This window comes from Mycobacterium sp. IDUB_24 (assembly GCF_055419385.1).
In genome coordinates this window covers 1-115,343 of sequence record NZ_JBVAXO010000001.1, presented here as the reverse complement: position 1 = coordinate 115,343, position 115,343 = coordinate 1, and the positions used below count along the sequence as shown (strand labels likewise).

General features: G+C 66.0%; 109 protein-coding genes (1 of these 109 running past the window's edge). 29 read left to right on the top strand and 80 right to left on the bottom strand.

The window, feature by feature from the left end; translation table 11 throughout:
* Positions 1–38: the 5' portion of a cytochrome P450 gene (locus ACZYZF_RS00545; RefSeq protein ID WP_463745413.1), read on the bottom strand. The gene continues 1,219 nt to the left of window position 1, outside the view; the window shows 38 of its 1,257 coding nt (coding positions 1–38); the start codon lies at positions 36–38; the stop codon falls past the left edge of the window.
* Positions 39–124: 86 nt separating this feature from the next.
* Here ACZYZF_RS00545 and ACZYZF_RS00540 point away from each other — a divergent pair, with 86 nt between their 5' ends.
* Both ACZYZF_RS00540 and ACZYZF_RS00535 read left to right on the top strand, forming a co-directional pair.
* Positions 125–661, top strand: coding sequence for a TetR/AcrR family transcriptional regulator (locus tag ACZYZF_RS00540; RefSeq protein ID WP_463745412.1), 537 nt, complete (start codon positions 125–127; stop codon positions 659–661).
* A gap of 36 nt (positions 662–697) precedes the next feature.
* Positions 698–2,920, top strand: a complete 2,223-nt coding sequence (locus ACZYZF_RS00535; RefSeq protein WP_463834278.1) for a glycoside hydrolase family 3 C-terminal domain-containing protein — start codon at positions 698–700, stop codon at positions 2,918–2,920.
* Here ACZYZF_RS00535 and ACZYZF_RS00530 read toward each other — a convergent pair.
* Entirely contained in the window at positions 2,908–4,089 is a 1,182-nt protein-coding gene (locus tag ACZYZF_RS00530) for a CaiB/BaiF CoA transferase family protein (RefSeq protein ID WP_463834277.1), read from the bottom strand. The two genes, ACZYZF_RS00535 and ACZYZF_RS00530, sit on opposite strands and share 13 nt — an antisense overlap.
* 56 nt (positions 4,090–4,145) lie before the next feature.
* Between ACZYZF_RS00530 and ACZYZF_RS00525 the strand changes: the two genes are divergently transcribed.
* From ACZYZF_RS00525 to ACZYZF_RS00510, 4 genes are all read left to right on the top strand, one after another.
* Positions 4,146–5,282 (top strand): phosphotransferase, encoded by a 1,137-nt coding sequence (locus ACZYZF_RS00525; RefSeq protein WP_463745409.1) that lies wholly within the window; start codon positions 4,146–4,148, stop codon positions 5,280–5,282.
* A 43-nt stretch (positions 5,283–5,325) separates the two neighbouring features.
* The gene (locus tag ACZYZF_RS00520) at positions 5,326–5,883 is read left to right on the top strand and encodes a TetR/AcrR family transcriptional regulator (RefSeq protein WP_463745408.1); all 558 of its coding nucleotides are present in this window, start codon (positions 5,326–5,328) and stop codon (positions 5,881–5,883) included.
* Positions 5,884–6,022: 139 nt separating this feature from the next.
* The gene (locus tag ACZYZF_RS00515; protein WP_463834275.1) at positions 6,023–7,507 is read left to right on the top strand and encodes an aldehyde dehydrogenase family protein; all 1,485 of its coding nucleotides are present in this window, start codon (positions 6,023–6,025) and stop codon (positions 7,505–7,507) included.
* Between the two features lie 68 nt (positions 7,508–7,575).
* Entirely contained in the window at positions 7,576–7,995 is a 420-nt protein-coding gene (locus tag ACZYZF_RS00510) for a nuclear transport factor 2 family protein (protein WP_463745406.1), read from the top strand.
* Positions 7,996–8,061: 66 nt separating this feature from the next.
* On the opposite strand, the gene rlmN is transcribed toward ACZYZF_RS00510, so the two are convergent.
* The gene (gene rlmN, locus ACZYZF_RS00505) at positions 8,062–9,153 is read right to left on the bottom strand and encodes a dual-specificity RNA methyltransferase RlmN (protein WP_463745405.1); all 1,092 of its coding nucleotides are present in this window, start codon (positions 9,151–9,153) and stop codon (positions 8,062–8,064) included.
* Between the two features lie 13 nt (positions 9,154–9,166).
* Positions 9,167–10,018 (bottom strand): LysR family transcriptional regulator, encoded by an 852-nt coding sequence (locus ACZYZF_RS00500; protein ID WP_463745404.1) that lies wholly within the window; start codon positions 10,016–10,018, stop codon positions 9,167–9,169.
* 196 nt (positions 10,019–10,214) lie between these two features.
* On the opposite strand from ACZYZF_RS00500, the gene ACZYZF_RS00495 reads away from it, so the two are divergent.
* Positions 10,215–11,168 (top strand): DMT family transporter, encoded by a 954-nt coding sequence (locus ACZYZF_RS00495; RefSeq protein WP_463745403.1) that lies wholly within the window; start codon positions 10,215–10,217, stop codon positions 11,166–11,168.
* Here the strand turns inward: ACZYZF_RS00495 and ACZYZF_RS00490 are convergent.
* From ACZYZF_RS00490 to ACZYZF_RS00475, 4 genes are all read right to left on the bottom strand, one after another.
* Positions 11,076–11,921, bottom strand: a complete 846-nt coding sequence (locus ACZYZF_RS00490; protein ID WP_463745402.1) for a phosphatidate cytidylyltransferase — start codon at positions 11,919–11,921, stop codon at positions 11,076–11,078. The two genes, ACZYZF_RS00495 and ACZYZF_RS00490, sit on opposite strands and share 93 nt — an antisense overlap.
* A gap of 23 nt (positions 11,922–11,944) precedes the next feature.
* On the bottom strand, positions 11,945–12,502 hold the full coding sequence (gene frr, locus ACZYZF_RS00485) for a ribosome recycling factor (protein ID WP_463745401.1): 558 nt from the start codon (positions 12,500–12,502) through the stop codon (positions 11,945–11,947).
* Between the two features lie 42 nt (positions 12,503–12,544).
* Positions 12,545–13,297, bottom strand: a complete 753-nt coding sequence (gene pyrH, locus ACZYZF_RS00480) for a UMP kinase (protein WP_463745400.1) — start codon at positions 13,295–13,297, stop codon at positions 12,545–12,547.
* Between the two features lie 146 nt (positions 13,298–13,443).
* Positions 13,444–14,136, bottom strand: a complete 693-nt coding sequence (locus tag ACZYZF_RS00475) for a class I SAM-dependent methyltransferase (protein ID WP_463745399.1) — start codon at positions 14,134–14,136, stop codon at positions 13,444–13,446.
* Between the two features lie 45 nt (positions 14,137–14,181).
* Between ACZYZF_RS00475 and ACZYZF_RS00470 the strand changes: the two genes are divergently transcribed.
* Together ACZYZF_RS00470 and ACZYZF_RS00465 are read left to right on the top strand one after the other, a co-directional pair.
* Positions 14,182–14,613, top strand: coding sequence for a MarR family winged helix-turn-helix transcriptional regulator (locus ACZYZF_RS00470; RefSeq protein ID WP_463745398.1), 432 nt, complete (start codon positions 14,182–14,184; stop codon positions 14,611–14,613).
* A 56-nt stretch (positions 14,614–14,669) separates the two neighbouring features.
* Complete coding sequence (locus tag ACZYZF_RS00465) at positions 14,670–15,803, top strand: glycerate kinase (RefSeq protein WP_463745397.1); 1,134 nt, start codon at positions 14,670–14,672, stop codon at positions 15,801–15,803.
* Here the strand turns inward: ACZYZF_RS00465 and ACZYZF_RS00460 are convergent.
* The 12 genes from ACZYZF_RS00460 to rpsB all read right to left on the bottom strand — a co-directional run bounded on the left by ACZYZF_RS00460 (position 15,800) and on the right by rpsB (position 28,524).
* Positions 15,800–16,255: a DUF350 domain-containing protein gene (locus ACZYZF_RS00460; RefSeq protein ID WP_463745396.1), complete on the bottom strand. Its 456-nt coding sequence runs from the start codon at positions 16,253–16,255 to the stop codon at positions 15,800–15,802. The two genes, ACZYZF_RS00465 and ACZYZF_RS00460, sit on opposite strands and share 4 nt — an antisense overlap.
* A gap of 17 nt (positions 16,256–16,272) precedes the next feature.
* Positions 16,273–17,436 carry a glutathionylspermidine synthase family protein gene (locus tag ACZYZF_RS00455; RefSeq protein ID WP_463745395.1) on the bottom strand — a complete coding sequence of 388 codons (1,164 nt, stop codon included), beginning with the start codon at positions 17,434–17,436 and terminating at the stop codon, positions 16,273–16,275.
* Positions 17,437–17,943, bottom strand: a complete 507-nt coding sequence (locus ACZYZF_RS00450) for a hypothetical protein (protein WP_463745963.1) — start codon at positions 17,941–17,943, stop codon at positions 17,437–17,439.
* Between the two features lie 167 nt (positions 17,944–18,110).
* The gene (locus tag ACZYZF_RS00445) at positions 18,111–20,087 is read right to left on the bottom strand and encodes a primary-amine oxidase (protein ID WP_463745394.1); all 1,977 of its coding nucleotides are present in this window, start codon (positions 20,085–20,087) and stop codon (positions 18,111–18,113) included.
* Complete coding sequence (locus ACZYZF_RS00440) at positions 20,084–21,625, bottom strand: APC family permease (protein ID WP_463745393.1); 1,542 nt, start codon at positions 21,623–21,625, stop codon at positions 20,084–20,086. Before ACZYZF_RS00440 ends, ACZYZF_RS00445 begins: the two co-directional genes overlap by 4 nt.
* Positions 21,626–21,649: 24 nt before the next feature.
* Positions 21,650–22,378: an ABC transporter ATP-binding protein gene (locus ACZYZF_RS00435; protein ID WP_463834274.1), complete on the bottom strand. Its 729-nt coding sequence runs from the start codon at positions 22,376–22,378 to the stop codon at positions 21,650–21,652.
* Between the two features lie 7 nt (positions 22,379–22,385).
* A complete protein-coding gene (locus ACZYZF_RS00430) occupies positions 22,386–22,952 on the bottom strand; it encodes an FtsX-like permease family protein (RefSeq protein ID WP_463834273.1) in 567 nt (188 codons plus the stop codon).
* Positions 22,949–24,067 carry an FtsX-like permease family protein gene (locus tag ACZYZF_RS00425; protein WP_463834272.1) on the bottom strand — a complete coding sequence of 373 codons (1,119 nt, stop codon included), beginning with the start codon at positions 24,065–24,067 and terminating at the stop codon, positions 22,949–22,951. The genes ACZYZF_RS00430 and ACZYZF_RS00425 overlap by 4 nt, the downstream gene beginning before the upstream one ends.
* Positions 24,068–24,286: 219 nt before the next feature.
* Positions 24,287–25,738, bottom strand: a complete 1,452-nt coding sequence (locus tag ACZYZF_RS00420) for an amidase (RefSeq protein ID WP_463745389.1) — start codon at positions 25,736–25,738, stop codon at positions 24,287–24,289.
* A gap of 66 nt (positions 25,739–25,804) precedes the next feature.
* Positions 25,805–26,659 (bottom strand): LLM class F420-dependent oxidoreductase, encoded by an 855-nt coding sequence (locus ACZYZF_RS00415; protein ID WP_463745962.1) that lies wholly within the window; start codon positions 26,657–26,659, stop codon positions 25,805–25,807.
* A 189-nt stretch (positions 26,660–26,848) separates the two neighbouring features.
* A complete protein-coding gene (gene tsf, locus ACZYZF_RS00410) occupies positions 26,849–27,676 on the bottom strand; it encodes a translation elongation factor Ts (protein ID WP_463834270.1) in 828 nt (275 codons plus the stop codon).
* 17 nt (positions 27,677–27,693) lie between these two features.
* Complete coding sequence (gene rpsB / locus ACZYZF_RS00405; protein ID WP_463745387.1) at positions 27,694–28,524, bottom strand: 30S ribosomal protein S2; 831 nt, start codon at positions 28,522–28,524, stop codon at positions 27,694–27,696.
* 333 nt (positions 28,525–28,857) lie between these two features.
* Between rpsB and ACZYZF_RS00400 the strand changes: the two genes are divergently transcribed.
* The 3 genes from ACZYZF_RS00400 to ACZYZF_RS00390 all read left to right on the top strand — a co-directional run bounded on the left by ACZYZF_RS00400 (position 28,858) and on the right by ACZYZF_RS00390 (position 30,748).
* Complete coding sequence (locus ACZYZF_RS00400) at positions 28,858–29,322, top strand: M23 family metallopeptidase (protein ID WP_463745961.1); 465 nt, start codon at positions 28,858–28,860, stop codon at positions 29,320–29,322.
* Positions 29,323–29,393: 71 nt separating this feature from the next.
* Positions 29,394–29,735, top strand: a complete 342-nt coding sequence (locus ACZYZF_RS00395; RefSeq protein ID WP_463834269.1) for a hypothetical protein — start codon at positions 29,394–29,396, stop codon at positions 29,733–29,735.
* A 47-nt stretch (positions 29,736–29,782) separates the two neighbouring features.
* Positions 29,783–30,748, top strand: coding sequence for a TIGR03621 family F420-dependent LLM class oxidoreductase (locus ACZYZF_RS00390; RefSeq protein ID WP_463745385.1), 966 nt, complete (start codon positions 29,783–29,785; stop codon positions 30,746–30,748).
* On the opposite strand, the gene ACZYZF_RS00385 is transcribed toward ACZYZF_RS00390, so the two are convergent.
* The 10 genes from ACZYZF_RS00385 to ACZYZF_RS00340 form a co-directional block, all read right to left on the bottom strand.
* The gene (locus tag ACZYZF_RS00385) at positions 30,745–31,548 is read right to left on the bottom strand and encodes an alpha/beta fold hydrolase (protein WP_463835102.1); all 804 of its coding nucleotides are present in this window, start codon (positions 31,546–31,548) and stop codon (positions 30,745–30,747) included. The genes ACZYZF_RS00390 and ACZYZF_RS00385 overlap by 4 nt on opposite strands.
* A gap of 98 nt (positions 31,549–31,646) precedes the next feature.
* Entirely contained in the window at positions 31,647–32,525 is an 879-nt protein-coding gene (locus tag ACZYZF_RS00380) for a tyrosine recombinase XerC (RefSeq protein ID WP_463835100.1), read from the bottom strand.
* Positions 32,526–32,611: 86 nt separating this feature from the next.
* Positions 32,612–34,546 (bottom strand): acyl-CoA dehydrogenase, encoded by a 1,935-nt coding sequence (locus ACZYZF_RS00375; protein WP_463834268.1) that lies wholly within the window; start codon positions 34,544–34,546, stop codon positions 32,612–32,614.
* Entirely contained in the window at positions 34,543–35,589 is a 1,047-nt protein-coding gene (locus tag ACZYZF_RS00370) for an oxygenase MpaB family protein (RefSeq protein ID WP_463834267.1), read from the bottom strand. Before ACZYZF_RS00370 ends, ACZYZF_RS00375 begins: the two co-directional genes overlap by 4 nt.
* A 22-nt stretch (positions 35,590–35,611) precedes the next feature.
* Positions 35,612–36,235, bottom strand: coding sequence for a TetR/AcrR family transcriptional regulator (locus ACZYZF_RS00365; protein ID WP_463834266.1), 624 nt, complete (start codon positions 36,233–36,235; stop codon positions 35,612–35,614).
* Positions 36,236–36,357: 122 nt separating this feature from the next.
* Positions 36,358–37,518 carry an alpha-hydroxy-acid oxidizing protein gene (locus tag ACZYZF_RS00360; protein WP_463834265.1) on the bottom strand — a complete coding sequence of 387 codons (1,161 nt, stop codon included), beginning with the start codon at positions 37,516–37,518 and terminating at the stop codon, positions 36,358–36,360.
* A 37-nt stretch (positions 37,519–37,555) separates the two neighbouring features.
* Positions 37,556–38,419 (bottom strand): siderophore-interacting protein, encoded by an 864-nt coding sequence (locus ACZYZF_RS00355; protein WP_463834264.1) that lies wholly within the window; start codon positions 38,417–38,419, stop codon positions 37,556–37,558.
* Positions 38,420–38,500: 81 nt separating this feature from the next.
* The gene (gene dprA, locus ACZYZF_RS00350; protein WP_463834262.1) at positions 38,501–39,628 is read right to left on the bottom strand and encodes a DNA-processing protein DprA; all 1,128 of its coding nucleotides are present in this window, start codon (positions 39,626–39,628) and stop codon (positions 38,501–38,503) included.
* Positions 39,625–41,136 carry a YifB family Mg chelatase-like AAA ATPase gene (locus ACZYZF_RS00345; protein WP_463745377.1) on the bottom strand — a complete coding sequence of 504 codons (1,512 nt, stop codon included), beginning with the start codon at positions 41,134–41,136 and terminating at the stop codon, positions 39,625–39,627. The genes dprA and ACZYZF_RS00345 overlap by 4 nt, the downstream gene beginning before the upstream one ends.
* 1 nt (position 41,137) lies before the next feature.
* Positions 41,138–41,506, bottom strand: a complete 369-nt coding sequence (locus ACZYZF_RS00340) for a YraN family protein (RefSeq protein WP_463834261.1) — start codon at positions 41,504–41,506, stop codon at positions 41,138–41,140.
* A 139-nt stretch (positions 41,507–41,645) separates the two neighbouring features.
* Here ACZYZF_RS00340 and ACZYZF_RS00335 point away from each other — a divergent pair, with 139 nt between their 5' ends.
* From ACZYZF_RS00335 to ACZYZF_RS00320, 4 genes are read left to right on the top strand one after another with little or no spacing between them, the layout of a single operon-like run.
* Positions 41,646–42,662, top strand: coding sequence for an iron ABC transporter substrate-binding protein (locus ACZYZF_RS00335; protein WP_463834259.1), 1,017 nt, complete (start codon positions 41,646–41,648; stop codon positions 42,660–42,662).
* Positions 42,663–44,237 carry an ABC transporter permease gene (locus ACZYZF_RS00330; RefSeq protein ID WP_463834257.1) on the top strand — a complete coding sequence of 525 codons (1,575 nt, stop codon included), beginning with the start codon at positions 42,663–42,665 and terminating at the stop codon, positions 44,235–44,237. It abuts the gene before it with no gap.
* The gene (locus tag ACZYZF_RS00325) at positions 44,234–45,292 is read left to right on the top strand and encodes an ABC transporter ATP-binding protein (RefSeq protein WP_463834256.1); all 1,059 of its coding nucleotides are present in this window, start codon (positions 44,234–44,236) and stop codon (positions 45,290–45,292) included. Before ACZYZF_RS00330 ends, ACZYZF_RS00325 begins: the two co-directional genes overlap by 4 nt.
* The gene (locus tag ACZYZF_RS00320) at positions 45,289–47,805 is read left to right on the top strand and encodes a non-ribosomal peptide synthetase (RefSeq protein ID WP_463834254.1); all 2,517 of its coding nucleotides are present in this window, start codon (positions 45,289–45,291) and stop codon (positions 47,803–47,805) included. The genes ACZYZF_RS00325 and ACZYZF_RS00320 overlap by 4 nt, the downstream gene beginning before the upstream one ends.
* On the opposite strand, the gene ACZYZF_RS00315 is transcribed toward ACZYZF_RS00320, so the two are convergent.
* A complete protein-coding gene (locus ACZYZF_RS00315) occupies positions 47,764–48,249 on the bottom strand; it encodes a MarR family winged helix-turn-helix transcriptional regulator (protein WP_463745371.1) in 486 nt (161 codons plus the stop codon). The two genes, ACZYZF_RS00320 and ACZYZF_RS00315, sit on opposite strands and share 42 nt — an antisense overlap.
* Positions 48,250–48,389: 140 nt before the next feature.
* On the opposite strand from ACZYZF_RS00315, the gene ACZYZF_RS00310 reads away from it, so the two are divergent.
* Entirely contained in the window at positions 48,390–49,520 is a 1,131-nt protein-coding gene (locus tag ACZYZF_RS00310; RefSeq protein WP_463834253.1) for a spirocyclase AveC family protein, read from the top strand.
* A gap of 39 nt (positions 49,521–49,559) precedes the next feature.
* Here ACZYZF_RS00310 and ACZYZF_RS00305 read toward each other — a convergent pair whose 3' ends face one another.
* The 10 genes from ACZYZF_RS00305 to ACZYZF_RS00260 form a co-directional block, all read right to left on the bottom strand.
* Positions 49,560–51,206: a GMC family oxidoreductase gene (locus tag ACZYZF_RS00305; protein ID WP_463834251.1), complete on the bottom strand. Its 1,647-nt coding sequence runs from the start codon at positions 51,204–51,206 to the stop codon at positions 49,560–49,562.
* 239 nt (positions 51,207–51,445) lie between these two features.
* Positions 51,446–51,853 (bottom strand): Rv2253/PknI dimerization domain-containing protein, encoded by a 408-nt coding sequence (locus tag ACZYZF_RS00300; protein WP_463835099.1) that lies wholly within the window; start codon positions 51,851–51,853, stop codon positions 51,446–51,448.
* A gap of 137 nt (positions 51,854–51,990) precedes the next feature.
* On the bottom strand, positions 51,991–53,547 hold the full coding sequence (locus ACZYZF_RS00295; protein ID WP_463834250.1) for an MCE family protein: 1,557 nt from the start codon (positions 53,545–53,547) through the stop codon (positions 51,991–51,993).
* Entirely contained in the window at positions 53,548–54,783 is a 1,236-nt protein-coding gene (locus ACZYZF_RS00290) for an MCE family protein (RefSeq protein WP_463834249.1), read from the bottom strand. It lies immediately after the preceding gene.
* On the bottom strand, positions 54,780–56,024 hold the full coding sequence (locus tag ACZYZF_RS00285) for an MCE family protein (RefSeq protein WP_463834248.1): 1,245 nt from the start codon (positions 56,022–56,024) through the stop codon (positions 54,780–54,782). The genes ACZYZF_RS00290 and ACZYZF_RS00285 overlap by 4 nt, the downstream gene beginning before the upstream one ends.
* Entirely contained in the window at positions 56,021–57,118 is a 1,098-nt protein-coding gene (locus tag ACZYZF_RS00280; RefSeq protein ID WP_463745364.1) for an MCE family protein, read from the bottom strand. Before ACZYZF_RS00280 ends, ACZYZF_RS00285 begins: the two co-directional genes overlap by 4 nt.
* Positions 57,118–58,146: an MCE family protein gene (locus ACZYZF_RS00275; protein WP_463745363.1), complete on the bottom strand. Its 1,029-nt coding sequence runs from the start codon at positions 58,144–58,146 to the stop codon at positions 57,118–57,120. Before ACZYZF_RS00275 ends, ACZYZF_RS00280 begins: the two co-directional genes overlap by 1 nt.
* Positions 58,143–59,348, bottom strand: coding sequence for an MCE family protein (locus ACZYZF_RS00270; protein ID WP_463745362.1), 1,206 nt, complete (start codon positions 59,346–59,348; stop codon positions 58,143–58,145). Before ACZYZF_RS00270 ends, ACZYZF_RS00275 begins: the two co-directional genes overlap by 4 nt.
* 459 nt (positions 59,349–59,807) lie before the next feature.
* Positions 59,808–60,923, bottom strand: a complete 1,116-nt coding sequence (locus ACZYZF_RS00265) for an ABC transporter substrate-binding protein (RefSeq protein ID WP_463745361.1) — start codon at positions 60,921–60,923, stop codon at positions 59,808–59,810.
* 138 nt (positions 60,924–61,061) lie between these two features.
* Positions 61,062–61,838, bottom strand: coding sequence for a FadR/GntR family transcriptional regulator (locus ACZYZF_RS00260; RefSeq protein WP_463745360.1), 777 nt, complete (start codon positions 61,836–61,838; stop codon positions 61,062–61,064).
* Between the two features lie 197 nt (positions 61,839–62,035).
* On the opposite strand from ACZYZF_RS00260, the gene ACZYZF_RS00255 reads away from it, so the two are divergent.
* Positions 62,036–63,049: a hypothetical protein gene (locus ACZYZF_RS00255; protein ID WP_463745359.1), complete on the top strand. Its 1,014-nt coding sequence runs from the start codon at positions 62,036–62,038 to the stop codon at positions 63,047–63,049.
* A gap of 16 nt (positions 63,050–63,065) precedes the next feature.
* Here the strand turns inward: ACZYZF_RS00255 and ACZYZF_RS00250 are convergent, their stop codons facing one another.
* From ACZYZF_RS00250 to ACZYZF_RS00205, 10 genes are all read right to left on the bottom strand, one after another.
* Positions 63,066–63,875: an acyl-CoA thioesterase gene (locus tag ACZYZF_RS00250; RefSeq protein WP_463745358.1), complete on the bottom strand. Its 810-nt coding sequence runs from the start codon at positions 63,873–63,875 to the stop codon at positions 63,066–63,068.
* On the bottom strand, positions 63,872–65,101 hold the full coding sequence (locus ACZYZF_RS00245; protein ID WP_463834247.1) for a CoA transferase: 1,230 nt from the start codon (positions 65,099–65,101) through the stop codon (positions 63,872–63,874). The genes ACZYZF_RS00250 and ACZYZF_RS00245 overlap by 4 nt, the downstream gene beginning before the upstream one ends.
* A 12-nt stretch (positions 65,102–65,113) precedes the next feature.
* Complete coding sequence (locus tag ACZYZF_RS00240) at positions 65,114–67,258, bottom strand: thiamine pyrophosphate-dependent enzyme (RefSeq protein WP_463834246.1); 2,145 nt, start codon at positions 67,256–67,258, stop codon at positions 65,114–65,116.
* Between the two features lie 36 nt (positions 67,259–67,294).
* The gene (locus ACZYZF_RS00235; protein ID WP_463745355.1) at positions 67,295–68,200 is read right to left on the bottom strand and encodes an arginase family protein; all 906 of its coding nucleotides are present in this window, start codon (positions 68,198–68,200) and stop codon (positions 67,295–67,297) included.
* Positions 68,200–68,940, bottom strand: a complete 741-nt coding sequence (locus ACZYZF_RS00230) for an HAD-IIA family hydrolase (RefSeq protein ID WP_463745959.1) — start codon at positions 68,938–68,940, stop codon at positions 68,200–68,202. Before ACZYZF_RS00230 ends, ACZYZF_RS00235 begins: the two co-directional genes overlap by 1 nt.
* A gap of 161 nt (positions 68,941–69,101) precedes the next feature.
* A complete protein-coding gene (locus tag ACZYZF_RS00225; protein WP_463834245.1) occupies positions 69,102–70,151 on the bottom strand; it encodes an NAD(P)H-dependent amine dehydrogenase family protein in 1,050 nt (349 codons plus the stop codon).
* Positions 70,152–70,180: 29 nt separating this feature from the next.
* Positions 70,181–71,113: a TIGR03564 family F420-dependent LLM class oxidoreductase gene (locus tag ACZYZF_RS00220; RefSeq protein WP_463745353.1), complete on the bottom strand. Its 933-nt coding sequence runs from the start codon at positions 71,111–71,113 to the stop codon at positions 70,181–70,183.
* Between the two features lie 14 nt (positions 71,114–71,127).
* Positions 71,128–71,679, bottom strand: a complete 552-nt coding sequence (locus ACZYZF_RS00215) for a carboxymuconolactone decarboxylase family protein (RefSeq protein ID WP_463745958.1) — start codon at positions 71,677–71,679, stop codon at positions 71,128–71,130.
* 59 nt (positions 71,680–71,738) lie between these two features.
* Positions 71,739–72,569: a TauD/TfdA dioxygenase family protein gene (locus ACZYZF_RS00210; protein ID WP_463745352.1), complete on the bottom strand. Its 831-nt coding sequence runs from the start codon at positions 72,567–72,569 to the stop codon at positions 71,739–71,741.
* A gap of 2 nt (positions 72,570–72,571) precedes the next feature.
* Positions 72,572–73,858, bottom strand: coding sequence for a cytochrome P450 (locus tag ACZYZF_RS00205; protein WP_463745351.1), 1,287 nt, complete (start codon positions 73,856–73,858; stop codon positions 72,572–72,574).
* A 163-nt stretch (positions 73,859–74,021) separates the two neighbouring features.
* Here ACZYZF_RS00205 and ACZYZF_RS00200 point away from each other — a divergent pair, with 163 nt between their 5' ends.
* On the top strand, positions 74,022–74,633 hold the full coding sequence (locus tag ACZYZF_RS00200) for a TetR/AcrR family transcriptional regulator (RefSeq protein ID WP_463745350.1): 612 nt from the start codon (positions 74,022–74,024) through the stop codon (positions 74,631–74,633).
* Positions 74,634–74,784: 151 nt separating this feature from the next.
* Here ACZYZF_RS00200 and ACZYZF_RS00195 read toward each other — a convergent pair whose 3' ends face one another.
* Both ACZYZF_RS00195 and ACZYZF_RS00190 read right to left on the bottom strand, forming a co-directional pair.
* On the bottom strand, positions 74,785–76,170 hold the full coding sequence (locus tag ACZYZF_RS00195) for an aminotransferase class III-fold pyridoxal phosphate-dependent enzyme (protein WP_463745349.1): 1,386 nt from the start codon (positions 76,168–76,170) through the stop codon (positions 74,785–74,787).
* A gap of 13 nt (positions 76,171–76,183) precedes the next feature.
* Complete coding sequence (locus tag ACZYZF_RS00190; RefSeq protein WP_463745348.1) at positions 76,184–77,686, bottom strand: CoA-acylating methylmalonate-semialdehyde dehydrogenase; 1,503 nt, start codon at positions 77,684–77,686, stop codon at positions 76,184–76,186.
* A 113-nt stretch (positions 77,687–77,799) separates the two neighbouring features.
* On the opposite strand from ACZYZF_RS00190, the gene ACZYZF_RS00185 reads away from it, so the two are divergent.
* From ACZYZF_RS00185 to ACZYZF_RS00170, 4 genes are read left to right on the top strand one after another with little or no spacing between them, the layout of a single operon-like run.
* Positions 77,800–79,404: a PucR family transcriptional regulator gene (locus ACZYZF_RS00185; RefSeq protein ID WP_463745347.1), complete on the top strand. Its 1,605-nt coding sequence runs from the start codon at positions 77,800–77,802 to the stop codon at positions 79,402–79,404.
* Between the two features lie 25 nt (positions 79,405–79,429).
* Positions 79,430–79,816, top strand: a complete 387-nt coding sequence (locus ACZYZF_RS00180) for a DUF2237 family protein (RefSeq protein WP_463745346.1) — start codon at positions 79,430–79,432, stop codon at positions 79,814–79,816.
* A 19-nt stretch (positions 79,817–79,835) separates the two neighbouring features.
* The gene (locus ACZYZF_RS00175; RefSeq protein ID WP_463745345.1) at positions 79,836–81,290 is read left to right on the top strand and encodes a protein adenylyltransferase SelO; all 1,455 of its coding nucleotides are present in this window, start codon (positions 79,836–79,838) and stop codon (positions 81,288–81,290) included.
* Positions 81,291–81,314: 24 nt separating this feature from the next.
* Positions 81,315–82,019 carry a dienelactone hydrolase family protein gene (locus ACZYZF_RS00170; RefSeq protein WP_463745344.1) on the top strand — a complete coding sequence of 235 codons (705 nt, stop codon included), beginning with the start codon at positions 81,315–81,317 and terminating at the stop codon, positions 82,017–82,019.
* Here ACZYZF_RS00170 and ACZYZF_RS00165 read toward each other — a convergent pair.
* The 5 genes from ACZYZF_RS00165 to rplS form a co-directional block, all read right to left on the bottom strand.
* Positions 82,006–83,208 (bottom strand): amidohydrolase, encoded by a 1,203-nt coding sequence (locus ACZYZF_RS00165; protein ID WP_463745957.1) that lies wholly within the window; start codon positions 83,206–83,208, stop codon positions 82,006–82,008. The genes ACZYZF_RS00170 and ACZYZF_RS00165 overlap by 14 nt on opposite strands.
* Before the next feature lie 69 nt (positions 83,209–83,277).
* Positions 83,278–83,583 (bottom strand): DUF2469 domain-containing protein, encoded by a 306-nt coding sequence (locus ACZYZF_RS00160; protein WP_003881082.1) that lies wholly within the window; start codon positions 83,581–83,583, stop codon positions 83,278–83,280.
* Positions 83,580–84,395, bottom strand: a complete 816-nt coding sequence (locus ACZYZF_RS00155; protein WP_463835098.1) for a ribonuclease HII — start codon at positions 84,393–84,395, stop codon at positions 83,580–83,582. The genes ACZYZF_RS00160 and ACZYZF_RS00155 overlap by 4 nt, the downstream gene beginning before the upstream one ends.
* Positions 84,396–84,414: 19 nt before the next feature.
* Entirely contained in the window at positions 84,415–85,266 is an 852-nt protein-coding gene (gene lepB, locus ACZYZF_RS00150; protein WP_463834243.1) for a signal peptidase I, read from the bottom strand.
* Positions 85,267–85,333: 67 nt separating this feature from the next.
* Positions 85,334–85,675, bottom strand: a complete 342-nt coding sequence (rplS, locus tag ACZYZF_RS00145) for a 50S ribosomal protein L19 (RefSeq protein ID WP_029111328.1) — start codon at positions 85,673–85,675, stop codon at positions 85,334–85,336.
* A gap of 324 nt (positions 85,676–85,999) precedes the next feature.
* On the opposite strand from rplS, the gene ACZYZF_RS00140 reads away from it, so the two are divergent.
* Complete coding sequence (locus ACZYZF_RS00140; protein ID WP_463745342.1) at positions 86,000–86,956, top strand: serine hydrolase; 957 nt, start codon at positions 86,000–86,002, stop codon at positions 86,954–86,956.
* On the opposite strand, the gene trmD is transcribed toward ACZYZF_RS00140, so the two are convergent.
* The 6 genes from trmD to ACZYZF_RS00110 all read right to left on the bottom strand — a co-directional run bounded on the left by trmD (position 86,953) and on the right by ACZYZF_RS00110 (position 90,765).
* On the bottom strand, positions 86,953–87,636 hold the full coding sequence (gene trmD, locus ACZYZF_RS00135) for a tRNA (guanosine(37)-N1)-methyltransferase TrmD (protein WP_463745341.1): 684 nt from the start codon (positions 87,634–87,636) through the stop codon (positions 86,953–86,955). The genes ACZYZF_RS00140 and trmD overlap by 4 nt on opposite strands.
* Before the next feature lie 11 nt (positions 87,637–87,647).
* Positions 87,648–88,175, bottom strand: a complete 528-nt coding sequence (gene rimM / locus ACZYZF_RS00130; RefSeq protein ID WP_463745340.1) for a ribosome maturation factor RimM — start codon at positions 88,173–88,175, stop codon at positions 87,648–87,650.
* Positions 88,176–88,185: 10 nt separating this feature from the next.
* Positions 88,186–88,428: an RNA-binding protein gene (locus tag ACZYZF_RS00125; RefSeq protein WP_003881089.1), complete on the bottom strand. Its 243-nt coding sequence runs from the start codon at positions 88,426–88,428 to the stop codon at positions 88,186–88,188.
* Positions 88,429–88,436: 8 nt separating this feature from the next.
* Positions 88,437–88,925, bottom strand: coding sequence for a 30S ribosomal protein S16 (gene rpsP / locus ACZYZF_RS00120; protein ID WP_463745339.1), 489 nt, complete (start codon positions 88,923–88,925; stop codon positions 88,437–88,439).
* A 171-nt stretch (positions 88,926–89,096) separates the two neighbouring features.
* Positions 89,097–89,528, bottom strand: coding sequence for a nuclear transport factor 2 family protein (locus ACZYZF_RS00115; protein WP_463745955.1), 432 nt, complete (start codon positions 89,526–89,528; stop codon positions 89,097–89,099).
* A gap of 19 nt (positions 89,529–89,547) precedes the next feature.
* On the bottom strand, positions 89,548–90,765 hold the full coding sequence (locus ACZYZF_RS00110) for an osmoprotectant NAGGN system M42 family peptidase (protein WP_463745954.1): 1,218 nt from the start codon (positions 90,763–90,765) through the stop codon (positions 89,548–89,550).
* Between the two features lie 96 nt (positions 90,766–90,861).
* On the opposite strand from ACZYZF_RS00110, the gene ACZYZF_RS00105 reads away from it, so the two are divergent.
* The 3 genes from ACZYZF_RS00105 (at position 90,862) to ACZYZF_RS00095 (ending at position 94,312) form a co-directional block, all read left to right on the top strand.
* Positions 90,862–91,758 (top strand): D-alanyl-D-alanine carboxypeptidase family protein, encoded by an 897-nt coding sequence (locus tag ACZYZF_RS00105; protein ID WP_463745338.1) that lies wholly within the window; start codon positions 90,862–90,864, stop codon positions 91,756–91,758.
* Between the two features lie 92 nt (positions 91,759–91,850).
* On the top strand, positions 91,851–92,666 hold the full coding sequence (locus tag ACZYZF_RS00100; RefSeq protein ID WP_463834242.1) for a D-alanyl-D-alanine carboxypeptidase: 816 nt from the start codon (positions 91,851–91,853) through the stop codon (positions 92,664–92,666).
* 83 nt (positions 92,667–92,749) lie between these two features.
* Positions 92,750–94,312 (top strand): diflavin oxidoreductase, encoded by a 1,563-nt coding sequence (locus ACZYZF_RS00095; protein ID WP_463745336.1) that lies wholly within the window; start codon positions 92,750–92,752, stop codon positions 94,310–94,312.
* Between the two features lie 76 nt (positions 94,313–94,388).
* On the opposite strand, the gene ACZYZF_RS00090 is transcribed toward ACZYZF_RS00095, so the two are convergent.
* The 6 genes from ACZYZF_RS00090 to ftsY form a co-directional block, all read right to left on the bottom strand.
* Positions 94,389–95,450 (bottom strand): metal-dependent hydrolase family protein, encoded by a 1,062-nt coding sequence (locus ACZYZF_RS00090; RefSeq protein WP_463745335.1) that lies wholly within the window; start codon positions 95,448–95,450, stop codon positions 94,389–94,391.
* Between the two features lie 4 nt (positions 95,451–95,454).
* Entirely contained in the window at positions 95,455–97,026 is a 1,572-nt protein-coding gene (ffh, locus tag ACZYZF_RS00085) for a signal recognition particle protein (protein WP_463745334.1), read from the bottom strand.
* 90 nt (positions 97,027–97,116) lie between these two features.
* Positions 97,117–99,648 (bottom strand): [protein-PII] uridylyltransferase, encoded by a 2,532-nt coding sequence (locus ACZYZF_RS00080; protein WP_463745333.1) that lies wholly within the window; start codon positions 99,646–99,648, stop codon positions 97,117–97,119.
* Between the two features lie 79 nt (positions 99,649–99,727).
* The gene (locus tag ACZYZF_RS00075) at positions 99,728–100,066 is read right to left on the bottom strand and encodes a P-II family nitrogen regulator (RefSeq protein WP_003881099.1); all 339 of its coding nucleotides are present in this window, start codon (positions 100,064–100,066) and stop codon (positions 99,728–99,730) included.
* A gap of 6 nt (positions 100,067–100,072) precedes the next feature.
* Positions 100,073–101,428, bottom strand: a complete 1,356-nt coding sequence (locus ACZYZF_RS00070) for an ammonium transporter (protein ID WP_463745332.1) — start codon at positions 101,426–101,428, stop codon at positions 100,073–100,075.
* A 170-nt stretch (positions 101,429–101,598) separates the two neighbouring features.
* The gene (gene ftsY, locus ACZYZF_RS00065; protein ID WP_463745331.1) at positions 101,599–102,975 is read right to left on the bottom strand and encodes a signal recognition particle-docking protein FtsY; all 1,377 of its coding nucleotides are present in this window, start codon (positions 102,973–102,975) and stop codon (positions 101,599–101,601) included.
* Between the two features lie 398 nt (positions 102,976–103,373).
* On the opposite strand from ftsY, the gene ACZYZF_RS00060 reads away from it, so the two are divergent.
* The gene (locus ACZYZF_RS00060) at positions 103,374–104,945 is read left to right on the top strand and encodes a PE-PPE domain-containing protein (RefSeq protein WP_463745330.1); all 1,572 of its coding nucleotides are present in this window, start codon (positions 103,374–103,376) and stop codon (positions 104,943–104,945) included.
* Between the two features lie 17 nt (positions 104,946–104,962).
* On the opposite strand, the gene smc is transcribed toward ACZYZF_RS00060, so the two are convergent.
* From smc to ACZYZF_RS00045, 3 genes are read right to left on the bottom strand one after another with little or no spacing between them, the layout of a single operon-like run.
* Complete coding sequence (gene smc / locus ACZYZF_RS00055) at positions 104,963–108,550, bottom strand: chromosome segregation protein SMC (RefSeq protein WP_463745329.1); 3,588 nt, start codon at positions 108,548–108,550, stop codon at positions 104,963–104,965.
* A gap of 26 nt (positions 108,551–108,576) precedes the next feature.
* Complete coding sequence (locus tag ACZYZF_RS00050) at positions 108,577–108,882, bottom strand: acylphosphatase (RefSeq protein ID WP_463745328.1); 306 nt, start codon at positions 108,880–108,882, stop codon at positions 108,577–108,579.
* Positions 108,879–109,286, bottom strand: a complete 408-nt coding sequence (locus ACZYZF_RS00045) for an OsmC family protein (protein WP_463745327.1) — start codon at positions 109,284–109,286, stop codon at positions 108,879–108,881. Before ACZYZF_RS00045 ends, ACZYZF_RS00050 begins: the two co-directional genes overlap by 4 nt.
* Positions 109,287–109,424: 138 nt before the next feature.
* On the opposite strand from ACZYZF_RS00045, the gene ACZYZF_RS00040 reads away from it, so the two are divergent.
* A complete protein-coding gene (locus tag ACZYZF_RS00040) occupies positions 109,425–110,249 on the top strand; it encodes an Rv0361 family membrane protein (RefSeq protein WP_463745326.1) in 825 nt (274 codons plus the stop codon).
* Positions 110,250–110,271: 22 nt separating this feature from the next.
* Here the strand turns inward: ACZYZF_RS00040 and mutM are convergent, their stop codons facing one another.
* The 7 genes from mutM to ACZYZF_RS00005 all read right to left on the bottom strand — a co-directional run.
* Positions 110,272–111,138 carry a bifunctional DNA-formamidopyrimidine glycosylase/DNA-(apurinic or apyrimidinic site) lyase gene (gene mutM, locus ACZYZF_RS00035; protein ID WP_463745325.1) on the bottom strand — a complete coding sequence of 289 codons (867 nt, stop codon included), beginning with the start codon at positions 111,136–111,138 and terminating at the stop codon, positions 110,272–110,274.
* Between the two features lie 6 nt (positions 111,139–111,144).
* Entirely contained in the window at positions 111,145–111,837 is a 693-nt protein-coding gene (gene rnc / locus ACZYZF_RS00030; RefSeq protein WP_463745324.1) for a ribonuclease III, read from the bottom strand.
* Positions 111,834–112,451 carry a YceD family protein gene (locus tag ACZYZF_RS00025; protein WP_463745323.1) on the bottom strand — a complete coding sequence of 206 codons (618 nt, stop codon included), beginning with the start codon at positions 112,449–112,451 and terminating at the stop codon, positions 111,834–111,836. The genes rnc and ACZYZF_RS00025 overlap by 4 nt, the downstream gene beginning before the upstream one ends.
* A 64-nt stretch (positions 112,452–112,515) precedes the next feature.
* Positions 112,516–113,253, bottom strand: coding sequence for a cell division protein SepIVA (gene sepIVA / locus ACZYZF_RS00020; RefSeq protein ID WP_463745322.1), 738 nt, complete (start codon positions 113,251–113,253; stop codon positions 112,516–112,518).
* Positions 113,254–113,440: 187 nt separating this feature from the next.
* A complete protein-coding gene (coaD, locus tag ACZYZF_RS00015) occupies positions 113,441–113,917 on the bottom strand; it encodes a pantetheine-phosphate adenylyltransferase (protein ID WP_463745321.1) in 477 nt (158 codons plus the stop codon).
* Between the two features lie 38 nt (positions 113,918–113,955).
* Positions 113,956–114,522, bottom strand: coding sequence for a 16S rRNA (guanine(966)-N(2))-methyltransferase RsmD (gene rsmD, locus ACZYZF_RS00010; RefSeq protein ID WP_463745953.1), 567 nt, complete (start codon positions 114,520–114,522; stop codon positions 113,956–113,958).
* A partial coding sequence (locus ACZYZF_RS00005; protein ID WP_463834241.1) for a biotin/lipoyl-containing protein occupies positions 114,519–115,343 on the bottom strand: 825 nt, incomplete at its 5' end. The genes ACZYZF_RS00005 and rsmD, both read right to left, overlap by 4 nt.

Sequence of the window (115,343 nt, the reverse complement as noted above, 5' to 3'; positions counted from 1 at the left end):
CTGTATTCGCGTGCCTGCGGTGAGCTGGCAACTGTCACGGTATCCCCTCCTGCGCGTCGCCCGACGCCAGTGTCGCGGCACGAATTAGCGTGACAGTTCGACGATAGTTTGTAAAGCTGTGGGTATGGCGGAAACATCGTCCACCGATGACGACAGCAGCACCCGAGGACGGATCCTGGCTGCCACCGCCGAGGTTCTAGGGGCCAACGGGATGACGAAACTCAGCCTGTCCGAGGTGGCCCTGCAGGCCGGGGTGTCCCGGCCCACGCTCTACCGCTGGTTCGCCTCCAAACAGGAGTTGCTCGACGCGTTCGTGGTGTGGGAGCGAAAGACCTACGAACGGTCCGTAGCGCAGGCCTCTGCCGATCTGCCGGAGGACGAGCACCTGGATGCCGCTCTGCGAACCGTCGTCGAATACCAGCAGTCCTATCCGGGCCTGCGGATGGTCGACATCGAACCCGAACACGTCATCAAACGACTCACCCAGGTGATCCCGCTGATGCGGGAACGCCTGCAACGCCTGACCACCGGGCCGGATGCCGACGTCGCCGCGGCCACCGCGGTACGGGTGGCGGTATGTCACTACCTGGTACGCAGCGATGACGCGGACGATTTCCTCGCGCAGTTGCGCCATGCTGCCGGGGTGAAGCCGCAGCGTTGACCAGGCAAAAGCGCACCCGGCGCTACGCTGGCGGCGGTGACGCACTTTCCTGACCTCATCGCCGGGCTCGACCTGACCGACCAGGCCGCGCTGGGCAGCGGCGCGAGCTTCTGGACCACCAAGCCGATCGGCCCGGTGCCGGCCATCATGCTGACCGACGGGCCACACGGGGTGCGTCGTCAATCCGGCAGTGCGACAGATCATCTGGGCATTTCAGACAGCGAACCGGCGACCTGCTTTCCTCCCGCGGTCGGGCTCAGCCAGACCTGGGATCCCGAGCTGGTGGAACGGGTCGGTCAGGCGCTCGGCGACGAAAGCCGAGCACTGGGCGTACACGTGCTCCTCGGCCCCGGAGTCAACATCAAGCGCGACCCTCGCTGCGGGCGCAACTTCGAGTACTACTCGGAAGATCCGCTCTTGTCCGGTGCGCTCGGGGCGGCATGGGTGCGCGGCGTGCAGAGCCGCGGCGTCGGCGCGTCGCTGAAACATTTCGCGGCCAACAACGCCGAACACGATCGGATGCGCGCCAGTTCCGACGTCGACCTACGCACGTTGCGTGAGATCTATCTGCGTAGTTTCGAGATCGTGGTGCGCCAAGGCCGCCCGTGGACGGTGATGTGCTCCTACAACCGGATCAACGGGGTCTACGCGGCCGAGAACGCCTGGCTGCTGACCACGGTGCTGCGTGACGAATGGGGTTTCGACGGCGTGGTGGTCAGCGACTGGGGTGCGGTGGCCGACCGACCGGCGGCCGTAGCGGCGGGCCTGGATCTCGAGATGCCGACGACCGGCGGGATCTCCGACGCCGAGGTGGTGGACGCGGTGGACGCCGGAACGCTGGACGCGGCTGCCGTCGCGCGGTCCGCTGGACGCGTGGCCACTCTGGCACAGCGGGTCACCCAAACAGCCTACGCCGGAACATCGTTCAGTGCTGTTGAAATCAATGGCCATCACGAGCTGGCCCGCGAGGCAGCCCACCGAGCCATCGTGCTGTTGAAGAATGACCAGGATCTGCTGCCGTTGGCGCCGTCACCGCTGGCGGTCATCGGCGGGTTCGCCCGAGAGCCCCGATACCAGGGCGGCGGCAGTTCCCATGTGAACCCGACCCGCGTCGACATTCCGCTGGACGAGATCCGTAGGCTCGCCGGCGATCACCCGGTCAGCTTTTGCGCCGGAACCGACAGTGCAGCAGCGGCAGCGGCAGCTGAATCTGCGGAAACCGCAATCGTATTCCTCGGCCTCACCGCCGAAGAGGAATCCGAGGGGTACGACCGCGAACACATCGACCTGCCTGCCGCCCAGCTCGACCTACTGCGTGCCGTGGTCGAAGTCCAGCCGCGCACCGTGGTGGTGCTGGCCCACGGCGGCGTGGTGCGGCTCGACACCGTCGCCGGTCTGGCCCAGGCGGTCGTGGACGGGGCGCTGCTCGGCCAGGCCGGGGGCGGGGCGCTCGCCGATGTGCTGTTCGGCGTGGTGAACCCCTCGGGCCGGCTGGCCGAGACGGTGCCGCTGCGGCTGCAGGATTCCCCGGCCTATCTGAATTTTCCGTCCGATTCGGGCCATACCGTCTACGGCGAGCGGATGTTCGTCGGCTACCGCTGGTATGACTCCCGCGATATGGCGGTGACGTTCCCGTTCGGCCACGGCCTGTCATACACCCGGTTCGACTACTCGGACCTCGAGCTCACCACCACCGGTGCAGGTGTGGCCGTGCGCGTGACGGTCACCAACACCGGCGGTCGCGCGGGCCGGGAAGTGGTGCAGGCCTACGCCGGGCTACCCGGCTCCCGCGTCAGCCGACCGACGCGAGGGTTGGCCGGATTCAGTGCCGTCATGCTCGAGCCAGGCCAGGGCAAGACTGTCGAAATCCTCATCGACCGAACCGATCTCGCCTACTGGAGCACGGACGGCGAGCGCTGGGTCGTGGAGGCCGGCGACTATCGGGTTTCGGTCGGCGCCTCGAGCCGCGACCTTCGGCTGTCTGCGACGGTGGCGGTGGCGGGCGACGAATCGACGCGCCCATTTACCCGTGAGTCGACGCTGGGCGAGCTGCTCGCCGACCCGCAGGCGGCTCAGACCATTCTGGGGGTGCTGGGCAGCGCTTCCCCGTTCGGCGCCGCCGATTCCGCGCTCGGTAGCAACCTGCTGCGGATGCTGGAATCGGTGCCGATCGGGCGGATGGCCGCATTCTCGGCAGGCAAGGTCACCCGCGAGCAGCTCGATGAACTGCTCGCAGGCATCAACGCTCAGCGGTCCTGAACGCCACGCAGCTCGGCCAGGATCTCGTCGGTGTGCGCGCCGAGCGCCGGGGCCACCATCCGCGGCTGCCATGGGGTGGCCGAGAAATCAGCCGGGCTGGCCACCATCGGCACCGTCGAAATTCCGTCGGGCACTTCGACAATTCCTCCGGCAGCGTGAAACTGCTCATCGGCGATGACGTCGTCGAGGCTGTTGATCGGTGACCAGAAGAAGTCGGGCTCGCTGTCGAACAACGGGGCCCAGTGGTCCAACGGATGCCCGGCGAATATCACATCCAACGCGGCGATCAGTTCGCGCGCATTGACGTATCGGTCACGGGCAGTGGCGAACCGCTTGTCGCTCAGCCAATCCTCATGGGCCACCACCCGGCACAGTGCGGGCCAGTGCCGGTCTCCTTGCAGCCCGACGATCCAGAAGCGTTTGCCGTCGCCGGCGGTGTAGTTGTTCATACACGGGTTGGCCATCGCCTCACGCCGGCCGATTGCGATCTGCTCACCGCTCATCAGCACGGTGTTGAGATCGAAGCTGACGGTGTAAGCACCCTGCCGGTACAGCGAGGTGCTGACCAACTGTCCTGTCCCCGTGCGATTTCGGGCCAGCAGGGCGGCACACACCGCGGCCGCCAGCGTCATTCCCGCGGAGTGGTCCCCCATTCCGCCGCGCTGAAACGGCGGGGTGTCCCCCGGGCGGGTGAGCAGGTCAGCCAGTCCGGCACGGGCCCAGAACGCGGCAACATCGTAGGCCGCTCGATCTGCATCCGGTCCGGTCAGGCCGTATCCGGTGACCAACCCATACACCAAGCGTGGATTCCTGGTCGCGACGGTGTCGAAGTCGAGTTCCAGCCGACGCAGCGCGGCAGGACGCACATTCGTGAGGAAAACGTCTGCGGTGGAAAGCAATTCCATGGCGGTGTCCCGTCCCTCAGGCGCGCCGAGGTCGAGGACGATGCTGCGTTTGGATCGGTTGTCCATCTCGAAGGGCGGGTTGGCCGCCACTCCCAGATCCGGATCCAGGCCGAGCATCCGACCGAAGGTTCTCGCCGGGTCACCCGTCGGCGGTTCGATCTTGATGACGTCCGCGCCCCAGTCAGCCAGGAGCGCGCCCGCTGCCGGCGCGGCAACCCAAACACCCAACTCGACGACCCGAAACCCCTCCAACGGACCCGCCATCGCCGTTCCTTTCTGAAACCGCTTTACAATCTGCCGCACATTTGTAAACTTGGCGAATGCTCACACCGGCCCGCCGCCTCGTCCCTGTCGCCGGCCTGGCCGGACATATCGGCCACGGCGTGCAACGTATCGCAACCGATGCGGTCATCGGGCGCCTGCGGGCACTGCCCCGCCGGATCGCAGACCTCGATCCGGCGTACCTGTCCCGTCTCACCGGCCGCGCGGTCGAATCGGTGGCGGTGATCGGTGGCGATGCGGGTACGTCGTCACGCGCTCGGCTCGCCCTGTCGGGGCCCAGCGTGCCTGAGTCAGTCTTCGTCAAGATGCCGGCCGAAACCGCGGCCACCCGGATGATGGGCGAGCTGGGCCGGCTGGGACACACCGAGGTGCGCTTCTACCAACAGCTGGCCGACGGCCTGCCCGGGGTTCCCCGCTCCTACGGCGCTGCGTTCGATCCACTGACCGGGCGGTATGTGCTGGTACTGGAAGACCTCACGCTCAGCCCCTGCGAGTTCACCGACACCCTGCACCCGCTGGGCCGGGACCGGGCCGCCGCGACAGTGGAGCTGCTCGCCCGCGTCCACGCCGCGTTCTGGGGGCGGTTACCGGCACACAGCGGTGGACCGCTGGGCTGGCTGTACTCGGCATCGGGCGACCACACCTCACTGATGACCGGCTCACTTCTCAAGCTGTCGACCAGACGACTGGCCGAAACCACCGACATTCCGGTGGCCGACGGACGGTTCATCGACGAGAACTACCGAGCGGCAGCGCAGCTACTCGATCGGCCACCACACACCGTGATGCACGGTGACGCCCACCCGGGCAACCTGTTCTTCCGCAACGGCGAGGCGGGCCTCCTCGACTGGCAGGCCGTCCGCCGGGGCCATCCCGGCCGGGAGCTGGCGTACACCCTGGTGACCTGCATGACCACGGCCGACCGACAGGCCGCCGAACGTGAACTGCTCGACGAATACCGGCGCGCACTGGCCGCGGCCGGCGGCCCGGCGCTGGATCACGACGAGTTGTGGGAGCGTTACCGCCTGGGCGCGATCTATGCCTACGCGGCGCCTGTCATCACCGCCGGACTCGGCGGTATGCAGGACGAAGGCATCGCGCTGGAGGGCGCCAGACGGGGCGTGGCAGCCTTGGCGGACCTGGAGACTGTGGCAATACTCAAGAAGTTGCTCTGATGGTCCTACCATTTGGTGAACCACGAACAACCAAAGGCTGGACGTGAACGAACCTGTATCCGCGCAGCGGGACATATCCGTCGAAGACACCTCGACGCGCCACCGAATCCTGGTCGCGACCGCCGAGGTGCTGGCCCGCAGCGGTCAGACCAAGTTGAGCCTCTCCGAGGTGGCACTGCAGGCCGGCGTGTCCCGGCCCACGCTGTACCGCTGGTTCGCCGACAAGCAGGAGCTTCTCGACGGCTTCGGCACCTATGAGCGCGAGATGTTCGACCACGGCATCAGCCGAGCGACCGTGGGCTTGCGTGGCAACGAGAAGCTCGACGCCGCATTGCGTTTCATCGTGCAATACCAGCAGTCGTACTCGGGGGTGCGGCTGGTCGACATCGAGCCCGAAGTCGTGATCGCACAACTGGCCAACGTCATACCCCTCATGCGGGCGCGATTGCTCAAACTGCTCTCGGGCTCCAACGCGCCAGTCAAGGCGGCCACCGCGATCCGGGTGGCGGTCTCGCACTACATCGTGCGCAGTGATGACGGCGATCAGTTTCTGGCGCAACTGCGCCATGCCGTCGGCATCAAACAGCCCGACTCGAACTGACCTGCCCTGATCCGGTTTTTACCCGTCCGCACCTCCCGCCCACTCGCGATTGACACTCTACGATTGCAGAGACTTGTCAATCGGTCAATCCTTCTCGCAAAGGGGTGACACGACCGGCAATTTTTGTAAAGCTGTGCATATGACTCAGGTGCAGAGCGACACCGGCGTGCTCGCCGGTGACGAGCGGATGCTCATCGACGGGGAACTCCAATACACCGGCAGCGGTGCGAAATTCGACGTCATCCACCCCGGCAGCGAACACGTGGCCGGCCAGGCCACCGATGGCACGGTGGCCGACATCGAGCGTGCCGTCGGCGCCGCGAGGCGCGCCTTCGACGAAACGGACTGGAGCCGCGACGTCGACTTCCGCCACCACTGCCTGATGCAGCTGCACGACGCGCTGGACGCCGAGAAGGAACGGCTGCGCCGGGTGCTGGTCACCGAGGTCGGCTGTCCGGTGACCGTCACGGGCTCACAGATCGAGGACCCGATCGGCGAGGTCAAGCACTGGGCCGAGCACGGCAGGAATTTCGAGTACGTCGTCGACAACGGCGTCCACCAGACCCAGCTCGGCCCGGCGCGGCGCAAGATCGCCTACGAGCCGGTCGGCGTCGTCGGCGCCATCACTCCGTGGAACGTCCCGTTCTATCTGAACATCGCCGAGACGGTTCCGGCCCTGATGGCAGGCAACACCGTGGTGCTCAAGCCCGCGCAGCTGACCCCCTGGTCGGGCACTGAGCTGGGCCGCATCGTCGCCGAGCACACCGACATTCCGGCCGGCGTCTTCAATGTCGTGGTATCCAACGCCAACGAGGTGGGCGCCGCGCTGTCGGCGGACCCACGGGTCGACATGATCACCTTCACCGGATCGACCGCCACCGGGCGCGCCATCCTGGCGGCCGGAGCCTCGACCGTCAAGAGGACGATGCTCGAACTTGGCGGCAAGTCCGCACACATCGTGCTCGACGACGCCGACTTCAACTCGGCGCTGCCGATCGCGGCGATGATGGCCTGTGTCATGAGTGGCCAGTCCTGCATCCTGCCCAGCCGGATCCTGCTCCCCCGCAGCCGCTACGACGAGGGCATCGAGCTGCTCAAGGGTGCGATGGAGAACTTCCCGGTGGGCGATCCCTGGACCCCGGGCATCATGCAGGGCCCGCAGATCAGCGCCACTCAGCGCGAGAAGGTGCTCGGGCTCATCAAATCCGGGATCGATTCGGGTGCAAGGCTGGTCACCGGTGGCGGCATTCCGGAGAACCTGCCCACGGGTTACTACACACAGCCCACCCTGCTTGCCGACGTCGATCCCGACTCACAGGTGGCCCAGGAGGAGATCTTCGGGCCGGTGCTGACAGTGACCCCCTATGACTCCGACGACGAAGCTGTCGCCATCGCCAACAACTCCATTTACGGCCTCTCCGGGGAGGTTTCGTCCGGCGACGTGGACCGCGCGTTCGCGATCGCGCGGCGGATCCGGACCGGCAACGTCACCATCAACAGCCGCAGCCACTTCGGCATCAACAGCCCGTTCGGCGGTTCCAAGCAGAGCGGTCTGGGCCGGCGCAACGGTGAAGAAGGCTTCAAGGAGTACTTCGAGTCCAAGACCATCGGCATGCCCGAGTAACAGCGCCGACGGTGCGCGCAGATCGCGATTCCGCGTCGGAACGCGATCTGTGTGCACGCTCGGGAAGGATGACTATGGACGAATTGCAGATCCAGGCCTTGCTGTACCGGTACGCCCGGGCAGTCGATAGCAAGGACTGGGAGCTGTACCGATCGGTGTTCACCGAGGACGCGGTGATCGACTACTCGTCGGCGGGCGCGGTGGTGGGCAGCCGCGATGACGTCGTCGACTGGTTCGCCGCGAACTTCGGGGTGATCCCGTGGAGCATGCACTACATCACCAACGTCGAGGTCCTCGAAAGTGACGGCGATACCGCGACCGTGCGCGCGATGTTCTACAACCCCATGCAGTTGCCGGGGACGGCGGAGCAGAGTGCGTGCGGCGGGTATTACCACCACGAGCTGGTGCGAACGCCTGACGGCTGGCGCAGCCGCAGCCTGCGCGAGGAGAACCTCTGGTTCACCAACCCTCCGGCACAACCCAATTGACCCTGCAGCTATGGCGACAAAACGCGAGTAGATAGCGCCGTACCCGCAGAGTCAACGCAGGGAAAACTAGCCCTCGGCGGCCAACTGGCCGCAGGCGGCGGCAATCTCACGCCCGCGGGTATCACGCACCGTGCACGACACTCCCTTGGCCTGAACACGTTTGACGAATTCCCGTTCGACGGGCTTGGGACTGGCGTCCCATTTACTGCCCGGAGTCGGGTTGAGCGGGATCAGGTTGACATGGACGAGTGCGCCCAGCTTGCTGTGGAGCTTCTTGCCGAGAAGGTCTGCGCGCCAAGGCTGGTCGTTGACATCGCGGATCAACGCGTACTCGATGGACACCCGACGACCGGTGACGTCGGCGTAGTAGCGGGCGGCGTCGAGAACCTCGTCGACGCTCCACCGGTTGTTCACCGGCACCAGCGTGTCGCGTAGTTCGTCGTCGGGGGTGTGCAGCGACATCGCGAGCGTGACACCGAGGCGCTCGTCGGCAAGCTTCCGGATCGCCGGCGCCAGTCCCACTGTCGACACCGTCACCGATCGCGCACTGATCCCGAAACCGTTCGGCGGCGGCGCGATGATGCGCTTCACGGCGGCCAGCACCCGGTTGTAGTTGGCCAGCGGCTCGCCCATGCCCATGAACACGATGTTCGACAGCCGCCCGTCATGTTCCAAACGCATGGCCGACGACGCCGCCCGGACCTGCTCGAGGATCTCGGCGGTGGACAGGTTGCGTTGCAGGCCGCCCTGGCCGGTCGCGCAGAACGGGCAGGCCATGCCGCAGCCGGCCTGCGACGAGATGCACACCGTGTTGCGCTGCGGATAGCGCATCAGCACGGACTCGAAGGTCGTGCCGTCGCCCGCGCGCCACAGCGTCTTGCGGGTCTCCCCCGCGTCGCACTGGATCTGCTTCACCGGATCGATCAGTGTCGGGAACAGGGCCCCGGCCACTTGGTCGCGCACCGCGGCGGGCAGATCGGTCATCTGCTGCGGGTCGGCGATCAGGCGGCCGTAATACTGGTTAGCCAGCTGTTTGGCGCGAAATTTCGGCAGACCCAGCTCGGTGACGGCAGCGATACGGCCGTCCTCGTCGAGGTCGGCAAGGTGCTGCGGCGGCATACCGCGTCGGGGGGCTTCGAAGACCAATTCCTGCTTCATGTCTTTTCCAGTATCAGGCTTGTTCGGCGAGAACGTCGTGAACGGTCCGTTCAACGGTGTCCAGGACGGCGGCGTCCACCCCGGCGCGGCCGCGGACGAACACCGATGCACGGCTGGCAGGCGGCAGCCCCTCGGCCAGACACAGCCCGTCGGGCAGCCGGCCGATCATCGGCAGCAGCGCCACGCCCAGACCAGAGCGCACGGCTGCGAACAGGCCCGCCAGGTTCGCCGATTCGGCGGCGATGCGGTAGTCCGTCGCGCACCGGTCCAGGGTGGCAAAGGTGGGTTCGCGCAATGTGCACGGCTCGGAGAACATCACCACCGGCAACGGCTGATTCGCCGCTGTGGTGAAGCTGCGGCCCGAGATCCACTTGAGCGCAAGCGTTCCGGAGGCATGGGCGGGATCCATTCCGGAACCGTCGAGCATTACGGCGAGGTCTACCAGACCGTGTTCGAGGGCGTCGGCGAGCGTGACGTTGCGGTCGAGACGAAACCGCAGCCGCCAGTTGGGCAACCGCTCGCCCAGCGCCGCCGTGAGGGCGGGCAACATGACGTCGGCGCCGTGCTCGGTGGCACCGATCAGCAGTACCTGTTCCTCGGCCGCACCGAGATCGATCAGCGCCGCATCGTGCGCGGCGAGAATGCCACGGGCGTGACCGAGGACGCGATGTCCCAGTTCGGTGAAGGCGACACCACGGCCGGACCGTTCGACCACGGGACCGCCCACGACGGCTTCGATACGACGCACGTGCTGGCTGACGGCGGACTGCGTCATGTGCAACACCGCGGCGGCGCGGTGAAACCCGCCACAGTCCGCCACCGCAGCCAGGCTGCGCAGCGGTGCGATGTCCAGCACCTGTCCCATGCGATCAAGGTACTCCGATCAGTACTTACGATCAAAGAGCAGGCATTTCCTTCCATTCGCTGAGTTATTCCGCCTTACTGATTAGCATCAACGATCGATCGCGATTGCCGATAATCGTTGGACCGCGCGTACGGGCGTCGCTCACGATGGGACCATGCCGCCCACTCCACTGCGCACGCGAGGAGCAATCCAGCCGATGCCGACGCGCACGGCCGCGACCGTGACGTTCTTCTACGCCCTGGGGTATCCGATCGGGAACCTGGCCGTGCACGCCCTCTCCCCGATGGCGGTGCTGGCTGTTCGTTTCGGGCTGGCGGGGCTGGTCCTCGGCGCCTGGGCAGGGCTGGCCCGGGTCCGCTTCCCCACCGGCCGCAAGCTGTTCCACGTCGCAGTGGCGGGCCTGCTGATGCAGGCTGTGCAGTTCTGCGCGCTCTACGTCGCGATTCAGCATGGTGCGCCGGCGGTGCTGTGCGCGGTGGTCATTGCGATGAACCCGGTGGCGACTGCATTGCTCGCCGCGATGTTCTTGGGTGACCGGTTGACGCCGCGCCGGGTAGCCGCGTTGGTGCTCGGTATCGCCGCAGTGCTGGCCGCATGCGCGACCCGACTGGTCACCTCAGGTGGGATCGACCCGGCAGTGGGGTTGCTGCTGGTGGCGCTGCTCGGCCTGGCCGCAGGCGGGGTCTATCAACAGCGGTTCTGCTCGGATGTCGACTTCCGGGCCTCAACCTCGGTACAGAACGCCGTCGCGTTCATCCCCGCATCGGCGCTCGCGCTCAGCACGCCGATCGAGGTGCACGACGCCACCAAAGCCGCGTTGGCGGTGGCCGGCGTGGTGCTGCTCAACGCCATACTCGGGGTGTCGCTGTACGTGCGGGCCATCAACCTGCACGGCGCCTCAGCGGTCGCGATGCTGTTCTGCGTGATTCCCGCAGTCGCAGGGGTGTTGTCCTGGCTCATGCTCGGCGAGCGGGTGAACATCGGTATCGCCGCGGGACTCGTCCTCGGTGCGATCGCCTGCTGGCTGAACGCATCTGGCGCGCGCAACGAGCGCGGGCTACGCCAGCAGGGTCAGCACGATCCAGCCGACGACGGCGGACGGCAGCATCGCGTCGATCCGGTCCATGATGCCGCCGTGGCCGGGCAGTAGCGTGCCCATGTCCTTGATGCCCAGGTCGCGTTTGACCTGCGATTCCACCAGATCACCGAGCACACCGGTGATCACCAGCAACAGGCCCAGCGGCACGCCCACCCAGGCCGGCTTGTCCAGCAGGAATGCGACCGATAGAACGGCCGCGGCGATGCCGAACACCAGCGAACCGCCGAGACCCTCCCAGGACTTCTTGGGGCTGATCGCCGGGGCCAGCAGATGCTTGCCGAACAGGACCCCTGCGACATAACCGCCGATGTCGGCGAAGACGACCGTCACGATGATGGTGAAAACGCGGGCACCGCCGTGGTCGGCGAAGATGAGCAGCGCGGTGAAGGCCGCGAACATCGGCACCCACGTGGCCAGCAGCACCGTGGCGGCGATATCGCGCAGATAGTTGACCGGTTGCTGATCCAGCCCCTGGCCGACCAGGCGCCACACCATGCAGACGACGATGGTGCCGCCGTAGGCGCCCAGTAGGCCCGCGGCCCCGAACGGCCAGGTCAGCCAGATCATGGCCTGCCCGCCGAGCAACAGCGGCACAGTGGGCAGCGCATAGCCGTGTTCGCGCATTCGCCGGATCACCTCGTGGGTGGCGATGGCGATGGCGACTGCCAGCAGCGGCAGCCACCAGATGGGCGCGAAGAGCAGGGTGCCTATCGCAAGGGCACCGAGCACCACGCCGACGGCGATAGCGGCCGGCAGGTCGCGGCCGGCGCGCGAGGTCTTCTGTGGTGGCTCAGTCTGTGCCACGGGACTTGGGTGCTGAAGGTCGCCTAGACCTCCAGCAACTCGCCTTCCTTGTGCTTGACCAACTCGTCGATCTGGGCGGTGTAGGTGTGGGTGGATTTGTCGAGGTCCTTTTCCGCGCGCCCGACTTCATCCTCGCCGGCCTCGCCGTCCTTCTTGATCCGGCTGAGCTCCTCCATCGCCTTGCGACGGATGTTGCGCACGGACACCTTGGCGTCCTCGCCCTTGGATTTCGCCTGTTTGACCAGGTCGCGGCGGCGCTCCTCGGTGAGCTGCGGGATGGAGATCCGGATGATGTTGCCGTCGTTCGTCGGGTTGACCCCGAGGTCGGAGTTGCGGATGGCATCCTCGATCGGCCTCAGCTGGGATGCCTCGTAAGGCTTGATGACGACGAGGCGCGCTTCGGGAACGTTGATGCTCGCCATCTGCGTGATCGGCGTCATGGACCCGTAGTACTCGATGTTGATCCGGGAGAACATGCCCGGATTGGCGCGGCCGGTCCGAATTGTGGACAGGTCGTCGCGGGCCACACTCACGGCCTTTTCCATCTTCTCTTCGGCGTCGAAGAGAGTTTCGTCGATCACTTCGGGTTCTCCATCGATCTTGCTCCTCGCTTGCGCGGCGGGTCAGGTGGTGGTGACCAGTGTTCCGATCTTCTCACCCGCCACTGCACGGGCGATATTGCCTTCGGTGAGGAGGTTGAACACCAGCATCGGCATCCGGTTGTCCATGCACAAACTGAAGGCGGTGGCATCGGCTACCCGCAGGCCGCGGTCGATGGCCTCGCGATGGCTGACTTCGGTGAGCAGCTCGGCGTTCGGGTCCTCCCGTGGGTCGGCGGTGTAGACGCCGTCGACAGCCTTGGCCATGAGCACCACATCGGCCCCGATTTCCAGGGCGCGCTGCGCAGCCGTGGTGTCGGTGGAGAAGTACGGAAGGCCCATGCCTGCGCCGAAGATTACGACGCGCCCCTTCTCCAGGTGCCGCACGGCCCGCAACGGGATGTACGGCTCGGCGACCTGACCCATGGTGATGGCAGTCTGCACGCGGGTGTCGATGCCTTCCTTCTCCAGGAAGTCCTGCAGCGCAAGGCTGTTCATCACGGTGCCGAGCATGCCCATGTAGTCACTGCGGGTGCGTTCCATGCCACGCTGTTGCAGTTGGGCTCCGCGGAAGAAGTTGCCGCCGCCGATGACGACCGCGACCTGGACTCCGCTTCGCACCACGGCGGCGATCTGGCGGGCCACCTGATGCACGACGTCGGGGTCGAGGCCGACCTGGCCACCGCCGAACATCTCTCCGCCGAGCTTCAGCAGAACCCTTGTATAGAAGGGACGAATGGGTGCTGCGCCCTCGCCGGCGACATTCGGATCCGCCATCGGTCTCCTCGGCACTCCTCGCATGTAGAGAGCCACCCGGGTTACCCCTGGACGGCCTCTCCATCCTGCCCTATGGCGGACGGCACACCTAGTTTGGGTGAACTCCGGAGGACCGAGTGTCGCCGGCGGCACAGGTCAGCCGGTGACTATCCCAGGTGCGCCTGAAGCAACCAGGCCGCCATGGACTTGCGGTCGGCACCTTCGTCGCGGAGGTCCATCCGGGCGAAATCGGCGAAGTTGGCGAATTCCGCTGGCACATGCGCATGGATGCGGGCCGGTCGCACGTCGTCGATCACCCAGTACTTGCCGACGACCTCGCGCAATTCCTCCTCGCTGACCGGATTGGCCGGTCCGGAATCGCCCATCGTCCCCTTGTCGAACACCAGCACGAAGTAGGAGGCGCCGGGTGCGGCCGCCTGCACGATCGACTGCTGGTAGCCCTCGCGAAGTTCGACCGGCATCGAGTGGAACAGAGTCGAATCGACGATCGTCCCGAATCGACCGTCGTAGCCGGTGAACGCGCTGATGTCGGCGACCTCGAAGCTGGCGTTGGTCAGCCCGCGTTTGGCGGCCTCGGCCCGGGCCAATTCGATGGCGGTCGCCGACTGGTCCAATCCGACCGTGGTGAAGCCCCGCTCGGCCAGGTCGAGCGCGGTCGCGGCCTCGCCGCAGCCGGCGTCGAGCACCTCCCCGTGGAACTTTCCCTCGGCGATCAGTGCCGCGATCTCGGGTTGCGGTTCGCCGATGCTCCACGGCGGACGGACCCCGGCAAATTCCGGAGCCTCACCGCGGTAAGCGGATTCGAACATTGCGTCTGACATTTCGCTTGGCGTGGTCATACGTCCGGTATATCAACCTGCTTGATATGTGTCAATATGCTTGATATGAACTCCGATGTGGGCGGCATCCTGGAGGACCAGCCGCTCGGATATTTGATGTATCGCGTGGTCGCGGTGCTGCAGCCACGGGTCGCCGCACAGCTGCAACCGCTGGGCCTCAAACTGCCCGAGTTCGTCTGCCTCCGCATCCTGTCGATGTCCCCAGGCCAGTCCAACGCCGAACTCGCCCGCCACACGAACGTGTCACCACAAGCCATGAACAACGTGGTGCGCGGCCTTCAGGACCGCGGCGTGGTGCGCAGGCCGGCCACCGTCGACTCCGGACGGGCGCTGCCCGCCGAGTTGACCGCCGAGGGTGTCGAATTACTCAAACGTGCCGAATCGGCAGTGCTCGCCGCCGAGGACGAGGTGCTCGACCGCCTCGACCCCGAGCAGCGCCGCGAGCTCAAACGGCTCCTGGCGCACGCGGTCAACTGAGCTGCCTTCAGTTCTGCCGCGCCGAGCAGCGCCGCAGTCGGTAATGTCCCGAGCCGATGAAGATCGTGCTGGCCCCGGACTCCTTCAAGGAGTCGATGACCGCGTCGCAAGCGGTGGCGGCGCTGCGCGAGGGCGTCCGGTCGGTCCTACCCGACGCCGAGTGCATCGGGGTGCCGATGGCCGACGGCGGTGAAGGCACAGTCGACGCCGTTGTCGACGCCCTCGGCGGTGACCGCGTGGCGGTCGAGGTCAGCGACCCACTGGGTCGGCCTACGCGCGCCACCTATGGCTACATCGACGGCCGTCGCCTGGCCGTGATCGAGATGGCCAGCGCCTCCGGCCTGGAGCTGGTGACCCCTTCCGACCGGGATATACTGTGCGCCAGCACATTCGGTGTCGGACAGTTGATCATCTCGGCTCTGGACCACGGCGCGACCGAGTTGCTGATCGGCATCGGCGGTTCGGCGACGAATGACGGCGGGGCCGGCATGCTCACCGCTCTGGGCGTCGCCTTCACCGATGCCGACGGTGCTGCCCTGCCGCCCGGCGGCGCGGCACTGGCACGGCTGCAGCACATCGACGTCTCCGGCCTGGACCCCAGACTGGCCGGTGTCCACGTCCGGATCGCCTCTGACGTGACCGCGCCGCTGCTCGGAACCGATGGCGCCAGTGCGGTTTTCGGACCGCAGAAAGGCGCCGGCCCGGCAGACGTTGCGACCCTCGAATCCGCGTTGACCCGCTTCGTCGAGGTGACCGAGACCTCGCTCGGCCACGCCCGACCCGATCGAGCGGGCGCCGGCGCTGCCGGGGGCCTGGGCTTCGGGCTGATGGAATTCCTTGCGGCCGAATGCGACCCGGGCGTCGAGATGATCGCCCAAACCGTTGGACTGGAACAGGCGTTGACCGGAGCCGACTGGGTGTTCACCGGGGAGGGTGGTGTCGACGCCCAGACCATCTTGGGCAAGACACCGTTCGGCGTCGCCCGGCTGGCCGCGCGCACCGGCGCCAGGGTGGTGATCTTCGGCGGCCGGGTGTCCCCCGGCGCCGAGGTCCTCCTGGCCAACGGCGTGGACAAATTGGTGGCAATCACCGCACCGGGCGTCCCACTGGAACAGGCTCTGCGTGACGGCCCGGCCGCGTTGGCCCGTGCGGCCGCCGAAGTCTGCCGCACGCTCGGGCCAGAGGCCTAGAGGATCGCAGCCGCCACGATCAGCCCGAACGCCAGGTAGGACGCCGTCACGACCAGGACCTGGGGGGTAAATCGTTCGGCGGCGAGCACCCCGCCGATGTCGATCCCTTTGATCGCGCCGACCAGCCGCACCGAAAAGGCCTGGGCCGCAATGCCCACCAACCCGAACACCAGGGTGGTGATCAGCCCCTGGACCAGGTCACCCGACGAGCTGTAGATGGCCAGCACGATGATCAACGACATCGAGACCACGCCGGAGGCCGCCACGGCGGCGGCGTTGGGTCGCCCAGCCTGAACCAGGGTGCGCAACGGGCCCGGGGTGGTCCAGTCGATCACGTAGAAACCCAGGACCATCAGCGCCACACCGACGATCGAGTACAGCACGATGGCCGATACCCCATGGCCGAGGACCGACCAGTAATCGGAGCCGAGCGCAACCAAGGTGGTTGTCATAGGTTATTCCTTCCGGGTCACTGCGGGATGCGGTGTGGCACAAAGGCAGCGCCGTTGTCGGTGACGAGACCGGAGGTCTCGCGGATCCCGAGTCCGGCGGATTCGTCTCCGACGATCCATGCGCCCAACGCCGGGCGCATGTCGTCGAATTGCGGTAGCGGATCGAGCAACTGGTACACGTAGCCCTCCTCGCCGTACACACCGCCGGTCTCGGTTTCGTATCCGGCGCCGACGATGGTGATGTTGGCGCCCTCCCGGCCGAGTTTCGGTTTGCGCACGTACTCGGTCAGCTCATGCGGGTCATCGACGTAGGCCGGCAACAGGTTCGGGTGCCCGGGATACATCTCCCACAGCACCGCCAGGATCGCCTTGTTGCTCAACAGTGTCTTCCACAGCGGCTCCACCCACATGGTGGCGGGCAACTGCTCGATCGCCCGGCGGCCGAAATCGTCGTCGAGCATCCACTCCCACGGATAGAGCTTGAACACCGACGACATGGGAGCTTCCTCCAGGTCGACGAACCGGTCGAGGTCCTGGTCAAATCCGATGTCCTCGATCGCCAGACCCACGGTGCGCAGACCGGCTTCGGCCGCACACTCCTGGAGATAGGCCACGGTCACGTGGTCCTCACCGCTGGTCTCGGCCCCTGACCAGGTGAAGTACGTCTCGGCGCCCGGAAGACGATCACGGATCTCGGTCCAGCGGGCAACCAGTCTCTCGTGCAAGGAGTTCCATTGATCATCGGCCGGGTAGACGTCGGTCTTCCAGTGCCACTGCAGGATCGCCGCCTCGAGCAGTGTGGTCGGGGTGTCGGCGTTGTACTCGAGCAGAACTGGTGGCCGGCGACCGTCGTAGCGCAGGTCGAAGCGGCCGTACAGGTGTGGATCACTGCGCCGCCACGACTTCTCGATGTGCTCCCAGCTCCATTCGGGAAGCCCGAAGTCGCGATAGCGGCCGGTCAGCACGACGTGCTCGACAGCCTCCAGGCACATCGAGTGCAGCACCTCGACGGAAGCCTCGATCGACAGCACCTCGTCCATGTCGAAGACGTAGTGCACCGATTCATCCCAGTACGGGCGGTCGGCACCGGTCGCGTCACGCGCCGGAGTTCCGTAACACATACCTTGGTCGGCGATGATCTGTTCCCAGCCGAGTCGCGGGGAACTACGTTGACGGCGCATTCAGCTTCCTGAGCTTCCGCCGTAGCTCGATGACGAGCCGAATCCGCCTCGTTTGATCGACGTGCCCGATTTGGTCTTGGCCGTGGTGCCCTTGGGAACCTCCAGGGTGCCACCCCGGGCCACGGTGCCCACCCCGCCGTTGCTGCCGCCGTAGTAATAGCGGTACGGCGAGCCGAGGTAGATGAAAGTGCCCCCTGAACTGCTGTGGCCACTGGAGCAGTACGAGTCGGGCACCACCTCGTTGGAGCCGTCCTTGACGCAACTGGCCGCGATTTCCTCTTTGTGCAGCAAGTGGTAGCCCAGGGCAACCACCCCGACCACACCGACCACGGCCACCGAGCCCATCAGTATCTTCTTGTTGGTAGCGGCCCGCCGTTCGCGCGTCTCCTCCTGCTGCCTGGCCCACTCCTCGGCGGCCTCGCGCTCCTTCTGCATCTTGTCCCGCTGGCGCGCTTCGGCCACGGTCGGGGGCCGCGGCGTCGCGGTACTCGGGTCCTGCCAGCGGATCGAGCCCGGCTTCGGACCCGGCGGGTCGTGACTCATCGAGTGGTTCGGCTCGTTCGGCCCAGACGTCATTCACACCCCCACAGCAGTGACTCCTGCCGGTCATCATAGGAGCACACGGCCGTTGGGGGTCCCGGCACCTGACGTTTATCTGGTCGGAGTGCTATCACTCAGTGGTGGTGGCAGGCCGCCGGAGGTGACGGCGGAACATCCAGCGCCGGGTTGCCGTCGAAGAAACCCACCGGCTTGAGCTTGAAGCCGGTGTAGTGGCAGGGCATCACCGGCCAGTCCTCCGGGCACACGACGTGATGGGCGCCCACCGTGTACCAGAGCACGACGTCGGTGTCCTCCAGCGGCGCGTCATCGGCCACATACTGCGGTAGCCCCTGGGCCTCGGCACACTGATACATGTAGTCCCCCGCCGCGTACAGCTCCCGGGCGTCGTAACGGGTGACCCACAGGTTGTGCTGAACGAATCGGGCCCGGTCGTAGATCACCGACCCTTCCTGCACCATCACCGGGACGATGTCCTTGGGCATCAGCTTGTAGGCCACCGGTGTCCCGAACTCGTTGAGCTTGGACGGGTTGACCACCTTCCAGTACCGGCCGGTCGAGTGCTCCCAGTCGCGTGCACCCTCCGTCTCGGATGCCACCAGGGTGTCCCGGGTGATCCAGGCGTTGTGATGCGGGTTCAGTGCCGGATCCGGTTCGGGAATCGAATCCACCTCGTACACACTGTTTCCCGGGCCGTCGACGCTCATGTCCATCCGGAAGTTGAAGAAGTGCTGATGGTTGGGCCCATACATTCCCGGCGCCACCATCTTGCCCCAGCGCGGCGACTCTCCCCCGACGATCGCCCCGGTGGTCAGCACGCCCGTGAGTTTGACCTCCATCTCGATGGACGCGTCGTTATAGAGATACCAGAAGAAGCCGTACTCGTAGTTGCCCACCGTGCAGATCATCGAGATCACCAGCCGCCGCGACCGCCGCACCTCGACCTCCCCGGTGCGGAAGTCGGTGTGCTTCCAGGAGATACCGAAGTCCTCCTCATGCATGCAGATGGCATTGGGAATGGTGACCGCGTTGCCGCTCGAATCATTGACCGTGCCGTCGAAGTAGAAGATCTCGCCCAGACAGTCACAACCCAGGGTGAGCGGGTTGGCCGAGAAGCCCATCCCCACCTCACCCATGTCGAAGACGTTCTTGTTCCAGTGGGTAGGCGACGAATCTCCGTAGGGCACCACCATTTCCGAAAGCGCCGCCCGGTACATGATGGGCCGAACCGTACCGCGGTCGTTGTAGCTGAGCTCGTGCAGTACCAGGCCCTCACGCGGGTTGAAACCGACCCGCAGCGACCACTTCTGCCACGTGACGTTCCAGCCGTCCACGGTGTAGCTCGGCCCGTCGGGCTGGATGATCTCGATGGTCTTGACGTCGTCACGGAACTGGGTGAATGTGGGCCGATTTTCCCGGGTGAACATGAACTGCTCGGAATAGTTGCCGCCCTTGGACGGTAACGGCACGGCACCGTGGTCCTCGATACCGATGACCTCCATGTTGTCCAGGTCGAAGGTGACGATCAGGCCTTCGACCGGTCGCGCATAGCCGTTCTCCGACGGCGCCGCGCGCATGAAAGTCAGCGGCCGGCAGATCAGCGGCGAGTTCTCGTAATGGTCCTGCGCGCCGTAGTAGCCGGCCGGCCACGGGTCGATCATCGCCAGACTGAAATCGGTGACGCCCCGTTTACGCATGGCCTCCTGCCAGCGGGGGTCTTCTCGCACCTTCTCCTCCACCCCGGTCATGTGCTCGACCAGGTAAGACGGGAATCGGCCGGGAATCGGTGTCCATGAGTCGATGACACGGGCGTCGATGTCCACGATCGCCTCGTAGATCATCTTCGCGGCACCGTCGTACATCGTCACGAACGCCTGGCGCGGAACATCGGTTGTCCCAGCGAAAGACAATGCGGCGGACTTGGCCGGTTCAGCCAGCTGGATCATGACGAACTTCAATGTCGGTGTGGCGTAGTCGGATCCGTTGATGACGGCGGCAGCCGCCTCGATCTCGGCACCGGTCAGTGGGTCGAGCGGATACCGGGTTGCGCCCCCGGTCGATTCGGTCGGGGCCAGGGTGCTGTCCATGGTCATTTGGTTGTGTCCTCCGCTTCAGTCTTGTCGAGGTCGAATACGGCCAGATGCGCCAAGCTGTCGGCCTGCGACACCTTGTGCGCCGAGCGGCGCCCGAAGACGTACACGAGGAGCCCGAGTGCGAACATCCCCAGGCTGATCCCGCCGACCCACGTCATCCAGGTCGCGGTGGGTACGTCGAGCCATGGGGTGACGAATGAGTAGTAGATGCCGCCGATCGTGGCCAAGGTCCCGACCACGACGGTGATCCACACGCCCACCATGCCGCCGGGGATGCGCCAGAATTGTTCGTTCTCATAGCGATCGGAGTACTTCTTGCGGGCCACCACCACCGGGATCAGGAAGAAGAACCCGGACAACAGCCACACCGTGGACAGGCCGCCCTGCAGGTAAACGGTGACATTGGCCATGCTCGACTGCGAGTAGAGCCCGACCAGGATCAGCGACGAGATGACACCCTGGATCAGGATCGCGGTTACCGGGTTGCGGGTGCGCGGATTGAGATGGGTGAAAATGCGCGGCAGATGCCGTTCCAGCCCGGAGACAAAGATGAGCCGTGAGTAGGCGACCTGGTAGGTCATCAGCGCCACGATGATGATCCCCGCCAGCACCACCGCGCAGATCTCCATCAATCCGGGGAAGCCGGCGACGTCCAACATGCCGATTATCCCGGTCACCGGGTCGATCTCGTCACCGGGTAGAGCCATCATGGTGCCGAGCGTGGTCATCAGATAGATCGCCACCAACGCGGCCGAGCCCCACAGGATCATCCGCGGTCCGCTCTTGCGCACCGATAGAAACTCCGCGCCCATGTTGTACGGGGTCTCCACACCCAGCAGGTAGAGCAGCACCGTGCCGTAGAGGAACCCTGCGACGGCGAAGTTGGGGATCGTTGCCTCCGCCCAGCTGAACGGGGTGGCGGAGCCGTGCTCGACGGCGAAGAGCAGTCCGCAGACGAAGATCGTCAGCGTCAGCACGCCGTAGACGACGAAGACCACGTTCATGATGCGTTGGTTGGCAGCCAGTTTCGCCAACGCCAACCCGACCACCGTCCACAGGATCACCAACTGCAGGATGATGGTCGTCATCAGTCCGAGTTCGGTGTGGAAGGCCAGCAGTAGTAACTGCAGCACAATCGCCGGCGAGGATGCGGCGTTGAGGATCACCGGCACCCACGACAGATACCCGCCGATGAATCCCCAGGTTTCACCCATGGTTCGGGTGGCCCAGATGTACACACCGCCCTGCCCGGGCCAGAGGTTGCCGAGTTCCACCACGGCCATGCCCGCCGGGATCAGAAAAGTGAGGATACCTAGCACCCACATCGGGATCGCGGTCCAGCCCCCGCCAGCCATCACCGAGGATCCGGTGACCCAGCAGATGATGAACACGTACGCCGCGGTCAGACCGAACGTGCTCATCACCTTGGGCAGGATCTGCTCCGGCACCAGCTCGGTCGTCATCAGCTTGTCGCGACCCGCCGGTTCCAACTCTGTTGAATTGCTCCTCGCGTGCGAGGCCGCTAACTCTTGGGTCATACACTTTCTCCCAATGCCGTTGGTTCAGTTGACGATTTGTCCGTCTCGCATCCGGACGACACGGCTCGCTTCGTCGGCCACCGTGGGATCGTGGGTGCTCGCGACGACCGTGACGCCCAATGTCGAGCACAGGTCGCGCAGCATGCGCACCACCGTCTCCCCCGTGCGGTGGTCGAGGTTGGCCGTCGGCTCGTCGGCAAGCACCAGTGTCGGACTACTGATCAGCGATCGCGCAATCGCTGTGCGCTGCTGCTCGCCGCCCGACATCTTGGTGGGCTGGTGGTGCACGCGATGGCCGAGGCCCACCATCTCCAGCAGTTCGGTTGCTCTCTTGCGCAACGACTTCCGATCGTAGGGCTCGAACATCAAGGGCAGTTCGACGTTCTCGACCGCGGACAGGAACGGGATCAGGTTGTAACTCTGAAAGATGAAGCCGATGGTGTCGTGACGCAGCGCCGCGAACTGGCTCTCGGTCAGTTGCGCGGTATCCTGCCCGCTGATCACGACGGAGCCCTTCGTGGGACGGTCCAGCCCGCCGATGATGTTGAGTAGTGTGGATTTTCCGCTGCCGCTCGGGCCCATCAGGCAGACGAACTCCCCAGGCAGCACCCGGAGTTCGGCGGCAACGAGGGCCTTGACCACCTCGTCGCCGAGCTTGTGCAGTTTCCAAACGTTGCTGACCTCGATCACGGGCTTCTTGGGCACCTCCGCATCGCCCAAGCCGGCCGTGACGGTGTCGTCGAGTGCAGTCATGATCGGATCAACCCTCCGCGGTCAGGGATCGAATGGGCGGACGTGACGCGGCATTGAAGGTGGGGACGAAACTCGTTGCGACCGCGGCGAAGACACTGACCGCGACGGATACCATCGCGCCGGCCGCCAGCCCGGCGTAGGAGACTCCGGTGGGCGCCAAGCCCAAAAGTGCAACCACGATTCCGGCGACCGCCGCGCCGACGGCACCCACCAACGCACCGAGAACGGCAGCCAGCAGCGGTTCGACAAGCAGGGCGGCGATCACGGGAGCACGGGGAATGCCGTTGGCGCCCAGCACACCGAGTTCGCGGGTTCGGTGCGCCACGGTTCGGGTGGTGGCGACCGCAACCTCGACCACGCCGACCAGCAGTACGGTCACCGCGATGAGGAACACTGCCCGGTTGATCTCCTCGGCGTGGCCCAGTGCCGCCGACTGCGCGCGAATCCCTGCCGACAACCCGAACACCAGCACCACCAGGAATGCCCCCGTGGCAGTGGTGACCACAGGCAACACCATCTCGCGGATGCGCCGGCGCGCCGACAACCAGCCGTATGCCAGACCTTTGCCGATCACCTTGCCCCCAGGAGCTCGACGGGCCGTTGCTGCAGCAGTCGGTGCACGGGAACCAGGGCGCCGACGATGGCCATCGCAGGTAGAAACGCCGCCACCATGCCCGCGGCCTGGGCCCACGCTGTAGGTGTGGCGATACCCGGAATAACCAGTGCCACAGCCACACCCGCGCCGATGACGCCGAGCGCATAGGCCACGACGAAGACGAACGCCGATTCTACGAGAAAGAAATAGAGCACCTCGTCGGCCAAGCCGATGCTGCTCATGATCCCGAATTCACGCTTGCGTTCGGTGACTGCGGCCAGGAATGACGACACCGCGATGACAAAGCCCAGCCCCAGTCCGATCGTGGAGATCAGGCCCAGCGTCGAGCCCGTGACCTTGCCCGAGAACAACGCCGAGAACTTCTGCTCGAAGCTCAGTGGCCCCGAACCGCCGACCGTGTCGTAGATCAGGCCAGGTCCATCGGACGTCGGAGACACTGACGGATCCGACGTGGACGGCAGCCCCACCGCGGCACCGAGGGTCTGGGCCAGGTCGCGGCGATGCTCGTCACCGGCCGGCACCGTGATCGTCCACCACCCGTTGTCACCGACCAGCAACCGGGCCAACGCCGGAGCCACCGTCATCGACTCCCCCGACCCGGAGACCCGCGCGACCAACGGGAGGGCACCCACGTCGATCACATCCCCCGAGGTGATGTGCAGGCGATCAGCCAGACCGGTTCCCAAAACTGCTTGACCCGAGTCGACTTCGTCGCTGCCGCGCAGTGATACCGCGGTGCCGCTGACGGTTGTCACCCCCGAGATGGTCAGTCTGCCCTGCCAGCCGTCGGGCAGGGCGAGTGACGGCGGTGGCCCGTCGGCGACCAAGGCGCGTGCCTCGTTGTCGAAGTGCACACCGGCTGCCGGCACCGCCCACAGCTGAGCGCCACCGAGCACATCGGTGACCGAGTCGGCCCCGGTGAGGGCAAAGCTCGCCGAGATGGTGCGCACCACGGTGACGCAGGCGATCGCCAGCGCAATCCCGAGTACCGACAGCACAAATCGTTCCGGCCGGCGGCGAATGTTCGCCAGTGCGAAACGGATCAGGCACCCGAAGGTGCCCCCGGTCCCCATATCACCGGTCGCGATCTCCGGCGATCGATGGGCTGTGGACGATTGAGACGACGATGGGAAAGCTACGGTTTCCACAGAGAGGATGCTGCGAGCCGCGTGTTTCGTCCAGAGCAGATCGAAGCGTCGCCAGAGTTAAATGCCTCGGATTGGCGTTACGTCATCATGTCGTCGGCGCAACCGATTTCGTCGTCCAGGAGCATCATCGGACGCAAAACCAGCCTATTTCACCGCTTTTCGCGCCCGTTTCCGCGGGGTTGCCGGAACCGGCTCTTGGATGCGCGGCCAGGGCCTGGCCTCTTCGAGCTCGTACGCCAGCTCCAGCAGCAGAGCTTCGCGGCCACGGGCCGCCGACAGCATCATGCCGGCCGGGAGGCCGGTCTTCGTCTGGGCCAGCGGCAGCGAGATGGCCGGATCCCCGGTGGCGTTCTGCAGAGGTGTGAACGCCACCCAACCGAGCAGCCGGTCGATGATCTGCTCGTAGTCCGCGGCCGGGTCGAGCCGGCCGATCTCCAGGGTGGGTTCGGCCAGGGTCGGCATGAGCACTGCGTCATAGCTGTTGGACAACCGCTCGGTGATCCGCCGCGACCGGGCCAGCCGGGTGATTGCGGCCGGGAGCCGGTGCAGGTTGCGGGAGGCGAGTCGCTCCAGCCCGAGGGTGAGGTTGTCGAGCTTGGCCCGGTCGAAACTGGGGCCGAAGGACCGCTTCCCGCCTCGCACGATCGCGTACGCCAGGAACGCCCAGTACAGCAGGAAGTCGTCCTTGAACCGGGCCGGGACCGGGTTACCGATCACCGTGATCTGGTGGCCGAGCTCCTCGAGCAGTGCGGCGGTCTTGTGGGTCAGCTCGGTCATCTCCGGACCGGCGTCGTGCACGACGGACTGCGTGCACACCGCGATGCGCAGGCGCTGCTTGCCCGGGCGGCTGACGTCGCCGATCGGCGGCAACTTGGGGTTGCGGTAGACGCGCTCCATCTCGCGGTAGAGCGCCGCGGTGTCACGCACCGATCGGGTGAGCACCCCGTCGGACACGATCCGCAGCGGCATCATCCGCAGGTCCCTGTCCTGCGGCAGCCGGCCTCGGGTCGGCTTGAGACCGACCAGCCCGTTGCAGGCGGCGGGGATCCGGATCGAGCCGCCGCCGTCGTTGGCGTGCGCGATCGGGACCGCGCCCGCCGCGACGAACGCGCCCGAACCCGACGAGGAGGCACCTGCGGTGTACAGGGGGTTCCACGGATTGCGGACCGGTCCCAGGCGCGGATGCTCGCAGGAGGCACTGAAGCCGAATTCCGAGAGCCTGGTCTTGCCCAGGGGCACCAAGCCGGTGGCGAGGTACGCACGGGCAAAGTCGCCGTGGGCCGTTTCGGGACGGGGTTCCCACGCGTCGGTGCCGCGCATGGTGGGCATGCCCTGGACCGCGGCGTTGTCCTTGACGAAAGTCGGGACACCGTCGAAGAACCCGCCGTAGCGGCTCGGTGCGGCTCCGCGGGCGTGCGCCCGGTCGAAGGCCTCGAACGCCAGTCCGTTGAGGGTGGGGTTGACCGCTTCGACCCGCGCCACGGCGGCCTCGATCAGGTCGGCCGGCGAGACCCGGCCTGCTCGCAGCTCCTCCACGAGGCCGACTGCGTCGTGCTCACCTAGGGCGTCGTCGCCGAAGGCGAAGATTCGACTCATGCTCAGACGGTACCAAGTAGTACCGCGCTGCGGCGGTCGGCTCTCGCCGCCGCCGGAAGACCACCGTCACTGCGTCCGGGCCACGGTCTGCAGCGCCGCCAGATGCTCGTCGACGGTCCGCAGACCCGCTCCCATGGTGTTCACCGAGACGTGGGTGGCTCCGGCGTCGGCCCACGCGGCGATGTCGGCCGCGGTCTTGTCCGGGTCACCGGTCCAGGCCACCCGGCCCTCCATGCCGATGGTGGCGGGATCTCGCCCGGCGGCGACGGCGGCACGCTCGACCCGCGCACGTGCGTCGTCGAGTTCCAGCCCGGGCCCGACCATCGGGAACCAGCCGTCGCCGAGTCGCCCGGCCCGCTCCAGTGCCCGGGCAGAGACCGCTCCGAACCACACCGGGATCGGACGCTGCACCGGCAGCGGGGCCAGACCCGCACCGGTCACCCGGTGGTGGCGGCCCTCGAAGGTCACCGACGATTCGGTCCACAGCCGGCGCATCAGCTCGACCTGCTCCTCGGAGCGCCTGCCGCGGTTCCTGAACTCCTCGCCGAGCGCCTCGTACTCGACCGCGTTCCAGCCCAGCCCGACACCCAAGCGCAGGCGCCCGCCGCTGAGCAGGTCGACCTCGGCAGCCTGCTTGGCCACCAGAACCGCTTGGCGCTGCGGCAGGATGATCACCCCGGTCACCAATTCCAGCGAAGTGACCGCGGCCAGGTAGCCGAACATCACCATCGGCTCGTGAAATGTGGTGTAGAGGTCATAAGGCCCGGCCCAGTCCCGATGGACCGCCGGATCGGCGCCGACGACATGGTCGTAAGCCAGGATGTGGGTGAAGCCCAACTCTTCGACACGCTGGCCGTAGGTTCGCACGGCCCCTGGATCCCCGCCCAGTTCCGTCTGGGGGAAAACAACCCCTACACGCATGCTCACCTCCAACACCATTGGTACCTGCCACACTCCCACACCGGCAAAGCTCCCCGCGCCGGCGTGAGCAACTACCCGGCACCGACCACGTCACGAATGAACAAAACCCCGCGCTTTCCGGGATCGCCGGATGAGCGCGGGGTTTTGCGACGGGCGGCGGTGGGTGTGCCGCCCGAGTCTTCTTCGGTGCTAGGCCTGGCCGACCTCGAACCGCACGAAGCGGGTCACGGTGACCCCGGCCTCGTCCAGCAGGGCCTTCACGGTCTTCTTGTTGTCGGACACCGACGGCTGATCCAGCAGCACGACGTCCTTGTAGTAGCCCGTGACGCGACCTTCGACGATCTTGGGCAGCGCCTGCTCCGGCTTGCCCTCTGACTTCGCGGTCTCCTCGGCGATACGGCGCTCGTTGGCGACGATGTCCTCGGGCACCTCGTCACGGGTGAGGTACTTGGCCTTGAGCGCAGCGATCTGCAGTGCGACCGCGTGCGCGGCCTCCTTGCCCTTGTCCGCGTCGCCGGCCTGGTACTCGACCAGCACACCGACGGCCGGCGGCAGGTCCGCGGCGCGCTTGTGCAGGTAGGTCTCGACCGTGCCGTCGAAGTAGGCGGCACGACGCAGCTCGAGCTTCTCGCCGATCTTGGCGCTCAGATCCGCGATGGACTGCTCGACCGTGGTATCGCCGACCTTGGCGGCCTTGAGGGCATCCACGTCGCCGGCGTTCGCAGCGGCGGCAGCCGCGACGACCTTGTCGGCCAGCTCCTGGAATTCGGCGTTCTTGGCGACGAAGTCCGTCTCGGAGTTCAGCTCGATCAGCGCGCCGTCCTTGGCCGCGACCAGACCCTCGGCGGTGGCGCGCTCAGCGCGCTTGCCGACGTCCTTGGCGCCCTTGATACGAAGCAGCTCAACGGCCTTGTCGAAGTCGCCGCCGGCCTCGACCAGAGCATTCTTCGAGGCGAGCATGCCGGCGCCCGTCAGCTCCCGCAGTCGCTTGACGTCGGCAGCGGTGTAGTTAGCCATTTAAGACTTCTCCTGGATTACGAAGCGTCAGTGGATGTTTCGGGTGCAGCCGCAGCCTCGCCCTCGGCGGTACCGGCGGTCGCGCCGGCCAGCAGTTCCTGCTCCCACTCGGCAAGCGGCTCGACACCCTCGGTGGCCTGCTTCTCGCCGGCACCCGCGCCGGCCCGGGCCTTCAGACCCTCGGCGACCGCGGAGGCCACGACCTTGGTCAGCAGTGCCGCAGAGCGAATGGCGTCGTCGTTGCCCGGGATCGGGTAGTTGACCTGATCCGGGTCACAGTTGGTGTCCAGGATCGCGATGACCGGGATGCCCAGCTTGATGGCCTCGTTGACGGCCAGGTGCTCCTTGTTGGTATCGACGACCCAGATCGCCGACGGCACCTTGGCCATGTCCCTGATTCCACCCAGCGACCGCTCGAGCTTGTTCTTCTCACGCGTGAGCATGAGGATTTCCTTCTTGGTGCGACCCTCGAAGCCACCGGTCTGCTCCATGGCCTCGAGCTCCTTCATACGCTGAAGGCGCTTGTGCACGGTGGAGAAGTTGGTGAGCATGCCGCCCAGCCAGCGCTGGTTCACGTAGGGCATGCCGACGCGGGTGGCCTCTTCGGCGATGGACTCCTGCGCCTGCTTCTTGGTGCCGACGAACAGGACGGTGCCGCCGTGGGCCACCGTCTCCTTGACGAACTCGTAGGCCTTGTCGATGTAGGTCAGCGTCTGCTGCAGATCGATGATGTAGATGCCATTGCGGTCGGTGAAGATGAACCGCTTCATCTTGGGGTTCCAGCGACGGGTCTGATGCCCGAAGTGAGCGCCGCTATCCAGCAGCTGCTTCATGGTCACAACAGCCATGAGCTCATTCCTTTGTTTTGTCGGTTGTCGCCCAGCGTCGGGTGATGCCGGGCCCTGGTGCCTGCCGGCTGCCGAACCCGCTCTGGGAAATCCCAGGTCAGGACCGTCGGCATCCGTGTACGACCCCGTTGAGGCGATCGATATGCGCAGACACGCGAAGTCAGCCCGCTAGCGAGCTGCGGGTAGAAGTTTACACGCTGCACACGCGTGCTTTTACCACGCGGCAAACGCCGACGCGTTCATCCACAGCCCCGGGTTTCGGGGCTTCCGGAACGCCCGGGTTGACGCTGAACTGGGATGGTGAGGTTTGCCGCGACGGCGCTGCTGGTGATCATGGCGTGGATGTGGCCGGCCGCCGCCTACGCCGAGGGCTCCCGCCTGCAGTGGCCGGTGTCTCCTCGACCGGCGGTGACCAGGGGTTTCGATGCCCCCTCCCCCAATTGGAGACGCGGCCACCGTGGCGTGGACCTGGCTGCCGCGCCGGACCAACCGGTCTATGCCGCAGGTCCGGGCACCGTGGTGTTCGCCGGCGTACTGGCCGGCCGTCCGGTGGTATCGCTCGCTCACCCAGGTGGGCTGCGCACCAGCTACGAGCCGGTGCAGGCCGCGGTACGGCCCGGACAGACCGTCACCGCCGGGCAGATGCTCGGCACACTGCTGGCCGGCCATCCCGGCTGTCCGGCGGCGGCCTGCCTGCACTGGGGAGCGATGTGGGGTGCCGCCGCCCGGGCGGACTACGTCGACCCTCTCGGCCTGCTCGCCGGGACACCGATCCGGCTCAAGCCGCTGGGCGGCTGAAATTTGGTGCTGATGCGGCGCTGATGGTGCCGCTAGTTTCATTCGTGGTCTCCGACGCGAAGGGTGCACAGGTGAGTGAGGCGCGATGGATCTTTCTGTCGATATGCACCGTGTTGTTTTTCGGCGTCGGCCTGGCACTGACCATTCCCGGTTTTGAACTGGCCTGCGGCACTGATGTCACCTGCGGCGACTGGGTGATGCACCCCGGGGACCAGTGCCGCAACATCGTTCGAAGCTCGTCGTATCTGTATGACTACGACCGGCAGCGGTCACGAAATCAGGACGAGGGCTGGCTTCTGGTGAGCGTCGGCGGGACACTCCTCTTCGCCGGCGCGCTGTCCGTTTTCGCGTTGATCGTTGCGTACCTGCACGAAAAGCGCGAAGCCACACTTGGCACGACGAGTACCGACTAGCAGTTCCTGTACCCACACCGCTTCGAGGACGGCCTACTGTCGAAAACATGACCGTGGCGTCACAAGCTCACCGCAACCGGCCCATGCGATTCGGCCTGCACACCGCGCTGCCCCGTGGCGGTGACTTCGCCGAATTCGCCGTCACCGTCGAAGAATCCGGATTCGACGTACTCACCATCCCCGATCATCTGGCACCGACGCTGGCCCCGTTCAGCGGCGCCGCCACTGCATGTGCCGTCACCTCGCATCTGCGCACCGGCACGCTGGTGCTCAACAACGATCTGCGCCACCCGGTCGATACCGCCCGGGAAACCGTGAGCGTGGCAGCGCTGTCCGGCGGGCGGTTCGAGTTGGGCCTGGGGGCGGGCCACATGAAATCCGAATATGACGCGGCCGGGCTGAAATTCGACAACGGCGCCACCAGAGTGGATCGGCTGATCGAGTCGGTCGACGTGATCCGCCCGCTGCTGGCCGGCGAACCCGTGGACATGGACGGCGCGCATTACTGCGTGCGGGCGGACGCCGGCGCTCTGGTCGCGCCACCGGGAGTCGACGTCCCGCTGCTCATCGGCGGCAACGGCAGGCGGGTGCTGCAACTCGCGGGCCGGGCCGCCGATATCGCCGGACTGGCGGGCTTCAGTCACAACCACGACGCCACCGAGGTCCGGCTGACTCATTTCGATCCCACGGGTCTGCTGGACCGGATCGCGATAGTCGCCGACGCCGCCGGCGACCGGTTCGAAGCCATCGAACTCAACGCATTGCTGCAGTTCGTGGTGCACACCGACGATCCGGCGGCCGCGGCAGCAGAGGTGGCCGGGACGTTGGGAGCCTCCGCAGAACTGCTGCTGGAATCTCCGTTTGCGCTGTTCGGCAGCTACGAGCAGATGGCCGAGTCCCTGATGGACCGCCAACGCCGGTTCGGCATCAGCTATTGGACCGCGATCGACGCCTGGGCGGACCGCCAGTCGGCGCTTCCGCACCTGGCCGAGGTCATCAAGCTGTTGCGCTAGCGACCGGCGAGAAACCCCGTCATCGCCTCGAGTACGACGTCCGGGCGGTCGCGCTGCACCCAATGTCCCGCACCTGCAACGACTTTGAGCTGTGCTTCCGGGATGAGCTCGGCGGCCGCGCGGGCGCGCGCGATCGGTACGCCCGGGTCGCGGTCACCGTGGACGATCAGTGCCGGGCGGCGAAATGACTTCAGGCGTCCGGTGTAGTCCGTGCGCAGCCCATTCCACCTGACCTGGTCACGCTGCCACTGCTCGAATGCGCGGAACCCGTCCGGTTGCTGTGCGGCAACCATGATCTCGTCCATCAGTTCCACAGTGAGTTCAGTGGGGTCTCGGATGAGTGATTGCATGCTCTTTGTCATCACCGCCCGGTTGGTACCCACCCAGCGGGTCGTCGCACCCAACAGACCGCTGCGCAACGTCGCCCAGGTGATGACCTGCCGCACGCCCGACAGCAGGCCGTCCGACAATCGGGGCATCAGCCCGTAACTGCCCAGGAGCATCGCTCCGGTCACCCGGTCCGGCCGGTCGAGCACATGACCGATGGTGATGCCACCGCCGAGCGACAATCCGCCGATCGTGTAGCGCTGCAGACCGAGCCCGTCGACGAACTCCCCCACGTAGCCGACCAGCCGTTCCTGCGTCACAGGCAGCCGGGCCGACGGACTGTGACCGTAACCGGGGTGGTCCGGTGCGACGACGCGGTAGCCCGCCCGGGCCAGCCGCGGGCCGATACCGCCCCACGACAGCGACGCACTGTCCACCCCACCGCCGTGCAGCAACACGACTGTCGGCGCCATGCCATCGGTAGACCAGGTGAGGTAGGACACCGGTCCTGACGGCAACACGACGGTACTTCGGGTTGGCTGGACAGCTGACTCCTGCACTATCTCCCTCTTCAGGCTCGCGGGTGGGCCTGGTCGTGCACGGCACGCAGTCGCTCCACGGTGACGTGGGTGTAGAGCTGTGTGGTGGCCAGCGAGGAGTGGCCCAACAACTCCTGCACGATGCGCAGATCCGCACCGCCTTCGAGCAGGTGGGTGGCCGCACTGTGGCGCAGTCCGTGCGGGCCGATGTCAGGCGCACCGTCGACAGCGGAGACCGTCTGGTGCACCACCGTGCGCGCCTGACGCGGATCGAGCCGCTTGCCGCGGGCGCCCAGCAGCAACGCGGGGCCGGAATCGGCGGTGGCCAGGGCAGGCCGACCCTCGGTGAGCCAGGTTGTGAGTGCGTGGTGTGCGGGCTCGCCGAACGGAACGGTGCGCTGTTTGTTGCCCTTGCCCAGCACCTGCAGCACCCGACGTGCGGTGTCGATGTCGTCGATGTCCAGCCCGCACAACTCACTGACGCGGATACCGGTGGCATAGAGCATCTCGACGATCAACCGGTCCCGCAGCGCCAGCGGATCACCTTCCTGTACAGCAGTATTCATCGCTTCCATGGCGTCTATCGCCTGGTCGCGACGAAGCACCGAGGGCAGGGTGCGGTGGGCCTTGGGTACCTGCAAGCGGGCCGCGGCGTCGGCCGGAAGAATCCCCCGCCGGGCGGCCCAGGTGCAGAAGGTCTTGACCGTGGAGGTTCGCCGCGCCAGCGTGGTCCGTGCCGCTCCGGCCGCCGCCTGGGTGGCCAACCATGACCGCAGCGCCGGCAGGGTCACGGTGTCCAGACCGCCGCCGGTGTGCTCGAACAACGCCCTCAGATCACCCCGGTACGCCCGGCGGGTGTGCTCGGACCTGCCGCACTGCAGCGCCAGGTATTCGTCGAACTCGGCGAGCACATCTCCGACTGCGGGCACCGTGTCACCGTGACAGAAGCGCGCACGCCCTGCACCCGACGCGCCGGGCCGCTACCGTCGCGTGACCATCACGGATTCATCTCGTAGCGGTCGGCCAGGCCGCGCACAGCGGTCACCACGCGGTCGCGACGGGCGGCATCGGCCGCGGGCTGCCTGACGATGTCGAGGGCGCGCTGCTGTTGCACCGCCGTGGCATCCGGATGGCAGTGCAGCTTGGTCGCGTGCGTGGACATGTCGGTGACGAGCACCTCGAAAAGCTGGTCGATCAGATCGGTGTCGAATGCCTCGATCTCTGCCTGCTCCAGGATCAGCTGGGCGTACGGGATGAGGGTGAACATCTCACCGATCGCGAAAAGGAAGTCGACGTTGCGCTGTTGATCGGCGGTGGGCGTCGCCACGGCGAGCAGGGTCTGCAATGCCCGGGCCTGGTCCAGGAAGACCGCGACATTCGGCGTCGAGGAGAATCCGCGAAGCACCGACTGCCAGTCCCCGAACCGGATCTTCGCCAACCCACTGCTGGGCCCCTGCCGGAACAAGAAGTCGTCATTGGCCGCATCCCTGCGTGTCGGAACCTCCGGCACCTCGGCCAGCAATGGCTTGAGTTGTGGAATACGTTGCGCCACAGGCGACCCCGCGACAGCGCCGCCGGCCGCACGCAGGCCACCGGCAAGCGCGCTCACCAGCAGTGCCGGGGCCCGGCCGACAGGCAAAACGGACATCGCCGCCAGCGCCGCATCCGATGCGCCGAACATGTAGTTCTGCATGAACTTCAGCGACAGCGCCATGTTGACGTGCACCGTGCCCTCCAGCCGCGGCAGGCCGGTGAGCCCCAGCAACGCCATGGTGAAATACATGTCGGATTCGAACGCCCGGGCCGCGATGGTGTCGGCGAGCAACGTAACGATCTTCTCGCCCTCACGGGTGACGTTCATCTTCTCGATCGCATTGAACAACAGGTAGCGCCGGTCGTCCGAGCTTGCGCTGCGCATGTAGTCGATGGCCCGCTCGCTGTAGAGCTTCATTCCGATCAACCGGGCGTAGCCGTCGGCGAGCATGCGGCGGATCTGCGGGAACTCGGTGACCCGCTGGCCGAACAGCACGCGGTTCTCGGCGTGGGTGACGGCCTCGTACATAGCGTGCTCGCAGGCCCCGATCGCACCGAATCCGAGGTTGAACTTGCCGATGTTGACGGTGTTGATCGCGGCATTGAAGGCTGCCTTGCCCTGATGCAGGATGTCGTCGGCGCTGACCGGATAGTTCTCCAGATCGAACGCCGCAACGTACATCTGACCATCGACGACGTTCTTGCGCAGGTGGTAGTTCGAATGCTGGCTGTCGGCCGCGAAGAACAGGTATCCCGTGAAATCTTCCTCGGGACGGCGCCGGTCGAGATCGGAGCTGTCGATGATGGGTTTGTCGGAACGACGGCCGAACACCGAGACCATGCCGGCCAGGTTGCCGTTACCGATGTAGTACTTGCCGCCGTTCGCGGTGTACGAGCCGCCCGCCTCGTTGTCGGGGCCAGGTGTCAGCACCATGTCGGTCGAATACACGTCGGCGCCGTGCGCCTGCTCGGACAGCCCGAAGGCGAAGATCTCCCCCGAATCCAGCAGGGCGGCAGCCTTTTTACGGGCCACTGTGTTCTCTGACTGCCAGATCGGTCCGAGACCGAGGATGGTGACCTGCCAGACGTACCAGTACTGCATGCCGTAGAACCCGAGGATCTCGCTGTACATGGCGTTGCGTGCGGTGTCCCAGCGCTTGTCGGGATCGCCGTTGGCTTCCGACGCAGGGGTGAGGAACGTCGCGAAGATGCCCTCCCGCTTGACCAGATCGAGAAAGTCGCTGTACCAGACCCGATCCCGGTCCTGCTGCTTGAGCCACCGCTTACCGTGCGACTCGAAGAACTCGATGGTGGCCCGGAAGATCTCCCGAGTTCTGGTGTCGAACTGGTCGAAGTCGGTCCGGTTCGGGTCGAACAGGACATCGGATCGTGCGGTCACGCCAAACTCCCCAGGTAGGACTGAGATTCGATGAGGCCTTCGTCGCTGGGCCGTTGGCCGTGACCGAACACCCGCTCGTGTTGGCGGGCTCGCAGCTCCTGGTGTGCATCAGCGGGTTTGGCATAGCCGTAGCGTTTGCGTCCTTCTTCGGGGCTGAGCACTTCGGTTGACCGCGGCGGTATGCCCATGATGTAGGGACCGGCGATCGGAACCACAGACGGTGCAATGATCTTGGACACCAACAGCTTCAGCCGGGGCACCCGGTTGACCACCCCGAAACCGAGCTTGAGCACCGGCCGCACGGCCAGGTCGACCACGCGTGGCTGGTCGAATCCACTGAGCTGGCGCATCCAACGCGGCATGGTGGCGATGGTGCCCGCTCGGAGAAAGTAGTTGAGAATCTCTACAGCAGGCTTCGCGATCCGCGGCACGGGCGGTAGCACCACCTTGGCGTTGAGCAGGTGGTCCATCATCGCGCGGGCGGCCTCACTGACGGCGAGGCGTGGCCGCACCTGTTCGAAGTACTCGTTGATGCCGTCACGAGACCGCGGGACGTCAGCCGGATCGCAAGTCTGGAACTCGGCCGCGCGTGCACAGTCCTGCCAGTAGCGGGCCTCTTCCTCGGTCGTCAGCTTTCCACCGCCGTACAGCTCGTAGGCCTTGAGCACCGAATGCCAGCCGGTGAGCAGGATCCACAGCTGCGACCGGGGGTCGTTGGCGTCGTACTTGTTCCCGCTCAGGGGTTCGGTGCCAATCGCTTTCGAGTGGACTTTCACCAGAACGTCGGCGGTCTTGAGCACCGATTCGGTGTCGGCGAAAGCCACCATCGCGAAGTAACGCACGGTCCGGTCGTATCGGGTACGTGGCCGATCGTAATTGGCGCCGGTGGTGTCGACCGCGGCGATCAGGGCGGGGTCGAGTTCTTCGACCACCACGGCTCGTTGCAGTCCGATGATCGGCGTGGTGGCATGACCCCAGACCTTCCAGGTCACCGAATCCGGCCCGAAGAACCCGTAGTCAGCCATCGGCTGGAGATCAGACATGTGACAACTCCTCTGTTCTGGATCAGGCGCCGCGGAACGCCCGGTAGGTGGCCGATCCGACGAATTCACCCAATGTGGTTGGTGTCCAGTCTTTTCCGTTGTCTTGCAACAACGTCCGCACTGCGCCTTCACAGGTGGACACGAACTGCTCGACCAACACCGGCAGCTTTTTTTCGGCGTCGGTGGTGCCCCAACGTTCCAGCGTGGGAGCCAGCCGTCGGGAGACCTTGCCCACCATCAGGGCGCGACCGTCACGGAAGTGTTTCGCCACGGCCGGGTCCGGGTCGGCGCTCATCACAAGCCGCCAGGAATCAGGCCGGCGGGCAACCGTCTCAAACAGCGCCTGGAAGCCCTCGACGAAGACGGTTTCGTCGGCATCCGCTCGGCCGTAGGGCAGCGCATCGATCGCGCCCTGGACCAGCAGTGTCAACTCCCGCTCGAGCAGCGCCCTCAACAATTCGACCCGGTCGGGAAAACACGAGTAGACCACCGGGCGGGTGACCTTGAGCCGCTGAGCCACCGCGCCGATCGTGACCGCGGCGACCCCCTCGGTCACCGCAATCGTCAGGGCCGCATCCAGCACCTGCGGGCGCCGCCGCTCGGGCCCCAGATGGGCAGCCCTCTCCCGAACGGTTTCTACACTCACGAAGGAAAATGCTACACGCCTGAATAATCATTGACCAGATGGAATGACCTGCCTTTTTGTTGCAGCCTTTACTCCGGTTTCGTCACCGTAGAGTGCCTGCCGAGCCGAGCGTGCTTCAGGTGTCAGTCGACGCGCCGCAGAGCCTCGGGGGTGAGATCGGCCAGCGTCGGGTATCCGTCGACCCCCATGATCAAGTCGGCCTCGGCGAGCAGGGACCGCAGCACGTGCACGATGCCGTCGACACCACCGAGCGCCAGCCCGTACGCATATGGGCGCCCCACGCCGACGGCAGTGGCACCCAGGGCGAGGGCCTTCACGATGTCGGCCCCGTTGCGGATTCCCGAGTCGAACAACACCGGCAGCCCGTCGGCCGCCTCGACCACACCGGGCAGGCAGTCGATCGCCGGCAGACCGCCATTGGCTTGGCGCCCACCATGATTGGAGCAGTAGATGCCGTCGACGCCACCGTCTTTGGCCCGCCGGACGTCATCGGGGTGACAGATGCCCTTCATGATCAGCGGCAATTTGGTCAGCGACCGCAACCACGGCAGGTCGTCCCAGGTCAGCGGATTGCCGAACTGGCTGACCCAGCGCAGTACCGTCGCCTGCGGGTTCTCCTCGGGCGGCTGCTGCAGGCCGGCGCGGAACACCGGGTCACTGGTGTAGTTGGCCAGGCATTTGCCGCGTAACTGCGGGAAGTTCGAGGTGGCCAGGTCCCGCGGGCGCCACCCCGGAACCCAGGTGTCCAGCGTGACGACGATGCCCTTGTACCCGGCCGCTTCGGCGCGCTGCACGAAGCTGGCCGCCAGGTCCTTGTCGGTCGGCGTGTACAGCTGGAAAAAGCCTGGGGTATCGCCGAATTCGGCGGCGACGTCTTCCAGCGGATCCTCGGTCAGGGTGGACACCATCAGCGGCACCCCGGTACGCGCTGCGGCGCGCGCTCCCGCCAGGTCGCCGTGCCCGTCCCGCCCGCAGATGCCCAGAACCCCGATGGGTGCCATGAACAACGGAGAAGGCAGTGTGAGGCCGAACAGGTCGACAGACAGATCGCGCTCCCGGTGCGCGTTGAACATCCGGGGCATCAGCCCCCACCGGTCGAAAGCGGTGCGGTTGACCTGCTGGGTACGCTCATCGCCGGCCCCGCCGGCGACATACGACCAGATGGATGGCGGCATGGCTGCTTGGGCCTTGGCTTCCAGGCTCGCGTAGTCCATCGGCATGGTCGGCAGCACGCCGGACAGCCCCTGCAGGTAGATCTCGAGTTGATAGTCGCCGTACGCCATGACGGCTACCTTTCCATCCCGGACAGCCAACTTGCCATCAGCCCGCGGTGTCGGCCTCCGCTTGCGCCAGCTCGGCCTTCCACTGCCGGAAGGTCTCCTCGGTACGCCCACGGCGCCAGTACCCCGAGATCGACCCCGCCCATTTCGCTGCGACGCCGCGCTCCTTGCGGATGTAGGGACGCAGGTTGTGCATGACAGCCTGAGCCTCGCCGTGGATGAACACCTGAACCTGGCCAGGCAGCCAGGCCGCCTCCTTGACCGCCGCGATCAGCGGTGCGTTGTCTCCGGACTTGTCGTCGCCGACCATGTCCGCCCGTCCCCCTCGATGGATCCAGTTGACCTCGACCCCGGCGGGAGCGGTGAGCTCAATCTCGTCCTCATGGCCGGCGACCTCGATGAAGACCTTGCCGGTCGCATCGGCGGGCAAGGCTTCGAGGGCGGCACCGATGGCCGGCAGAGCGGCTTCGTCGCCCGCCAGAAGATGCCAGTCAGCGGCCGGATCCGGCGAATATGCCCCGCTGGGACCCATCAGGTAGGCAGGTTGGCCCGGCTGGGCCGCGGCGGCCCAGGGTGCGGCCACGCCCTGCTCACCGTGCACGACGAAGTCGATGGTGATCTCGCCACGCTCGGTGTCGACCTTACGAACGGTGTAGGTGCGGACCGTGGGCCGTTCTTCGGCGGGCAACTCCTGAAAGCTGTCCAGCGTCAAGGGTTTCGGCAGTACCGACACGTCGACACTCTCGGGAACGATGACCAGCTTGACGTAGGCATCGGTGGACTCGTTGGGCGAGAACGTGTCGAAGCCGTCTTCGCCGTTGCCGCCCAGCACCAGCCTGACCATGTGGTCGGTCAGTTGCTCACGACGCACCACCTTAAAGGTATGCACGGGTCGTCCTGCCATACCGCCTCCAAAACTCGCTCGGCCGATCTCTTTGTTAGCCGACCTCATCGACTATACGGAGACGGGAGCCACGCATGGGGTCTACCGGTGCCGGCGCAACCGCCAGCACCCGTCCTCGCTGACGACCAACCCCGCGAGTTCCAACGTCGTCAACGGCGCCAGGATCTGATGCGGTGGAAGTGCGGCGAGCATCGCAATCTCGTCCACAGGGTGGGCACCGCGCGACGGCAGCGCGTCGTAGACCTGTTTCTCAGCCGCTGAGAGCCCATCGAGCGGCCCAGCCGCGCGCGGCTCATCCGGTGCGAGTTCGCCTATGCGGCCGACGAGTTCGACGATTTCCTCGGCGCGGCCGACCAGGCTGGCACCACCTCGAAGCAGCACGTGGCAACCCGCCGATGCCGCCGAGGTCACCGGACCCGGCACCGCGCATACTCCCCGGCCCAGCGACTTGGCCCACGCCGCGGTGTTGGCCGCACCGCTGCGCAACCCGGCCTCGACCACCACCGTCGCACCGGAAAGGGCCGCGACCAATCGGTTGCGGGTGAGAAACCGCAGCCGGCCCGGCGCTACCCCCGGCGGATACTCGCTGACCAACAGGCATTCCTGGCGGATCCGGTGGAACAGTGCACTGTGCCCGGCCGGGTATGGATTGTCGATGCCGCCGGCCACGATCGCGATGGTCACCCCCTCACACGCCAGCGCGGCGCGATGCGCTGCCCCGTCGATGCCATAGGCACCGCCGGACACCACCGTCACGTCCCGGTCAACCAGACCCGCCGCCAGGTCAGAGGCAACATGCTCGCCATATGCCGTTGCCGCGCGGGTACCGACGATCGCCGCGGCACGCTCAGTCGCCTCATCGAGCCGCACCGGCCCACTCGCCCACAGCACCAACGGCGGATGATCATTGGGGCGATTGGGTACCTTGTCGACGCCCAAGGCGCGGAATCTCAGCAATGGCCACTCGTCGTCATCGGGGGTGATCAACCGCCCTCCCATTCTGTCGATGAGGTCCAGATCCCGGACTGCACAATCCAATTCCCGACGAGCCTCGATCCGGCTGAACAGCTCCTCCCTGACATCACCGGATTTGACCCGACCGGCCGCCTCGACCGGGCCCACCTGCTTGACCAAGGCCGTCAATTCCGCGCATGGCGGTTCGGCCACCCGTGACAGATACGCCCACGCACGCCGCACCTCGTCGGTCATGGCACACCCGCTGCCCGACGGAAGCTCAGCGCGGTGGCCACATCCTCGTGGGCCGGCATGGTCCGGCCGGCCAGATCGGCCAACGTCCAAGCGACCCTCAAGCACCGGTCGGCACCGCGCATACTGATCAACCCGCGGTCGAGGGCAGACCGCAACGGCTCCATGGCGGCTTTGGGTAATCGGAATTCGCGCCGCAGCAACGGGCCACCGACCTCGGCGTTGGTTCCGATCCCATACGGTTTCCACCGTTCCTGGGCGGCGAGGCGCGCTGCCGCAACGCGTTCACGCACCACGGCGCTGGATTCACCGGCCTGAGGAGCGAACGCCCCGGCGCTGACCGGATACAACTCCACCTGCAAGTCGACGCGGTCCACCAGCGGCCCCGACAGCTTGCCGCGATACCGCAGCTTGGCCTGGGCCGAACAGACACAATCCTGGGATTTGGGCGGTGCGCACGGGCACGGGTTCGCCGCCAGAACCAATTGGAACCGTGCCGGATAGCACGCCACCCCATCCCGGCGAGCCAACCGGATCTCCCCATCCTCCAACGGAGTTCGCAGCGCCTCCAGGGCACTTGAACCCATTTCGGCGAACTCATCGAGAAACAACACGCCCCGATGGGCGCGGCTGACTGCTCCGGGACGGGCCAGACCACTTCCGCCACCGACCAGTGCGGCCACACTCGAAGTATGGTGCGGGGCCACGAACGGCGCCCGTGTGATCAGTGGCGTATCTCCCGCCAGCAAGCCCGCCACCGAATGAATCCCGGTCACCTCCAACGACTCGCCGCGCGACAACGGAGGTAGCAGGCCGGGAAGACGCTGTGCGAGCATCGTCTTCCCGATGCCGGGTGGCCCGGTCAACATCAGGTGGTGGGCACCCGCCGCGGCCACCTCCAGGGCGTAGCGAGCCTGGCCCTGTCCCACGACGTCGGCCAGATCGGCCGACGGCTCCGGCGCGCGCCCGGGCGCCGTGACCCGGGCCTGCAGATCCCCCTTGCCGTCGAGCCAGGCCTGCAGCTGCCGCAGGGTGCGCACACCGCACACCTCGATTCCGTCGACCAGGCTCGCCTCTGCCAGGTTGTCGACGGGCACCACGACCATGGGCCAGCCGTCGCGCTTGGCGGCCAGCACCGCGGGAAGTACGCCGTGAACCGGACGGACCCGGCCGTCGAGGGCGAGCTCCCCGAGCAGCACCGACTTCTCCAGCCGCGCCCAGGCCGTCTTGGTGTGCGCCGAGAGCACTGCCACCGCGAGCGCCAAGTCGTAGACGGAACCGACCTTGCGCAGGGTGGCCGGGGACAGCGCCAGGGTGAGGCGTGACATCGGCCAGCTGTTGCCACAGTTGGTGATCGCCGCCCGGACCCGGTCCCGCGACTCCTGCAAGGCAGTGTCGGGCAACCCCACCAGGTGCACACCGGGCAGCCCCGAGGTGATGTCCGCCTCGATCTCGACGATCACCCCGTCCACCCCGCGCACGGCCACCGAATAGGCTCTCCCCAAACCCATTTCAGCCCACCCCCTTGAGGTGCGCCAGCTCCGGCTTGCGCCGACGCCCGATGCGGACCCCGATCACATCGATCCGCAGGGCAGCGAAGCGCACGTCCTGTTCGGACAGCCAGAGCGCTGCCAGCCGCCGGATCCGGCGGACCTTCTGCGCCGTGACCGCCTCGGCGAGCCCGCCGAACCCGTCCCCGGTGCGGGTCTTCACCTCGACGAACACCACCGTGTTGGTGGCGACCTCCTCGGCAATCACGTCGAGTTCGCCATAACGGCAACGCCAATTGCGCGTCAACGTGCGCATTCCCTGCGCCGCCAGATGCTCGACGGCCAACTGTTCACCCAGTGCGCCGATCTCGGCCCGTGTCAAAGAACTCATGTCCACACCGTGCGGACATGGTCCGACAGCATCGGCCCGGTCAGGCCTGGTTATCCCCAGCGTGGAGTTCATCCACAGGCGCGGCACCCCCGGTAGTGTCCTTAGGTGATGCTCAGCTAATGCCGAAAGGGATCACTTGATGCGCACACGTTGGAGCCGCCGGGTTGCTGTTGTCCTGTCTGCCGTCGCGGTCACGGTCGGTATGGTCGCGTGTTCCAGTTCCGGGTCCGACGAGCTGCTCATCTACAACGCGCAACACGAATCGCTGACGAAAGAGTGGATCGACGCGTTCACCAAGGAAACCGGCATCAAGGTCACCTACCGGCAGGGCGGTGACACCGAGCTCGGCAACCAACTGGTGGCCGAGGGCAACGCCTCACCCGCCGATGTCTTCCTCACCGAGAACTCCCCGGCGATGGCCGCCGTCGAGAAGGCGGGGCTGTTCGCGGACGTCGAGCAGCAGGCCCTCGACCAGGTCCCAGCCCAGTTCCGGCCGTCGTCGGGCAAGTGGACCGGTGTGGCGGCCCGCTCGACGGTCTTCGTCTACAACAAGGCCAAGCTGCCGGCCGACCAGCTGCCGCATTCGATCATGGATCTGCAGCAACCGCAGTGGAAGGGGCGGTGGGGTGCACCGCCGGCCAAGGCGGACTTCCAGGCGATTGTTGCGGCCATACTCGAACTGAAGGGTGAGCCGGCCACCTCGCAATGGCTGGCCGGTTTGAAGACCAATGCCGTTGTGCTCCAGGACAACATCGCCACACTGCGCGCGGTAAACGACGGGCAGGTCGACGGCGGCATCATCTACCACTACTACTGGTTCCGCGATCAGTCCAAGACCAAAGAGATCAGCGGTAACACCGCGCTGCACTATTTCAAGAACTCAGACCCCGGAGCATTCGTCAGCCTGTCCGGCGGCGGCGTGCTGAAATCCAGCAAGAAGCAGGATCAGGCGCAGCAATTCCTGCGGTTCGTCACCGGCAAGGCCGGCCAGGAAGTACTGCGTAACGGCACCTCGTTCGAGTATCCGGTCGCCAGCGGCGTCGCCGCCAATCCCGCTCTGCCACCACTGGACTCGTTGCAGGCGCCCGCGGTCAACCCGTCCAACCTCGATGCCGCCGAGGTCACCGATCTGATGACAAAGGCTGGCTTGCTGTAATTGGTTGCCACAGAGCCCCCGTCAACGCAGCCGGCCGCGCTGCAGCGCTCGGCGGGAGTCCGGCCGGGACCGGGGCTGAGCACCGCCGTGACGCTGTTGCTGCTGGCCACGTTCATCCCGCTGGGCTACGTCGCCTGGTCGGTGATCACGACCGGTCCGACCCGGGTGATCGAGCTGGTGGTGCGGCCACGTGTCGGAGAGCTCCTGATCAACACCGTAGGTCTGGTGCTGATCACCGTGCCGGTGTGCGTGGTACTCGGGGTCGGTTCGGCCTGGCTGGTCGAGCGCACCGACCTGCCGGGGCGGACGTGGTGGCGGCCGGTGTTCGTCGCACCGCTGGCGGTGCCCGCGTTCGTCAACAGCTACGCCTGGGTCAGCGTGGTGCCGTCGTTGCACGGGTTGTCGGCCGGGGTGCTGATCGCGACGCTGTCGTACTTCCCGTTCGTCTACGTGCCTGCGGCGGCCACCCTGCGCCGTATCGACCCGGCTCTGGAGGAATCGGCCCGTGCGCTGGGATCCGGATCGTCCGGGGTGTTCTTCCGGGTGGTGCTGCCACAGCTACGCCTGGCGATCCTGGGCGGCGCCCTGCTGATCGGTGTGCACCTGCTGGCCGAATACGGCGCGTTCGCGATGATCCGATTCTCGACCTTCACCACGGCGATCTTCGAACAGTTCCAGGCAACCTTCGACGGGGCTGCCGGCGCCACGCTCGCCGCTGTCCTCGTGCTGCTGTGCCTGCTGCTGTTGGTCACCGAGGCCGCCGCCCGGGGTAACGCCCGCTTCGCCCGGGTGGGCCCGGGAGCCCAGCGTGCCGGCGCGCCGATGCGCCTGGGCCGCAGCATGTTGCCGGCCACCGCCGGGCTGTTGGGCCTGGCCGCGCTGGCGTTGGGAGTGCCGTTGTGGACGCTGACGCGCTGGCTGTGGATCGGCGGCTCGCAGGTGTGGGAGCCCATGGACATCGGTACCGCGCTGGCCCAGACCGCGACGCTCGCCGCGGCCGCCGCGGTCCTGACCACCGTGCTGGCTTTCCCGTTCGCCTGGGTCGCCGTCAGATACCGCGGTCTGCTGGCCCGTTCGATCGAGGGTGCCAATTTCATCACCAGCTCGATGCCCGGAATCGTCACCGCTCTGGCCCTGGTCACCGTGGCGATCCGCTACGCTCCCCCGCTCTATCAGACTGCGGCCCTGGTGATCTGCGCCTACGTGCTGCTGTTCCTCCCGCGTGCCCTGGTCAGCCTGCGGTCCGGACTGGCACAGGTGCCGCCGGCGGTGGAGGAGGCCTCACGCTCCCTGGGAAGCTCGCCCGCACGCACGTTCGTGCGGATCACCCTCCGGCTGACCGCCCCGGCCGCGGCTGCCGGCGCCTCACTCGTATTCGTGGCGGTGGCAACGGAATTGACTGCGACCCTGTTGCTGGCGCCGACCGGCACCCGCACCCTGGCGATGCGGTTCTGGTCACTGAGCAGCGAGTTGGACTACGCCGCGGCGGCGCCCTACGCCCTGATGCTGATCGCCCTGTCGATCCCGGTGACCCTGATGTTGTTGCGCCAGTCGACGAAGGTGGCCGCTCTGTGACCGACGATGTTCTCCAGGTACGTGGGCTTCGCAAGTCCTTCAACGGCACCGTGGTGCTCGACGGCATCGACCTGACCCTGGCACCGGGAACCATCACCGCAGTGGTCGGTTCTTCCGGGTGCGGCAAGACCACGCTGCTGCGCGTGATCGCCGGCTTCGAATCTCCCGATGCCGGCACGGTAACCATCGTGGGACGCCAAATGGCAAGCCCCACAGACACTGTCGCCCCACACCGCCGCGACGTCGGCTACGTGGCACAGGATGGCGCGCTGTTCCCGCACCTCACGGTGGCCCAGAACGTCGCCTACGGCCTGCGCGAGCGTGGGACGCGGGCTCGCTCCAGGGTCATCGAGCTGCTGGACAGCGTGTCCCTGGATTCCTCGTTCGCGCAACGCCGGCCGCACCAACTCTCCGGCGGTCAACAGCAGCGCGTCGCACTGGCCCGGGCCCTGGCCCGCCGGCCGGTGGTCATGCTGCTCGACGAGCCGTTCAGCGCACTGGACACCGGGCTGCGCGCGGCCACCCGAAAATCGGTGGCGCGGACGTTGTCCGACACCGGGGTGACCACCCTGATCGTGACGCACGACCAGGAGGAGGCGCTCTCGATCTCCGATCAGGTCGCGGTGATGCGCGAGGGCAGGTTCACCCAGGTCGGCACAGCGCAGGAGGTGTACCGGCACCCCGCCGATCGGTTCACCGCCGAATTCCTCGGGGATTGCATCACGTTGCCGGGCATCGTCGCCGCTGGGGTGGCCGAATGCGCGCTGGGCCGGATACCTGTCCAAGCCGGCGCCGCCGACGGACCGTGCAGCCTGGTGCTACGTCCTGAACAACTTGTCGCCACGGCGATTTCCGACAGTGCAAGTGATGCCGAAGCGGCAGCCACGATGGGAACCGTGATCGCCACCGAGTTCCTCGGCCACGATGTACTGCTCACCATCGAACCGCCGGCCGCCGGTGAACCCATCGTCGTGCGCCAGCACAGCCTGAATCCGCCGGCATGCGACACCAAGGTCCGAATCGACGTGCGTGGCGCCGGGACGGCATTGTCTTGAACCCCATAGTCGAGGCGCTGCGGGCTCACGGCGACCGGATCGCGGTGCTGACCGAGACTCAACAGGTCAGCTACTCGACTCTTGCCGGTCTCGTGTCGCAGGCCTCGGCGGAACTGGGTCCCGAACGTCGGCTCGTGCTACTCGAAGCACGCAATGACCTGCCCACTCTGGTGCACTACCTCGGTGCCCTCGCGGGCGCCCACGTATCCCTGCCGGTACCCGCGGGCACCGATCACCGCGAGATCCTGCAGACCTACTCCCCTGACACCGTCGTCGACACCGCGGGTATCCACCACCGGCGCGCCACCAGCACACACCGGCTCCACGACAATCTGGCGCTGCTGATGTCGACCTCGGGTAGCACCGGGTCGCCGAAGCTGGTGCGCCTATCCCACACCAACCTGGTCAGTAACGCCGCCGCCATTGCCGACTACCTCGCGATCAGCGAATCCGACCGGGCGGCAACCACATTACCCATGTCCTACTGCTACGGACTGTCCGTGATCAACAGCCATCTGCTGCGCGGTGCGGGTTTGATCCTCACCGACCGATCCGTGGTCGACGACGAGTTCTGGGAGTTGTTCACCCGTCACCGGGCCACCACCTTCGCCGGGGTACCGCACACCTTCGCACTGCTCGACCGGATCGGGTTCGACGCCATGGACCTACCCCACCTGCGCTACGTCACCCAGGCGGGTGGACAGATGGCTCCTGATCGTGTGCGCCGCTTCGCGATGCTGGGACAGCGCCGCGGCTGGCAGCTGTTCGTGATGTACGGCGCCACCGAGGCGACTGCCCGGATGGCCTACCTGCCACCGGAACTCGCCCTGTCACATCCTGAAACCATCGGTCGTCCGATCCCCGGAGGCAGCCTGTCCATTCGCCGTGGCGACGCGTGGCCCGACGGCACCGGTGAACTGGTCTACCGCGGCGCCAACGTGATGCTCGGATACGCGCAACGGCCCGAGGATCTGGCGCTGGGTGCCAGCGTCGAGGAATTGCGCACCGGCGACATCGCGCGACGCGCTCCTGACGGCCTTTACGAGATCATCGGCCGCAGTAACCGGTTCGTGAAACTGTTCGGATTGCGGATCGATCTGGACCGCCTGCAGGCCGCCCTGGCCGAACATGGCGTGACGGCGCTGTGCACCGAGGGTAGTGGCACTCTCGCGGTCGCTGCCCTGAGCATCGGGAACACCAGCGTCGAGGAGGTGCAGCGACTGACCGCCACCGTGGCGGGTGTGCCTGCCGGCGCGGTGCGCGCCGCGATCGTCTCCGGACTGCCCCGGCTGGTCTCGGGCAAACCGGACTATCCGGCGGTGCGGGCCCTGGCTGCCGGCTCCCCTGACACCGATGCCACCGAACTTCGGGATCTGTTCGCCGAGGTCCTACATGTCCCTGCCGAGTCCATCGGCCGCGAAGCGAGTTTCGTCGACCTCGGCGGTAACTCACTGTCCTATGTGGCGATGTCGGTTCGTCTGGAGCGCACCCTGGGTCGACTTCCGAAGGACTGGCACCGGATTCCCCTGTCCGAACTCGAACGAAGCAGCAGTCCCGGACCGCGCCGGTGGGCGACAGTGGAGACGAGTGTTGCGCTACGCGCCGCGGCCATTGTGCTGATCGTCGGCTCGCACGCGGAACTTTTTGCGCTGTGGGGTGGTGCGCACATCCTGCTCGGCGTGGCCGGCTACAACTTCGGCCGGTTCTGCCTGACACCGGTGCCGCGGCAGACGCGATTGCGTCACCTACGCAACACGATCACCTGGATCGCGGTGCCGTCGGTCGTGTGGGTCGCCCTCGCACTCGTCCTCACCGACGACTACCGCGCTTCGAACCTGTTGCTGGCCAACAAGTTCTTCGGGCCGCACGACAGCATGACCGCCGGACGTTTGTGGTTTGTCGAGGTGCTGGTCTGGATCCTGGTGGCACTGGCCGTGGTGTGTGCACTGCCGGGCAGCGACCGGTACGAGCGACGCCGTCCCTTCGCCTTCGCCGCGACGTTCCTGGCGTTCGGGCTGATATTGCGTTACGACCTGCCCGGTTTCGACCTGGGCCGCGAAGCCTGGTTCACGGTGTTGGCGTTCTGGTTCTTCGCCGCCGGGTGGGCGGCGGCCAAGGCCACCGCCACCTGGCAGCGGGCGATCGTCACAGTGGTGCTGATGGTGGGCTTGCACGGCTACTTCGACAACAGGGCCCGGGAAACCTTGGTACTGGCAGGATTCGCATTGCTGATCTGGCTGCCGGCCCTGCGCTGCCCGACGATGGTGGCGGCCGGGTGCGGACTCCTTGCCGAGGCCTCGCTGTACACCTACCTGACGCACTACCAGGTCTATCCGTTGTTCGGTGACCACCGGCTGCTCGGTGTCCTGGCCGCACTGCTCGTGGGCACCGCACTCACCTATGTGGTCAACATGATGCGAAGATGTCTGGCATCAATCGCCACTGGGACCAGGAACGGACAGGGCGCTCGATCAAGAACCGTCTTCGGCCTTGCGATGCGGATTGGGAACTGAGGACTGTGGAACACCGCTGAGCTTGCGGAGCGTGGCGATGCAGGCATGGAGTTCTTCGAGGGCCACACCGGCCGCCTTGGCACGGAAGAAGTCATGCAACTGGCGCAGTGACTTTTTTTGCGCGCCGGCGCCTCGACGCGTCACCTCGATGCGGATGACCCGCCGGTCGTCGTCCGATGGAGTTCGTCGCAACAGGTCTGCCGCAACGAGTTTGTCGATATCGGAGGTGATCGTGCTCGGCAATACGTTGAGGTAGTCGATCAACATGCCGGGACGGTCCAACCCCGCATGGACCAGAAAGATGATGCCCAGTGCGCGTTCGGAGATCCCATACTCGCGGGCGACGGGCGTGGTGAGAGTTGAAATCATGCGTCGGATGTCGGTCGCGGCGCCGAGGAAGTCCACGATGTCGCCGTCGTCGGCAGCTCCAATGGTGTCAGCCACGACGCAACACCCTACCTGACCTCGCCTTCTAGCACCGACATCCGCCAGGTAGTTCATTATCTGAAATATGTGCGCTACTGTCTCACCCAGGCGAGGTTCGCCTCGCGCGTCATCTGTCGCGGGCAACAGTGCGGAGTGTTATGAAGCCATCAACTCGTGTTCACCAGCCTTCGGTTGCCGACCCTGGCGGAGGCTCACGCGCGCATCTGCCGTGGAAGCCCCTCACCTGTTGGGTGATCGGAGCCGCGCTGGCGGTCGTATTCCTGGTGACCGCGGAGAAGCACGGACCGGCATCGTCGGACAATGCGAATCCAGCGGGTGCAGGCAAACCGCCTCCGGTGCAACCACTCTGGCCCAGCATCGACTTTGTCTTGTGGGGACAGATATTGGGCGCCGCGCTCCTCGTTGTCACTATCGTCGCCTCGGTTCTGGTGTGGAGGCGTCATCCCGGCCATCCGGTCATCCTCATGATCCTCGCCTCCAGCACACTCTTCTGGTGGGATCCGATCAACAACTGGGCGATCGGCTTGGTCTACAACCCGGACCTCTGGCACTTTCCGCGGAATTGGCCGTGGCTCAACATCTCTCCGATTATCGAACCACTCACCTCGTTCATCTACGCGCCCTACGTCCTGCTTCCGTACTTCCTGGCCATGCCGATCCTGAGAGCGGTCCAACGACGTAGCGGCCCGAAGGCTTTCGTGTGGCGCCACCCGCTGATTTCGATAGCCGTGCTCACGTTTGTCATCGGCGCCATTTGGGATGCCGCCCAAGAGATCCTGCTCACTCGCACCCAATTTCTGACCTACAGCCACGTCGTCGAATTCGGCTCGATCGACGTGGGCAAAAACAGTCAGTTCCCCCTTTTGATGGCCAGCGTGCTCATCACCATCATCATGATTCCCGCGTCGATTCTGCTCTATCGGGACGACACCGGAAAATCCCAGGCACACAAGATCGCCCAGCGATTGCGCTTCCATTCTCGTCGGCCCAAGTTGGCCACCTTTCTGGTGATGGCGATCATCCTGAATGTCGCAATGATGAGCTTCAGCTCAGCTTTCTGGCTGGTGCGTGCCACCGGCGCTGCCACCAGCGTCGCCTGTCCGTGGCCTTATCCAGAGGCGAAGACCTGGGATCCACGCGGTTATTACCAATCCCAGGGAGCCCCCGGGCCTTTCACCGCCGGCAAGGCCAGTTCGTGGCAGATCGGGCAACCCGACGGCCGGCCGACCGACATCAGCGTGGAATCCGACCGCTGCAATCCTCGATGACTTCGGTGCCGGCGGGGTCAAACCATGGCGCCCCGCCGGTCAACCGCCGACGATGAGTTCGGCGGCTCGCTCGCCGATCATCATCGCCGCAGCATTCGTGTTGCCCCCGACGATGCTCGGCATGATCGACGCATCAGCCACTCGTAACCCCTCAATACCCCGGACCCGTAGCTCTGGATCGACGACCGCACGCTCGTCGGTACCCATCCGGCACGTCCCGACCGGGTGGTAAACCCCCGACGCATTGCGGCGCACAAACTCGGCCAGATCAGCACCGGTGCGATTCGAACCCGGCAGCACCTCGCGGCCGACTTCCCCCGCAATCGCCTGGTGGGTCAACGTCTCCCGGACGAGCTCCATGCCGGCCACCAGAGTCGCCACGTCCCGGGGCTCAGCCAGATAGTTCGGATCGATCAGTGGAGCAGTGAACGGATCGGTCGACGCCAGGCGCAGGCTCCCCCGGCTCTCGGGATAGATCATCGTCGGCATGAGCGTCAGCGACGATGACGACTCGGCGGCCAGGTGCAGACCCGGACTGTCCTGGTTCGCGGGGTAGCTCATCGGAAGGATGAACATCTGCAAGTCCGGAACGTCAGTACCCGTTCCCACCCCGCTGTCGACGAACGCCACCGCTTCGAACAGGGTGTGGGCAAGGTAGGTAGATCGCGGACGCACGCATTCACGCACCGCTGCCCTGGCGAAACTCAGCGGCGACGCGCTGCGACCGCCGCGAGCCTGATAGGACATCGGCACAAACAAGTGATCATGCAGATTGTCACCCACGGGCAGGTCGGCGATCACTTTGATCCCATGTTCACGCAAATGGGCCGCATGGCCGATGCCGGAGAGCATCAGGAGCCGCGGCGAACCGAGGGAACCGGCGCTCAGGATCACCTCGCGGCTCGCGCGAGCAGGACCGATCGGTCGCCGGTTGCGGCCCGCCACCAGCTCCACACCCGTTGCGCGCCCGGCCTCCACGATCACCCGGGTCGCCGTGACACCGGTGAGTACGCGCAGATTCGGCGGCGCGTCCGATAGATACCCGCGATCGGTGCCCACTCGTCTGCCGGCGCCGGCGCTCTGCTGTAGCGGCGCCACCCCAACCTGCTGCGCACCGTTGTAGTCGTCATTCATTCCGACGCCGGCGATCGCCGCGAGGGCGACCATGTAGCTTTCGGTGACACTCGCCAGGCCCGTGGCCCGCTCCACTGCGATCGGACCGTGTCCGCCACGCAGCTCGCTGGGACCGTCCTCGAAGCTCTCCAGCCGCCTGAAGGACGGCAGTACCTCAGCGAACCCCCAACCCTTCGCTCCGGCGGCGGCCCAATCGTCGTAGTTCTGGCGGTTTCCGCGCACAAAAGCCATACCGTTGATCACGCTGCCGCCGCCGAGTACCCGGCCGTGAGACTGTGGAAGGGTGCGGCCCTTCATGTGTCGTTGAGGGACGCTGAACGCGGGCCAGGTGACCAGGCGCTGCAGTGGTGTGACCGCATGGATGGCCCCACACATGCCGGGGACAGTGACCAGCGGGCCGCCCCGCTGGCGCCCCGACTCGATCAAGGTGACCGTAGCGCCGGCGTCGGCCAGACGTCGGGCCACGATCGCACCTGCACTACCCGAGCCCACGACGACGTAGTCCGCCGACTCCAACCCGGCCGAACCCTTGGTCGCCGCTGCTCGCTTCATTACCAAGACCTTTCATAGACCCGCATTTATTTCATATTCTGAAGTATATAGAGACACTAGCGTATTCAGACCACGGATCCGTAGAGTCCAGGAACTTCACAGATTGGATCATTCCCTGGGGTGCAACGAATTTCGTCGCGCGGCCGGCCTCACGCCGTGATCGAAGCGATGCTCCCCGTCACGTACCCGGCGTCGCCTGGTAGTCGCTTCTCGGTCGTGCCGCTGACGGTACTCACGGTTCACCGAATTCGGGTGAGCTGAAATGGCATCTCGATGACCAGAGACCGGTTGATCCCGCAACCACCGCTGATCCCTACCGTCCGGTCCCAACCGGAGAAGGATGTCACCTCGTCGAAGCTCGGCGATCCTGACAGATCGGGCGAGAAATACATCAACTGCTCGGCCGGTGAAGCGGCGCCGTCGTGGCACGGCTCCCACCGGTCGAGGTGTCGGCGCACCGACCACAGGCCAGCTGAGTCACATCGTATCGGCGCGTTCCACCCTTGGCTGCTGCTCACGTCGCCTGCACAGTCATACGTTTCGACACTGCACGTAGTACTGATCGTCCAGGTACTCGTCACATTGGCTTCGTCATGAAAGATCTCGTTGGTTTTCGCCCAAGTCCCGTCTGACACTGCGCGATACACGCCGTTGAGGGTGGGATCACAGAATGCCGCGGCAGCGCTCGGGGCGGTAGTCAGGGCCGCGACAAATGCCACAGCGACCAGTACCACCGTTGGCAGCACAGCAGTCGCCGGTCGCCGCCCCACGGTCTGTGCCGATGTCACGGGTGATCCTCCATCACGAGGTCCTTCCAGCTCGCCGGCCGCTTGGCAGCGACGAGGTTGGATTGCTGATAGGTCTGGCCGTCAGGCGTGACGTAGCGTCCGGAATTGGGGTCGTACTGTGCGAAGACCACCGCAGGCGCAGAGTGAGTGGTGTTGCCGCCGAACGCACTCGGTGCCACCGGGGCCGGGCCGACCGGGTCGGGAGGCGGTCCCGGAGGTGCGAGGTCTGGCGCCGGGGCTGCCGGCGGCATCGGGGTGCCGTCGATCGGACCGAAAATATGGTCGTCGTTGGTGACACGAGCGTCGGGTGGCACGCCTTGAGCAATCAGGTTGGGGTCCAGCGGGTAAGGCCCGGTCAAGTGTTCGCGCATCGCCAGGGGCACATAGGGTTTGTCGCTGTTGCACATCTCAGCAGTGGGCGCGCGCTTTCCTGGCTTATTCATGCAGGGGTAATTGCGGGCCCCGCGCACCGCCAGCGGTGAGTCCTGTGGCAGCTTGCAGTACAGACCGTCAGGCGTATCCACTTCGGAGGTGTCGTCAGGAGACCGCCATTGGCTGGGCGGCAGGAAGCCAACGGTGCACGACGGTGGATCCCCGAATGACATGGTGAAATCGCCTTGTCCCAGCCCGGTCGGATTGTGGTCGGGTGCTGCCGAGATGATGTTGGCGACAAAGGGTGGCAGCAACACCAGGATTTGTTCGAGGCCCGGCCGGTAGGTGACGAGAATCTGTCCGATCGAGGTCAGGTTGGCCAGCAGCACCGGCAGTGTCGGCTTGACCTGTTGGAAGAGCCGGGATGCTTCGTTGATGGAGCCCGGTCCGTCGGTGAGCACCTTCCGGATCTGTTGATCGTCGTCGACCAGGGTGGTGGTGATATTGGCCAGGCTGTGCACCCAGGTCCGCAGATCGGCGTCGGCAGCGGCCTGGGAATCGAGCAAGGGTCCGGAGTCCTCGACGAGAGCTCTCGTGGAGTCGCGCACATCGTGCAGACCGCCCGAGACTTTCGCTGATGAGTCCATCAGGGACCCAAGGTCGTAGCCTGCGCCGTTGAAGGCTTTGAAGCTTTCGTCGAGCAGTAAGCCGAGTTTGTCTTTGGGGATGCTCTGGATCAACGCGCTGGTTTGGTCCAGCAGTGGTCCGACTTGTTGCGGAACGGTGGTGTCCGCCATGGCAATCGTCGAACCGTCGTGCAGGTACGGGGGCCCGTCCGCGGTGGGCAACAGGTCGAGGTATTGCTCCCCGATCGCCGACACGCTGCGTACATCAGCCCGCAGTTTCACGGGTATCTTCGGCGACGCATCCAGCGACAGAGTTGCTTTGGCTCCGCGTGGAATCAGCGAGATCGCCGTCACCTTGCCGACCTGCACCCCGCGGTATGTCACGTTGGAAAAGCGGTACAGCCCACCGGTTCCCGGCAGCTCCACCGTCACGGTGATGCGTCCCACACCGAGCAACGTCGGCGCCTGGATGTAGACCACGACCATGGTGACGAGCCCCACGATGGAGCCGATCGCGAAGAGCACCAACTGAATCCGGACCAACCGAGTCAGCACTTAGCGACCTCCCTCATCAGCCGGGGGAATTGGCGCGGCTGCGGGAGGGACGGGTCCACCCGGGAGGACCACCGGCGGACCTGCGGGCGGAGCCGGCGGGGCAAACTCAGCACCCTCCGGCGGCACCGCCAGCGGTGCGCCCAGCGGATTGTTGGTGTAGTACCAGTCATAGCCCGGATCTCCGGGGGCGGGCACCAGTACTGCGCCGTCGACCCCCCAGCGGGTCCCCAGGAACATACCGCGTTTCAGGCGGGGAACGGTCAGATCAGCAACGGCGAACAGGTTCATGTAGTCACCTTTGAGGCCGCGGTCGATCACGTTCTGGCCGTACGGAAAGACCGTCGCATACATCAGGCCGTCGATGATGCCCGGGCCGGCATCGGCCAGCGCACGAATGGTGGGCTGTAGGTTTTGCAGGTTTGTCACCAGGTCGGCCTGCGTGTCGTTGATCAGCGCCGTGGCGGTGTTGCTGAAAGCCCGCAACTTGTCCAACGCGGTGATGATGCGCGGCTTCTCGGCCAGGAGCACCTGGAGCGCGGGGGGCAGCGTGCGCAGCGTCTCGGTGAGCACGTCATGCTGTCCGGCGAACGTGCCGGACAGCCGGTCGAGGGCATCGATGGAGGCAATCAGATCGCCGCGCTGACGATCCAGCACGCCGACGAACCTGTCGAGGCGGCCGATCAGGTCACGGATGGCGTCCTGGCGACCGGACAATGCCGCATTGAAATTGTGAACAATGTCGCCCACCTGACCCAGGCCCCCGCCGTTGACCACCGCAGACAACGAGGACAACGTCTGCTCGGTAGAGGGATAGGTCGATGATCGGTTCAAGGGAATGGTGGATCCCGGTGCGACCTGCCCCTGCGGCGGCTGCCCGGGTGGCGGATCCAGCGCCAGGTGCTGTGATCCCAGCAGGCTGGTCTGCCCGACGGTGGCGACGACGTTGGCCGGGACCTTGGCTCCACCCTGAAGCCGGACTTCGACGTCGGCGTGCTGACCGCGCAGCATCATCCTGCCGACGCTTCCGACGACCACATCGTTCATCAAGACCGGCGAATTCGACTCAAGCGTACCGACATTGGCGATCTCAACGTGGTAGACCGTGGCTCCAGAACCATGTCCGACAGTGCCTGGCAGCGGCAGGGAGTTCACCCCATTGAAGGCACACCCCGACAGCATGAGCACCGTGGTGGTGCTGACCGCCATGCGCATCCCCATTGAACGCCGGCCGATCATGATGGCGGTGTCCCGGTGAAGGCCGAAACAGACGGAGGCAGTTCGGCCGGTATGGGGGCGCCTCCGGTACCGCCGGGTGCCAGCGCGGGGTCGGTGTAGATGATGTTGCGTGGCGACGGAGCCAGCGCGGGGTTGATCGGGATGGGCAAGTTGTTGAAGTTGAGTTGGTCCAGTGCCGGACCGAGGTACTGCGCACAGAGTTTCGCGGTTTCCGACGCGGTGGTGTTCTTGACGGCACCGATTGCAGCACAGACGAACTGCACCGGGTTGGCGAAGTTCGTGAACGAAATCGAGCCGAGAATAGTGCCGGTATCAGGGTTGTAGTCGGCGTAGCCGTTCGTGAGCGCGGTCGGTGTCACGTGCAGGAGTTGCTCAAGGTCTTTGCGATGGTCGACGAGGTTGGAGGTGACATTGGCCAGGCGTTGGACTTGTTCGCTGGTTTTGTCGCGGGTTCCGGCAATGAACCGTTGGACTTCGCCGAGTGCCGAGGACAGATTGTTCAGTGCGGCGTCCAGGTCGGTGCGGTTGTCGTCGAGGATGCTGGTCAACGTGGCGAACCGGCCCTGGAATTCGACGATCTGAGGGTTGGTCTCGCGCAGTGTGGTGACCAGGGTTTGCAGGTTTTTGACGGTGTCAGCGATGTTGCCGCTGCCGTCGGCAAGGATGCGCCCGACACCGGCCAGTTGGTTCAGCGTTTGGCGGAGTTTGTCACCGTTGCCGTCGAATGCGTTGGCGGTGCTGTCGATGAATCGCGCGATCGCCGGAGTCGAGACCTGACTGTTTGGTCCCAATTCGGTTGCCAGGCGCATCAGTTGGGATTTGACTTCGTCCCATTCGACCGGGACGGCAGTTCGGTTGATCGGGATCACGGCGTGGTCGGCCATGACCGGGCCGTTGGCGTGGGGGTCGCTGGACCGATAGGCCGGGGTCAGTTCGACGTAGCGGGCAGCGAGCAGGTTGGCGGCGACGACGACGGCTTTGGCGTCCGCGGGGATGGGCACGTTGCCGTCGATGTCCAGCGACATCCGCACCTGGCTGCCTTCCGGGGCGATAGCCGTGATGCTGCCGACTTTGATTCCCGCGACGCGGACGTCGTCGCCCGGGTAGATGGCAGTCGCAGAGGCGAAGTAGGCAATCACTGTTTTCGTGCCGAAGAACGAAGCGTGCACCAGCACCGCGCCGGCCGCCACGGTCAATGCGATGAGCACTCCCGCCAGTGGGGTGCGATGTCGAGCGTTCATGGCGGTCCCCATTGCTCTTGAGGTTGTGGGATGCCGTTGCGCGGGAACGGGAATTCCGCGCGTGGGCCTGCGTTGTCGGGCGGCTGCCCTGCGTCGGCTCCTCTACGGAATCCGAAGGCGTAGTCCAAGAAGGGCTGCAACAGTTGGGGCATGCTCAAGTTGGCGATCTGGGCTTGGTAGTACGGGCCGCTGGAAACCAGCTCACCCGTGCTGAGTTCGTATTTCGCCAATCCGGGCAGCGCTTTGGCAATGTTGTCTCGGTTCTTCTCCAGAACAGCCGTGACGGCGTTGAGTTTGTCGAGCGTGGGGGCCAGTTCGGCCTCGTTGTCGTGCACCAGGCCGGTCAGCTGATTGGCCACTGCGGAGGTGTTGGCGAGCAGTTCAACGATCGCTTGACGCACTTGCACGAGCACATCCAGTAGTGCGTTGCCGTCGAGGATGAGCGTGTTGACCTGTTGACTGCGTTCGGAGAGGACCGCACTGACATCGCTGACGTGTGTGAAGAGCTCGCCCAGGGTTTGGTTACGTGCATTGAGTGCCCGGGACAATCGGGTGAGGCCGTCGAAAGTCGATCCCAGATCCGGAGAGATCTCCTCGATGGTGGCCGAGAGAGTATCCAGAGACTGGTTGAGCGTGTCGGTGTCGGTGCCGGCGATGTCGGTGGCGAGGTCGCCCACGGCTTCGGTGAGTGAGTAGGGCGAAGAGGTACGGGTCGTCGGGATGACGTCCAGCGCGCGCATCCGGCCGGGCCCGGCCGTGTTGACGGTCAGCACCCGCTGTCCCAGCAGCGAACCCGTGCGGATGTGAGCGGTGGTTTGCGATCCCAGCGAAATGTCACTGGCAAGCGAGAAGGTGACGAGGGCCTGCCCGTCATCGAGTTCCACGCTCGATACCGTTCCGACTTTCGTTCCCGACATGGTCACGTTGTTGCCCACGGTCAACCCGCCGGCTTGCCCGAACAAGGCTTGATATCGGATCTCGGTGGCATAGGACACCAACAGCTGGGTCCGCAGGCCGACAGCGATCACCAGCAGGACCACAACGAGGCCGAGGAAGCCGCGCCGGATCAACTGGGGTCCACGATATTTCAGCATCAGTTGTCTGAGCACCTTCCCGTTTCTTGCTTCATCCAGGGAAAGACCGCAGTGCGTCCTTGAAGATCGGTGACTCGAACGGCCACGCCGCACAGGTAGTAGTTGAAGAAGCTGCCGTAGGCGCCCAGACGTGCCAGTTTGCGGTAGTTGTGCGGCATCCGCTGCAGTCCGGCGTCGAGGTGGTCTTTTTGCGTATCCAGGTTGGAAGCCAGACGGTTGAGTTCGTCAACGCTGCCGGACAACGGTGGGCGCGTCTGGGTCAGCAGGTCGGCCAGCGACGCGGTTCCGTTGTCAAGGGCAGTGACCGCCTTGCCGATCGGATCGCGATCGGCGGCGAGTTGACTGGCGAACTGCTGTAGGCGATCGATCGTGCCGGAGAACTTCTCGCCGTCTTTGGCCAGCGTGCCCACGGCGGTGTTGAGGTTGTCGATGAGCTGCTGAACGAGTTGATCGTTGTTGGCGAGGTCGGTTGTGAAAGAGGAGGTTTCCGACAGCAGCGACTGTAAGGCTCCGCCCTGCCCCTGCAGGACCTGCAGCAACGATTGGGTGAGCGCATTCACGTCGTCGGGCTTCAAACCCTGGGTTACCGGTCGCAGGCCGCCCAGGAGCAAATCGAGGTCGAGCGCCGGCGCGGTACGTTCGACCGGGATCTCGGCTCCGGCGGGCAAGATGGCAGTGGGCCCCGGTGCAGCGGCGAGCTCGAGGTAGCGGTCCCCGGTCAGGTTGAGATAGCGCACCACCGCTCTGGTTCCGGTGGTGAGCACCGCCGTGCGATCGGCGTCGAAGGTGACCAGCACCGTGGTGTCCGGCCGCAGTTTGACGCCGTTGACCGTGCCGACTCGGATGCCGGCCACCCGCACCGAATCCCCCTTTTTCAAACTGGAGGTATCGGCAAATACTGCGGAGTAGTCCTGCGATGATCCGGTCCGATACTGACCGAAGACAACGAACAAGCAGGCAGTCAGTATCGCCATGACGACACCGAACACGCCGAACTTGGCGGCCGTGACCATCGTCGAGCGCCTCATCCGGGTTGCCCGATCTGCGCGGAGTTCCTCGGCGGTCCCGAGATCGGTCCGAACAGCGTTTGCTTGAGGCCATCGGAGTTCAGTAGAACGCCGTCGTTTCCATATCGCGCCGGGTTGGTGCCGACGTCAGCAATGACGAACGGCGGCCGGGACAGATACCGCACGTTCGGTAGCCCAGCGACGCATTGCGGACCGCCGGTCGCAGCAACCTTGGGCAGATCGACTGGGTACCGGTAGCGCTCCTTGCCCAAGACGAACCCCGCATTGACCATGGCTCCGGGCACTTGTGGTTGCTTGATGTAGGCGGCTTGGATCAACCCGCCCATCAGGCAGTACAAGGCTTGGTCGTACTTACGGGTCAAATCGGTGGTCGGCACCAGCAGATGCACAGCATCGGTCAGCGGCGCGCGATTGGCCGTCAAGACGTCGTTGCCGACATCGGCGAGACCGATCATGCTGACCAGAAACGCATCGAGGTTGTGTTGCTCGTCAACGATGCTCCGGCTGATCCGGCTTGCGTTGCCCGCAGCGGTGAGCAGAACGGGTGCTGTGTCGGCATAGGCGTTGAGCACTGTTGGCGCAGTGGCCAAGTCGTGGCTCAACGCCGGCAATCCAGGTTCCAGGGTCGCGAGGTAGGCGTCCAGGTCGACCAGCATCTGACCGATCGACTGTCCCCGTCCATCGACGGCGGTGGCGATCGCGCCCAGCGTCTGGTTGAGTTTGACCGGATCGATCTTCGACAGCACCGAGGTGAGTTGCTCGAAAACGGTGTTCACTTCGACGGTGACCCGTGAGGCGTCCAGCACTTGACCGGGCGCCAACGTCTCCGATGACGGATCGGGAGGGTCGACAAGCTGAACGTACTTCGCGCCGAACACCGTCGTCGACGCGACATCTACCCCGACGTTCGCCGGAATCTGCTGCAGCTGTGCCGGATCCATCGCCAGATGAAGTACCGCGCGCCCGTCGGGCAACGTCTCCAACGACTTCACAGCTCCGACTTGGACCCCTCGCAATTTCACCTTGGCATCGGGGTTCATCACCAGTCCCGCTCGAGACGACATCACCGTGACCGGGACCGCGGTGTTCAGATCACCGCGGAACAGCACCGCCACCATGGCGATCACCAGTCCGATGATCAGCACTGTGATCGACCCGGCCACCGGGCGCGGCCACGCAGATCCATCCCCGTGTCGGTTCATCGGCGTTCCGCCCCCTCCCAAGTCCGCGATCACACTGCCGCAGCTCCATCTGACAGGTCACACCCCTGGCGGCTGCGGCCACCAAACCACCACGACAGCAACACTTTCGGGCTCCCACGCCCGTGGTGCGACGCTGCACAGTCCTTCACCACCCCCGGACACCGCAAGCAGATCGCACCTGCGACGCGGGCCGTTACCTGAATGCCGAATGTCTCATACCTCTAAAGGTATAGCGCAGCATCCGTCTGATTGTCCACCCCCCTCGAAAGCAACACTCGGTTGCGATCAAAACAACGCTGCCGCGCGGATTTCACAGCTAATATGCTGGTCAAAGCGCTACTGTGGCACCCAATCGTCCGCGATTACAGGTGCTCCGATTCCGCGCCTACGGCAGATTCAGCGGGCAACTACCACACTCGGATGGGTGATCGTTCTAGATATGTATAGATATAACCGCGACTATCGGGGCCTGGCACTACTCACATGGCCCTCGATGGTCGCGTGCAGTACAGACGCGCTGCTGTCTGGGAGTACGCGCCGGGCGACCAGAAATTCGCTGCCGACCCAACCGTGTCGGATGAACTTTCCGAACCTCAGCCGCGTCCCGGGCGCTCCAGTGGCTGCGGGCAGCATCTTGATGCGCTCCAACGCTTCTTTGACAGCCGGCCCCGTCAATGGTCGAGCATCGGCGAGTGCAGTCATCATCAGCCGGCCAACGTCGTAGCTGTACAAGGGAAAGAAATACTCGGGGCGCCGCCCGTAAACCTGCTCGAAACGATCCAGGAACGCTTGCCCGGTCTGATTGCGCTCGTCGTACTGGTCAAGCCCGATCCAGCCGGCGAGTTGCTCACGCCACCACCGACTGGTCGCGGCAAATTCGAACGCCGTCGTCGTGTAACGCGGTGGCATCCAGCCAATGCCCTCCAGCGCGGCGTTCATGCCGATGATTCCCAGGCCGAAACCAACATGCATGATCGCGTCGGGCTTGCCTCCGGCCAGCGTGGACATCGCGTCCCGCTTGTCACTTTCAACCTGCGGTATCGCCACCTCGGCCGTGATGGTCAATCCGGCTTCCCGGCAAGCCTCTCGGGTGCTTCGCAGGTACTCGCGGCCGATGAGGCTGTCCTCGAAGGCAAGTCCGACAGTGCGACAACCATCGAGCGCCGCGACAGTGGCCATGATGATCGGCTCTTCCTCCATGGAACCTGCCGGCAGCCCGAAAACCCACTCCCCCAGCATGTTCTCGGAAGCCGCCATGGTGATGACGGGCACTTCGGCGAGGTCCTCGACATACCTGCGCAGCGCCACGCCATTTTCTGACACCCACGGCCCGAAGATCACCAACGCATCGGCTTCGACCAGCTCATAGAATGCGTCGCGCACCGCACGAAAGGTCCCGTTCGGCAACCCCTGCACCGCGCGTACGACGAATTCGACAGGACGCTCGGCCAGTCCGCGCTCCAGAAATTCTTCAGCGACGAGTTGCAGTGCCGGAAGGATGTTCTCGTCGTAGTTGCCGTCCTCATCGAGGTAATCGATGAGCAACCCGATGCGGGCCGGGGCCACGTCAGCCATGGGCGCCTTCCCGTCAACCTCCGGGCAGGGACCCGGTCGAAACATCTGACATTTTGAAGGCCTCAAAGCTAACGCATCATCGCCGGAAGAGTCCAGAAAAACATCTAAAGGTTTGCGAAGGGGACGCACTCGTCCGCGTCAGAGATGACGGGCCAGCTCGACTGTCGAACTGCCATGGTCGCCGAGCAATGTCCGCCGCAGACGCGCCATATGCGCGGCACAATGCGCCTGCGCGCCGTCGCCATCGCCGGCCGCGATCAAGTCGAGGAGTTGCTCAAATTCCCGAATCGTGCGGCGCCGCGACGCAATGGGCTCTTGCTGGCTTCGGGTAAGCACGTCGGCCACCGCTGCGCGGATGATCACCTCGTTGATCATCTCGCAGATGAGAATCAGCGTCTGATTTCCGGCCAACTGCACCATGTCGCTGTGGAATCCGACCATCGCAGCAGTACATGCCGTCGGATCCTTCACGGTGCGCTTCATCTCGATCACCAACTCACGCAGTTGCTGAGCGGCCCGCTCACGACCGCGTGACATGGCCACCATGCGCGCCGCCGCAGGCTCGATCACCGCACTGGCCTCGAACACATCGGCCAGCGACACGCTGCGGGATTGCAGCACCAACGCCGCGGCGCGGGCGGTCATCCGTTGATCGGGCCGGTGCACGACGACGCCGCCGAGCGCGCCCCGCGCCACCGAGATCAGACCCTCTGCCTCCAGAATGCGCAACGACTCGCGCAAAGATGGTCGAGACACCTCGAAACGTTCCAGCAATTCGGCCTCGGTTCCCAGCAGGTCACCTTCATCGAGCCCGCCGGCGATGATCAAACCGCGTAGTTCGTCGGCGATCTGTTTGGGTTTTCCGGAGGAGGAACCGCCCGACGCCCCGCCCTTACCCGCTGTCGGTTTGGCCACTTCTCTCCCTACCGCGCAATCGATACGAACAACCAGTCAAGCAAAGATCAAACTAACCGATGGGTCGCGGACCCCACATTCCGGCGCGAACCCACCCTTTACACAAAATACCTCTAGAGGTTTAGATGTGGAGATGGGCGCCGATCTTGTACCAACGCAATACCTGGCCCTATCAGCTCTACCCCGGGGATGAAGACATGAGTGACGCGTTCAGAGAACCGAAGCCCGACATCGAGTTCACCGTGGCCACACAGCCGCCTACCGCGAACCACTACCGCCGGCACTGGACGCCGGGGCAAGATGTGGGGCTGGCCGGCATGTGGATCGGCGCCGTGGTCAACGACGATGCGGGACAGACATACTGGGGACTACGCGGAGCCGATGACTTCCTCACCGGAATGACCCACGTGGTATCACCGATCACCGGCTTCAAGAAGCTCCGGCCCACATTCGACCCCGACCAACCGCATCTGTTCGCGGAGTATTCGACCATCGACTGGTTCGAACCGATGACCTACGCCGACGCCGGCGACAAGGTCACGCTGAACTATCCCAGCGGACGCATCGAGCGCGACGGCGACGGCTTCCATTGGCACGACGCCGGCGGGCGCTGGGAAATGCACGGTACCAACGTCACCGACATATTCACCGTTCACGTTCCGGTCCAGAACGGTGTCGCCGAGCAGGCGTATTACCGGCACGAGCTGATGGCCGCCACCGGAACCGTCGACGGCATCCCAGTCTCGGGGTATCTGCATCAGGACTACGCATATGGGCCGCCGGGCCGCGTTTACCCGGAGCTACCCATAGTCCGGCACCTACAGGGGATGTGGGTGTCGTGGCTGCACGAGTACCCGGACGGACAGTGGGGCGGTGGCTGTTTCTGGCAGGGGCGCGACGGAGTCACCTTCGGCCCCGGATACCACGTCACCAACGGTGTCACCACCGCACACGACGACATCACGGCGACACCCTTATTCGACGATGCAGGCCAACTGACCAGACTGGAAGCCGAGATCGGCTCAGAAACATACACATTCAGGTTCAACACGTCCGGCAGCTACATCCACTACTTCGGCCGTCTCACTGCCAGTTCGTCGGGCAAGGTCCCATCGCGCAGTTGGTGCTGGGTCGAATACGCCGGTGCGCTGCTCACCCCCGAAATCCTCGACATGGCGATGGCGCCCTTCGACCTCGCGCGCGGGCGGTGACCCAGGCCGGTAGCGATCAGTCCGCCGGGCGGTCGGCGACCAGCCCTTCCTGCACCAGGGTGGCGGCGACAGCACCGTCCGCGCGCAGCAGGCTTGACGTGATCAGCCCGCGGCCCCGCGCGGCGGCCGGTGAGCGCGACTCCAGCAGATTCCAGTCCGCAGCCTGAACCGGGCGGTGAAACCAGATCGACGAATCGGTGGTGCCACTGCGGTGACTGCGCGACCGCATGCTGTGCCCGTGTACGGCCAACGCCGGATCGATTCCGTACAGATCGGTGATGTACACCGCGATCAGCGTGTGCACCAACGGATCGTCCGGCAGCTCGGTGGTGACCCGCCACCACATCCGGCGCACGAGCTGCTCCCCCGAGCCGTCATCGGAGATGCGAATATCGAACTCGTCGAGCGGCAGGGATGGCGCCGGGCCGGGCGGACCCGTGCGCGGAAGCACTTCGGGATCGTGCGGCATCGCACCCAACCCGTGTTCGGGCCCGGCGAGTGCCGTCGCGAACGACACCGTGGCCGTCGTCAGCATCCGGCCGTGCTCGTAAGTTTCGACACGCCGGGCAGAGGCCGTGCGCCCGTCGTATACGCGCTGCACGCGGTGCTCGGCGGCTTCTCCGGCGTCCCCGCCGCGCAGGAACTGCAGGTGCATGTTGGTCGGTGACCGGTCATCTCCCACTGTGCGGCAGGCCGCCGCCAGGCTCTGCGCAGCCAGCAGACCGCCGTAGGCCCGCTTGCCGGCCGGGCCACTGGCCCGCCCGGTGAACACTTCACCGTCGGTAGACGTGTCCCGCACGTCCAAGAGCGCGAGCAGGGTGCTCACTGAGCGCCGGTACCTGTTGCAACAGTGCCTGATTCGGTCAGGGCCGCGATCTCGTCGGCACCGAGCCCGAGGTGCTCGGCCAGCACCGCGGTGGTGTCGTCGCCAAGGGCAGGCGCGGGCACCGCGGGCGGATACACCCCGCCGATCGACACCGGCAGGCCCGGCGCCAGGTACGTGCCGATGCGGGGTTGCTCCAGCGGACTGAACAGCGGGTTGGCCACCACCCGGTCGTTGACGGCGACTTCTGCGAAACTGCGGTACTGCTCCCACAGCACCGAGGTACCTGAGAGTGCCGCGCTGATCTCGTCGGCGGTGTGCTCGCTGAACCACAAGGTGAACAAGCCGGTCAGGGCGTCGCGGTGGGTGTAGCGCTGACCCTCGTCGGTGAAGTCGGCACCGAATGCCTCGGCAAGGGCGGCAACGGCTTTGGTGGTCCCGGTGACCTCCGTGAGGTCACGGAAATGCCGACCGGTGAGAGCGACGAGCATGAACCCGACGCCGTCGCTGCTGGTGAAGTTCTGCCCGTAGGTGCCGTACAGCGTGTTACCGAGACGTTCACGGCCCGTGCCGTTGATCATGACCTCGGTCAGGAATCCGAGATTACCCGCCGTGGCGAGTGCGACGTTCTCCAAGGGAATGCTGATCCGTGCGCCTTCACCGGTGGAATCGCGGTGGCGCAGTGCGGCACTGACTGCCAGCGCCACATACAGCCCGCAGCTGACATCCCAGGCCGGAAGCACATGGTTGACCGGGGTGGCCAACTGGGCGGGCCCCGTGACCATCGGGAAGCCCAGCCCCGCGTTGACCGTGTAATCCACCCCGGTGCCACCGTCGGCGCGCCCCGACACCTCGACGTGGATCAGGTCGGGACGCAGCGCAGACAGCACATCGTACGAATGCCATTGCCGCCCCGCCACATTCGTGATGAGAACACCGGCTTCGGCGATCAGACGTTGCACCAGTTGCTGCCCCTCAGGCGACCGCAGGTCGGCGGCCACCGAGCGCTTGCCCTTGTTCAGCCCGGCCCAGTAGATGCTGTCGCCACCGTCGGTCAGCGGCCAGCGGTGGTAGTCGGCGGCACCCCCGAGAGGGTCGACGCGCACCACCTCGGCGCCCAACTGTGACAGGGTCATGCCGGCCAAGGGCACGGCGACGAAGCTGGAGATCTCGATGATCCGCACCCCGGCCAGCGGGCGGTTCGGATCCGGCGCCACAGGTTCTGCCATCAGGTCAAGCTATCAAGGCCGGTGTCCGGCCAGTTTCACCGCGGCAGCCTCGACGGTGTCCTCGGACAACAGCACCTGTAGCGCGGCGTCGCCGAGCGGGATGAAGCTGTCGGCACTGGCCACCCGCTGCACCCGGCCGGTGTAGCCGTGGTCCAGGAGTTCAGCCAGGACGCCTTCGCCCACTCCCCCGGTTCGACGGGTCTCGTCGACGATGAGCACCCGCCCGGTCGCATCCGCCTCGCGCAGCATGTCCTCGACCGGCAGCGGCGACAGCCAGCGCAGGTCGACCACCCGGGTGGCGATCCCGGCCCGCCCCAAGCGGCGAGCCACCCGAAGGCTCAGCCACAGACCGTTGCCGAACGTCAGAATCGTCAGGTCGGCGCCGTCGCCGTAGGTGCGGGCCCGCCCGATCTGTACCGGCTTGTCCGGGTAGGCCGCCAGCCACTGCTGATCGCCGTCATCGTGCAGATCCCTGGTGTGGTACAACGCGATCGGTTCGAGGTAAATACACACGGCGCCGGTGGTTTTCGCGGCGGCGACGCAGGTGTGCAGCATGGCCGCGGCGTCGTCGGGCCGTGCCGGTGAGGCGATCACCACCCCGGGGATGTCGCGGATCGCCGCGATCGAGTTGTCGTTGTGGAAATGGCCACCGAACCCCTTCTGGTACCCGTAGCCGGCGATCCGCACCACCATCGGGTTGCGGTACTGGCGGTTGGAAAAGAACTGCAGGGTGGCTCCCTCACCACGGACCTGGTCGGCCGCGTTGTGGAGATAGGCCAGGTACTGGATCTCCGGGATCGGCACCAGTCCCGAGACGCCCGCTCCGAGCGCCAGTCCCAGGATCGTCTGTTCGTCGAGCAGGGTGTCGAACACCCGCGCCCGCCCGGCGGCCGCCTCCAGACCACGGGTCACCCCGTAGACCCCACCCTTTCGGGCGATGTCCTCACCGAACACGATCGTCTCCGGGTGGCCCTGCAGGATGTCCTGCAGGGCCGTGTTGATGGCCAGTGCCAGGGTCAACGGTTCGCCGCCGGGCTCGCCCGGCGCGTCGACGCAGACTGCCCTGGCCTCGTCGAGTGTGTCGCACAGTGGCCGCATGACAGCTGCGGCACTGTCCAACTGCGGATAGTCACCGACCTCGCGGGCCAACTCCATCACCTCGGCACGTTTCGCCTCATAGCGTTGCACAACCTCATCTGGCGTCAGGATGCCATGGGCCACAAGTGTTCTTGCGGTGTTCAGCACCGGATCTCGCTCGTAGTCGGCGAGGATGTCGACGGGACGCCGGTAGGCCGGCTCGTAGTCGCTGCCGGCATGACCCATGAGCCGCACCATCCGCAGATGCAGGAAGGCCGGCCTGCGTTCGCGACGAACCCAATCGGCCGCGGTCCGTGCGGTATCGAACGCGTCGACGACGTCGCAGCCGTCGGCGGAGAAGTACCGCAGCCCCTCGCGATCGCCGTAGGCCCGGGCGATCCAACCGCGCGGTGTCGGCGTGCTGATCCCGATGCCGTTGTCCTCGCAGACGAACAGCAGCGACATCGGCAGGCCCTGGTAGGCGGCGTGCAGGGCGGCGTTGACGGCACCGACGGTCGTCGAGTGATTCGCCGAGGCGTCGCCGAAGCTGCACACCGTGACCGCATCCTCCGGCCACGGGCAAGCCACTCCGAGCTTGCGGGTGCGGGCGATCGAGAAGGCCACCCCGACCGACCGCGGCAGATGTGACGCGATGGTCGAGGTCTGCGGAATGATGTTCAGGTCATGACGGCCGAACACCTTGTGCCGCCCGCCGGAGATCGGTTCAGAGGTGGCCGCCACCAGCCCCAGCAGCACGTCACGCACCGGATCGGAGCCGTCGACCTGCGCGGCGCGGGCCAGGTAGAAGCCGCCCGACCGGTAGTGCAGTAGCGCCGGATCGCTCGGGCGCAACGCCGCGGCGACGGCGGCATTGCCCTCGTGCCCTGACGAACCGATGGTGTAGTAGCCCTTGCCCTGTGAGCGCAGCCAGCGCGCGGCCAGGTCCAGATGCCTGCTGCCCAGCTGAGCATCGAAGAGAGCCAAGGGATTCGGTACGTTCAGCGTGAGCGGTTCGGCCGGTCCGGGGCCGGTCAACACGGATACCGTCGCGGTGAAGTGTTCATCGATGGATTCGGTCACCGGACCTCCTGAATTTGCGGCTGGTTGATACCTCACCTAGTGCGCCAGTGCAGCCCTGGCAAATTCGACGACCCGACCGGCGCCCGCCAGTGACGGATCCTGGTCGGGGTCGTAGATCGCCATGCTGCACCCGATGCACTGCATTTCGGTGTCGCGCAGGCTCAGGACGAGTTCGGTGAGCTGGCTCCAGGTCAGGCCCCCCGGCTCGTCGGGTACGCCGGGCAGTCCCTGGGCCGCAAACTCGGCCGGGTCCAGCACGTCGAGGTCGATGTGCAGCCACCAACGCTCCGCATTGCGCGTCAGGTGCCCCATAGCCCGACGACCGACGGCGGCCGGATTGCGCGCCACCTCGGCCAGCGGCGCCAGCCACACGCCGCAGTCGGCGAGGGTGCCGACGTTGAATTGCTGCCGCCAGCTGTCGTCGCGGGGGCCCAGCACCACCAACAGCTCGCGCCGCAGCGCAGGCAGCTGTCGGGCCAGCGGCCCGGTGAGCGTCCGTCCCGTCAGTCCGAGGAGCAACCCGATCTCGGTGTTCGCCGCCTCCCCGTCCTCGGATACGTCCAGCGGCATGGTGTCCTCGTGGCCGTCGATGAAGACCAAACCGATGTCCTCGGCGTGGTCACGCATCCCGGTGGCGATGCCCAGCAGAACCGAACAGTCACCTCCGTACACGACCGGGAACCGTTCGGCCACCAATGCATTGCGAACTCTGTCGTGGAGTGACGACGTCATCGCGAGGAGTGCGGGCTCGTTGATCAAGCCGGTCGACGGTCCACGTCGGGGATCGGGGGTAGGCAGGTCAAGATCGCCAGCCCGGACTACGCGTTCGGCACCAAAAGCGTTGAGCAGTCCGGCATCCCGCAGCACCTGCGCGGCCCGCGCCTGGTTGCCGCGGCGGCCATAACCGTCGAACGGCACCCCGATCAGCTCGACGGACGTCATCAGATCAGTTCGATCGCCTCGGCGATCGAGGGCAGCACCCGACTCGGCCGGAACGGATATCGCTCGATGTCGTCGACCGACGTCGATCCGGTGAGTACCAGGATGGTGTCCAGCCCCGCCTCGATCCCGGCCACGACATCGGTGTCCATCCGGTCCCCGACCATCACGGTGTTCTCCGAGTGCGCCTCGATCCGGTTGAGCGCGCTGCGGAACATCATCGGATTGGGCTTGCCGACGAAGTACGGGTCGCGTCCGGTGGCCTTGGTGATCATGGCGGCCACCGACCCGGTCGCGGGCAACGGGCCCTCGGCCGACGGGCCGCTGACGTCGGGGTTGGTGGCGATGAAGCGGGCACCGCCGAGGATCAGCCGGACGGCCTTGGTGATCGCCTCGAACGAATAGGTGCGGGTCTCTCCCAGCACCACGTAGTCCGGATCGATGTCGGTCAGGGTGTAGCCGACCTCGTGCAGCGCGGTCGTCAGCCCGGCCTCACCGATCACGTAGGCCGAGCCGCCCGGCAGTTGATCGTTCAGAAAAGCCGCCGTCGCCAGGGCCGACGTCCAGATCGACGCTTCTGGCACGATCAGCCCCGAACGCGCCAGGCGGGCGGCCAGGTCGCGCGGCGTGAAGATCGAGTTGTTGGTCAGCACCAGGAATGGCCGTTCCTTGTCGGCCAGGGTCTGCAGGAATTCGGCGGCACCCGGCAGCGCATGTTCCTCGCGCACCAGGACGCCGTCCATGTCGGTAAGCCAGCACTGGGCAGGTGCACGCACTCGTCCAGTGTCTCAAGTCGCGGCGCCGATCAGGGGCCAACGGCGTTATCCACAGGGTGTCGTGATGGCGTGGCACGCGCCGCGATGAGTCAACCGCTGAGCCTCAGCTTGCCCGTCACCTGAGGCGCTCAGCTGTCACCGGCGGCCAACCAGGCGCCTGCCGGCGCACAGGGCAAACCCACGTCACTGAGAGTCAGGATGCCGGCCGGTGCCGCCGCGACGTTGAACGCGGCATTCACCGCCGGCATGGCCGTCATGGTGTCCCATTCGTGGTTTCCCCAATGCTCTGAGGGGACGAAGCGGATGCGGGTCCGCACCTCGGGCTCGCCGTCGATTACGACCTGGTAGTGATCATCGTCGAATTCCCAGTCCCCGTTGAGATTCTTGGTGAGATACCAGGCGACGCGTGACTCGATGACCGTCTTGCCCTTCACCTTGGCGTTCCAGCCACCCCGGATTGCGGCGATGGTGTCCTTCTCCATACAGAACCACCCGAGATCGGTTCTTTCCGAGGCAGTCTGGTACTCGACGACGAACTCCAGGTCATCGATGTCGAATCCGAGTTCCACCGCCATCCGTTGAACTGAGTCGGCGAAAGTGCCGAACCCGAACTTCGCCATACCGATGACTTCCGGAGTCGCCTCGGGGAAGCCGAAGCCCAGCGCCTGCCACGTTTCAGCCGACTCGTAGACCGAGACGTCTGCAGATTCGATGATCGAAATCTTTTGGACGTCACGGCATACGGCGGTCATCGCCGTCACCATCGTGTTGATCCAGCCTGGATTGACGCCGGTGATGTACAGCGAACTGTTACCGCGTTCGCATGCCGCCGCCAGCTTCTCCTTGGTTTCCCCCTGGATTCCGCCCACGTTGAGGAACAGGTTGGTGCTGATCACGTCGAGACCGCTTTCGAGCAGGCGGACGGCGTGGTCGAGATCGGCCATGAACGGCGTGTACAGAACGGTGTCGGCGCCCAAGGCGATGAGGGTATCGATGTCGGTCGTGGCGAGCACTCCGGTGTCGGGGCGGCCGCACAGCGGTCCGGCGTCGGTGCCCGCCTTCTGGGCGGAATACGCGTAGACCCCGACCAGTTCGAGGCGAGGATCGTCGATGATCCCCCGCATGCTGAGCTTGCCCACTTTGCCGGTGGTCCATTGGATTACCCGTAGCTTGTTCATTGGTTCCTTTCGGGTTCGACGACGCTCGATCACGCGGCACGCCGTGCGGTGGTGAGGTGGCTGAGCAGGTTCAGGGTGCGCTCACGCGATGCGGCCCGCCCGGCGCGGTCCTCGCCGACGGCGACCGGTTGGGCCCAGATGTCAGTGGCGCCGGCCTCGACGAGTTGCTCCAGTTGCCGCTGGATTGACCGTTCATCGCCGACTACGGCGACATCGGCCGGGCTCGATCCGCCACCGATTTCGATGATCCGGCGGTAGTTGGGCATCGCCGCGTAGATTCCGGCCGTCGCCGCGACTGCGGAGCGGGCCTGATCCTCGTCGTCGTGCACGGCCACCGGAAGTCCGGCGATGATGCGGGGCGCGGGGCGACCGGCTGCCGCTGCGGCAGCCGAAATACGTGGCGCAATGAGTTTTTCGATCGCCGCCGCTGAGGCCATCCACAGTATGGTCCCGTCGGCGTACTCCCCCGCGATACGCAACATCCGGGGCGACAGCGCCGACAGGAGTACCGGCACGGACACGGGCGACGGCCCGGCCGAGACGTGGGCGCTCCAGTCACGTCCCGTGAAGTCGACGGCATTGCCGCGTAGGAGTTCGGTGACGATACGCAGATACTCCTCGGTGTTCAGGCCGGGCCGGTCGTAGGAAATACCGAAGACGTCGCGGATGAGCGGCGCGTGCGACGGACCGAGACCGAGCGTGAATCCTGGTCGTCCCATTGCTTCGGCCGCGGCTGCGGCACGATTGGCCTGCAGGATGGGATGGCACGGATAGGTCTGCAGTACCGCGGTCCCCAGTTCGATACGAGTGGTTTCCCTACCTGCGATGGCCATGGCGGTGAGCGGGTCGCGCAAGACGCTGCTGGCGTACCACAGCGCCGTGAAGCCGCGTTCCTCCGCGTCGCGGGCCTGCTGGACGACCTTCTCGGTGGTGGAGCCGCCGCCCGTGAGTCCGATGCGCATCGTGTGTCGCCGCCTTAGAAGAGTTGGTCATACTTCTGCATCAGCTCGTAGATGTCATCGTCGATACCGAGATCGAGAGCGCTGAACATCCTTGCGAGCGTGTCGTATCCGCCGACGGTGAAGATCAGGTCGAGTAGCTGTTGCTTGTCGAGTTCGGCCGCCAGCACACCCCAGGTGGCTTCGCTGATAGTGCCGTCGATGATGAGTTCGTCGACGGCACGCAGCATCGCCGATTCCACAGCGCTCCAGAACGGTGCGTCCGGCCCGTAGGCGATGCGGCCGATCTCCTCGTCGCTCAAACCCGCGTCCCGCGCGACGAACAGGTGCTGCGCCCATTCGTAGCCGCATTTGCGGACCACGGCGATGCGCATGATGAGCAGTTCACGATGGCGCTCGCTCAGTGTTGTCGCCAGCAGCAGATGGCCGTTGAAGGTGAAGTACGCCTGTGCCAGCGCGGGGTGGTGAGCCAGGGTTCCGAGCACCTTGAGCGCCTTGGGCCGGTCGGTGGTCGGAAGTGGTTCGTGCCGCGGGTTGGGTGGCCGCAATGCCGCCAGCGCGGCGCGCATCTCGGGCGGAAAGTCTCGTGGCCGGAGAGGTTCGATTCGTGGTGGCTTATCCGCTGACCTCACGCGATCTCCTCCTCACCGACGAGCGTGGTGCGGTGCATCAAACGCGGCGAGGCCGGCTCGTAAGGGATTGCGCGGTGCAGCATTCCGGTGTTGTCCCACACGACCAGATCACCCACGGTCCATCGGTGTCGCAGCACGAATAGCGGTTGAGTCGTCCAGTCCAGCAACTCGTCGAGGAGCGCGCGGCCGTCTTCGGGTGTCATGCCGACGATCTCGCCGGCCGTCGCACCGATCAGCAGCGAGTGGCGTCCGTCGCGGTGGCGCCACACCAGGGGATGCTCGCGGGACGGCGCGCGGTTCCACGCCGCCCGCTGCTCGGGTGTGGGTTCGGGATTGAGCAGCAGTTGTGAGGCGGCCACGCTGTGGACCACCCGGAAGGCGGCCAGGTCCGCTTTCCTCGTCTCTGTCAGTGCGTCGTAGGCGGCATAGGTGTTGGCGAACTCGGTGTCGCCGCCGTCGTCGGCGACATCACGTGCGGTGAGCAACGTGGCCTTCTGGGGAACGTCGTCCATCAAACCGTCGGCGTGCCAGAAGATGGTGCTGCGCCGTAGGCCGGCCAAGTGGCTTTTGGCCGGATCCAGGCTCACCGGCGAGATCTCCGGATAGTCCGGGTGCGCACCGGCTTTGGCGATCACCACCTCGCCGAGCGCCCGGCTGAACGTCACCAGATCGGAGTCGGATATGTGCGCTTCGCGATAGACGACGACACCGTGGCGTTTCAGGAGTTCTCGGCACTGTTCGGTGATCTGTGGAGTGCGGAAGTCCTCGGTGGAGAGTCCGGATACCGCGACACCGATGGCGTCGGAGATCGGAGTGAAGCTGGTCATTGTCAGTCCTTGGTCGTGCCGGTGGCTGGGGTGAACTCGAGGTGGAGGTCGGTCAGGCCGCGGATGATGTAGGTCGGGTCGTAGTTGTAGCGGCGTTGCCCGGCGGCCCCGTGATGCTCCTCGGAAATCGTCAGGGTCGACGTGCGGTCCAGGAAGCGCTCCAGCGTCACTCGCCCTTCGGCTCGGGCCAGCGGACCACCGGGGCAGGAATGCGCGCCGCGCCCGAATGCGATGTGTTCGCGCACATTTGACCGATGGAGCTGGAGTTCGTCCGGTCGGGGAAACTTCCGCGGATCCCGGTTGGATGCCCCAGGGTGCAGCATGATCGTCGTGCCGGCGGGAACGGTGACGTCACCGAGTCGGGTGGTCTTCTGCGTCATGCGGAAGTCGCTCATCGTCGGACTCTCCAAACGAAGCACTTCCTCGATGAAGTCGCCGATTCTGCCGCGATCTGCGCGCAGTTCGGCTTGCAGATCCTGATCTTCGGCCAGGAATCGCAGAGCGGATGCCAGCAGTCGCGAGGAGGTGTCCTGGCCCGCGCCGAACAGGAACGTCGCCAAGCGGACGAGTGCCTGCACCTCGGGTAACGATCCGTCGGGATAGGTCGAGGTGGCAAGCGCGGTGAGCACGTCGTCGCGGGGCTGTTCGCGACGCTCCTCGATGTATCCACTGAAGGTGTCGTACATGTACTCCAACGGATTCTCGGGTAGCGGTGAATCACCGCCCACGGCGGCGACGTGTTGCCCCGTGAAGATCTTGCGGAAGTGGTCGCGGTCCTGCTGCGGGACTCCGAGCAGGTCGGCGATCACCATGGTGGTGAACGGCTTCCCGTATTCCGCAACGAGCTCGAAGCGTCCGTTGCCGATGAACGTATCAATGCACCGGTCTGCCATGCCAGCCATCTGGGACTCGTTGTCCTTCAATCGCTTCGGCGTCATCAACCTCCGCAGCAGACTGCGCTCGTCGTCGTGGGCCGCGCCGTCCTTCGTGACCATGAACTCGTTGAACACCCAGTGTTCACGGTTGTTCTGTACTGCGTCGGTGATGTCGTCGACACCCGGCTCGACAGGAAATGGCGGAAACGGGCCACCCATCGCGTTGCACGACGAGAAGGTTGCATCATCCCGATAGACCGTGACCGCTTCGTCGTAGCCGGTGACAGCCAGCACCCCGGGTTGTGCGATCAGGTGCACCGGGCACCGCTGCCTGAGGTCATCGAAGTACGCATAAGGATCGGTGATCACTTCCTGGTCGGTGAAGATATCCACCCCGGTGACGTGGTCGGTCATGGCAAATGCCCTCTCCTGGGTTGCGTCCCCGCCGGACTGACATGTTTTATTAGGCGATCGCCTAGTAAACTATTCAGGCATATGCCTAACACCTGGGCACGGCATGGGTCAAGGGATCATGGGAGATCGCCGCCATCTGGGCGGCGGGAACAGGACGACTGCGATGGCCGCATCACGCGGAACCGGCAAACGGGACACCGGCACCAGGGACAAGCTGGTTGATGCGACAGCCGAGATCATGCTCGAGGAGGGCTACGCTGCGGCGACATCGCGCCGCGTGGCCGAGAAAGTCGGCGTGCAACGGGCGGTGGTCTACTACTACTTCCCCACCATGGACGACCTGTACTTGGCTGTTCTGCACAGAGGCGCCCAGCGCAGTCTGGAGGCGCAGCGGGAAGCGCTGAACTCGGGCACACCGCTACATGCCTTGTGGGACATGACAATCGATCCGAGAGGGTCGCGCCTGACCATGGAATTCATGGCCTTGGGAAATCACCGCAAAGAGATTCGCGCGGAATTGGCCGCGGGAGCCGAGCGCTTCCGGGAGGCACAGGTCGCGGCTTTGACGGTCATCCTTCGCGATCACGCGTCGGCGGCACTGGACCCCGAGGTGGTGTCGGTTCTCCTCGCCAGCATCGGAAGCCTCATCACCATCGAGGCCAGACTGGGGATCACCACCGGGCATGAGCGGACCCTGCAACTCGTCAGCGACTACCTCGCCCGCGTCGAGGTTCCGGCTTCGGGGGCGACCGACTCGGTCGCGGAAAACCTATAGCGCCAATTTGACTAGGCGGTCGCCTAGTAAAATGGGGACCGGAATGCAGATCTAAAGCCGGTCGAGGTGATCGAGCCGCCGCCGAAATCGCACTCAGGGACAAGAATCGCGAGAAACTTGTCCCTGAGCGCAATTTCGACGAAAAGGAACGCTAAACCGCGTGCTGATCGGCGACCTCGAACGCCTTGTCGAGGATCGCCAGACCCTCGCGCACCTCTTCCGCCGTCACGTTGCACGGCGGCACGACGTGGATGCGGTTGTAGTTGGCGAACGGCAGCAGGCCGTTAGCCTTGCACGCGCCGACGACGGCGTTCATCGCCGGGCTGGAGCCGCCGTAGGGTGCCAACGGTTCCCGGGTCTGCTGGTCGGCGACGAGTTCGACGGCCCAGAACACACCGGCACCGCGAACCTCACCGATGCTGCGGTGCTTGGCGGCCAGCTCGGCCAGGCCGGGCCCGATGACCTCGGCGCCGATCTTGGCCGCGTTCTCGACCATGCCCTCGTCGGCCATCGCATTGATGGTCGCCACGGCGGCCGCGGTGGCCAGCGGGTGCCCGGAGTAGGTCAGCCCACCCGGGTAGGCGCGATGCGCGAACGTCTCGTAGATGGCCGGGCTGATGGCGACACCGCCGAGCGGCACGTATCCGGAGTTCACGCCCTTGGCGAAGGTGAGCAGATCGGGTACCACATCGAAATGCTCGATGGAGAACCACTTTCCGCTGCGCCCGAATCCCGCCATCACCTCGTCGGCGATGAACACGATGCCGTAGCGGTCGCAGATCTCCCGCACCCCGGCCATGTATCCGGGCGGGGGCACCATGATGCCCGCGGTGCCCGGGATGGACTCCAGGATGATCGCGGCGATGGTGGCCGGGCCCTCCATCTGGATCAGCTTGTCGAGGTACTCCAGCGCGCGCTGGGATTCCTGTTCCTCGGTCTCGGCGTAGAACGACGAGCGATAGAGAAACGGTCCATTGAAGTGCACGGTGCCGGCGTTGCCGTGGTCGTTGGACCAGCGGCGCGGGTCACCGGTGAGGTTGATCGCAGTGTCGGTGCCACCGTGATAGGAGCGGTAGCGCGAGAGCACCTTGTAGCGGCCGGTGTGCAGGCGGGCCATCCGGACCGCATGCTCGACCGCGTCGGCACCGCCGTTGGTGAAGAACACCTTGTTCAGCTCACCGGGGGTACGCTCGGCAACCAGCCGGGCCGCCTCCGAGCGTGCCGAGTTGGCGTACTGCGGGGCCACCGTGCACAGCTTGGCAGCCTGCTCGGCAATGGCGGCAACAACTTTCGGGTGCTGGTGACCGATATTGGTGTTGACCAACTGGCACGAGAAGTCCAGTAGGCGGTTGCCGTCGCCGTCCCACACATACGAGCCCTGGGCGGCGGTGATCGTCATCGGCGAGATCTCCTCCTGCGCCGACCAGGAATGGAACACGTGTGCGCGGTCGAGTTCATAGGCCCGCGCGGCCTCGGCCTTCGCCGCGTCGACGGTCAACCCGTTGGGCAGCGCGACGGAGGATTGAATCGCAGTCATGGGTGAAATTCTCTCACTTGTTCTCGGGGAACCCGAGGTTGATACCCCCGTGGCTGGGGTCCAGCCAGCGGGTGGTGATGGCCTTGGTACGGGTGAAGAAGTGCACGCCTTCTGCACCGTGCGCGTGGCTGTCACCGAACAGCGAAGCCTTCCAGCCGCCAAAGCTGAAGTAGGCCATCGGAACCGGGATCGGCACGTTGATGCCGACCATGCCGACCTCGACCTCGTTCTGGAAACGCCGAGCGGCACCACCGTCGTTGGTGAAGATCGCCGTCCCGTTGCCGTAGGGGTTGTTATTGATCAACGCAAGAGCCTCGTCGTAGGTCTCGACCCGCAACACCGACAGCACCGGGCCGAAGATCTCGTCGGTGTAGACGCTCATCTCGGGGGTGACGTTGTCGAGCAGGGTCGGGCCCAGCCAGAAGCCGCCCGAATCCCGTTGACCCGCCCCGTCCAGGACGGTACGACCGTCGACCACGACCTTTGCACCGTCGGCCTCGCCGGCATCGATGTAAGAGGCCACCTTGTCGCGGTGGACCTTGGTAACGAGCGGACCCATGTCCGAATCCTGGGTTCCGTCACCCGTCTTGATCGTGGCGGCGCGCTCGGCGATCTTGGCCACCAGATCGTCGGCGATCGGGCCGACGGCCACCGCGGCCGAGATTGCCATGCAGCGTTCACCAGCCGAACCGAAACCAGCGTTGACCATGGCGTCAGCGGCCAGATCCAGGTCAGCGTCGGGCAGGATCACGGCGTGGTTCTTGGCCCCGCCGAGAGCCTGCACGCGCTTGCCGGCCGCGGTGGCGGTGGCGTAGACGTACTGGGCGATCGGGGTGGAGCCGACGAAGGAGATCGCCTTGATCTTGGGGTTGGTCAGCAGCTCGTCGACCGCGGTCTTGTCACCCTGCAGCACGTTGAACACGCCTTCGGGCAGGCCGGCCTCGGCCCACAGGCGAGCCATCCACAGCGACGACGACGGATCCTTCTCCGACGGCTTGAGCACCACGGTGTTGCCCGCGGCGATGGCGATCGGGAAGAACCACATGGGCACCATGGCCGGGAAGTTGAACGGCGAGATGACGCCGACCGGCCCCAGCGGCTGCAGGACGGAGTGCACGTCCACGTTGGTCGAGGCGTTTTCGGTGAAACCGCCTTTGAGCAGGCTCGGGATGCCGCAGGCGAACTCGACGACCTCGAGCCCCCGGCTCACCTCACCGAGCGCATCGGAGAGCACCTTGCCGTGCTCGGCGGTGATGAGCGCGGCCAACTCCTCCTTGCGGGCGTTGAGCAGTTCCCGGAAGGCGAACAGGACCGAGGTGCGCTTGGCCAGCGACGTGTCACGCCAGGCCGGGAACGCCGCCGCCGCGGCCTCGATCACCGCACGCGCGTCATCCACACTGGCCAGCGCGACCTCACCGGTCACCGCGCCCGTCGCCGGATTGGTCACCGGGGCGGTGGCCGTCGACGTCCCGGCAAAGACCTTGCCGTCGCGCCAGTGCTGGATGACATTGCTCATGGGTCCGAACCTTCCTGTGGCATTAGGAGTACGGCTATAACTCTGAGCCAACAGCAGCAATCCGGGCGCTGTCATCTTGTAAGCTTGGTTGCCTAGTTCATTACACTTTGTAAATGATCCCGACCGTGCGTGACGTCGTCGAGCTCCCCGTGGTGCAGGCCGGTCAACCTGAGGTACTGAGCGCGCAACAACTGGACCGGGCGGTGCGCTGGGTCCACGTCAGCGACATGCCCGACCTCGCCGGACTGCTGCAGGGCGGCGAGCTGGTGCTCACCACCGGTTCTGCCCTGCGCGATGAACCGCGTGACTACTTGGACCGGATGCGGCGAGCCGGCGTCGTCGGCGTGGTGGTGGAACTGGGCACCCGCATCGAAACCCTTCCCGCCGGCGTCGGCGAGATCGCCCAAGCCCTCGGTCTGGCGCTCGTGGTGCTGCATCGGGAGACCAAGTTCGTCGAGGTCACCGAGGCGGTGCACCGGCTCATCGTGGCCGATCAGTACGAGGAACTCGAGTTCGCCCACCGCACCCACAAGACCTTCACCGAGTTGAGTATGAAGCGCCCGTCGATGGCGGACATCGTGCGCGCAGCGGCCGAGATGATCAACGAATCGGTGGTTCTCGAGGATCTGTCCCGCCAGGTGCTGGCGATCTCACCCCGCAACGAGCCGGCCACCGCGGTACTGGCCGACTGGCAACGCCGGTCCAGGGCGATGACCGAGGGGTGGGCCACCACCGCCGTCGGCCCGCGGGCCGAGGAATGGGGCCGGCTGATCGTCCCGCACGCCCCGGCTGCCCCGGCCAAAGCCAAGATGGTCCTGGAACGGGCGTCGCAAGCGCTAGCGCTGCACCGCATGGCCGAGCGCGGCCGGTCCGGCCTCGAACATCAGGCCCAGAGCGGGCTGATCGACGACGTCCTCGCCGAGCGGATCGCCGACGACCGCGACGCCGACGCCCGTGCCCTCGCCCTCGGCCTGCGGGCCACCGGGCCGTACCTGCCGGCTACGGTCCGCGTGGGTGCGCCACCGGACCGGCTCGACCCGGTCGGCACGCAACGCCGCAACATCCAGATCCTCGATGCGGTCGCCCACACCGTGAAAGCTCAAGGGCACAGCGCGATCTGCTCGATCAGACGCGATGGTGAGATCGGCCTGGTGCTGGCGTTGACCCCGCGGCGCGGCCTCAGCGCCGACGCCACGCTGAGCCGCCTGGCCGAAGGTTGGCGGGAGGCCATCGACCGTGGCGGCGACACGGACAAGGTCGTGGTCGCGCTCGGGGGCGACGCTGCGGCGTTCGCCGATGCCGTCCACGGGTTGAGGGAAGCGGCGCACGTGGCCGAAGTTGCCGCGTCGATGCCGGATCCGGCCCGTCCGTTCGTACGCGCCTCGGATGTCCGGCTGCGCGGATTGATCACGCTGCTGCTCGACGATCCGCGCGTCCAGACGTTCGCCGAAACCGAACTCAAGGCCGTGCTGATCCACGATGCCGCCCACGGCAGCGACGACATGGAAGTACTGCGCGGTTACCTGGAACTCGCGGGCAACAAGTCCGCACTGGCCAAACGGCTGCACATGAGCCGCCCGGCGCTCTACAGCCGGTTGGCCTCGATCGAACGACGGCTCGGCGTCAACCTCGACGACGGCGAATCGATGACCTCCTTGCACGTGGCGCTACTCGTGCTCGACGCGCAGCACACTGCGGCCCCGCTGCCACCACGCTGAGCCATCCGGGATCCATACTGAACCGATGGCTGACCGCAACGTGCTGGGCGGCGCGCTCGAAGAGTGCGGCACCGACCCGCTGACCGGCTTCTACCGCGACGGGTGCTGCTCGACCGGCGACGCCGACGAGGGCCGGCACACCATCTGCGCTGTCGTGACCACCGAATTCCTCGAACACCAGCGGTCGATCGGCAACGACCTCTCGACACCGGCACCTCAGTACCGGTTTCCGGGTCTGATGCCCGGGGACCGCTGGTGTGTCACCGCGCTCAACTGGCTGCGCGCTCATGATGACGGCAAGGCGGCCCCGGTGGTGCTGGCCGCTACCCACGAACGCACCCTGGACGTGGTGCCCCTCGACGTCCTTCAGCAGTACGCCGTCGACGTGCCCGACGACCTGGGCAGTCTGTGACGCTCCGTAGGCTCGAGATGTGAGCGTCGCATCCGACCCGACCGTCATCCTGGACAACCGCTTCGCCCGCGCGCTGCCCGAGATGGCCGTGGCCTGGCAGGCCGAACCCGCACCGGCACTGCGGTTGCTGGTGCTCAACGCGACGTTGGCGGCCGACCTCGGCCTCGACGCGTCCTGGCTGCGCAGCCCCGACGGCCTCGGCCTGTTGTCGGGCACCGTCGTTCCCGACGGCGCCACCCCGGTTGCGCAGGCCTATGCCGGGCATCAGTTCGGCGGGTACGTCCCGCGACTGGGCGATGGCCGCGCCCTGCTTCTGGGAGAGTTCGTCGACGCCGACGGCGTTCCCCGCGACCTGCATCTCAAAGGGTCGGGACGCACTCCGTTCGCCCGCGGGGGCGACGGACTGGCCGTCGTCGGACCCATGTTGCGGGAGTACATCGTGAGCGAGGCGATGCACGCCATGGGCATCCCCACGACCCGCGCCCTGGCCGTGGTGGCCACCGGACGGGACGTCCGGCGCGAAACCCTGCTGCCCGGGGCGGTGCTGGCCAGGATCGCCGGCAGCCACCTACGGGTCGGAAGCTTCCAGTACGCGAGCGCGCACGCGCAGGCCGTCGGCGACATCGCGTTGCTGCGCCGTCTGGCCGACCACGCCATCGCGCGGCACTATCCCGACGCGGCCGACGCCGAGAACCCCTACCTGGCGCTGTACGAGGCGGTCGTCTCGGCACAGGCCGCGCTGCTGGCCCAATGGATGCTCGTCGGCTTCGTCCACGGCGTCATGAACACCGACAACATGACCATCTCCGGCGAGACCATCGACTACGGTCCGTGCGCCTTCATGGAAACCTTCGATCCCGCAACGGTATTCAGCTCGATCGACCATGGCGGTCGGTACGCCTACGGCAATCAGCCGAACGCGGCCGCGTGGAACCTGGCCCGCTTCGCCGAGACCCTGCTGCCCCTGCTCGCCGACGAGGGCGACCAGGCCGTCGAGCTGGCCACCCGAGCACTGCACGAGTTCGGGCAGAAGTTCGACGCGGCATGGTCGGCCGGAATGCGCGCCAAGCTCGGACTGCCCGGCGATGTCTCCGACGAGGCGGCCCGCGCGCTGATCGATGACCTGCTTGTTCTGTTGCAGCAGAACCGAACTGACTACACGTCGTTCTTTCGCGATCTCAGCCGTGCTGCGCGCGCAGAGGCCCCCATCGACGGCGGATTCGACGAGTGGCTGGCACGGTGGACCGCCGTTCGCCCTGACACCGCCGCGATGGACCGCGTCAACCCCGTCTACATTCCCCGCAATCACCTGGTCGAGGAGGCGTTGACCGCGGCGACCGCCGATGATCTGCAACCCCTCCAGGACCTCATGGGTGCCCTCTCGGCGCCCTGCGATGAGCGCCCCGGGCTCGAGCGATATGCCGCACCAGCACCCGACGACTTCGGCGCCTACCGCACGTTCTGCGGAACTTGAGGATCAGCCGCTACCGTGGGTCGGGTGACGACGATCACCATGGACACCCCGGCCGGTCCGATCGACGCTCTGCTGAGTGTCCCCGGTGACGCAGGGCCGTGGCCCGGGGTGGTGATCATCCATGACGCGATCGGCTACGCCCCCGACAACGAGGCGATCTCCGAACGCATCGCCGCCGCCGGCTATCTTGCGCTCACACCGAATCTCTACGCACGCGGCGGTCGGGGCCGGTGCATCACCCGGGTGATGCGGGAACTGATGACCCAGCGCGGCCGGGCACTCGACGACATCCTGGCCGCCCGCGATCACCTGCGTGCGCAACCGGAGTGCACCGGAACTGTCGGTATCGCCGGCTTCTGCATGGGCGGGCAGTTCGCACTGATCCTGGGCCCCAAAGGATTTGGTGCCTCAGCACCGTTCTACGGCACCCCGCTGCCCCGGCGACTGGACCAGACGTTGGACGCCTCGTGCCCGGTGGTGGCCAGCTTCGGTCGCCGCGACCCCATGGGGATCGGCGCGCCCGCCCGTCTCCAGCGCATCGTCGACGACAAGAACATCCCGTCCGATATCAAGGTCTACCCCGATGCGGGTCACAGCTTCGCCAATCAGCTGCCCGGGCAGGCGATCCTGCGGATCACCGGCTTCGGCTACAACGAGGCCGCCACCGCCGACGCATGGTCGCGCGTGTTCGCGTTCTTCGGTGAGCACCTGAGCGCTAAAGCCAACTGAGCCCGGCCACCACCAGAGCCTGGGTCCCGGTGTCCAGGGTCGGCTGGAGTACCGGGGCAAACCGCGGCGAATGGTTCACCGGAATGTCCGCACTCACGCGATCGGCGGCTGCCGCCGTGCGGTAGGTCTGCGCGTCGATGCCGCCGACCGCCCAGTACGTGTACGGAGCACCCAACGCGGTGGGGATATCGCTGAAATCCTCACTGGCAGCCTGCGCACCCATCGTGGCGGCCCGGGAACCGAAGAACTCGGCGAACCCTGCATGCACCCGGTCGGTGACAGCGTCATCGTTGACCGTCAGCGGAAAGCTGGCGTACAGCTCGAATTCGGGTTCGCGCGGCGAGTCGGATGCCTGACATTCGGCAACGACGATGCGGCGGATCGCAGCGAGCACTGCAGCGCGCACCGACACGTCGTAGGTCCGCAGGTTGAGTTCCAGCACCGCGTGGTCGCCGATGACATTGCTCTTGGTCCCCGAGTGAATGCTGCCAACCGTTAGCACTACCGTCTCGGTAGGTGCCACCTCGCGCGAGACGATCGTCTGCAGCCGGATGACGATCATCGCCGCCAGGACCACCGGATCCACGGTCGCCTGTGGCATCGACCCGTGGCCGCCGCGTCCGTAGACGGTGATTCGCATGCTGTCCGCCGCCGCCAGTACCGGGCCGTTGCACACCGCGACGTGTCCGGCGGGCGCGGGCATGACGTGCTGAGCCAGCGCCACATCGACCGGACCGATCAGATCGGCCAGACCATCGTCGACCATCCCCGACGCGCCATCACCGACCTCCTCGGCCGGTTGGAAGAGGGCAATCACGGTGCCCTGCCAGTGATCTGTTGCCCGGGCGAATAATTCGGCCGCTCCCAGCAGGCAGGTCACGTGGACGTCGTGCCCGCAGGCATGCATGACTCCCTCGTGAGTGCTCGCGTACGGCAGCCCCGTCGCCTCAGTCACCGGCAGCGCGTCCATATCGGCGCGCATCAGCACCCGCGGGCCGTCGCCGTTACCCAGAACACCGACCACACCCGTCCCACCGACGCCTTCGTGGACGGTCAGGCCGGAATCCCGTAGCCGCGCAGCCACCACGCCGGCGGTACGCCGTTCCTGATGGGAGAGTTCGGGATTCTGGTGCAGGTCCCGGTAAAGGGGCTCCTGCCACGTGCGAACCTCGGGCAAGCGCGTCAGCACCGCGTCGGCGCGACGGCGAACATCGTCCCGGTTACTGATCGTCGCCACCGCCTGCTCCTCCGCCCGCTGCTACTCCGGCAACCGCAATTCGGGCTTTTCGACCTCTTCGATGTTCACGTCCTTGAACGTGATGACGCGCACCTGCTTGACGAATCGGGCCGGGCGATACATGTCCCATACCCAGGCATCGGCGAGCCTCAATTCGAAATAGACCTCGCCCTCGGAGTTACGCGGAATCAGCTCCACGCTGTTGGCGAGGTAGAACCGGCGCTCAGTCTCAACGACATAGCTGAACTGCCCGACGATGTCCTTGTATTCGCGGTAAAGCGAGAGCTCCATCTCGGTTTCATACTTCTCGAGATCCTCGGCGCTCATCTGGTGTGCTGTCCTTCTCGTTGTACTGATGCCCTGTCGACCATCTTTGCGTACGTCACTTCAGCATGCCGCATTGGTGCCACATCCCGTCGCGCGTCTGTCATCTCTGCGGCCCGCCGCACATCTGCCGTCTCTGCGGCCCGCCGCACATCTGCCGTCTCTGCGGCCCGCCGCACGTTCACATACGAGTGGCGGTGCTCCGAACACGGCCCCAACTCCGTCAACGCCGCCGAGTGCGCCGGCGTGCTGTATCCCTTGTGCTCGGCGAACCCGTAGCCGGGATGATGCTGCTCCATCTCGACCATCAACCGATCCCGGCTGACTTTGGCGAGCACGCTGGCCGCCGCGATGCAGGCCGCCGCGGCATCTCCGCCGATCACCGGCAAGGACGGCACCGCCAGGCCCGGCACCCGAAACCCGTCGGACAGCACATACCCGGGCCGCAGGGACAACCCCGCCACCGCACGTCGCATGCCCTCGATATTGGCCACGTGAACACCGAGCCGGTCTACCTCATCGGACGGGATGAACACCACGTGATATGCCAGCGCATACCGGCGAATCAGAGGAAACAGCCGCTCCCGCTCCCGCTCAACCAACTTCTTGGAATCGTCGAGAGAGGCGAGGCTGTCCATCCGATTGGGTCCGAGCACACACGCCGCCACCACCAGAGGTCCCGCGCAGGCCCCGCGGCCCACCTCGTCCACTCCGGCGACCGGGCCGAGACCGTTGCGATACAACGCGGATTCCAGGGTGCGCAGACCAGATGATCTCCGGATCACCGTTCGCGGCGGCCACGACGCCTTCGCCACTGGAGGCACAGGGCAGCTCCTAGGAGTCGGTCTGTGGGTTCACGCCGTTGATACCGCCCCATCGGGACGGTGGCCAGGCGATGAACCGCGCCTTTCCGATCACATTCTCCACCGGAACGGTGCCGGCCATCGCATCGCCGGTACACAACAGGCCCTTTTGCCCGTCGGCGGGCAGATTGCTGCAGTGGAACCGTGAATCTGCCGAATGGGTCCGGTTGTCACCCATCACCCACAGTCGGTCCGGCGGGATGGTGACCGGACCGAACTCAGGGCCGAGGCACGGATAGATTCCCGGATCGGCCATCATGGTGGCCGGGTCCAGATAAGGCTCGTTCAGCTGTTTACCGTCGACGGTCAGACCGGAATCGGCACGGCACTGCACCGTTTGGCCACCCACCGCGATGACCCGCTTGACCAAGTCGTTCTCATCGGGCGGCACGAAGCCCACGAAAGAGAGGGCATTCTGCACCCACCGGATCGCAGTGTTGTCCGAACGGATCGACTTGTAGCCGATGTTCCACGACGGCGGGCCCTTGAACACCACCACATCGCCGGGCTCCGGCTTGGAGAACCGGAAGGTGACCTTGTCGACCATGATCCGGTCACCCACGCACCCGGCGCAGCCGTGCAGCGTGGGTTCCATGGATTCCGACGGGATCAGATACGGACGCGCGATGAACGTCAGCGTCACGTAATAGAGCACCAGGGCGATAGTCGCCAAAATGGCGATTTCGCGGGCCGTGGAGTGCTTGCCCTTGGTGGACTCGTCGTGCGACGCGTCCGAAGACTCCACTGAATCAGAATCGATGTCCGAATCGGACTCGATGCTGCCCTCCGGGCGCGCGTCGGCAGAGTCGGTGGGTCCGGTCACAGGCACCACAGTAGCGAGCGTTGTGACCGGTCCCGGGACGGGAGCATCGTCAGGCGGAGCAGCGCGCTCAGCGCTTTTCCTTGATCTTCGCCTTCTTGCCGCGCAGTTCGCGCAGGTAGTAGAGCTTGGCGCGACGCACGTCACCGCGGGTCACGACATCGAGGTGGTCGATGTTGGGCGAATGCACCGGGAAGGTGCGCTCGACGCCGACGCCGTAGCTCTCCTTACGCACGGTGAAGGTCTCGCGGATGCCGCCGCCCTGGCGACGGATCACGACACCCTTGAAGACCTGGATGCGCTCCTTCGAGCCCTCGATCACCTTCACGTGAACGTTCACGGTGTCGCCGGGGCTGAAGGTCGGGATGTCGTCGCGCAGCGACGCCTGATCGACGAAGTCCAGCGTGTTCATCGGTGACACTTCCTTGTTGTTCGCGGCTCCGGACGGGCGCGCACATGGCGCGCAGCCGAAGCTATTTTCGGGTGTATCGGGTTGCATCTCGCAGCGGAACGCGGACAAGCCGGCCCAGTCCTGCGCAGACAACTGCTCAATTGTGCCAGACGGGTCCCCATACCGTGAAATCCGGCGGGTCGGTCCACCCGTTCGGCCCAACTCCTGCACCATACTGCGAGCACTACTAACCACGCGGGCCGAGGGGCGAACCGTTAGGCTTCACCCACCGATGCGCCGGTCCTGCAGAGCCCATCGGGTTTCGTTGACGGTTCAAGGAGGACCATGCGACGGCGGCCGTCGAAGCCGATGCTGGCGAGCGCAGTCAGCATGACTGCAGTGGTCGCGATGGCGGTCGTGACGGTCGGCTGCGAAGCCCGGGTCTACGGAACGCCCCCGGCGCCGGCCGGGGCGCCGCAACTGACCGTCGTCGTCCCGCAGGGCAGCCTGGCTCCGCTCCCCGAGGCGCCGCCCGGAGAACCTGCCGCCGCCTTCATGGGCATCGAGGACCGCGCGCAACAGGCCACCCAGGACGCCGCCGACGCCGGCGCCGAGATCACACTGCTGGTGCTCGACCGCAACACCGGCCAACTGGTGTCCAACGGAAACGGGACCACCATCGCCATTGCGTCGGTGGTGAAGTTGTTCATCGCCGATGACCTGCTCCTGCAGGAGGCCAAGGGCCAGACCGTCCTGAGCCCGGAGGACCGCGAAAACCTCGACGTGATGCTGCGGTCGTCCGACGACAGCGCCGCCGAGGTCTTCTGGAACCGCAGCGGCGGCAGCGCGATCGTCAACCGGGTGGCTGCCCGCTACGGCTTGGGCTCGACGCGCCCACCGAGCGACGGGCGGTGGTGGAACACCATCAGCACCGCGGCCGACCTGGTGCGCTACTACGACATGATGATGAACGGCAGCGGCGGTCTGCCCGCCGAACAGGCCAACGTCATCCTTTCCAACCTGGCCCAGTCCACCCCGAACGCCATCGACGGCACGCAACCGGGTGGCATCTACCCTCAGCGATTCGGCATCCCCGAAGGCCTCTACGCCGAACCGGTCGCGGTCAAGCAGGGCTGGATGTGCTGCATCGGTTCGGACTGGATGCACCTGTCCACCGGAGTGATCGGCGCCGACCGACGCTTCATCATGGTGATCGGCTCGCTGCAGCCCACCAACGCCGCCACCGCGCGCGACACCATCACCGACGCCGTCAAGACGATGTTCCCCGGCGGTCGGATCTAGGATTCGTCGAGCAGATCGGGCCTGCGCTCCCGCGTGCGTTGCAACGACTGCTCCTGGCGCCACGCCGCGACCTTGGCGTGATCCCCCGACAGCAGCACCTCGGGCACATCCAGCCCACGCCAGCTCTGCGGACGGGTGTAGCTGGGCCCCTCAAGCAGGCCGTCGGAATGCGAATCCTGTTGGTGCGATGCGGGGTTACCCAAAACATCGGGCATCAACCGGACCACCGCCTCGATCATGACCAGCGCCGCCGACTCGCCCCCGTTGAGGACGTAGTCACCGATGGAAATCTCTTCGACCCGCATCCGGCGGGCGGCGTCGTCGACCACCCGCTGGTCGATCCCCTCGTACCGTCCGCACGCGAACACCAGGTGCGACTCCGCACTCCAGCGCTCGGCAACGGACTGGGTGAAGGGACGGCCCGCCGGCGTCGGCACAACCAAAAGTGTTTTCTCAGAACATATTTCGTCGAGCGCCTCGCCCCATACGGGGGCTTTCATGACCATCCCCGGGCCGCCGCCGTACGGCGAGTCATCCACCGACCGGTGCACGTCCCGCGTCCAGTTCCGCAGGTCATGCACGGCAATCGAGAGTATTCCGGCGTCAATCGCCTTGCCCGGCAACGACTGCCGGATCGGATCGAGATAGGCCGGGAAGATCGTGAGGACGTCGATGTGCACAGTGCGGCCCGTCAGACCAGGTCCAGATTCAGCAGACCGTCCGGAGGTTCGATGACGACAGTTCCGGTATCCCGGGACACCGACGTGACGATGGCGCTGACGAACGGCACGAGTATTTCGCGGCCATCGGCATCTGCCTTGACCGACAACAGCTCTCCGGCCGCGGTGTGCAGTACCTCACGGACCGCCCCCACCGCGGTGCCGTCGGCCGTGACGACCCGCAGTCCTTCGAGCTCGTGGTCGTAGAACTCGTCGGGGTCATCGATCGCGGGCAGGTCGGCGGTATCGACGATGAACACCGTGCCGCGCAACGCATCGGCCGCATTGCGGTCGGCGATACCGGCCAGACGAATCAGTAGCCGACCAGCATGATCCCGCACGGAATCGACCGAGAAAGTGCGCTCGGTGCCCCCCTTGGCGCGGCCCCGAAGGACCACGCCAGGGAAGAACCGGGCGTCCGGGTCGTCGGTGCGGACCTCGACGACGAGCTCGCCGGTAATGCCGTGAGCTTTGACAACCCGCCCGACAACCAGGTCCATGAATCCGACGCTACTGGTCGGTGTCCACCACGTCGACGCGAATACCGCGCCCACCGATGCCTGCGACCAGGGTCCGCAGCGCAGTGGCCGTGCGGCCGCCGCGCCCGATGACCTTGCCCAGGTCATCGGGGTGCACGTGCACCTCGACGGTCCGCCCACGGCGGCTGGTGACCATGTCGACACGTACGTCGTCGGGATTGTCCACGATGCCGCGGACCAGGTGCTCGACGGCGTCGACCACGACAGAACTCACTGCGATGCTCAGCTCTCGCTTGCGGCGTCGTCGGCAGCGGCCTCAGCAGCCGGCGCCGCAGCCTCGGCGGTTTCGGCTGCAGCCTCGTCCTGCTGATCCTTCTTGGCGGGAGCCTTCTTCTTCTTGGGCGTGACAGCAGCCGCACCGCCGCCGCTCTCGACCTCGGCCAGCGCCGCGTTGAACAGGTCCAGCTTGGACGGCTTGGGCTCCTTGACCTTCAGCGTGCCCTCGGCGCCCGGCAGGCCCTTGAACTTCTGCCAGTCACCGGTGATCTTCAGCAGGGCCAGAACCGGCTCGGTGGGCTGAGCACCGACGCCCAACCAGTACTGCGCGCGCTCCGAATCGATCTCGATCAGGCTCGGCTCTTCCTTCGGGTGGTAACGGCCGATGACCTCGATGGAGCGGCCTTCGCGGCGGGTGCGCGCGTCGGCGACAGCGATGCGGTACTGGGGGTTACGGATCTTGCCAAGCCGGGTGAGCTTGATCTTGACAGCCATGTGTAAGCACTTCTCCTTGAGTGTCACGCTGCAATTCGGCGATGCGGGCGGAATTGCCCGATCCGGTTTTGCCTTACGTGTGTGACCGCCGCGCAGCGCATTGAACGAGTCGCGCGGCAGACAGCGCCCAATTGTGCCAGAGCAGGCAGTACTGACCAAAATTGTGCGCGGTCAGACGACCTTGTCGAAACACTTGGTCTCGACGCGGCGGCTCATCCGCCAACCGTCGGCGGTCCGCACGAACTCGTCCTCGTACCAGAGCCCGCAGAACAACACCTGTTGCTCCAGCCCCGGCAGCACCATGGGGTTGAAGCAGATGGTGCGCGAAGATGCGGTGTCGCCGGCCGCGTCGTACTTGATGCGCACATCGAAGTTCCCGAGCATGTGGGCGTAGGCCGGAAAGTTCGGCAACACTTCGGCCAGCCAGGCCTTGACCTCCGGGTATCGGCCATCGATGCCGCCCATTGCCCGGTAGTCGATATAGGCATCGGAGGTGAACACCACATCGAGGTCATCGAACAGTCGGCGGTCTATCGCCGTGGAGTAGTCGATCAACAACTGCTGGATCTCAAGACGGTCCGAAATCTCTTCCAGGCTCAGCACCATTCGATTCAACACCACGTCACGTATGCGGTCCCTCCGAAGGCGGCCAATGCTCCCCTGGCGAGGCGTCACCCGGTTCGGTGAAATCGCCGCGGGACAGCGGCACCCACTGCTCGCTGGGCGCCGGCTGTTTCGAGGACGGGAAATCACGCAGCGCACCGGTCGGGCTGGAATCCCACGCCTCGAACGTCAACGGTGTCTGCAGCCAGGCATTCAGCAGAAGATAGGTGGCCTCCAACGAGTCCAGGTGAGTCCGTTCCCAGCCGTGGCTGCCGTCCAGACCGAAACCCACCAGCGCCGCCCGGGTACCTGCGCCCGCTTCGATGGCAGCCGCCGCGTCGGACCGGTAGTACCGGAACACGTCACGCGCGAACGGAATGCCCTGCCCCTTGGCCAGGCGGCAGAGCTTGCGGGTCAGGTGATAGTCGAACGGGCCGTGCAGATCGGCCATCGGGATCGTCACACCGTGCTCGATCGAGTGCTGTCCGGGGGCGCAGACCGCGTTGTCGACCGAGACCAGTTCGGCCACATCGGGCGGAAGCCCGTGACTTGCGCCGTGCCCCACCTCCTCGGTGATGGTCACCATCAGCGTCGCCCGGTGCGGCAGCACGATCTTCTGCTCGGCGATGGTCTTGGCCAGAGCCAACGCGACCGCCACCCCGGCTTTCCCGTCGAGGTGCCGGGACACCACGAAGCCATCCTCGGTGAGTTCGGGGCTGGCGATCAGCGCGACGAAGTCACCCACGTTCAGCCCCAGACGTTCCAGATCCGCACGGGTCGCCACGTTGCGGTCCACCCGGACCTCGACGTGCTCCCAGTCGGTGGGCTGGGTGTCGATCTCGTCTCCGTATGCGTGCCCGCTGGCCTTGAGCGGCATGATCGTGCCCGTGAAGAACTCGTCTGGGTCGTCGGAGAAGATCCGCACCCGGGCCCCCGCGGCGAACCGCGCGGAGAACGTACCGACCGGGACCAACTCGAGACGGCCGTTGTCCTTCAGATCCCGGACCATGCACCCGATGGTGTCGGAGTGCACCACCAGCGCCCGGTCGATGGTTGGCGACTCACCCGGCAGTTCGGCGGTCAACGCGCCGCGCCGGGTCAGGGTGAACGGCACGCCGAGGTCGTTGAGAATGTCGCCGATCAACTGCATCACGGCGTCGGTTCGTCCCGACGGGCTCGGGGTCTGCAGCAACGCCAGCAGAGTGTCGACCATCCACTTGCGTTCCGCCTCCGGCATGGTGGCAGGTTCGGCCACGGTGTCTCCCCTCGAATTCGTCGAATCTTCCTCGGGCACCTATGCGCGAGGTATGTACACGCTTTAGGGTCAGTGCACATGGTCAGGCTCGTCGGCGCAATCTCGCTCTGTCTCGCAGCACTCCTTCCCACAGTTGTAGTCGGCGCCGTGATCGGCTCCCCCGCCGCCTATGCAGATGCCGGCGTGCAGCAGGTCGGCGCGGCGCCCATCCCGGACGGACCCGCACCCGCCTGGATCGTCGCCGACATGGACACCGGCCAGATCCTGGCAGGTCGGGACCAGTACGTTCCGCACGCACCTGCCAGCACCATCAAGACACTGCTGGCGCTGGTAGCCCTCGACGAACTTCCGCTGGACGCCACCGTCGTCGCGGATGAGGCCGACCGTAAAGTCGAGTGCACCTGCGTCGGGATCAAAGCCGGACGCACCTACACCATGCAACAGCTGCTCGACGCCTTGCTGCTGGTCTCCGGCAACGACGCCGCCGACACCTTGGCGCACATGCTCGGCGGCAAGGATGCCGCCGTCGCCAAGATGAATGCCAAGGCCGTCGCGCTCGGCGCGAACGCGACCCATGCCGGGTCACCGTCCGGTCTGAACGGCCCCGGCATCGACGGGACCACCACGCCGCGGGACCTGGCGGTGATCTTCCGCGCCGCACTGGCCAATCCGGTGTTCGCCGCGATCACGTCGTCGCCGTCGGCCTCGTTCCCCGGTGCCACCGGCCCGGTCACGTTGGTCAACCAGGACGAGATGCTCGGCCGCTATCCGGGCATGCTCGGCGGTAAGACCGGTTTCACCGATGTGGCGCGCAAGACGTTCGTCGGCGCTGCGCAACGCGACGGCCGCCGGTTGGTGATCGCGATGATGTACGGGCTGGTCAAGGAAGGCGGGCCGACCTACTGGGACCAGGCCACCAGCCTGTTGGACTGGGGTTTCGCGCAAGACCGCTCGGCCGGCATCAGCACGTTGTAGCGGTGTCGGCAACGCACCACCTCGGCCATCGCAACCAATCGGAAACCTGATCGCGCGCTGAGCGAGTCCTGTGCTCCGTAGCGTCACCTTCCGTGCGAAGACTGTTCGCGGCGACCGCGCTCGCCCTCGGCGCGGTGCTCTCGGTCACGCCCGCCGCGAACGCGCAGCCAAGCGTTCAGCCCGCCGGCGCCCAGATTCCCGACGGGCCCGCCAAGGCCTGGCTGGTCGCCGACTTGGACACCGGCCAGGTGCTCGCGTCCAAGGATCCCAATGGCTCGTACGCCCCGGCCAGCACCATCAAGCCGCTCTTGGCGATGGTGGTGCTGGATCACCTTCGCCCCGACAACTTCGCGCGGGCCAACGAGTCCCACACCAAGGTCGAATGTTCGTGCGTCGGCCTCAAACCGGGACAGCCGTACACCACGCGCCAACTGCTGGAAGCGCTGCTCATGGTGTCGGGCAACGATGCGGCGAACATGCTCGCCGACATGCTGGGCGGCCGCCCCGCCACAGTCGCGGCGATGACCCGCAAGGCCGCCAGTATCGGCGCCCGCAATACGCGGGCTTCGTCCCCGTCGGGCCTCGACGGTCCCGGATGGGAGACCGTCACCACTCCGCACGATCTGGCGGTGATCCTGCGGGCGGCGCTGAGATATCCGTTGATCGCGCAGATCATGCGCCAGCCCTCGGCCCAGTTCCCCGGCAAGACCCTGACCAACCAGAACGAACTGCTTGCACGCTATCCCGGTGACATCGCCGGAAAAACCGGATACACGGACCTGGCCCGCAAGACGTATGTCGGTGCCGCCCAACGGGGTAACCGGCGGCTGGTCGTGGTCCAGATGTACGGCACCGGGGATCTCTACGGGCAGGCGATCAACCTGTTCGACTACGGTTTCTCGCACTGACCATCGACGGTAAAAGGTAGGGTCCCACCGGGACTCGCGCCCAACTAAGGTAACCCTAAATTCGCGTGGAGTGCCCGCGCGCGATGAGGGGAGCCGATGTGTCCGACCGTGAATTCTCGTTGGTGGTCGCCTATGGCACCGACATGGGCAACGCCGAAGACGCTGCCATGTCCTTCGCCGAGGCCGCCACCGCCGCCGGAATTCCTGCCGAGGCCGTCGAACTCAACCAGGTGGAGCTCGGCCAACTCGGTACCGCAACGCATTTCATCGCTGTCACCTCAACCTTCGGCGACGGCGAATTCCCCGACACCGCCACGTTGTTCTGGGAGGCGATCAGCGGCTCGACCGAACGGCTGGAGCATCTGAGTTTCGCGGTGCTGGCGCTCGGGGACACGTCCTACGAATTGTTCTGCAACGCAGGCATACTCCTCGACGCACGGCTGGAGGAGCTGGGTGCCACCCGGCTGGTCGACCGGGTCGACGTCGACGGGTACTACCAGGAACCTGCCGCGGCCTGGACCAACGACCTCGTCAAACAGCTCACCACCGTCCAGGCTGGATCCCTCGCGCCCACCACCGTCGTGGAATCCGCACCGGCTGATCCCCCGCTCCGCAACCAGGACCGCAACCGCACCTTCGATGCCGCCCTGACAGTCAACCGACTGCTGACCGCGGCGGAATCCGACAAGGAAGTCCGCCACTACGAGCTCGACCTCTCCGGTTGCGGAATCACTTATCAGGCCGGCGATTCACTGGCTGTCCACGCGACCAACGATCCCGATCTGGTCGCGGCAATCCTTGCCGAATTCAAGGTGGGCCCCGACCACCGGGTCGCCGACTCGGAGGAGACCTTGGGGGTCTTGCTCACCGAGCGCCTGGAAATCCGGACGCCTTCGCGAGCGCTGCAGGACCTGACCGGTGCCGCCGCCTACGGAGAAGATGTCCTCGATCTCATCCGGCGCGCCGGCCTGACGGTCGATGAGGTCGTAGATACGTTGCGCCCGTTGCAGTTCCGCGATTACTCGATCGCCTCCAGCCCGCTGGTACATCCCGATCACGTCCATCTGACCGTGGCCACGGTGCGCTACCCCGCCGCCGACCGCCAACATGGCGGCGTGGCCTCGACCTATCTGGCCGAGCGCACGCAGACGGTAAGGGTGCACCTGCGCCCCAACCATCACTTCCGGCTGCCCGCCGGCGATGTGCCGATCATCATGATCGGACCGGGTACCGGGATCGCGCCGTTCCGGGCATTCCTGCAGGAGCGGCAGGCCGCCGCCGCGACGGGCCGGTCCTGGCTGTTCTTCGGCGACCGGCGCCGGGCCACGGATTTCCTCTACGGCGACGAACTGACAGCATTCGTCGAGTCGGGCACGCTCACCCGGCTGGACATGGCCTTCTCCCGCGATCAGGACGCGAAAGTGTATGTGCAACAACGCATGCGGGAGAACTCAGCCGAGTTGTTCGCCTGGCTGCAGGACGGTGCATACCTCTACGTGTGCGGTGACGCCGACCGCATGGCCAAGGATGTCGATGCCGCCCTGCATGAGATCGTCGCCGACAGCGGCGGCATGGATGCCGACGCCGCGCACGCCTACGTCAACAACCTGATCAAGACCCACCGCTACCTACGCGACGTGTACTGAGGTTCTGCTCGCGGTGGGCCGCTGACACTGCGGTGACGGCGCTCCCTACTCGCACTTGTGCGCCATCGGCGCAGGCTCAACGCCACACGCGACCGCGCAGGATCACCAGATCCGGGTGGCTGACCCCACCATCACGCGGATCGTCGGTGTAACACACCAGGTCCGCGGACGCTCCGTGCTCCAGTGTGGGTCGGCCGAGCCAGGCCCGGGCATCCCAACTGGCCGCCCCCAGGGCGGCGGTGGGGCTCATCCCGATGCCCTTGAGCGCCTCGATCTCGTCGGCGATGCGGCCGTGCGCGATCATGCCGCCGGCGTCGGTACCCGCAAAAATCGGCACCCCGGCCTCGTAGGCGGCGCCGACCCGGGTGCGACAGGAGGCATACAGGTCACGCATGTGCTTCGCGTACGCGGGGTACTTGCCCGCCGCATCGGCGATGCCGGGGAAATTGTCGATGTTGATCAGGGTCGGCACCAGTGCTGTGCCGTGTTGGAGCATCAATTCGATGGTGTCATCGGTGATTCCGGTGCCATGCTCGATGCAGTCGATTCCGGCCTTGATGAGGCCGGGCAGCGCATCCTCACCGAATACGTGCGCGGTGACCCGCGCCCCTTCGGTGTGGGCGGCGTCGATCGCAGCTTTGAGGATCTCGTCGGACCACAGCGGTGCCAGGTCCCCGACTCCCCGGTCGATCCAATCGCCGACCAGCTTGACCCAGCCGTCGCCCCACCGGGCCTGCTCGGCCACGGCGGCAGGCAGTTGCGCCTCGTCCTCGATGTCGATCGGCAACCCCGGCGAATACCGCTTAGGCCGGGCCAGATGCCTTCCGGCCCGGATGATCCGCGGCAGGTCCTCGCGGTCGTCGAAGCTCCGGGTGTCCACCGGCGATCCGGCGTCACGCAGCAGCAGCGCACCGGCATCGCGTTCGGTTTCGGCCTGGGTGACGGCCTCGTCGAGCGACACCGCGCCGCCGGGCCCCAGGCCGACATGACAGTGCGCGTCGACCAGGCCGGGAATGATCCAGCCTCCGTCAAAGACGGTGTCGGCGTTGGCAATCGGCTCCGCTGACAGCGTGCCCCCGGCCACCCACCACTCGACGGGCTCGCCGTCGGGTAGGCCGCGGCCGCGGACGTGGAGCACTGCGCTACTTCTGGCCGGGGAACTTCAGTTTCGACAGGTCGAAATCGGCCAAGCCGGGCGGCAATTCGTCGAGGCCCTTGGGCATGTTCGACAAGTCCGGGAAACCGGCCGGCATCGCTCCGGGTGCGCCAAACGGGTTCTTCGGCTGTGTCGGGCCGCGCCCCTTGCCCTTGCCTTTACCCTTGCCGGCCTGCTTGTTCTTGCCCTTGGCGGCCTTGCGCGGCGAGTTCTTGCGGCCGAAGGGCATGCCCATCTGGCCGGCCATCGACGACATCATCTTGCGGGCATCGAAGAACCGGTCGACGAGCTGATTGACCTCCGACACCGCGACACCGGAGCCGTTGGCGATCCGCATCCGGCGCGAGGCGTTGATGATCTTGGGATCGGCCCGCTCGGCCGGCGTCATACCGCGGATGATCGCCTGAACCCGGTCCAACTGCTTGTCGTCGACCGCGGCCAACGCATCCTTCATCTGACCGGCCCCGGGCAGCATGCCCAGCAGGTTGCCGATCGGGCCCATCTTGCGGATCGCCAGCATCTGCTCGAGAAAATCCTCCAGCGTCAGCTCACCGGAGCCGATCTTGGCCGCGGCCTCCTCGGCCTTCTGCTGATCGAAGACCTGCTCTGCCTGCTCGATGAGGGTGAGCACATCGCCCATGCCCAGGATGCGGCTGGCCATCCGGTCGGGGTGGAAGACGTCGAAGTCTTCGAGCTTCTCCCCCGCTGAGGCAAACAGGATCGGCACACCGGTGATCTCGCGGACCGACAAGGCCGCACCACCACGGGCGTCGCCGTCGAGCTTGGTCAGCACGACACCGGTGAAGCCGACACCCTCGCGGAACGCCTCGGCGGTGGCGACGGCGTCCTGACCGATCATGGCGTCGAGGACGAACAGGGTCTCGTCGGGGCGCACGGCGTCGCGGATCGCGGCGGCCTGACTCATCAGTTCGTCGTCGATGCCCAGCCGCCCCGCGGTATCGACGAGGACGACGTCGAAGTGCTTGGCCCGGGCTTCGGCCAGGCCGGCCGCGGCCACCGCCACCGGGTCCCCTGCGCCGTCGGATTCGTGCGCGCCGGGCGCGGTGCCCGGGTGGGGGGCGAAGGAAGCCACGCCCGCGCGCTCGGCCACGATCTGCAGCTGGTTGACGGCACCGGGCCGCTGCAGGTCACACGCCACGAGCAACGGGGTGTGGCCGAGTCCCTTCAGCCATTTCGCCAGCTTGCCGGCCAGCGTGGTCTTACCGGCACCTTGCAGACCGGCGAGCATGATCACCGTCGGTGGGTTTTTCGCGAAAGCCAGCTGACGGGTCTCGCCGCCGAGGATGCCGATCAGCTCCTCGTTGACGATCTTGACCACCTGCTGCGCAGGATTCAGCGCGGCCGAGACCTCTGCACCCTTGGCGCGATCCTTGATCCGCGCGACGAAGGCACGCACCACAGGCAGCGAGACGTCGGCCTCCAGCAGGGCCAACCGGATCTCGCGCGCCGTGGCATCGATATCGGCGTCGGTCAACCGCCCCTTGCCACGTAGGCCTTGCAGGGCTCCGGTCAACCGGTCAGACAGGCTCTCAAACACGTGGTAAGCCTAGCGGCCCGGGATTTGAGGCGTGGTCGGCCGCCGCGAGCCGGAACCTATCGCGTCCAGCGCCCAGCAGATCAGTGTGGATCAACTGGCGTGCTCGGCCGGTTTCGCCTGCTTTGCCGGTGGCGGCGCGGGCAGGATCGCGAACATGTCGCGCTCCAGTTCCTCGCGGACCGCCGCCCGTCGTGCTTCGTCACCGGCCAGTGCCGGTGCGGTGATGCAGAAGACGTCGATCACCGACGATCCCAGCGTGGTCACCTTCGCCCAGGCGACATCCACCCCGTCGCGCTCGAACACCGCCGTCAGCCGGGACAACAGGCCCGACCGGTCGATCGTGCGGATCTGGACGATCAGGTCTTCGGGAGCCGTACCCGGCGACCACAGGATGCGGGGCGCGGCGGGCACGTGGTTGGCCGGCACCGAGGCCAGGATCTCACCGGCCCGGGTCGTCGGATGCTGGGCGGCCTCATGGTCGCGGCGTTCCAGCGCACCGATCACGTCCAGTTCACCGTCGAGCGCGAGGATGAACTGCTGGCGTAGCAGTTCCACGGCTGGTGGCGCACCGAAGTGCGGAGACACCGCGAAGGTGTTGATCGCCGAACCCTCGTGGCTGTTGACCGATGCCGAGTGCACCCGCAGGGAATTCAACGCCAGCACGCCGGCGGCCTTGGACAGCAGACCGCGCCGGTCCGCGGCGATCATCGTGACGTTGTAGATGTGCGGACCATCCCCCGGCGTGAGTTCCACGTGGACGCCGGCCTCACCGGCCAACGCCATGAAGCGCGGCTCGATCGGGTCGGGCTGCGGCAGCGATTCACCGGCCATCACCAGGCGGCACCGTCGCACCAGGTCACCGATCAGCGACGCCTTCCAATCGCCCCATACTCCCGGTCCGGTGGCCAGCGAATCGGCCTCGGCCAGGACATGGAGCAGCTCCAGCAGCACCGTGTCCCCACCGAGAGCGTCGGCCACCGCGTCAATGGTCTTGGGGTCCTGCAGATCTCGTCGCGTCGCGGTGTCGGGCAGCAGTAGGTGGTACCGGACGACCTTCGAGAGCACTTCGATGTCCGACGGCCACAGACCCAGCCGGGTGCCGATCTGGGTGGCCAACTCCGCGCCGATCACGCTGTGGTCCCCGCCGCGACCCTTGCCGATGTCGTGGCACAGCGCACCCAGCAGCAGCAGATCCGGACGCGACACCCGGGTGGTGAAAGCACTTGCCCGCGAGACAGTTTCGACCAAGTGCCGGTCGACTGTCCAGGTGTGCACGACATCCCGCGGCGGCAGGTCCCGCACCGCACCCCACTCCGGGAACAGCCGGCCCCAGAGGCCGGTGCGGTCGAGTGCCTCGATGGTGGCGACCGCTGCGGGGCCCGACGCGAGCAAAACCAGCAGATCTTTGAGGGCTGGACGCGGCCACGGTGTACGCAGTTCGGGTGCGGTCTCGGCCAGCCTGCTCAGCGTGGACACCGCCATCGGCAGCCCGGTACCCGCCGACGCCGCCGCGACCCGCAGGATCAGACCCGGATCACGTTCCGGCCGCGCGTCGCGGGCCAGGATCACCTCTCCGGCGTATTCGATCACTCCCTCGTCGAGCGGGCGGCGCACCGGGCGGCGAAGCGCGGCGAAACCGCGGCGAGGTAAGGCATTCGCGGCTGTCCGGATACCGGAGTCGACGTAGTAGCTCACGGTCCGGGCCGCGTCGGACAGGGTGCGGGCGAGGTCGAATCGATCCCCGATCCGCAAAGCAGCACCGATCTCATCGGCATGCTGGGCCAACAGCAGTTCCCGACCACGGCCGGAGGCACGGTGTAGTTCAGTACGCACATTCAGCAACGACAGGTGGGCACCGCCGAGCGTTCCGGTCGGCGAAGCCAGCGCCCGGCTCGGATACACGTCGGCCAGTTGCGCTATCGCGAGCGCGTTGAGCAGCTGTACGTCCCGCAGACCGCCTCGGCCCGATTTGAGGTCAGGCTCGGCGCGGTGCGCGATCTGGCCGCTGCGCTGCCAGCGCGCCTGCGCGTGTTCGACGAGTTCGTCGAACCGCGAGGCGATTCCGATGCGCCACTGCCGGCGCGCCCCGCCGACGAGTAACGCCGACAGATCGGCGTCACCGGCCATATGGCGGGCATCGAGCATCGCCAGACCCACCGCGATGTCCTCACCGGCGACCTTGAGGGCTTCGGGCACGGTGCGCACACTGTGATCGATACGAATATTGGCGTCCCACAAGGGATACCAGAGCTTTTCGGCCACCTCAGAGACCAGCTCGACGGGCATGTTGTCATGCAGCAACATGAGATCGAGGTCGGAGTACGGCAACATCTCGCCGCGGCCCAGACCACCGGTGGCCACGATGGCGAATCCGCTGGTGGCCGTGATGCCGATCTCGGCAGCCTTTGTGGTGAGCCAGAATTCGTGCAGATCGAGTAACGCGTCCCGCAGACCTGACGCATCCAGTTGACGGGATCCGCCGGTGAGCAACTGCTGGGTGGCCGCTACCAGATCATTGGCCGGCCGAGACAAACCCGCCGAAGCCTCCTGGGGAGAGGCTCCGGCGCCCGACTGCTCCTCGCGCAAGCGCTCGTCGGTGGATTCTGGTTTGTCTTCTGTCATTTCGACTCCTCCCCCGGCCGATTCCGGGTTGTGCTCACGCGATTCCTGGCCGGGAGAAGACGTCTCGACGGACGCTCGGCTACAGGGCGTCAGCTCCTCGCTCACCGGTGCGGACGCGGACAACGGTGTCGACCGGGCTGACCCAGACCTTCCCGTCGCCGATCTTCCCGGTGCGGGCGGCCTGCACGATGACGTCCACGACCTTGTCGACCGCGGAATCGTCGACGACCACCTCCACCCGGACCTTCGGCACGAAGTCCACCGAATACTCGGCACCGCGGTAGACCTCGGTGTGGCCCTTCTGCCGGCCGTAGCCCTGTACCTCGCTGACCGTCATCCCCAGGATGCCCGTCTGCTCCAGGCCGGTCTTGACATCCTCCAGCGTGAACGGCTTGACGATCGCAGTGATCAGCTTCATATTCCCTTATTCCTCCCCGCCGTGACGACCAAGAACAGAACCGGTTCCGACAGCGACGAAGTCGTAAGCGCTCTCAGCGTGCTCGGACTCGTCGATACCGGATGCCTCCTCTTCTTTGTCCAGGCGCAGGCCCACGGTGTATTTGACAATCAACGCCAAGATAGCGGTACCCACCGCCGAATAGAGCAGAACAGCACCGGCCCCGACCGCCTGTCGCCACAGCTGATCGAACCCGCCACCGTAGAACAGACCGGCAACCGCGGCAGGTGCTTCCTTGGTCGCCACCAGGCCGACCAGCAACGTGCCGACGATGCCACCCACCAGGTGGACACCCACGACGTCGAGCGAATCGTCGAAACCGAACTTGAACTTCAAGCCCACCGCCAGAGCGCACAGCACACCTGCGGTAACACCGATCACCAGTGCGCCCACCACATTCACCGACGAGCAGGACGGCGTGATCGCCACCAGCCCGGCAACGATGCCCGATGCCGCACCCAGGGAGGTGGCATGCCCGTCACGGATGCGCTCGGTGAGCAGCCAGGCCAGCATGGCTGCTGCGGTCGCCACCGTGGTTGTGACGAAGGTCGAACCTGCAACTCCGTTGGCCGACACCGCAGAACCGGCGTTGAATCCGTACCAGCCGAACCACAGCAGGCCGGCGCCGAGCATCACGAACGGGAGGTTGTGCGGGCGCATCGGCGTACCGGGCCAACCGAGCCGCTTACCGAGGATGATTGCCAGGACCAGGCCCGCGGTACCGGCGTTGATGTGCACCGCGGTGCCACCGGCGAAGTCAATTGCCTTGAGCTGGTTGGCGATCCATCCGCCGTGGTGGATTACGGTCTCACCGTCGGATCCCTTGACGTCGAAGTCGAATACCCAGTGCGCGACCGGGAAGTAGACAAAGGTCGCCCACAGCGCAGCGAACAGCAGCCAGCCCCCGAACTTGATGCGATCGGCGACAGCACCGGAGATCAGGGCGACCGTGATGATCGCGAACATCAGCTGGAATCCCACGAACACGGTGGCCGGGATCGTGCCGACCAACGCGATGGGCGCATCGGCTGAGCCGTTCGCTCCGATCAGACCCTTGAGGCCGAAGAACTGCCCGGGGTCACCGATCACGCCTGCGGTGTCGTTACCGAATGCCACCGAGTAGCCGTACAACGCCCACAGGACCGTGACGACACCCATCGCGCTGACGCTCATCATGATCATGTTGAGCACGCCCTTGGCACGCACCATGCCGCCGTAGAAGAAGGCCAGACCCGGCGTCATCAACAGCACAAGTGCGGCGGCGGCCAGCATCCATGCCGTGTCACCGGTATCCGGTGCACCCAATATCGGGAATTGCTCCACTCGCAGTTTCCTCCTTCACCACACCACGGCCGCAAGGGTTTGCAGCCATTGACCTGGTCAAGACAATGCTGAGTGGATGTTTCAACTACGACGCCGCCGCGTTTCGCTCGTGTGAACGGATGGGCAGGCTGCGTTTCGCCGGTGTTACACCGTGCGATTCCCTGGGTTTTCTAGCCCAGCAGGGCGTCGACGAACGCCGCAGGCTCGAACGGTGCGAGGTCGTCGGGCCCTTCACCGAGTCCGACGAGCTTGACCGGTACACCGAGTTCCTGTTGAACCCGGAACACGATGCCGCCCTTGGCGGTGCCGTCGAGCTTGGTCAGAACCACGCCGGTGATGTCCACGACCTCGGCGAACACCTTGGCCTGCGGCAGGCTGTTCTGGCCGATGGTGGCGTCGAGCACCAACAGCACCTCGTCGACAGTGGCGCGCTTCTCCACCACCCGCTTGACCTTGCCGAGTTCGTCCATCAGGCCGGTCTTGGTGTGCAGGCGACCAGCGGTGTCGACGACGACAACGTCAGCACCGACCTTGACTCCCTCGTCGACCGCGTCGAACGCCACCGATGCCGGATCCGCACCTTCGGGTCCCCGCACCACGTCGGCCCCGACGCGCGCGGCCCAGGTCTGCAATTGGTCGGCGGCCGCAGCGCGGAAGGTGTCGGCCGCGCCGAGCACGACGCGGCGGCCATCGGCGACCAGCACCCGGGCCAGCTTGCCCACGGTGGTGGTCTTCCCGGTGCCGTTCACTCCGACCACCAACAGCACCGACGGCTTGTCGGCGTGCGGCAGCGCCTTGATGGAACGGTCCAACTCCGGCCGCAACTCCGATATCAGCACCTCGCGCAACACCGCGCGCGCGTCGGCCTCGCTGCGCACGCCCTTGCTGGCCATCCGCTCACGCAACGCCGCCACAACGGACTCGGTGACCACCGGACCGAGGTCGGCGATCAGCAGGGTGTCCTCGACGGCCTCCCATGAGTCCTCGTCGAGATCACCGCCGCCGAGCAGCCCGAGCATGCTGCGGCCCAACGCGTTCTGGGACTTGGCGAGGCGGCCCCGCAACCGGTCCATGCGGCCTTCGGCCGGGGCGATGTCCTCCACGGCAGCGGCCACGGCGTCGGGAGCCTCGGCGGCCACTTCCGGCGCGCCCGGCTCATCGGGGATTACCGGGGCGGGGGCCGAGTCTGCGGGTCCCTCGGGCGCCGGCGGCGCTTCTGGTGCGACTGTCTCGACCGGCGGCTCCGGCAGTTGAACATCGGCGATGGTGCGCTTGGGAGCATCCCGCGGAATGGTGGCGTCATCACCGACCGCAGGCAGTCCGCTGGTGTCGATGCGCTCTAGCGTCGGCGTATCCGACTTGCTGAACGTGATGCCCGAGGACGCCGTATAGCCGCCGGAGCGGTCGATCGGTTTCGACTCGTCTCGTTCCGACAGGCTGATCCGCCGCCGCCGGTAACGCACCACCCCCACCGTGAGGGCGACGACGATCAGTACAGCGACGACCGCAATGGCGATCCACAGACCCAACAACGCACCTTCTGTCACACCGCCATTGTCTCAGGGCGGCCGCCCGCGAACGACCGGCCCCGTTCAGCGTCTCGGCTCGGGCACGTGGCCCGCCTACGAGTGCGCCGGAAAATCGGCGCATGCGATTGCCGAAAATCGTGGTACATGAACGTACCGAGAAGGTATATTCCGTTCACCACACAACCTCAGGAACATGCCCACGCAAGCCGTAGAATTCACCTACGGCTTAGCTGCTGTGATGGTCGAAACTATTTTCTATCCCCAGTCACCTCTGAATTCATATTTTTTCTGCCTTTTATTTGAATTAGCTGACAGCGAGGCTAGGAATAGTTCACGATCCAGATGGGTCGGGAATGGCTTCAGCGTCTGGTCAGCATGTCGTCTTCCCATGGGATGTTTCGAAAGGGAGGACGAGAATGCGCATTCGTGTGCTTCGGGGGGTAGCACTGACGCTGGTCGCTCTGATCGGCACCGTCGGGCTGGTCGTGACGGCGACCATGTCCACGCTGGTTCAGCTGGCGGCGACCGCACTCATCATGGGTGGAACCGGGATGAAGGTGCTGGGAGATCCGCACCAGTGGGGTGCCGGTACGTACCTGGACCAGGTCAACAACACTTATCTGTCTGACCGGAACCTCGATGAAGACGACTTGAAATGGGTGTCGACGCCAGAGCAGTTCTGGCCCGCGACCAGCCTGACCGACATCACCTTCGACACCTCCGTCGCCCGCGGGGTCCTGAACCTCAACAACGCCGTGCTGACCACCTCAGGGGAAAAGGTCGTCGTCGGCTATTCACAGAGCGCCAACATCGCCACCCGGGAGAAGCGCAACCTCGCCGAGCTTCGCGCGCAGGGCGCCGCCGTCCCTTCGGCTGACGAGCTGTCCTTCGTGTTCGTGGCCAACCCCAACCGGCCCAACGGTGGAATCCTCGCCCGTTTCGAAGGCCTCTATATCCCGATCCTCGGGGTCAGCTTCGACGGCGCCACCCCGGACGACGAATACCAGACGATCGACGTAGCCCGTCAGTACGACCTGATCGCCGACTTCCCCAAATATCCACTCAACGTGCTGGCCGATCTCAATGCCCTGATGGGCTACGTCTACCTACATCCGAACTACGGGTCATCCGTGGTCAACCTGAACGACCCGAGCACATACGACTCCTACACCTCCGGCAACACCACCTACTACCTGGTGCACACCGAGCACCTTCCGCTGCTGCAGCCGTTCCGAGACATAGGGATCCCGGCGCCGGTAATCGACCTGGTCGAGCCCACCCTGCGCGTGTTGATCGAGCTCGCCTATGACCGCACGCCGGCCAACATGGGTGTCCCCACCCGCGCCGGGCTGATACCCCACATCGATCTCGACAAGTTGGCATCGGATCTGAGAGCCGCGGCCGAGGAGGGCGTGCGCAATGCCCTCACCGGCCTGGGGATCAACACCGCCGACACCGCCGATCGCCACACAGAAACCGTTGCCGGACTGGATAATTCGGCGCTCCAGAAGGTGGCACCCCGCGTTTCGACGCCGGAGGGGCCTCAGCCCGGACTGACCCGTCCGCACGTGCCCCGCACATATCCCACAACGGACAACGACATCCTCGCCGTAGCCGACACCGACATCCCGAAATCCGATCCGGAGACGAAGGATCCTGAGGCCGACACCGCCGTCGACACGGCCGTGGGCACGGCTGTCAAAGCCGAGGGCGACATCAAGACCGAGGTCAAGGCCGAGACGCCACCGAAGCCGAGATCGGCGGCCGAGCGAATCAGGCAGTCAGTGCGGCAGGCACTCTCGCCCAAGGCGTCCGACGGCGTCAAGGTCGACGAATCGGGCGCCGACCCACGTCCGACCCGCAAGAGCCGTCGCACCGAGGAAAGCGGTTCGGCCCAACCCAAATCCGGAATTGCGGAGGCGAAAGACAAGGGTGCACAAGATAAGCCACGCCGTAGCCACCGCGCCGCACACTCCGACGCGGCATAGGGGCGCTCGGCACCTGATCAGCCCGGGCTGGCGGCCAGTTCCTGGCCCCGCATCCGCTGCGAGATCACGGTGGTGATGCCGTCACCGCGCATGCTCACACCGTAGAGCGCGTCGGCGACCTCCATGGTGGCCTTCTGGTGGGTGATCACGATCAGCTGGGACTTCTCCCGCAGCTGCTCGAACAGGCTGATCAGCCTGCGCAGGTTCACATCGTCGAGCGCGGCCTCGACCTCGTCCATCACGTAGAACGGGGAGGGGCGGGCCCGGAAGATCGCCACCAGCATGGCCACCGCGGTCAACGACTTCTCGCCACCCGACAACAGCGAGAGTCTCTTGATCTTCTTGCCCGGCGGCCTGGCCTCGACTTCGATTCCCGTGGTGAGCATGTCGGCCGGATTGGTGAGAAGGAGGCGTCCCTCGCCGCCGGGGAACAGAGTGGAGAACACCTGCTCGAATTCGCGCTCCACGTCGACATAGGCCTCGGTGAACACCTGCAGAATCCGGGTATCGACGTCGGCGATCACGTCCAGCAGATCGGTCCGCGCCGCCTTGACGTCCTCAAGTTGTGTCGACAGGAAGTTGTACCGTTCTTCCAGCGCCGCAAACTCTTCCAATGCAAGCGGATTCACCCGGCCCAACTCTGAAAGCTCGCGTTCGGCCTTCTTGGCCCGGCGCTCCTGGGTCGGCCGGTCGAACGGCATCGGCGCCGGCGCCGTGACCTGCTCACCCCGCTCACGCGCCTGCTCGTATTCCGCCATCTCCAAGTCGCTGGGCGGCAACGCAATCTGCGGGCCGTACTCGGCGATCAGGTCGGCCGCGGGCATACCGAACTGCTCCAGCACCTGCGCCTCGAGCTGCTCGATACGAAGCGACGCTTGCGCTTTGGCCATCTCGTCACGGTGCAGAGAATCGGTGAGCGCGGTGATCCTCGCGTTGAGTTCGGTGACCACCTCGCGCACCTGGGACAGAGCCGTGCCGCGCAGTTGACGCTCGGTGGCCAGCTCGTCGCGCATCCGCGACGCCACCGCCACCACCGCGCTCAACCGTTGGGCCACAATGCGTCCCGACTCAGACACCGCGGCTGCCACCTGGGCCGCATGTGCGCGGGCCTCCCGGGCCCGTTGCGCACGCACCCGGGCCTCGCGCTCGGCGGCCGCGGCCCGGCGCAGTGAATCGGCACGTCCGCGAACCGCATTCGCACGCTCCTCGGCAGTGCGCACCGACAGACGGGCCTCCACCTCGACCGAGCGCGCCGCCTCGGCGGCAGCCATCGACGTCTGCCGATCCACCGGTTCGGCCTCGAACATCGGAAGCTGTTCGGCGTTGTGCAGCCGGGTCTCGAGTTCGGTGAGTTCCTCGACCGTCTTGGTGCGCCCGGCCTCGAGCTCGTCGCGTTGCCGGATCAACCGCTGCCACTCGTCACCGGCGCTGCGGGCATCCTGTCCCAGACGGCCCAACTGCTCATAGATCGCCGCGATCGCCGCGTCGGATTCGTTGAGCGCAGCCATCGCCTCTTCGGCCGCCTCCCGGCGGGCCGCCTGCTCGGCCAGCGCACCCGACAATGCGGCCGCCAATTCACCGGTCTGCCGCTCTGTGGTCTCCAGTCCCTGGCGGGCCTTGTCGATCTCGGAGCTGATCTCGAGCGTGGAGGGCTTGCGGTCGGAGCCACCGCTGATCCAGCCGGCACCGATCAGATCACCATCCGCGGTCACCGCACGCAGGTCCGGGCGCGCCGAGACCAGTTGCACCCCGGCAGGCAGATCGGTCACGACCGCCACCCCGGCCAGCATCGCGGTGATCGCCCCCCGCAGGCGGTCCGGGACCGTGACCAGGTCGTTGGCCCAGATCGCACCGTCGGGAAGCACGCCCGACGGTGCCGAGCCGTTGACCTTCCAGTCCCCCAGCAGCAGGGCGGCCCGGCCGCCGTCGGATTCCTTGAGCGCGGCGACGGCGGCAGCGGCGACACCGAAATCCTCGGCGGCCAACGCGTCGGCGGCCGCACCCAGGACCGTGGCGACCGCCACCTCATGCCCCGGCTGCACCTTCAGATATTCCCCGATGGTGCCGAAAAGCCCTGTGCCACTGTGATTCTTCTGCAGCCAGGCGGCACCGTCGCGCCGGTCCAGGCTGACCGAGAGGGCCTCGATCCGGGCTCGCAGCGAGGCGACCTGCCGTTCGGCGGCACGCTCGGCGGACTGCAGTTCGGCCACACGCTCGTCGGCCAGCCTCAGCGCCGCCACCGACCGGTCATGCTGCTCGTCCAAGCCCGTCTCACCGGCATCCAGTTCGCTGACGCGGCTCTGAACGGTCTCGAATTCCGCCTGCGTCTGTTGAGCTTTGGTGGCGGCTTCCTCGATATTGACCGACAGCCGCATGACGCCGTCATCGATCGACTCGACGCGGATACGCATCGTGTCGACCTGACCGGCCAACCGGGCCAGCCCTTCACGACGGTCGGCCTCCGCGCGTGCCGCGTCGCGTGCCGCCCGTTCGGTCTCAGCGGCGATTCGCTCACGTTCGGCCAGCTCAGCGCGAGCGGTTTCCAAGACGATGCGCGACTCCTCGAGCTCGCCGAGCAACTCCATCTCGAGCTCGGCAACCTCATCGGCTTCGGCTTCCAGCGCCTCGGGGTCCTGACCGGTGGACGACTCGGACTCAGCCTCGAATAACTGGGCCCGATCTGTCGCGATCCGTACGGTGGCGCTCACCCGTTCGGCCAACGCCGAGGCCCGGAACCAGGTCTGCTGGGCGGCCTCGGCGCGGCGGGTCAGCTCCGCCACCGCGGCCTCGTGTGCCTGCAGCTCGACAGTCGAGGCTTCCAGCCGGACGGTCGCCTCGTCATGCTCGCGGCGCAGCATGGTCTCGGCCTGGTTGGTGTTGTGGAACTCGACCTGCCTTCTGACCAGGTCATCGGCCGCCAAGCGCAGCCGCGCGTCACGCAGATCGGCCTGAATCGTCGCCGCACGGCGCGCCATCTCCGCCTGGCGGCCCAGCGGCTTGAGCTGGCGACGCAACTCGGTGGTCAGATCGTTCAGGCGGGCCAGGTTCGCGGCCATCGAGTCGAGCTTGCGGACCGCTTTTTCCTTGCGTTTGCGGTGCTTGAGAACCCCGGCGGCCTCCTCGATGAAGGCGCGGCGATCCTCGGGACGCGATTCCAGGATCTCCGCGAGCTTGCCCTGCCCGACGATGACGTGCATCTCACGGCCGATGCCGGAGTCACTGAGCAGCTCCTGCACGTCCATCAACCGGCAGCTGCTGCCATTGATCTCGTATTCGCCGGCGCCGTCACGGAACACCCGCCGGGTGATCGACACCTCGGAGTACTCGATCGGCAACGCGTTGTCGGAGTTGTCGATGGTCAGCGTCACCTCGGCGCGGCCCAGCGGCGCCCGCGAGGACGTGCCGGCGAAGATGACGTCCTCCATCTTGCCGCCGCGCAGAGTCTTGGCGCCCTGCTCGCCCATCACCCAGGTCAGGGCATCGACCACGTTCGACTTGCCCGATCCATTCGGGCCGACGACACAGGTGATCCCGGGTTCGAAACGCAGAGTCGTCGGCGAGGCGAAGGACTTGAAGCCCTTCAGCGTCAGACTCTTGAGGTGCACGGCGATTTACCCTACCGCCGACTCGGCTACCGTTCGGTGAACCCCGCCATCGGGGCGTCGGCATCCGCCCAATCTGCGACGACGTGATCCACGGACCCCGGGGTTTTCCCGCTCTGGAGCAGCTCAAGCAATCGCTGACATTTCCCGCGCGGCCCCTGGGCCACCACATGGACCCGCCCATCGGGCCGATTCGAAGCAAACCCGGTCAAACCGAGCTCCAGCGCGCGAGATCGGGTCCACCACCGGAACCCCACGCCTTGCACATGACCGTGCACCCAGGCGCTCAACCGCACCTCGGTATCGGGCCCGGCGGGAAGTTCCGGTCCGGTCATCGAGGGGCGACCTCGAACTTCACCTCGGTGCCGGATTTGAGGGTGCGGCCCACCGTGCAGACCTGGTCGATCGCGCGCTCGACGACGGTCAGCACCCGGGCCACCTCGGCCTCCGAAAGGCCCGAGACGTCGATTTCGAGTTTCTCCTCCAGCAGCGGATAGCGCTCCTGCTCCCGGTCCGCCGGCCCGGACACCCGGATGGTCGCCGGATAGTCGTCGCCCAATCGCCGCCGCAACGGCTGATCGCTGGACATTCCGCTGCACGCCGCGAGTGCGATCTTCATCAGCTCACCGGGGGTGAACACGCCCTCGACGTCCTCACTGCCCACCAGCACCTCTGCACCGCGCGAACTCCGTCCGACATACCTGCGGACTCCGGTGCGGTCAACCCAAAGTTCGGTCATGCGGTATTTCTACACGCCGCGACACGCGGTTATTCCAGGGGTAATCGCCGGCCGGATCGGTCAACGGCCCCCGTCGGACACGGCGGTGACCCAGGCAGCGACGATAGACTCGGCAGACCGACTTCGCCGAGGAGCACTGTGACGTACCCGCCGAGCAATCCGCCCACCCCGCCATCGGGGTCTCCCGAGCCGTGGCAGCAGCCATATCAGCCGGGCGGACCTCAGGGATATCCGAACACCGGCGCCAACCCTGAGCAGCCCTATGGCTCCCCCTATGGAGCACCTCAGCAGCCGCAACAGCCCTACGGCTCGCCGTATGGAGCGCCCCAGCAGCCCCAGCCTCCGTACGGAGCGCCCTACGGTGCACCACCTCAGGACCCCCAGGCTCCGTACGGCTCGCCCTACGGAGCGCCCCAGCAGCCGTACGGCTCCCCATATGGGGCCCAGCCCTACGGTGCGCCGCAGCAGCCGTACGGCTATCCCGCTCCCCAGCCGCCCAAGAGCGGCAACGGTAAGTGGCTGGCGATTGGCCTCGCCGTACTGGCTGTGGTGATCCTGGTCGGCGGCGTCGCGATCTTCGCGCTGAACAGCGGTTCGGATTCGGGGAGCCGCAACAGCGCGGGCTCGTCACAGTCCTCCGGCTCCAGCGACGCCGAGAAGGAGGTGCGCGATTTCCTCGACGAGGTGATGTCGAGTTCCAGTGACCTCAACGAGGCGCTGCCCTACTTCTGCCAGGCGGATCGCGATCTGTTCGACAAGATCGGCGGCCTGGATGCCATCGACATTCCGAAGACCACCGATTCCAGCGGTACGGCGGAGATCACCAAGATCACGGTGAACGGCAGCAAAGCGGTCGTCGACATCTCGAGCAGCGCGGGCCCCGGCAAGTTGTACCTGCGCAAGGAAAGCGGATCGTGGAAGATCTGCATGTCCGACATGCCGGGCATGCCCAGCATGCCTTGATCCGGTTCGGGTGAGGCGCGCGTCAGCTCCGGGGGCGGGGCTGACACCTCGGGCAGTAGAACGATGACCGGTTCATGAACTTGTCGCGGCGCATCACCGCGCCGCACCGCCGGCACGGTTCACCTTCGCGGCCGTAGGCATCCAAAGACCGTTCGAAGTAACCGGATTCGCCGTTGACGTTCACATACAGCGAATCGAATGACGTCCCGCCCTGACTCAGTGCGTCGGCCATCACCTCGGCGGCGGCGTCGAGCACATCGGCCAGCCGGCGACGCGGCAGCAGCGCAGCGGTTCTGGCGCCGTTGATCTTGGTCCGCCACAGCGCCTCGTCGGCGTAGATGTTGCCGATACCGGACACCACGGTCTGATCGAGCAGCTGACGCTTGATCTCGGAATGCTTGCGCCGCAACACCGTAACCACGTGGTCGCGGTCGAACAGCGGGTCGAGCGGATCGCGGGCGACGTGTGCCACCGGTTGCGGCACGGCGGTGCCGTCCACCGTCACCAACTCGGCCAATTGCCAGCCACCAAACGTACGTTGGTCGACGAAACTCAGGGCCGTGCCGTCGTCGAGCACCGCGGCGATCCGCAGATGCCGGTCGTCGCGGATGGGGCCCAGCAGCATCTGACCACTCATCCCCAGATGCACCACCAACGCTTCGGTCTCGTCGTCGCCGCCATCCTCGCCCAACGTGAGCCAGAGGTACTTGCCGCGGCGGCCGGTTCCGGTGATGCGGGCCCCCAACAGGCGGGCGGTCAGGTCCCCGGGGCCGGCCTCGTGACGGCGTACCGCACGCGGATGATGCACGCGTACCGCCGAAATCGACTTGCCCGCAACATGTTCCTGCAGCCCGCGACGGACTACCTCTACCTCGGGTAGTTCGGGCATGGGTGCTCACGCATTGTCGAGTGCGGTCCAGGCCGCGGCCGCAGCTTTCAGCTCGGCCTCTTTCTTGTTGCGCCCCACACCGCTGCCGTATTCGACGTCGGCCACCACCACGGTCGCGGAGAATTCCTTGTCGTGATCCGGGCCGGTGGAGGTCACCACATAGCTGGGAGCACCGAGCCCACGTGAGGCGGTCAGCTCCTGCAGGCTGCTCTTCCAGTCCAACCCGGCTCCCAGCGTCGGCGCGGTGTCCAGCAGTTCACCGAACAACCGCAGGATGACCTCACGGGCCGTGGTCAGTCCGTGCTCCAGATAGATTGCACCGAGCAGGGATTCGACGCCGTCGGCCAGAATGCTGGACTTGTCGGCGCCACCGGAGTTCTCTTCGCCCTTGCCGAGAAACAGATGGCTGCCGAGTCCGCCCTCGGTGAGCCCACGTCCGACGTCGGCCAGCGCCTGGGTGTTGACGATGCTGGCGCGAAGCTTGGCCAGATCGCCCTCAGAGCGTTCGGGGTGGCGGTGGTAGAGCTCCTCGGTGATCGTCAACCCCAGCACGGCATCACCGAGGAACTCCAACCGCTCGTTGGTGGGCAGGCCGCCGTTCTCGTAGGAGTAGCTGCGATGCGTCAACGCCATGGTGAGAAGTTCGGCGGGAAGGTCGACGCCGAGCGCCTCCAGCAGCGCCGCGTGCGAATCGGTCACTCGTCGCCCCCGGGCCGCTCGTCGTCGGGCAGCATCGCGGCCAGCTTGGCCCAGCGGGGGTCGATCTTGTCGTGGTGATGTCCCGGTTCTGCGGTGCCAAGTGCGACACCGCATTCAGGGCAGAGGCCCGGACAGTCCGGACGGCACAACGGGGAGAACGGCAACGCCAACCCGACGGCATCGATGATCGGCTGTTCGAGGTCGACGGTGTCGGCCTGACCAGAGGCACCCACCCGGCCCATCTCGTCGGCCTCGGTGGTCTCGTCGGTGGTGCTGTCCGGGTACGCATACAACTCGGTGAGCTCGATCTCGACGTCGCCGGTGAGTGCAGTCAGGCAGCGCGCACATTCACCGGCGGTGGGAGCCGATACGGTCCCGCTGACCAGCACACCCTCCGACACCGACTGCAACTGCAGGTCGAGTTCGAGTGGTGCGCCCTTCTCGATGGCGACCAGCTCGGCTCCGATACGCACCGGGCTGGGCACCGTCTCCTGATGGGCCAGAAACGAACCCGGCCGTCTGCCCAGCCGGGAGACATCGATCACCAGCGGTGATCGGGAACCCCTGCGCCTTTCAGGCCCGCCTCGCCCAGCTGATCTCGCATGCGTCGCCATGCATCGATCCTACGGCGGCGTCACACCAGACCACGACGCAGTGCGCCCACCGTCAACACGGCGGTCAACGGGTGGCGTAGTCGTGCGTTCCCGCCGTCGTGCGTAGCTGGTGACGTCCGCGTCCGACGGAGCGCAGCGTGCCGTTGAGGAAGTCCTCGAACTCGGCCAGTTTGCTGTCGACATAGATGTCGCACTCACCGCGCAACCGGTCGGCTTCGGCATGTGCCGCATCGATGAGCCGGGTGGCCTCGGCGGTCGCCGTCGAGACGATCTCGGTCTGCGACACCAGACGCTGCTGCTCCTTGATGCCCTCCTGCACGGCCTTCTCGTAGGACAGGTTGCCGTTCTCGGTCAGGCGATCGGCCTCGGCCTTGGCCCGGCCGGTGCTCGCCTCGTACTCCCGCTTGGCCGCCGCCGCGAGCCGCGCCGCCTCTTCGCGCGCCTCCCCGACCATGCGCTCGCTGTGCTGCCGGGCTTCGACGACCATCCGGTCCGCCTGCGCCTTCGCGTCGGCCAGCAGCCGGTCGGCCTCGGCCCTGGCGTGATTGAGCATGCCGTCGGCATCGGCGTTCGACTTGCCCATCACCGACTCGCAGTGCTCCTTGGCTTCGCGCAACAGCGAATCACGCGCATCCAGCACGTCCTGTGCGTCGTCGAGCTCACCGGGGATCGCGTCCTTGATGTCATCGATCAGCTCGAGGACATCACCGCGGGGTACCACGCAGCCGGCCGTCATCGGCACACCGCGCGCTTCTTCGACGATCGCGCCGAGCTCGTCGAGCGCTTCAAAAACTCGGTACACGGCAAAACCCTCCAGGTCGTCGTTGTCAGTGACTAGTGTGCCTGGTGTTACGCCTGTGACTGGGGAGCACAATCGGTGTGTCGCCGACGGGCTTGTTCGCCGGTTTTGCTGCAGCTGACCGCCCGACGTCGCTCATGTGCTGGATCCCGCCGGGCAAACTCCCGCTCAACCCGACATCCGACGCAGGCTAGCTCTTCAGCTTCTCCTGCAACCGACGGTTGACCGGCTCGGGAAGCAACGCCGAGACATCGCCACCGAGGGAGGCGACCTCCTTGGCCAAAGACGACGAGACGAACGAGTACTGCGGTGTCGTGGCCACGAAGAAGGTGTCGACACCGGCCACATGCTTGTTCATCTGAGCCATCTGCAGCTCGTATTCGAAGTCGGTGCCGGTACGCAGGCCCTTGACGATCGCGGTCAGACCGCGCGTCTTCACGAAGTCGACGACAAGACCCTGGCCGGACTCGACACGGAGATTGGGCAGATGCGTGGTCGATTCGGCGATCATCGCCATCCGCTCATCGAGATCGAACATGCCCTTTTTGTTGGGATTCACCAGGATCGCCACCACGACCTCATCGAACTGCGCCGCCGCCCGCTCGAAGATGTCGATATGGCCAAGGGTCACCGGGTCGAAGGAGCCGGGACATACCGCGCCACTCATGGGTGACGACGCTACAGGCCACCCCGGACGGCTATCCGCTAACCCACTTCGGCGAGTTCGACCCGGGTGTCACCGTAGCGCCGGGCGCTCAGCGCATCCCAGCCTTCCGGCCAGCTCACCGGTCGACTCGACGACCGCCGCTCCACCAGGACGAGGGAGCCCGCGGTCACCCAGCCGGCAGCCGCCAACACCGTCAGCATCGCATCGACCGCGGCGTCGCCGAGATCGTACGGCGGGTCGGCGAACACCAGGTCGACCGGCCGCGTGGCACCTCCAGACAACACCGAGTCCACACTGCCGCGACGGACTGCGGCGTTGCGGACGCCCAGCGCGGTGATGTTCTCGGCGATGACCGCGGCCGCACGCGCATCCGACTCGACGAAGGTGGCCGAGGCGGCACCGCGCGAAAGCGCTTCCAGGCCAAGCGCTCCCGAACCAGCGAAGAGATCCAGCACCGACAATCCGGTGAAATCCAGCCGCGCCGCCAAGGCGTTGAACACTGCCTCCCTGACCCGGTCGGAGGTGGGGCGAGTACCCAGGCCGGACCGGTGCTGGGGCACTCGTAGCCGGCGCCCACCGAGTTCCCCCGCGATGATGCGGGTCAGGTCGATCCCCCGGTCGTTTCGCTCCGTCCCGCCGAACCGGTCACCACGACCAGCAGATCGCCACCTTCGACCTGTGCCGTGGCAGCCACGGCGACACGTTCGACAGTGCCGGACTTGGGCGCGGTGATGGCTGCTTCCATCTTCATCGCCTCGATGGTGGCGATCGTCGCGCCGGCTTCCACGGTGTCCCCGGCTGCCACACCGACGGTGACCACACCGGCGAACGGTGCCGCGACATGATCCGGGTTGTTGCGGTCGGCCTTCTCCGCGGCCGGGACCTCACTGGCGATGCTGCGATCTCGCACCGTGATCGGACGCAATTGCCCGTTGAGGATGCACATCACCGTGCGCATACCCCGCTCATCAGCATCGGAGATCGCCTCCAAACCGATCAGCAACTGCACACCGCGCTCGAGCTCGACCCGGTGTTCCTCGCCGTAGCGCAGCCCGTAGAAGAACTGATTGGCGCTCAGACCGGAGGTATCGCCGTAGGTCTCGCGGTGTGTCTCGAACTCCTTGGTCGGCGCCGGGAACAGCAACCGGTTCAACGCCGCCTGGCGTTTGGGCCCGGGCGCAGCCAACAACTCCTCATCCTCGACCGAGAGTTCCTGGATCGGCTTGGCCGGTCCCCTGCCCTCAAGTGCCTTGGTGCGCAACGGTTCCGGCCACCCGCCCGGCGGGTCACCAAGCTCGCCGCGCAGAAACCCGATCACACTGTCGGGAATGTCGTATTTGGCCGGATCGGCGGCGAACTCCTGCGCACTGACCCCAGCCCCCACCAACGCCAACGCCAGATCCCCGACCACCTTGCTCGACGGGGT

Bases quoted from the DNA above. Each gene is read 5' to 3' on its own strand.
- ACZYZF_RS00540 (WP_463745412.1), top strand. From the start codon at position 125: ATGGCGGAAACATCGTCCACCGATGACGACAGCAGCACCCGAGGACGG.
- ACZYZF_RS00530 (WP_463834277.1), bottom strand. From the start codon at position 4,089: ATGGCGGGTCCGTTGGAGGGGTTTCGGGTCGTCGAGTTGGGTGTTTGG.
- ACZYZF_RS00525 (WP_463745409.1), top strand. From the start codon at position 4,146: ATGCTCACACCGGCCCGCCGCCTCGTCCCTGTCGCCGGCCTGGCCGGA.
- ACZYZF_RS00515 (WP_463834275.1), top strand. From the start codon at position 6,023: ATGACTCAGGTGCAGAGCGACACCGGCGTGCTCGCCGGTGACGAGCGG.
- ACZYZF_RS00510 (WP_463745406.1), top strand. From the start codon at position 7,576: ATGACTATGGACGAATTGCAGATCCAGGCCTTGCTGTACCGGTACGCC.
- rlmN (WP_463745405.1), bottom strand. From the start codon at position 9,153: ATGAAGCAGGAATTGGTCTTCGAAGCCCCCCGACGCGGTATGCCGCCG.
- ACZYZF_RS00500 (WP_463745404.1), bottom strand. From the start codon at position 10,018: ATGGGACAGGTGCTGGACATCGCACCGCTGCGCAGCCTGGCTGCGGTG.
- ACZYZF_RS00495 (WP_463745403.1), top strand. From the start codon at position 10,215: ATGCCGACGCGCACGGCCGCGACCGTGACGTTCTTCTACGCCCTGGGG.
- pyrH (WP_463745400.1), bottom strand. From the start codon at position 13,297: ATGGCGGATCCGAATGTCGCCGGCGAGGGCGCAGCACCCATTCGTCCC.
- ACZYZF_RS00475 (WP_463745399.1), bottom strand. From the start codon at position 14,136: ATGACCACGCCAAGCGAAATGTCAGACGCAATGTTCGAATCCGCTTAC.
- ACZYZF_RS00470 (WP_463745398.1), top strand. From the start codon at position 14,182: ATGAACTCCGATGTGGGCGGCATCCTGGAGGACCAGCCGCTCGGATAT.
- ACZYZF_RS00465 (WP_463745397.1), top strand. From the start codon at position 14,670: ATGAAGATCGTGCTGGCCCCGGACTCCTTCAAGGAGTCGATGACCGCG.
- ACZYZF_RS00460 (WP_463745396.1), bottom strand. From the start codon at position 16,255: ATGACAACCACCTTGGTTGCGCTCGGCTCCGATTACTGGTCGGTCCTC.
- ACZYZF_RS00455 (WP_463745395.1), bottom strand. From the start codon at position 17,436: ATGCGCCGTCAACGTAGTTCCCCGCGACTCGGCTGGGAACAGATCATC.
- ACZYZF_RS00445 (WP_463745394.1), bottom strand. From the start codon at position 20,087: ATGACCATGGACAGCACCCTGGCCCCGACCGAATCGACCGGGGGCGCA.
- ACZYZF_RS00440 (WP_463745393.1), bottom strand. From the start codon at position 21,625: ATGACCCAAGAGTTAGCGGCCTCGCACGCGAGGAGCAATTCAACAGAG.
- ACZYZF_RS00435 (WP_463834274.1), bottom strand. From the start codon at position 22,378: ATGACTGCACTCGACGACACCGTCACGGCCGGCTTGGGCGATGCGGAG.
- ACZYZF_RS00425 (WP_463834272.1), bottom strand. From the start codon at position 24,067: ATGGGGACCGGGGGCACCTTCGGGTGCCTGATCCGTTTCGCACTGGCG.
- ACZYZF_RS00420 (WP_463745389.1), bottom strand. From the start codon at position 25,738: ATGAGTCGAATCTTCGCCTTCGGCGACGACGCCCTAGGTGAGCACGAC.
- ACZYZF_RS00415 (WP_463745962.1), bottom strand. From the start codon at position 26,659: ATGCGTGTAGGGGTTGTTTTCCCCCAGACGGAACTGGGCGGGGATCCA.
- tsf (WP_463834270.1), bottom strand. From the start codon at position 27,676: ATGGCTAACTACACCGCTGCCGACGTCAAGCGACTGCGGGAGCTGACG.
- rpsB (WP_463745387.1), bottom strand. From the start codon at position 28,524: ATGGCTGTTGTGACCATGAAGCAGCTGCTGGATAGCGGCGCTCACTTC.
- ACZYZF_RS00400 (WP_463745961.1), top strand. From the start codon at position 28,858: ATGGCGTGGATGTGGCCGGCCGCCGCCTACGCCGAGGGCTCCCGCCTG.
- ACZYZF_RS00390 (WP_463745385.1), top strand. From the start codon at position 29,783: ATGACCGTGGCGTCACAAGCTCACCGCAACCGGCCCATGCGATTCGGC.
- ACZYZF_RS00385 (WP_463835102.1), bottom strand. From the start codon at position 31,548: ATGGCGCCGACAGTCGTGTTGCTGCACGGCGGTGGGGTGGACAGTGCG.
- ACZYZF_RS00370 (WP_463834267.1), bottom strand. From the start codon at position 35,589: ATGTCTGATCTCCAGCCGATGGCTGACTACGGGTTCTTCGGGCCGGAT.
- ACZYZF_RS00360 (WP_463834265.1), bottom strand. From the start codon at position 37,518: ATGGCGTACGGCGACTATCAACTCGAGATCTACCTGCAGGGGCTGTCC.
- ACZYZF_RS00355 (WP_463834264.1), bottom strand. From the start codon at position 38,419: ATGGCAGGACGACCCGTGCATACCTTTAAGGTGGTGCGTCGTGAGCAA.
- dprA (WP_463834262.1), bottom strand. From the start codon at position 39,628: ATGACCGACGAGGTGCGGCGTGCGTGGGCGTATCTGTCACGGGTGGCC.
- ACZYZF_RS00345 (WP_463745377.1), bottom strand. From the start codon at position 41,136: ATGGGTTTGGGGAGAGCCTATTCGGTGGCCGTGCGCGGGGTGGACGGG.
- ACZYZF_RS00340 (WP_463834261.1), bottom strand. From the start codon at position 41,506: ATGAGTTCTTTGACACGGGCCGAGATCGGCGCACTGGGTGAACAGTTG.
- ACZYZF_RS00335 (WP_463834259.1), top strand. From the start codon at position 41,646: ATGCGCACACGTTGGAGCCGCCGGGTTGCTGTTGTCCTGTCTGCCGTC.
- ACZYZF_RS00310 (WP_463834253.1), top strand. From the start codon at position 48,390: ATGAAGCCATCAACTCGTGTTCACCAGCCTTCGGTTGCCGACCCTGGC.
- ACZYZF_RS00305 (WP_463834251.1), bottom strand. From the start codon at position 51,206: ATGAAGCGAGCAGCGGCGACCAAGGGTTCGGCCGGGTTGGAGTCGGCG.
- ACZYZF_RS00290 (WP_463834249.1), bottom strand. From the start codon at position 54,783: ATGATCGGCCGGCGTTCAATGGGGATGCGCATGGCGGTCAGCACCACC.
- ACZYZF_RS00285 (WP_463834248.1), bottom strand. From the start codon at position 56,024: ATGAACGCTCGACATCGCACCCCACTGGCGGGAGTGCTCATCGCATTG.
- ACZYZF_RS00280 (WP_463745364.1), bottom strand. From the start codon at position 57,118: ATGCTGAAATATCGTGGACCCCAGTTGATCCGGCGCGGCTTCCTCGGC.
- ACZYZF_RS00275 (WP_463745363.1), bottom strand. From the start codon at position 58,146: ATGAGGCGCTCGACGATGGTCACGGCCGCCAAGTTCGGCGTGTTCGGT.
- ACZYZF_RS00270 (WP_463745362.1), bottom strand. From the start codon at position 59,348: ATGAACCGACACGGGGATGGATCTGCGTGGCCGCGCCCGGTGGCCGGG.
- ACZYZF_RS00265 (WP_463745361.1), bottom strand. From the start codon at position 60,923: ATGGCTGACGTGGCCCCGGCCCGCATCGGGTTGCTCATCGATTACCTC.
- ACZYZF_RS00255 (WP_463745359.1), top strand. From the start codon at position 62,036: ATGAGTGACGCGTTCAGAGAACCGAAGCCCGACATCGAGTTCACCGTG.
- ACZYZF_RS00245 (WP_463834247.1), bottom strand. From the start codon at position 65,101: ATGGCAGAACCTGTGGCGCCGGATCCGAACCGCCCGCTGGCCGGGGTG.
- ACZYZF_RS00235 (WP_463745355.1), bottom strand. From the start codon at position 68,200: ATGACGTCCGTCGAGCTGATCGGGGTGCCGTTCGACGGTTATGGCCGC.
- ACZYZF_RS00230 (WP_463745959.1), bottom strand. From the start codon at position 68,940: ATGGACGGCGTCCTGGTGCGCGAGGAACATGCGCTGCCGGGTGCCGCC.
- ACZYZF_RS00225 (WP_463834245.1), bottom strand. From the start codon at position 70,151: ATGAACAAGCTACGGGTAATCCAATGGACCACCGGCAAAGTGGGCAAG.
- ACZYZF_RS00220 (WP_463745353.1), bottom strand. From the start codon at position 71,113: ATGCGCATCGGACTCACGGGCGGCGGCTCCACCACCGAGAAGGTCGTC.
- ACZYZF_RS00215 (WP_463745958.1), bottom strand. From the start codon at position 71,679: ATGCGCGCCGCGCTGGCGGCATTGCGGCCACCCAACCCGCGGCACGAA.
- ACZYZF_RS00210 (WP_463745352.1), bottom strand. From the start codon at position 72,569: ATGACCAGCTTCACTCCGATCTCCGACGCCATCGGTGTCGCGGTATCC.
- ACZYZF_RS00205 (WP_463745351.1), bottom strand. From the start codon at position 73,858: ATGACCGACCACGTCACCGGGGTGGATATCTTCACCGACCAGGAAGTG.
- ACZYZF_RS00200 (WP_463745350.1), top strand. From the start codon at position 74,022: ATGGCCGCATCACGCGGAACCGGCAAACGGGACACCGGCACCAGGGAC.
- ACZYZF_RS00195 (WP_463745349.1), bottom strand. From the start codon at position 76,170: ATGACTGCGATTCAATCCTCCGTCGCGCTGCCCAACGGGTTGACCGTC.
- ACZYZF_RS00190 (WP_463745348.1), bottom strand. From the start codon at position 77,686: ATGAGCAATGTCATCCAGCACTGGCGCGACGGCAAGGTCTTTGCCGGG.
- ACZYZF_RS00185 (WP_463745347.1), top strand. From the start codon at position 77,800: ATGATCCCGACCGTGCGTGACGTCGTCGAGCTCCCCGTGGTGCAGGCC.
- ACZYZF_RS00180 (WP_463745346.1), top strand. From the start codon at position 79,430: ATGGCTGACCGCAACGTGCTGGGCGGCGCGCTCGAAGAGTGCGGCACC.
- ACZYZF_RS00160 (WP_003881082.1), bottom strand. From the start codon at position 83,583: ATGAGCGCCGAGGATCTCGAGAAGTATGAAACCGAGATGGAGCTCTCG.
- rplS (WP_029111328.1), bottom strand. From the start codon at position 85,675: ATGAACACGCTGGACTTCGTCGATCAGGCGTCGCTGCGCGACGACATC.
- ACZYZF_RS00140 (WP_463745342.1), top strand. From the start codon at position 86,000: ATGCGACGGCGGCCGTCGAAGCCGATGCTGGCGAGCGCAGTCAGCATG.
- rimM (WP_463745340.1), bottom strand. From the start codon at position 88,175: ATGGACCTGGTTGTCGGGCGGGTTGTCAAAGCTCACGGCATTACCGGC.
- rpsP (WP_463745339.1), bottom strand. From the start codon at position 88,925: ATGGCTGTCAAGATCAAGCTCACCCGGCTTGGCAAGATCCGTAACCCC.
- ACZYZF_RS00110 (WP_463745954.1), bottom strand. From the start codon at position 90,765: ATGCCGGAGGCGGAACGCAAGTGGATGGTCGACACTCTGCTGGCGTTG.
- ACZYZF_RS00105 (WP_463745338.1), top strand. From the start codon at position 90,862: ATGGTCAGGCTCGTCGGCGCAATCTCGCTCTGTCTCGCAGCACTCCTT.
- ACZYZF_RS00095 (WP_463745336.1), top strand. From the start codon at position 92,750: ATGAGGGGAGCCGATGTGTCCGACCGTGAATTCTCGTTGGTGGTCGCC.
- ACZYZF_RS00080 (WP_463745333.1), bottom strand. From the start codon at position 99,648: ATGACAGAAGACAAACCAGAATCCACCGACGAGCGCTTGCGCGAGGAG.
- ACZYZF_RS00075 (WP_003881099.1), bottom strand. From the start codon at position 100,066: ATGAAGCTGATCACTGCGATCGTCAAGCCGTTCACGCTGGAGGATGTC.
- ACZYZF_RS00060 (WP_463745330.1), top strand. From the start codon at position 103,374: ATGCGCATTCGTGTGCTTCGGGGGGTAGCACTGACGCTGGTCGCTCTG.
- ACZYZF_RS00050 (WP_463745328.1), bottom strand. From the start codon at position 108,882: ATGACCGGACCGGAACTTCCCGCCGGGCCCGATACCGAGGTGCGGTTG.
- ACZYZF_RS00045 (WP_463745327.1), bottom strand. From the start codon at position 109,286: ATGACCGAACTTTGGGTTGACCGCACCGGAGTCCGCAGGTATGTCGGA.
- mutM (WP_463745325.1), bottom strand. From the start codon at position 111,138: ATGCCCGAACTACCCGAGGTAGAGGTAGTCCGTCGCGGGCTGCAGGAA.
- ACZYZF_RS00025 (WP_463745323.1), bottom strand. From the start codon at position 112,451: ATGGCGACGCATGCGAGATCAGCTGGGCGAGGCGGGCCTGAAAGGCGC.
- coaD (WP_463745321.1), bottom strand. From the start codon at position 113,917: ATGAGTGGCGCGGTATGTCCCGGCTCCTTCGACCCGGTGACCCTTGGC.